General features: G+C 72.8%; 102 protein-coding genes and 5 pseudogenes (2 of these 107 cut by a window edge). 63 read left to right on the top strand and 44 right to left on the bottom strand.

All coding sequences use genetic code 11. The annotated features are described in order from the left end of the window. Positions 1 to 433: the final stretch of a BTAD domain-containing putative transcriptional regulator gene (locus EV371_RS18210; protein ID WP_165436726.1), read on the top strand. It extends 2,357 nt beyond the left edge of the window; the window shows 433 of its 2,790 coding nt (coding positions 2,358-2,790); the start codon falls outside the window, past its left edge; it ends in the stop codon at positions 431 to 433. A gap of 301 nt (positions 434 to 734) precedes the next feature. On the opposite strand, the gene EV371_RS18205 is transcribed toward EV371_RS18210, so the two are convergent. The 7 genes from EV371_RS18205 to EV371_RS33440 all read right to left on the bottom strand — a co-directional run bounded on the left by EV371_RS18205 (position 735) and on the right by EV371_RS33440 (position 7,366). Continuing rightward, positions 735 to 1,562, bottom strand: a complete 828-nt coding sequence (locus tag EV371_RS18205; protein ID WP_130463103.1) for an inositol monophosphatase family protein — start codon at positions 1,560 to 1,562, stop codon at positions 735 to 737. A gap of 85 nt (positions 1,563 to 1,647) precedes the next feature. After that, complete coding sequence (locus tag EV371_RS18200; RefSeq protein WP_130463102.1) at positions 1,648 to 3,117, bottom strand: ferredoxin; 1,470 nt, start codon at positions 3,115 to 3,117, stop codon at positions 1,648 to 1,650. Next, complete coding sequence (locus EV371_RS18195) at positions 3,114 to 4,904, bottom strand: hypothetical protein (RefSeq protein ID WP_130463101.1); 1,791 nt, start codon at positions 4,902 to 4,904, stop codon at positions 3,114 to 3,116. The genes EV371_RS18200 and EV371_RS18195 overlap by 4 nt, the downstream gene beginning before the upstream one ends. Positions 4,905 to 5,283: 379 nt before the next feature. Then, positions 5,284 to 6,120, bottom strand: coding sequence for an SDR family NAD(P)-dependent oxidoreductase (locus tag EV371_RS18190; protein WP_130463100.1), 837 nt, complete (start codon positions 6,118 to 6,120; stop codon positions 5,284 to 5,286). Next, positions 6,117 to 6,788: a TetR/AcrR family transcriptional regulator gene (locus EV371_RS18185; protein WP_130463099.1), complete on the bottom strand. Its 672-nt coding sequence runs from the start codon at positions 6,786 to 6,788 to the stop codon at positions 6,117 to 6,119. The genes EV371_RS18190 and EV371_RS18185 overlap by 4 nt, the downstream gene beginning before the upstream one ends. A 163-nt stretch (positions 6,789 to 6,951) precedes the next feature. After that, the gene (locus EV371_RS18180) at positions 6,952 to 7,146 is read right to left on the bottom strand and encodes a DUF397 domain-containing protein (protein ID WP_130463098.1); all 195 of its coding nucleotides are present in this window, start codon (positions 7,144 to 7,146) and stop codon (positions 6,952 to 6,954) included. Between the two features lie 28 nt (positions 7,147 to 7,174). Continuing rightward, complete coding sequence (locus EV371_RS33440; RefSeq protein ID WP_486484683.1) at positions 7,175 to 7,366, bottom strand: Scr1 family TA system antitoxin-like transcriptional regulator; 192 nt, start codon at positions 7,364 to 7,366, stop codon at positions 7,175 to 7,177. Positions 7,367 to 7,396: 30 nt separating this feature from the next. On the opposite strand from EV371_RS33440, the gene EV371_RS34380 reads away from it, so the two are divergent. The 4 genes from EV371_RS34380 (at position 7,397) to EV371_RS18165 (ending at position 14,907) form a co-directional block, all read left to right on the top strand. Beyond that, complete coding sequence (locus EV371_RS34380) at positions 7,397 to 7,522, top strand: hypothetical protein (protein ID WP_486484682.1); 126 nt, start codon at positions 7,397 to 7,399, stop codon at positions 7,520 to 7,522. A gap of 194 nt (positions 7,523 to 7,716) precedes the next feature. Next, complete coding sequence (locus EV371_RS18175; protein WP_130463097.1) at positions 7,717 to 10,140, top strand: phosphoketolase family protein; 2,424 nt, start codon at positions 7,717 to 7,719, stop codon at positions 10,138 to 10,140. Between the two features lie 161 nt (positions 10,141 to 10,301). Further along, entirely contained in the window at positions 10,302 to 13,007 is a 2,706-nt protein-coding gene (locus tag EV371_RS18170; protein ID WP_130463096.1) for a bifunctional GNAT family N-acetyltransferase/acetate--CoA ligase family protein, read from the top strand. Positions 13,008 to 13,236: 229 nt separating this feature from the next. Continuing rightward, on the top strand, positions 13,237 to 14,907 hold the full coding sequence (locus EV371_RS18165; RefSeq protein WP_486484951.1) for a GAF domain-containing sensor histidine kinase: 1,671 nt from the start codon (positions 13,237 to 13,239) through the stop codon (positions 14,905 to 14,907). Positions 14,908 to 14,964: 57 nt separating this feature from the next. On the opposite strand, the gene EV371_RS18160 is transcribed toward EV371_RS18165, so the two are convergent. Next, a complete protein-coding gene (locus EV371_RS18160; RefSeq protein WP_130463095.1) occupies positions 14,965 to 15,603 on the bottom strand; it encodes a response regulator in 639 nt (212 codons plus the stop codon). 168 nt (positions 15,604 to 15,771) lie between these two features. On the opposite strand from EV371_RS18160, the gene EV371_RS18155 reads away from it, so the two are divergent. The 6 genes from EV371_RS18155 to EV371_RS18130 all read left to right on the top strand — a co-directional run bounded on the left by EV371_RS18155 (position 15,772) and on the right by EV371_RS18130 (position 20,750). Next, the gene (locus EV371_RS18155; RefSeq protein WP_486484681.1) at positions 15,772 to 16,800 is read left to right on the top strand and encodes a nitroreductase family protein; all 1,029 of its coding nucleotides are present in this window, start codon (positions 15,772 to 15,774) and stop codon (positions 16,798 to 16,800) included. Positions 16,801 to 16,891: 91 nt separating this feature from the next. After that, entirely contained in the window at positions 16,892 to 17,974 is a 1,083-nt protein-coding gene (locus EV371_RS18150; protein WP_130463094.1) for a nitroreductase family protein, read from the top strand. A 39-nt stretch (positions 17,975 to 18,013) separates the two neighbouring features. Continuing rightward, positions 18,014 to 18,586 carry a hypothetical protein gene (locus EV371_RS18145; protein ID WP_349339341.1) on the top strand — a complete coding sequence of 191 codons (573 nt, stop codon included), beginning with the start codon at positions 18,014 to 18,016 and terminating at the stop codon, positions 18,584 to 18,586. Between the two features lie 255 nt (positions 18,587 to 18,841). Then, positions 18,842 to 19,438, top strand: a complete 597-nt coding sequence (locus tag EV371_RS18140; protein ID WP_207230526.1) for a dihydrofolate reductase family protein — start codon at positions 18,842 to 18,844, stop codon at positions 19,436 to 19,438. A gap of 209 nt (positions 19,439 to 19,647) precedes the next feature. Next, positions 19,648 to 20,118, top strand: a complete 471-nt coding sequence (locus tag EV371_RS18135) for a DoxX family membrane protein (RefSeq protein ID WP_130463092.1) — start codon at positions 19,648 to 19,650, stop codon at positions 20,116 to 20,118. Between the two features lie 179 nt (positions 20,119 to 20,297). Further along, positions 20,298 to 20,750 (top strand): YbhB/YbcL family Raf kinase inhibitor-like protein, encoded by a 453-nt coding sequence (locus EV371_RS18130; protein ID WP_130463091.1) that lies wholly within the window; start codon positions 20,298 to 20,300, stop codon positions 20,748 to 20,750. A gap of 66 nt (positions 20,751 to 20,816) precedes the next feature. On the opposite strand, the gene EV371_RS18125 is transcribed toward EV371_RS18130, so the two are convergent. Next, entirely contained in the window at positions 20,817 to 22,346 is a 1,530-nt protein-coding gene (locus EV371_RS18125) for a glycoside hydrolase family 43 protein (protein WP_130463090.1), read from the bottom strand. Between the two features lie 257 nt (positions 22,347 to 22,603). On the opposite strand from EV371_RS18125, the gene EV371_RS18120 reads away from it, so the two are divergent. From EV371_RS18120 to EV371_RS18110, 3 genes are all read left to right on the top strand, one after another. Continuing rightward, positions 22,604 to 23,626: a substrate-binding domain-containing protein gene (locus tag EV371_RS18120; RefSeq protein WP_130463089.1), complete on the top strand. Its 1,023-nt coding sequence runs from the start codon at positions 22,604 to 22,606 to the stop codon at positions 23,624 to 23,626. Between the two features lie 319 nt (positions 23,627 to 23,945). Next, positions 23,946 to 24,251: a hypothetical protein gene (locus tag EV371_RS18115; RefSeq protein WP_130463088.1), complete on the top strand. Its 306-nt coding sequence runs from the start codon at positions 23,946 to 23,948 to the stop codon at positions 24,249 to 24,251. A 166-nt stretch (positions 24,252 to 24,417) separates the two neighbouring features. After that, positions 24,418 to 25,755, top strand: a complete 1,338-nt coding sequence (locus EV371_RS18110; protein ID WP_130466018.1) for a JmjC domain-containing protein — start codon at positions 24,418 to 24,420, stop codon at positions 25,753 to 25,755. 52 nt (positions 25,756 to 25,807) lie between these two features. Here the strand turns inward: EV371_RS18110 and EV371_RS18105 are convergent, their stop codons facing one another. From EV371_RS18105 to EV371_RS18080, 5 genes and pseudogenes are all read right to left on the bottom strand, one after another. Beyond that, positions 25,808 to 26,482 (bottom strand): hypothetical protein, encoded by a 675-nt coding sequence (locus EV371_RS18105; protein WP_130463087.1) that lies wholly within the window; start codon positions 26,480 to 26,482, stop codon positions 25,808 to 25,810. Between the two features lie 470 nt (positions 26,483 to 26,952). Continuing rightward, a pseudogene (locus EV371_RS18095) lies at positions 26,953 to 29,340 on the bottom strand (FtsK/SpoIIIE domain-containing protein); the annotation flags it as partial. Beyond that, positions 29,333 to 30,199: a hypothetical protein gene (locus EV371_RS18090; RefSeq protein ID WP_130463086.1), complete on the bottom strand. Its 867-nt coding sequence runs from the start codon at positions 30,197 to 30,199 to the stop codon at positions 29,333 to 29,335. The pseudogene EV371_RS18095 and the gene EV371_RS18090, both read right to left, overlap by 8 nt. Before the next feature lie 8 nt (positions 30,200 to 30,207). Next, entirely contained in the window at positions 30,208 to 30,468 is a 261-nt protein-coding gene (locus EV371_RS18085) for a hypothetical protein (RefSeq protein WP_107259179.1), read from the bottom strand. Between the two features lie 159 nt (positions 30,469 to 30,627). Next, a complete protein-coding gene (locus EV371_RS18080) occupies positions 30,628 to 31,053 on the bottom strand; it encodes a PIN domain-containing protein (RefSeq protein ID WP_130463085.1) in 426 nt (141 codons plus the stop codon). 120 nt (positions 31,054 to 31,173) lie between these two features. Here EV371_RS18080 and EV371_RS18075 point away from each other — a divergent pair, with 120 nt between their 5' ends. The 3 genes from EV371_RS18075 to EV371_RS18070 are packed head-to-tail and all read left to right on the top strand — an operon-like array spanning position 31,174 to position 34,297. Continuing rightward, entirely contained in the window at positions 31,174 to 33,741 is a 2,568-nt protein-coding gene (locus EV371_RS18075; RefSeq protein WP_130463084.1) for an ATP-dependent Clp protease ATP-binding subunit, read from the top strand. A gap of 41 nt (positions 33,742 to 33,782) precedes the next feature. After that, complete coding sequence (locus tag EV371_RS33435; RefSeq protein WP_165436724.1) at positions 33,783 to 33,947, top strand: hypothetical protein; 165 nt, start codon at positions 33,783 to 33,785, stop codon at positions 33,945 to 33,947. Further along, positions 33,947 to 34,297 (top strand): DUF3140 domain-containing protein, encoded by a 351-nt coding sequence (locus tag EV371_RS18070; RefSeq protein ID WP_130463083.1) that lies wholly within the window; start codon positions 33,947 to 33,949, stop codon positions 34,295 to 34,297. The genes EV371_RS33435 and EV371_RS18070 overlap by 1 nt, the downstream gene beginning before the upstream one ends. A 77-nt stretch (positions 34,298 to 34,374) precedes the next feature. On the opposite strand, the gene EV371_RS18065 is transcribed toward EV371_RS18070, so the two are convergent. Further along, positions 34,375 to 34,611 (bottom strand): hypothetical protein, encoded by a 237-nt coding sequence (locus tag EV371_RS18065; RefSeq protein WP_130463082.1) that lies wholly within the window; start codon positions 34,609 to 34,611, stop codon positions 34,375 to 34,377. 440 nt (positions 34,612 to 35,051) lie between these two features. Here EV371_RS18065 and EV371_RS18060 point away from each other — a divergent pair, with 440 nt between their 5' ends. Then, complete coding sequence (locus EV371_RS18060; RefSeq protein WP_486484680.1) at positions 35,052 to 36,287, top strand: MFS transporter; 1,236 nt, start codon at positions 35,052 to 35,054, stop codon at positions 36,285 to 36,287. A 22-nt stretch (positions 36,288 to 36,309) separates the two neighbouring features. Here EV371_RS18060 and EV371_RS18055 read toward each other — a convergent pair whose 3' ends face one another. The 3 genes from EV371_RS18055 to EV371_RS18045 all read right to left on the bottom strand — a co-directional run bounded on the left by EV371_RS18055 (position 36,310) and on the right by EV371_RS18045 (position 38,801). Continuing rightward, a complete protein-coding gene (locus EV371_RS18055; protein ID WP_130463081.1) occupies positions 36,310 to 37,281 on the bottom strand; it encodes a LysR substrate-binding domain-containing protein in 972 nt (323 codons plus the stop codon). 93 nt (positions 37,282 to 37,374) lie between these two features. Continuing rightward, positions 37,375 to 38,049, bottom strand: a complete 675-nt coding sequence (locus EV371_RS18050) for a ThuA domain-containing protein (protein WP_130463080.1) — start codon at positions 38,047 to 38,049, stop codon at positions 37,375 to 37,377. 98 nt (positions 38,050 to 38,147) lie between these two features. Next, positions 38,148 to 38,801, bottom strand: a complete 654-nt coding sequence (locus EV371_RS18045) for a hemerythrin domain-containing protein (protein ID WP_130463079.1) — start codon at positions 38,799 to 38,801, stop codon at positions 38,148 to 38,150. Positions 38,802 to 38,990: 189 nt separating this feature from the next. Between EV371_RS18045 and EV371_RS18040 the strand changes: the two genes are divergently transcribed. Both EV371_RS18040 and EV371_RS18035 read left to right on the top strand, forming a co-directional pair. Beyond that, positions 38,991 to 40,319, top strand: coding sequence for a M20/M25/M40 family metallo-hydrolase (locus EV371_RS18040; RefSeq protein ID WP_130463078.1), 1,329 nt, complete (start codon positions 38,991 to 38,993; stop codon positions 40,317 to 40,319). A 177-nt stretch (positions 40,320 to 40,496) separates the two neighbouring features. Continuing rightward, complete coding sequence (locus EV371_RS18035) at positions 40,497 to 41,165, top strand: hypothetical protein (protein WP_130463077.1); 669 nt, start codon at positions 40,497 to 40,499, stop codon at positions 41,163 to 41,165. Between the two features lie 6 nt (positions 41,166 to 41,171). Here EV371_RS18035 and EV371_RS18030 read toward each other — a convergent pair whose 3' ends face one another. Together EV371_RS18030 and EV371_RS18025 are read right to left on the bottom strand one after the other, a co-directional pair. After that, positions 41,172 to 41,363: a DUF5703 family protein gene (locus EV371_RS18030; protein ID WP_101366076.1), complete on the bottom strand. Its 192-nt coding sequence runs from the start codon at positions 41,361 to 41,363 to the stop codon at positions 41,172 to 41,174. A 77-nt stretch (positions 41,364 to 41,440) separates the two neighbouring features. Next, positions 41,441 to 42,412, bottom strand: a complete 972-nt coding sequence (locus EV371_RS18025; protein WP_130463076.1) for an aldo/keto reductase — start codon at positions 42,410 to 42,412, stop codon at positions 41,441 to 41,443. A gap of 181 nt (positions 42,413 to 42,593) precedes the next feature. Between EV371_RS18025 and EV371_RS18020 the strand changes: the two genes are divergently transcribed. From EV371_RS18020 to mshC, 6 genes and pseudogenes are all read left to right on the top strand, one after another. Continuing rightward, positions 42,594 to 43,646, top strand: a complete 1,053-nt coding sequence (locus EV371_RS18020) for an LLM class F420-dependent oxidoreductase (RefSeq protein ID WP_130463075.1) — start codon at positions 42,594 to 42,596, stop codon at positions 43,644 to 43,646. Positions 43,647 to 43,710: 64 nt separating this feature from the next. Continuing rightward, positions 43,711 to 44,544, top strand: coding sequence for an undecaprenyl-diphosphate phosphatase (locus EV371_RS18015; protein ID WP_130463074.1), 834 nt, complete (start codon positions 43,711 to 43,713; stop codon positions 44,542 to 44,544). Between the two features lie 126 nt (positions 44,545 to 44,670). Beyond that, a pseudogene (locus EV371_RS18010) lies at positions 44,671 to 45,363 on the top strand (histidine phosphatase family protein); the annotation flags it as partial. Between the two features lie 244 nt (positions 45,364 to 45,607). Continuing rightward, entirely contained in the window at positions 45,608 to 46,192 is a 585-nt protein-coding gene (locus EV371_RS18005) for a DUF3090 family protein (RefSeq protein WP_130463072.1), read from the top strand. 31 nt (positions 46,193 to 46,223) lie between these two features. Next, positions 46,224 to 47,042 (top strand): SCO1664 family protein, encoded by an 819-nt coding sequence (locus EV371_RS18000; RefSeq protein ID WP_130463071.1) that lies wholly within the window; start codon positions 46,224 to 46,226, stop codon positions 47,040 to 47,042. 162 nt (positions 47,043 to 47,204) lie between these two features. Next, a complete protein-coding gene (gene mshC / locus EV371_RS17995; RefSeq protein WP_130463070.1) occupies positions 47,205 to 48,443 on the top strand; it encodes a cysteine--1-D-myo-inosityl 2-amino-2-deoxy-alpha-D-glucopyranoside ligase in 1,239 nt (412 codons plus the stop codon). Positions 48,444 to 48,539: 96 nt separating this feature from the next. Here the strand turns inward: mshC and EV371_RS17990 are convergent, their stop codons facing one another. Both EV371_RS17990 and EV371_RS17985 read right to left on the bottom strand, forming a co-directional pair. Further along, a complete protein-coding gene (locus EV371_RS17990) occupies positions 48,540 to 49,331 on the bottom strand; it encodes a UTRA domain-containing protein (protein WP_130466016.1) in 792 nt (263 codons plus the stop codon). 176 nt (positions 49,332 to 49,507) lie between these two features. After that, the gene (locus EV371_RS17985) at positions 49,508 to 50,377 is read right to left on the bottom strand and encodes a PAC2 family protein (protein ID WP_130463069.1); all 870 of its coding nucleotides are present in this window, start codon (positions 50,375 to 50,377) and stop codon (positions 49,508 to 49,510) included. A gap of 304 nt (positions 50,378 to 50,681) precedes the next feature. On the opposite strand from EV371_RS17985, the gene metH reads away from it, so the two are divergent. The 3 genes from metH to EV371_RS17970 all read left to right on the top strand — a co-directional run bounded on the left by metH (position 50,682) and on the right by EV371_RS17970 (position 55,867). Next, positions 50,682 to 54,194, top strand: a complete 3,513-nt coding sequence (gene metH, locus EV371_RS17980; RefSeq protein WP_130463068.1) for a methionine synthase — start codon at positions 50,682 to 50,684, stop codon at positions 54,192 to 54,194. A gap of 108 nt (positions 54,195 to 54,302) precedes the next feature. Beyond that, the gene (locus EV371_RS17975) at positions 54,303 to 55,037 is read left to right on the top strand and encodes a neutral zinc metallopeptidase (RefSeq protein ID WP_130463067.1); all 735 of its coding nucleotides are present in this window, start codon (positions 54,303 to 54,305) and stop codon (positions 55,035 to 55,037) included. Between the two features lie 176 nt (positions 55,038 to 55,213). After that, on the top strand, positions 55,214 to 55,867 hold the full coding sequence (locus tag EV371_RS17970; protein WP_486484679.1) for an HAD family hydrolase: 654 nt from the start codon (positions 55,214 to 55,216) through the stop codon (positions 55,865 to 55,867). A gap of 142 nt (positions 55,868 to 56,009) precedes the next feature. On the opposite strand, the gene EV371_RS17965 is transcribed toward EV371_RS17970, so the two are convergent. From EV371_RS17965 to EV371_RS17945, 6 genes and pseudogenes are all read right to left on the bottom strand, one after another. Then, entirely contained in the window at positions 56,010 to 58,556 is a 2,547-nt protein-coding gene (locus EV371_RS17965; RefSeq protein WP_130463066.1) for an FtsX-like permease family protein, read from the bottom strand. Beyond that, the gene (locus EV371_RS17960) at positions 58,556 to 59,323 is read right to left on the bottom strand and encodes an ATP-binding cassette domain-containing protein (RefSeq protein ID WP_130463065.1); all 768 of its coding nucleotides are present in this window, start codon (positions 59,321 to 59,323) and stop codon (positions 58,556 to 58,558) included. Before EV371_RS17960 ends, EV371_RS17965 begins: the two co-directional genes overlap by 1 nt. A 454-nt stretch (positions 59,324 to 59,777) precedes the next feature. Continuing rightward, the gene (locus EV371_RS17955; protein WP_130463064.1) at positions 59,778 to 60,464 is read right to left on the bottom strand and encodes a response regulator; all 687 of its coding nucleotides are present in this window, start codon (positions 60,462 to 60,464) and stop codon (positions 59,778 to 59,780) included. After that, entirely contained in the window at positions 60,461 to 60,586 is a 126-nt protein-coding gene (locus EV371_RS34375) for a hypothetical protein (RefSeq protein WP_486484678.1), read from the bottom strand. Before EV371_RS34375 ends, EV371_RS17955 begins: the two co-directional genes overlap by 4 nt. Further along, entirely contained in the window at positions 60,583 to 61,845 is a 1,263-nt protein-coding gene (locus EV371_RS17950) for a histidine kinase (protein WP_130463063.1), read from the bottom strand. The genes EV371_RS34375 and EV371_RS17950 overlap by 4 nt, the downstream gene beginning before the upstream one ends. Positions 61,846 to 62,099: 254 nt before the next feature. Continuing rightward, a pseudogene (locus EV371_RS17945) lies at positions 62,100 to 63,023 on the bottom strand (RecB family exonuclease); the annotation flags it as partial. 136 nt (positions 63,024 to 63,159) lie between these two features. Between EV371_RS17945 and EV371_RS17940 the strand changes: the two are divergent. The 8 genes from EV371_RS17940 to prcA all read left to right on the top strand — a co-directional run bounded on the left by EV371_RS17940 (position 63,160) and on the right by prcA (position 72,098). Continuing rightward, positions 63,160 to 64,314, top strand: coding sequence for a zinc metalloprotease (locus EV371_RS17940; RefSeq protein ID WP_486484677.1), 1,155 nt, complete (start codon positions 63,160 to 63,162; stop codon positions 64,312 to 64,314). Next, positions 64,311 to 65,255, top strand: coding sequence for a tRNA (adenine-N1)-methyltransferase (locus EV371_RS17935; protein WP_130463061.1), 945 nt, complete (start codon positions 64,311 to 64,313; stop codon positions 65,253 to 65,255). The genes EV371_RS17940 and EV371_RS17935 overlap by 4 nt, the downstream gene beginning before the upstream one ends. Positions 65,256 to 65,313: 58 nt before the next feature. Further along, positions 65,314 to 65,886, top strand: coding sequence for a hypothetical protein (locus EV371_RS17930; protein WP_130463060.1), 573 nt, complete (start codon positions 65,314 to 65,316; stop codon positions 65,884 to 65,886). A 391-nt stretch (positions 65,887 to 66,277) separates the two neighbouring features. Next, positions 66,278 to 68,059 (top strand): proteasome ATPase, encoded by a 1,782-nt coding sequence (arc, locus tag EV371_RS17925; RefSeq protein WP_130463059.1) that lies wholly within the window; start codon positions 66,278 to 66,280, stop codon positions 68,057 to 68,059. 213 nt (positions 68,060 to 68,272) lie between these two features. Further along, the gene (dop, locus tag EV371_RS17920) at positions 68,273 to 69,790 is read left to right on the top strand and encodes a depupylase/deamidase Dop (protein WP_130463058.1); all 1,518 of its coding nucleotides are present in this window, start codon (positions 68,273 to 68,275) and stop codon (positions 69,788 to 69,790) included. Between the two features lie 92 nt (positions 69,791 to 69,882). Next, entirely contained in the window at positions 69,883 to 70,098 is a 216-nt protein-coding gene (locus EV371_RS17915) for a ubiquitin-like protein Pup (RefSeq protein ID WP_130463057.1), read from the top strand. A 236-nt stretch (positions 70,099 to 70,334) separates the two neighbouring features. Beyond that, complete coding sequence (prcB, locus tag EV371_RS17910) at positions 70,335 to 71,174, top strand: proteasome subunit beta (protein ID WP_130463056.1); 840 nt, start codon at positions 70,335 to 70,337, stop codon at positions 71,172 to 71,174. Positions 71,175 to 71,234: 60 nt separating this feature from the next. Further along, positions 71,235 to 72,098, top strand: coding sequence for a proteasome subunit alpha (prcA, locus tag EV371_RS17905; RefSeq protein ID WP_130463055.1), 864 nt, complete (start codon positions 71,235 to 71,237; stop codon positions 72,096 to 72,098). 36 nt (positions 72,099 to 72,134) lie between these two features. Here the strand turns inward: prcA and rfbD are convergent, their stop codons facing one another. Together rfbD and rfbB are read right to left on the bottom strand one after the other, a co-directional pair. Beyond that, entirely contained in the window at positions 72,135 to 73,055 is a 921-nt protein-coding gene (rfbD, locus tag EV371_RS17900; RefSeq protein WP_486484676.1) for a dTDP-4-dehydrorhamnose reductase, read from the bottom strand. A 116-nt stretch (positions 73,056 to 73,171) separates the two neighbouring features. Then, entirely contained in the window at positions 73,172 to 74,188 is a 1,017-nt protein-coding gene (rfbB, locus tag EV371_RS17895; RefSeq protein WP_130463053.1) for a dTDP-glucose 4,6-dehydratase, read from the bottom strand. A gap of 102 nt (positions 74,189 to 74,290) precedes the next feature. On the opposite strand from rfbB, the gene rfbA reads away from it, so the two are divergent. From rfbA to EV371_RS17880, 3 genes are all read left to right on the top strand, one after another. After that, positions 74,291 to 75,163, top strand: coding sequence for a glucose-1-phosphate thymidylyltransferase RfbA (gene rfbA / locus EV371_RS17890; RefSeq protein WP_130463052.1), 873 nt, complete (start codon positions 74,291 to 74,293; stop codon positions 75,161 to 75,163). A 183-nt stretch (positions 75,164 to 75,346) separates the two neighbouring features. Then, positions 75,347 to 76,705 (top strand): Pup--protein ligase, encoded by a 1,359-nt coding sequence (pafA, locus tag EV371_RS17885; protein WP_130463051.1) that lies wholly within the window; start codon positions 75,347 to 75,349, stop codon positions 76,703 to 76,705. Between the two features lie 62 nt (positions 76,706 to 76,767). After that, positions 76,768 to 76,971: a hypothetical protein gene (locus tag EV371_RS17880; protein ID WP_130463050.1), complete on the top strand. Its 204-nt coding sequence runs from the start codon at positions 76,768 to 76,770 to the stop codon at positions 76,969 to 76,971. Between the two features lie 105 nt (positions 76,972 to 77,076). Here EV371_RS17880 and EV371_RS17875 read toward each other — a convergent pair whose 3' ends face one another. Further along, on the bottom strand, positions 77,077 to 78,159 hold the full coding sequence (locus EV371_RS17875; protein ID WP_130463049.1) for a DUF3866 family protein: 1,083 nt from the start codon (positions 78,157 to 78,159) through the stop codon (positions 77,077 to 77,079). 78 nt (positions 78,160 to 78,237) lie between these two features. Between EV371_RS17875 and EV371_RS17870 the strand changes: the two genes are divergently transcribed. The 6 genes from EV371_RS17870 to EV371_RS17845 all read left to right on the top strand — a co-directional run bounded on the left by EV371_RS17870 (position 78,238) and on the right by EV371_RS17845 (position 83,188). After that, positions 78,238 to 79,239 carry a WYL domain-containing protein gene (locus tag EV371_RS17870; RefSeq protein ID WP_130463048.1) on the top strand — a complete coding sequence of 334 codons (1,002 nt, stop codon included), beginning with the start codon at positions 78,238 to 78,240 and terminating at the stop codon, positions 79,237 to 79,239. A gap of 55 nt (positions 79,240 to 79,294) precedes the next feature. Beyond that, positions 79,295 to 80,455: a helix-turn-helix transcriptional regulator gene (locus tag EV371_RS17865; RefSeq protein ID WP_130463047.1), complete on the top strand. Its 1,161-nt coding sequence runs from the start codon at positions 79,295 to 79,297 to the stop codon at positions 80,453 to 80,455. A 9-nt stretch (positions 80,456 to 80,464) separates the two neighbouring features. Beyond that, positions 80,465 to 80,719, top strand: coding sequence for a hypothetical protein (locus tag EV371_RS17860; protein WP_130463046.1), 255 nt, complete (start codon positions 80,465 to 80,467; stop codon positions 80,717 to 80,719). A 186-nt stretch (positions 80,720 to 80,905) separates the two neighbouring features. Further along, complete coding sequence (gene tatA, locus EV371_RS17855; protein ID WP_130463045.1) at positions 80,906 to 81,202, top strand: Sec-independent protein translocase subunit TatA; 297 nt, start codon at positions 80,906 to 80,908, stop codon at positions 81,200 to 81,202. A gap of 14 nt (positions 81,203 to 81,216) precedes the next feature. After that, positions 81,217 to 82,167: a twin-arginine translocase subunit TatC gene (gene tatC, locus EV371_RS17850; protein WP_130463044.1), complete on the top strand. Its 951-nt coding sequence runs from the start codon at positions 81,217 to 81,219 to the stop codon at positions 82,165 to 82,167. A gap of 76 nt (positions 82,168 to 82,243) precedes the next feature. Then, positions 82,244 to 83,188 (top strand): diacylglycerol kinase family protein, encoded by a 945-nt coding sequence (locus tag EV371_RS17845; RefSeq protein WP_486484675.1) that lies wholly within the window; start codon positions 82,244 to 82,246, stop codon positions 83,186 to 83,188. Positions 83,189 to 83,278: 90 nt separating this feature from the next. Here EV371_RS17845 and EV371_RS17840 read toward each other — a convergent pair whose 3' ends face one another. Continuing rightward, on the bottom strand, positions 83,279 to 84,055 hold the full coding sequence (locus EV371_RS17840; RefSeq protein WP_486484674.1) for an HAD family hydrolase: 777 nt from the start codon (positions 84,053 to 84,055) through the stop codon (positions 83,279 to 83,281). An 86-nt stretch (positions 84,056 to 84,141) separates the two neighbouring features. On the opposite strand from EV371_RS17840, the gene EV371_RS17835 reads away from it, so the two are divergent. Continuing rightward, a complete protein-coding gene (locus tag EV371_RS17835; protein WP_130463042.1) occupies positions 84,142 to 86,928 on the top strand; it encodes a DEAD/DEAH box helicase in 2,787 nt (928 codons plus the stop codon). 123 nt (positions 86,929 to 87,051) lie between these two features. Here EV371_RS17835 and EV371_RS17830 read toward each other — a convergent pair whose 3' ends face one another. After that, the gene (locus EV371_RS17830) at positions 87,052 to 87,981 is read right to left on the bottom strand and encodes a 5'-3' exonuclease H3TH domain-containing protein (protein WP_130463041.1); all 930 of its coding nucleotides are present in this window, start codon (positions 87,979 to 87,981) and stop codon (positions 87,052 to 87,054) included. Between the two features lie 156 nt (positions 87,982 to 88,137). Continuing rightward, positions 88,138 to 88,584, bottom strand: coding sequence for a DUF6069 family protein (locus tag EV371_RS17825; RefSeq protein ID WP_130463040.1), 447 nt, complete (start codon positions 88,582 to 88,584; stop codon positions 88,138 to 88,140). Positions 88,585 to 89,012: 428 nt separating this feature from the next. On the opposite strand from EV371_RS17825, the gene EV371_RS17820 reads away from it, so the two are divergent. The 4 genes from EV371_RS17820 to EV371_RS17805 all read left to right on the top strand — a co-directional run bounded on the left by EV371_RS17820 (position 89,013) and on the right by EV371_RS17805 (position 93,003). Then, on the top strand, positions 89,013 to 89,858 hold the full coding sequence (locus tag EV371_RS17820) for an alpha/beta hydrolase (protein ID WP_486484673.1): 846 nt from the start codon (positions 89,013 to 89,015) through the stop codon (positions 89,856 to 89,858). Positions 89,859 to 90,012: 154 nt separating this feature from the next. Then, on the top strand, positions 90,013 to 91,125 hold the full coding sequence (locus EV371_RS17815) for a M24 family metallopeptidase (RefSeq protein WP_130463039.1): 1,113 nt from the start codon (positions 90,013 to 90,015) through the stop codon (positions 91,123 to 91,125). 49 nt (positions 91,126 to 91,174) lie between these two features. Continuing rightward, positions 91,175 to 92,314, top strand: coding sequence for an acyl-CoA dehydrogenase family protein (locus EV371_RS17810; RefSeq protein WP_130463038.1), 1,140 nt, complete (start codon positions 91,175 to 91,177; stop codon positions 92,312 to 92,314). 164 nt (positions 92,315 to 92,478) lie between these two features. Continuing rightward, on the top strand, positions 92,479 to 93,003 hold the full coding sequence (locus EV371_RS17805) for a winged helix-turn-helix transcriptional regulator (RefSeq protein ID WP_130463037.1): 525 nt from the start codon (positions 92,479 to 92,481) through the stop codon (positions 93,001 to 93,003). Here the strand turns inward: EV371_RS17805 and EV371_RS17800 are convergent. After that, positions 92,933 to 93,544, bottom strand: coding sequence for a histidine phosphatase family protein (locus EV371_RS17800; protein ID WP_130463036.1), 612 nt, complete (start codon positions 93,542 to 93,544; stop codon positions 92,933 to 92,935). The two genes, EV371_RS17805 and EV371_RS17800, sit on opposite strands and share 71 nt — an antisense overlap. A gap of 243 nt (positions 93,545 to 93,787) precedes the next feature. Between EV371_RS17800 and EV371_RS17795 the strand changes: the two genes are divergently transcribed. After that, positions 93,788 to 93,982: a CsbD family protein gene (locus EV371_RS17795; RefSeq protein WP_130463035.1), complete on the top strand. Its 195-nt coding sequence runs from the start codon at positions 93,788 to 93,790 to the stop codon at positions 93,980 to 93,982. Between the two features lie 14 nt (positions 93,983 to 93,996). On the opposite strand, the gene EV371_RS17790 is transcribed toward EV371_RS17795, so the two are convergent. Then, entirely contained in the window at positions 93,997 to 95,403 is a 1,407-nt protein-coding gene (locus EV371_RS17790; protein WP_130466012.1) for a lysine 2,3-aminomutase, read from the bottom strand. A gap of 179 nt (positions 95,404 to 95,582) precedes the next feature. Between EV371_RS17790 and kdd the strand changes: the two genes are divergently transcribed. From kdd to EV371_RS17745, 9 genes and pseudogenes are all read left to right on the top strand, one after another. Continuing rightward, complete coding sequence (gene kdd, locus EV371_RS17785; protein WP_486484672.1) at positions 95,583 to 96,671, top strand: L-erythro-3,5-diaminohexanoate dehydrogenase; 1,089 nt, start codon at positions 95,583 to 95,585, stop codon at positions 96,669 to 96,671. Positions 96,672 to 96,675: 4 nt separating this feature from the next. Next, positions 96,676 to 98,274 carry an amidohydrolase family protein gene (locus EV371_RS17780; RefSeq protein ID WP_130463034.1) on the top strand — a complete coding sequence of 533 codons (1,599 nt, stop codon included), beginning with the start codon at positions 96,676 to 96,678 and terminating at the stop codon, positions 98,272 to 98,274. Between the two features lie 21 nt (positions 98,275 to 98,295). Then, a complete protein-coding gene (gene kamD / locus EV371_RS17775) occupies positions 98,296 to 99,900 on the top strand; it encodes a lysine 5,6-aminomutase subunit alpha (RefSeq protein WP_130463033.1) in 1,605 nt (534 codons plus the stop codon). After that, positions 99,897 to 100,625 (top strand): annotated as a pseudogene (gene kamE, locus EV371_RS17770) (lysine 5,6-aminomutase subunit beta); the annotation flags it as partial. The gene kamD and the pseudogene kamE, both read left to right, overlap by 4 nt. A gap of 86 nt (positions 100,626 to 100,711) precedes the next feature. Further along, positions 100,712 to 101,152: a 3-aminobutyryl-CoA ammonia lyase gene (gene kal, locus EV371_RS17765; RefSeq protein ID WP_130463031.1), complete on the top strand. Its 441-nt coding sequence runs from the start codon at positions 100,712 to 100,714 to the stop codon at positions 101,150 to 101,152. Between the two features lie 2 nt (positions 101,153 to 101,154). Next, positions 101,155 to 102,551: pseudogene (locus tag EV371_RS17760) on the top strand (glutamate mutase L). Between the two features lie 478 nt (positions 102,552 to 103,029). Continuing rightward, entirely contained in the window at positions 103,030 to 104,670 is a 1,641-nt protein-coding gene (lnt, locus tag EV371_RS17755; RefSeq protein WP_486484950.1) for an apolipoprotein N-acyltransferase, read from the top strand. Beyond that, positions 104,667 to 105,470 (top strand): polyprenol monophosphomannose synthase, encoded by an 804-nt coding sequence (locus EV371_RS17750; protein ID WP_349339308.1) that lies wholly within the window; start codon positions 104,667 to 104,669, stop codon positions 105,468 to 105,470. Before lnt ends, EV371_RS17750 begins: the two co-directional genes overlap by 4 nt. A gap of 60 nt (positions 105,471 to 105,530) precedes the next feature. Further along, entirely contained in the window at positions 105,531 to 106,064 is a 534-nt protein-coding gene (locus EV371_RS17745) for an FxsA family protein (RefSeq protein ID WP_130463030.1), read from the top strand. A gap of 85 nt (positions 106,065 to 106,149) precedes the next feature. On the opposite strand, the gene EV371_RS17740 is transcribed toward EV371_RS17745, so the two are convergent. The 3 genes from EV371_RS17740 to EV371_RS17730 form a co-directional block, all read right to left on the bottom strand. Next, positions 106,150 to 106,491 carry an RNA polymerase-binding protein RbpA gene (locus tag EV371_RS17740; protein ID WP_130463029.1) on the bottom strand — a complete coding sequence of 114 codons (342 nt, stop codon included), beginning with the start codon at positions 106,489 to 106,491 and terminating at the stop codon, positions 106,150 to 106,152. 276 nt (positions 106,492 to 106,767) lie between these two features. Then, complete coding sequence (locus EV371_RS17735; RefSeq protein ID WP_486484671.1) at positions 106,768 to 107,925, bottom strand: hypothetical protein; 1,158 nt, start codon at positions 107,923 to 107,925, stop codon at positions 106,768 to 106,770. A gap of 355 nt (positions 107,926 to 108,280) precedes the next feature. Further along, entirely contained in the window at positions 108,281 to 108,784 is a 504-nt protein-coding gene (locus EV371_RS17730; RefSeq protein WP_130463028.1) for a MarR family transcriptional regulator, read from the bottom strand. A gap of 109 nt (positions 108,785 to 108,893) precedes the next feature. On the opposite strand from EV371_RS17730, the gene EV371_RS17725 reads away from it, so the two are divergent. Beyond that, entirely contained in the window at positions 108,894 to 109,334 is a 441-nt protein-coding gene (locus EV371_RS17725; RefSeq protein WP_130463027.1) for a helix-turn-helix domain-containing protein, read from the top strand. Positions 109,335 to 109,391: 57 nt separating this feature from the next. Here EV371_RS17725 and EV371_RS17720 read toward each other — a convergent pair whose 3' ends face one another. Next, positions 109,392 to 110,189 carry a class I SAM-dependent methyltransferase gene (locus EV371_RS17720; RefSeq protein ID WP_486484949.1) on the bottom strand — a complete coding sequence of 266 codons (798 nt, stop codon included), beginning with the start codon at positions 110,187 to 110,189 and terminating at the stop codon, positions 109,392 to 109,394. Between the two features lie 119 nt (positions 110,190 to 110,308). On the opposite strand from EV371_RS17720, the gene EV371_RS17715 reads away from it, so the two are divergent. Continuing rightward, positions 110,309 to 110,896, top strand: a complete 588-nt coding sequence (locus EV371_RS17715; protein WP_130463025.1) for a TetR/AcrR family transcriptional regulator — start codon at positions 110,309 to 110,311, stop codon at positions 110,894 to 110,896. Positions 110,897 to 111,080: 184 nt separating this feature from the next. On the opposite strand, the gene EV371_RS17710 is transcribed toward EV371_RS17715, so the two are convergent. From EV371_RS17710 to EV371_RS17695, 4 genes are all read right to left on the bottom strand, one after another. Beyond that, positions 111,081 to 111,641, bottom strand: a complete 561-nt coding sequence (locus EV371_RS17710) for a DUF1062 domain-containing protein (RefSeq protein ID WP_130463024.1) — start codon at positions 111,639 to 111,641, stop codon at positions 111,081 to 111,083. A gap of 262 nt (positions 111,642 to 111,903) precedes the next feature. Further along, a complete protein-coding gene (locus tag EV371_RS17705; protein WP_130463023.1) occupies positions 111,904 to 112,647 on the bottom strand; it encodes a class I SAM-dependent methyltransferase in 744 nt (247 codons plus the stop codon). A 191-nt stretch (positions 112,648 to 112,838) separates the two neighbouring features. After that, complete coding sequence (locus tag EV371_RS17700) at positions 112,839 to 113,630, bottom strand: ATP-binding cassette domain-containing protein (protein WP_130463022.1); 792 nt, start codon at positions 113,628 to 113,630, stop codon at positions 112,839 to 112,841. After that, a protein-coding gene (locus EV371_RS17695; protein ID WP_130463021.1) for an alanine racemase crosses the window boundary here: on the bottom strand, positions 113,627 to 114,299 show its 3' portion. The gene runs 593 nt beyond the window's last position; only the last 673 of its 1,266 coding nucleotides appear in the window; its start codon lies off the right edge, out of view; its stop codon occupies positions 113,627 to 113,629. Before EV371_RS17695 ends, EV371_RS17700 begins: the two co-directional genes overlap by 4 nt.

The following is a 114,299-nucleotide window of genomic DNA, read 5'->3' as shown; positions in this document are numbered from 1 at the left end:
ACTGTTCCGGATGGCCGGCCGGCCGAGTGGCGAAGCCAGAGCGCTCAGCGGGATCGCTTGGACCCACGTCCAACTCGGCGAGTATCGGCAGGCGCTGAAGGATTGCCACCTTGCGCTCGGCTTGTATGCGTTGCAGCCAGACCCGCACGGCGAGGCAGCCACCTGGGACACCCTTGGTTCCATCCACCGACGGATCGGTGCGTACGACCAAGCCGTGACGTGTTACCGACGTGCCGTGCAGCTCTACCGGGTTGCTGGGGAGCGCTACCGCGAGGCAACCCGGCTCACCGAATTGGGAGATACCTGTCAGGTGACCGGCGACTTGAACGCGGCGGCCACGGCATGGCAGCAGTCTCTCGACATCCTGGTCAAGCTCGGCCATCCTGAGGCGGATCAGGTCCGAACGAGGTTGCTTGCGACCGTCATACCCTGAACCTTTTTCAACCTCCCCTTGGGGTCGACGGACCGCAAGGTCGGACGCGGTGCATGAGCGCCGCGCGGTCCAGGTTGAAAAAGGTTCCCTGATTACCAATCCGCCATTGGGCCCGGCGACGGCGACGCTGATTCCGTCGCCCTGGCTGTTGCCGGTCACCGCCCCCCAGCCCGGATCGACGACACCGGTCCGGTCGAGTCGTACCCGGACGACGGTGCGGACACTGCCGACGGGGTAGGAAGACATAGACTCCCGAACCACCCTATGCGCCGTCCGGGCTGAGCTGATCAAGCCGAGCCGATCAGGTCAGGCCGGTCGCCGACTCCGGGTGGCCGGCGACGCCGAGCTGGCGCAGCGCGGCGTCGTGCAGCGCCGGGGTGCGGGCGAACAGCGACGGTCCGGCGGCGGGCCCGGGCCGTCCGTCGAGTCCGCTGTACCGGCCGCCGGCCTCGGTCACGATCAGCGAGGTGGCGGCGAAGTCCCAGAGCTGCCCCCGGGTCTGCACCGCGAGGTCCATCTCGCCCCGGGCCACCAGCAGTGCGGCATGGGTACGCCACGAGGTCGGCGTGGTGACCGCCAGCAGCGCGGCGATCGTCCGGAGTTCGGCCGGGCGCACCTGGTCGTCCGGCGGAACCACCCCGAGCCGGCTGCCGGGCAGCGGGGCGTCCGTACCGGATCCGGTGGTGCGGAGCGCCCGTTCCCCGCTCACCCCGGCCCCGGTGATCTCCGCCTGGTAGGCGCCGCCGCCCCGCCGGGCCCACCAGATCGTCCGCTGTGCCGGCAGGGCGGCGACCCCGACGACGATCTGACCGGCCTCCTCCAGTGCGACGAGTACCTGCCAGCGGTCGTCACCGGCGACGAACTGGGCCGTACCGTCGATCGGGTCGATGATCCAGCGCCGAGCGGCCCGGCCGGTCTGCCCGACCTCCTCACCCAGGATCGCGTCGTCAGGCCGCGCACCGGCCAGTACCTCCCGGATGGTGGCCTCGACGGTCCGGTCGGCCTCGGTCACCACGCTCCCGTCCGGCTTCTGCTCCCGGGCGAGCCGGCCGAGGTCGGCGAAGTACCGGGAGGCGACGGCGGCGCCGGTCAGCGCGGCCCGGCGGGCAAGGAGAAGATCGTCTTCCACGGGCCCATCCTCGTCGAGGCCGCCGTCCGGGACGCGACCGGGTGTCGAGGTCGTCCGGAAGGGACGGCTCCGGGCCGGTGAAGGGTCAGCCGTTGACCGGGGTCATCCGCAGGGCCAGCGCCGGGCACATCCGCACCGCCTTGCGGGCGCCCTCTTCCAGCCAGGTCGGCACCGGGGTGGACGGGAACGACGGGAAGCCGTTGGAGTCCAGCCGGATGAACTCCGGCACCACGGCGGCGCAGAGCCCGTGCCCGTCGCAGCGGGACCAGTCGACCACCAGCTTGGAGGTCGGAGCGTCGGCGGCGTTGGGCAGTCCGAGGATCCCCTTGACCTTCTTGCCGCAGGTACCCCGGGCGGCGTGTGCCTCCAGGTCCTCGGTGAAGATCTCCAGAGCCGAGGTGGCGAACCGCGCCGTGCCGTCGGGGTGGCTGCACGCGCCGCGACCCTTCACCGCACCGGCCGCCGCCCGGACCACCTCGGCGGCGGCGCTGCCGCCGACGATCAGGTCCAGCGACCGGGCCAGGTCCGGCAGGCCGAGCCGGCACGGGCCGCACTGCCCGGCAGACTCACCGGCCAGGTAGGTGACGACCTGGGCGGCCTCGCCGAGCGGGCACACCTCGGCGCTCAACGGCATGATGATGCCGGCGCCGAGCGCGCCGCCGACCTTGGCGAAGCCCGCCCGGGACACCTCGGCGCTGGCCGCACCCTCCGCGCTGATCCACTTGCCGTGGTAGCCGCCGGTGAGCACGCCGGGACCCTCCGGCGTCTCGCAGAGTTCCAACACGTCCCGTAGCGGAATGCCGGTCGGGCACTCCACCACCGCCGGCCGCCCCGCCGCCCCGGTCACGGTCAGCAGCACCGTGCCGGGCTCGTCGGCGGTGCCGACCGTGCCGTACTCGTACGGGCCGAGCCGGGCGGCCAGGGCGAGCTGGGCGTACGTCTCGGCGTTGGAGACCAGGGTCGGTAGGCCGCCGACCCCGGTGTCGCTGGCCCGGATCTTGATTCCCGGCGGGATGTGCGCCTCGCCGTTGATCCCGCGCACCAGGGCGCCGCCCTCGCCGGAGATGAACCGGTGCGGCACGGTGACGATGCCGGTGCGTACCGGCATCCGGCGCTCGGCCAGCGCGGCGCTCAGCGACGCCTCGCCGATCCCGTCGTCGGCGACACCGATGACGATCTCCTCCGCGTCCAGTGCGTAGGCGGCGATCGCGGCCCCGTCCAGGATCAGGTGCGGGGCGCGGGTGAGCAGCGCCTTGTCCTTCCAGGCCCCGGGTTCACCCTCGGTCGCGTTCACCACCACGACGGTCGGCAGGTCCTGGCGGTCCGCCGACTCCAGCACGGCGCGGAACTTGCGGGCGAACGGGAAGCCGGCGCCACCCTTGCCCTTCAGCTCGATTCCCTCGACCAGTCGGAGCAGGCCCTTGGGGGAGAGCGGGTTGACGGCACCGTGTACCATCTCGTGCGCGGTCAGGTCGAGGCGGCCGAACTCGTCGAACCCGGCGGTGAGCCGGGGCTCGCCGAAGCAGGCGACCGGGGGTACGGCGGTCAGACTCACCGCGCTTCACCTTTCAGACTGGTCCAGTACGCGCCCTCCTCGGCCGCCTCGTCCGGCTCGTCGTCCCGGCGCCGGGAGGACCGGCCGGACGGCTCGTCGGACCTGCGGGACCGGCGGGCGGCAAGGTCGATCAGGGCGGGCTTGTCGTCGTCATCATCCTCGTCGTCCGCGCGGGCGACGAGGTTGGGCTCGTACCGGGCGGCCCGGCCCCACTCGGCGGTGCTCTCCTCGGCGTCGTCACCGCCCCGAACCCGGCTGTGTCGTCCGGAGCGGTCGATCGGCTCCTCGTCGGCGGCCCGCCGTCGCCGGCCGGCCCGGGTGGCGCCGGTCGATGTCGGCTCGTCGTCGGGTTCCCGCCACGACCGCCGTCCCGACCCGTCGGTCTCCGACCGCGACCACCGGCCCCCGTCGCCGTCGACGCCGGCCGACCTGTCGTCCCCGGCCCGCGACCGGCGGTACGTCGCGTCGTCCTCGCCGCCCCGCCGTCGCTCCCACGGCTCTCCCGGCTCGTCGGCAGCCCAGCGCCGGGGACTGTCCCACGGCAGCTCGGCGTCGTCGAGATCACGCTCCCTGTCGGCCGACATGCTGCCGGGCGGCGGCACCTCGGGTACGGCGAAGCGGTCGGAACGGCCCCGGGGTGCGTGGGTGCTGTCCAGCTCGCCGGCCCGGGCCCAGGCGTCGATCGCCGCTTCCGAGCCGCCGCGCAGGTCGGAGAGGCTGTCCCGGCGCCGCCGGCCGCCGCCCTGGGTGTCGTCCAGCCGGCCGCGGTAGCTGTCCGGATCGTCGCGCCCGGATCGGCTCCCGGAGGCACCGCGCCGCCCGCTCGCGGTCTCCGGGTCCTCCCACCGGCCGCTGCGGCCGCCGCCGCTGCGGCCGCCGAACGTGTCGTCCTCCCACCGGCTGCGCCGGCTCCGGCCGGTGTCGTGGCCCGGCGAGTTGGCCCGGCTGGCCCGGATCTCGTCGGCGGTCCGACGCTTGGCCGGTGCCATCGAGCTGGTTCGGCCGACCGGACCCGGCTTGGCCGGCTTCCCCGGCCGGCCCGGCTTGCCCGGCCGGCCCACCGGGGACAGCGCGCCGGTGGTCTGGCCCTGCTCGGCACGTTTACGACCGAGCGTGACCGAGAGCCGGACGCCGAGCAGTGCCAGCACGATAGCCACGCAGAGTAGGTAACTGAGGGTGACCCAGGTGGCCGCGGGTCGACCGGCCTGCAGCCCGTGCACCAGCGCGATCGGCCAGGCGGCGTACGAGATGCTGTGCAGGGTCCGCCACAGCCACGGCTTGCCGACCCCGGCGAACCGGGCCCGGACCAGCCCGGTCCAGAGCACCGCCACCATCATCGCCCCGGCGATGGTGCCCAGCCCGACGTAGAAGTTGGCGCCGTTGACGAACGGCAGCAGCGCCTTGTCGGGGCTGACGTGCCCGGCGGTGATCTTCGTCAGGACGTGCAACACCAGGGCGAAGACCGAGATGATGCCGAGTGACCGGTGCGCCGACTGGAGCAGTACCCGGTGCCGGATCAACAGCACGATCCGGTCGGTCGCCACCAACCCGACCATCACGGTCAGACTCAGCGCCACCAGGGTCGCCGGGCCGGCGAAGAACGTCATGTAGACGAACATGTAGGCGTTGATCAGCCCACCCATCGGGCTCAGCATCGCCGCCGCCCAGAGCGCCGCCAGTGTCGAGACGACGAGGATGACGACGGCGCCCTGCGGCTTGGGTGTGCTTCCCCGGCTGGTGAAGCTCATGGGGACGCTGGCACGCTGAATCTGTCTGGTCCGGGCCATCTGCTCCTCGATCTTCCGCCTCGGCGCCCACCACCACGCCCCGCCTGCCCGCCCGCCGCGCGCGAGCACGGCCGCCTATTGTGCCCCGTCCCGATCACGCCACTTTGGGCGGAGCCGTACCGCCGCGCGTCGCTGGACGGCGGTCCGACCCACATCAGGTACGGGGAAACGGGCCGGGGGGATGAGTCCCGTGCCGATTATGTTTCACGATCGGTGAGTTGGCTCCCCCCTGGGGGTGGGCAATCTGGGGTCAACCGGTGAAGAGCTTCGCCACCATGATGACGGTCTGTACGACGCCGTACCCGGGGAGTGCGGCGGCCAGCGATCCATGAGATCCAGGCCGGCCGGACCGGCGTTTCCGTTGCGCGGTGTCGAATCGTCAGCGGGCTCGCGGAGCCGCCTGTTCGCGCAGCCCGTAACCGCGACGGAGCAGGTGGTCGAATAGACGCTGCGGTAGCAGCACCCTGAGTAACGGCAGCCAGCGCGCCGCTGGTCCGACCGGGTAGCGCAGCCGAGGGCTACGGGCAGCGGCCACCTCCATGATCCGCTCTGCGACCTTGTGCGGGTCGCCCCCGCGGCGCAGGCTCTCCTGGAGGGTCCGCACCGCCGCTCGGCGTACCGGGTCGTAGTCGGTGATCCGTCCCGCGCTGGTCGACGCCGAGGCCACGATGTCGGTCGCGAAGGCGCCGGGCTCGACCAGCGACACCGTGATCCCCAGCGGCCATACCTCGTGCCGCAGCGCCTCGGTGTAGCCGGCGAGGGATTGTTTGGACGCCGCGTAGAACGCCTCACCGGGCTCACCCACCCACGCGGCCGCCGAGCCCACGTTGACGATGCGGCCGTGCCGGCGGACTCGCATCTGCGGCAGCACCGCGTTGGTCATCCGCACCACTCCGAACAGATTGGTCTCGAACAACGCGCGAGCCTCGTCCAGGCTGGTTTCCTCCGCCATCCCGGTGTGCATGATCCCCGCGTTGTTGACCAGCACGTCGATACGTCCCGCCCGGGCCATCACCTGGGCGGCGCAGTCGTCGACGGACTCGTCGGATCGCACGTCCAGCGGCAGCATCTCGATACCGTCCCGGCTCGGGCGGGCGCGGCGGCTGGTGCCGAACACCCGCCAGCCCGCGCGGGCGAACACGTCCGCCGTCGCCGCGCCGATGCCGGAAGACGCCCCGGTGACCAGCACGATCCGGGCCTCGGCCCGACCGCTCATCGCTCCTCCGACCCAGTCGTGACGCGGCCATCCCCCTGTTGGCTGCGCTCGCCTGCCAGGAGTACGTCGAGTGCCTCGACGGCACCGGCAAGCTCGACGTGGGGGTCCAGCATGGCGTGTAGCAGTAGCCCATCACCGGCGGCGGCCAGCAGCGTCGCCAACCCGAGCGGATCGACCTGCCGGACGACGCCGGTCCGCTGCTCGGCACGAACCAGGTCGGCAACGGCCTGCCGGTAGTCGCCCAGCAAACCGATCAGGCGATTCCGCACGGCGGCGTCGCGTCCGGCCTCACGCATCGCCTCCATCAGGACCGCACTGCCTACCCGGTCGGCCAGATCCTCACCGGCCGGCCGATCGGCCTTCGACCGGGCGTCGGAGGTGGCCGGTGCGGCGTCGCTCGCCCAGGACCGCATCAGCGACACCAACCCGGTGAGATCTCCGGCGGCCCGTACCGACTCCAGCGGGAACGCCCGGTCGACCAGGTCCAGCACCGCCTCCGTGAGCAGTACCTGCTTGCCGGCGAAGTGGTAGCTCACCGCCCCGTGCGGCAGACCGGCCCGCTCGGCGACCGCCCGGGTGGTCACCCGCCCCCACCCGCGCTCGGCAACCAGTTCGGCCGCCGCGTCCAGCAGCCGTCGCCGTGCTGGTTGTCCATTCGGCCTGTCCATCTGGACAAGATACCATCGCGGTCTCCCCGGTGATTGGCGAGCGCTTGGCTCGACCAGACGGAGCCGAGCGGTCCTGGGTCAACGGGAAGGCGACATGGCGGCGGTGATCCGGGTCGTCCATGCCCGGCGATGCTAGGCGGTGGGCCGGCTGGCGGCGACGCGGTTACCGGCCGGGCCGACCCGTGGCGGAGACGAACGCCCGCCACGCCGCCGCCGCGAGGACCAGGGTCCGGCCATCCTGGTCCTTGCTGTCCCGGACCGCCACAACCCCGGCAAGGTTGTCGGCAACCTCCACACAGTTGCCGTCGGGAGTACTGCGGCTGCTCTTGCGCCAGTGCGCGCCGGAAAGATCAGTCATGACTCGTACTCCTTCGCAACGGAGTCGATCAGGTCCCGTGATTGTCCTCGTCCAGCGCCAGCTCTTCCACGCTGGCCCAGATCGCCTCGTAAGCAGCTACTTCGTTGGTCTTGTCCAGGTAGACGGCACCGGTAGCGGCCTCGGTGTACACAGTGGATGGCTTCGGGTGAACCCCATGCTCCGCGAAGTCGAACATGAGGAACGCCCCGGCTCCGCCCAACCCCCGGTCACCGGTGACCTTCGGTTGCGGGTGACCCGCGTACCGCCGAAGATCGACGACGGCCGGGACTGGCTGCTGCTGCGCGGCTACGTCGTCGACGCGGACGGCGTGGAGGCCGTCCGGGAGAGCTGGCACTACGTCCGACCCCAGGCCTGACGATTCCTGCCGGGACCCGACGCTGCGGTCGGGTCGAAGGTCCCGTGCCGGGTGGACCTCGGACCGCTGCGCGGTGGGCGGGACGGCCATACCGTGAGGAAGGCGGCCGGGACACCACAGCGGGTCTCCATCCGCAGCCGGGCCGGGCCGCCGGCGACGTACGTCTGGGGGAAGGGTTGAGCGTGGTAACCGAGATGAAGGACCGGATCGGGACGGCGGACGACGCCGCGATCCTGCACGCCCTCGCGGCGCCGGACGAGACCGAACTCGCCCGGCTGGACGCGTGGTGGCGGGCGAACAACTACCTGACGGTCGGACAGATCTACCTGCGCGGCAACCCGCTGCTGCGTGAGCCGCTGACCCCGGAACACATCAAGCCGCGACTGCTCGGGCACTGGGGGACCAGTCCCGGCCTGTCCCTGATCTATGCCCACGTCTCCCGGCTGATCCGGCTCACCGGGCAGCAGGCGATCTACCTCGCCGGGCCGGGGCACGGCGGGCCGGCGCTGGTGGCCGCCGGTTACCTGGAGGGCACCTACAGCGAGGTCTATCCCGGAGTCGGCCAGGACGAGGCCGGTCTGCTCCGGCTCTTCCGGCAGTTCTCCAGCCCCGGCGGGATCCCGAGCCACGTCTCGGTGACGACACCCGGCTCGATCCACGAGGGTGGCGAACTCGGGTACGTCCTCGTGCACGCCTTCGGCGCGGTCATGGACAACCCCGACCTGCTCGCCGTCGCCGTGGTCGGGGACGGCGAGGCGGAGACCGGACCGCTGGAGGGCTCCTGGAAGGGCGTGTCGTTCGTCAACCCGGCCCGGGACGGTGCCGTCCTGCCGGTCCTGCACCTGAACGGGGCGAAGATCGCCGGCCCGACCGTGCTGGCCCGAAAGGACCCGGCCGAGGTCCGGGTGCTGTTCGAGGGGCACGGCTACCAGGTGATCGAGGTCGACGCCGAGGACCTGCCCGGTTCGCACCACCGCTTCGCCGCCGCCCTCGCCGACGCCTGGGGCCGGATCCGGGAGATCCAACGGGCGGCCCGCGACGGCGGCGGCTGGGACGGCAGCCGGCCGCGCTGGCCGTTGATCATCCTGCGCTCGCCGAAGGGCTGGACCGGTCCCGAGGAGGTCGACGGGGTCAGGGTCACCGGCAGTTGGCGGTCCCACCAGGTGCCGCTTTCCGGGGTACGGGACAACCCCGAACACCTGGCGATCCTGGAGCGCTGGCTGCGGTCGTACCGGCCGGAGGAGCTCTTCGACGACGCCGGCGCCACCGTCGCCGCCGTGCGGGACCTTCCGCCCCGGGGTGACCTGCGGATGAGCGCCTCACCGCACGCCAACGGCGGGCTGCTCACCCGCGACCTGGACCTGCCGGACTTCCGCGACTACGCGGTCGACGTCCCGGCACCGGCGAAGCTGCGCGTCGAGTCGACCCGCCGGCTCGGTGAGCTGCTCCGGGACGTCTACCGCCGCAACACCGACACGTTCCGGCTGTTCTGTCCGGACGAGACGAACAGCAACCGGCTCGGCGCCGTCTTCGAGGCGTCCGACCGGGCCTTCATGGAGCGGGTCACCGACGACGACGTGGCGATCGGCCGCGACGGCCGGGTGATGGAGGTGCTCTCCGAGCACAACTGCCACGGCTGGCTGGAGGGGTACACGCTGACCGGTCGGCACGGGATGTTCGCCACCTACGAGGCGTTCGCGATGGTCAGCGCGTCGCAGACCGTCCAGCACGGAAAGTGGCTCCAGGAGGCTGGGCACCTGCCGTGGCGGGCGAAGGTACCGAGCCTGAACATCCTGCTCACCTCGACCGCATGGCGCAACGACCACAACGGCTTCTCGCACCAGGGGCCGGGCCTGATCCAGGTGGTCCTCACCCAACGCGGGGACATCGCCCGGGTCTACCTGCCGCCGGACGCGAACTGCCTGCTCTCGGTCGCCGACCACTGCCTGCGGTCCCGCTCGTACATCAACCTGATCGTCATCGACAAGCAGCCGCAGTTGCAGTGGCTGTCCATGCCGGACGCGGTCGCGCACTGCGCCCAGGGGGCGGGGATCTGGGAGTGGGCCGGCACCGACGACGGCAGCGACGACCCGGACATCGTGCTCGCGTGTGCCGGCGACGTGGTCACCATGGAGACCGTCGCCGCCGCCCAGATCCTGCGGGAACGCCTGCCCGGGCTGCGGGTCCGGGTGGTCAACGTCGTCGACCTGATGACGCTGGTCCGGCCCCGGGACCACCCGCACGGGATGAGCCCGACCCTCTTCACCGAGCTGTTCACCGACACCGTGGACGTGGTCTTCGCCTTCCACGGCTATCCGGGTGCCATCCACCAGCTGGTGCACGGGCGGCCGGACGTCGACCGGTTCCGGGTGCGTGGCTTCGTGGAGCAGGGCACGACCACCACGCCGTTCGACATGACGGTACGGAACCGGACCTCCCGCTACCACCTCGTGCTGGACGCGATCAACAACGCCCGGCGGCTGCCTCGGGGCGCGGCGGAGCTGAGCGACTGGTGCGAGCGGCAGCTGCTCCGGCACGAGGCGTACGTGGTCGAGCACCTGGAGGACATGCCGGAGGTACGGGACTGGTCCCTCGGCGACTGGGCGGCCCGGGGCTGACCTGCCGGACAAGGCTGACCTGCCGGACAAGGCTGACCTGCCGGACAAGGCCGAGCGGCCCGCCGGGACGGGCGCTCCGGCCCTGTCCCGTCGGGGTCGCGCCGGGGTGTGCTGGTAGGCGGACGACCAGCGGCTCGCTGGGCGAGAACGGACCACTCGAAATGGGGTACCAAACCGTGTTCGTGCAGGCCATACCCGGCGTCGACGCGCTCGCCATCGACGGTGGGATCGTGCGGATCCGTGCCGTCATGCCGCAGGACCGGGACCGGCTGACCGAGCTGTACCGGCGCAGCTCGCCGGAGAGCCTGCGGATGAGGTTCTTCGCCCTGCCGGGTGAGCGGGCCATCGCCGCAGAGGTCGACCGGCTCTGCCGGCCCCCGGCACCCGCCGAGCACGGCGCCGTACTCGCCGAGACCGCCGGCCAGCTCGCCGGGGTCGCCTCCTACGAGGCCGGTGGCGGCGGATCCGGCGCCGAGTTCGCGGTCTTCGTCGCGGACGGGCAGCGTGACCGGGGAATCGGCACGCTGCTGCTGGAGCACCTGCGGACGGTGGCCGGCGCGGCGGGCGTGACCGAACTGCGCGGCGACGTCCTGCCGACGAACGCCGCGATGCTCCAGGTCGCGGCGGACCTGACCGGACGCGCCGGTTCCCGGACCGACGACGCGGTGCTGGCCGTCGACCTGCCGACCGAGGTCAGCGAGGAGGAACTCGGCGCGGCCGACGCCCGTGACCGGGTGGCGGCGCGCGCCTCGCTGCGACCGCTGCTCGAACCCCGCTCGGTGGCGGTGGTCGGCGCCGGCCGTACCCCGGGCGGAATCGGACACGAGACGCTGCGCAGCCTGATCCGGTACGGCTTCACCGGCCCGGTCCACCCGGTCCACCCACAGGCCACGGAGATCTGCGGGCTGCCGGCGTACCCGAGCCTGTCGGCGCTGCCCGAACCGGTGGACCTGGCGGTCGTCGCGGTACCCGCATCGGCGGTGGTCGACACGATCCGGGACGCGGCCGCCGCCGGGGTGCGGGCCGCGGTGGTCCTGACCTCCGGGCTCGGCGAGAGCGGTGCCGCCGGCCGGCAGGTCCAGCGGGAACTGGTGGAGGTCGCCCGGAGCCACGGGATCCGGCTGGTCGGCCCGAACTGCATCGGGCTGCTGAACAGCAACCCGCAGGTCCGGCTCGCCGCCACCTTCGCACCCGTACTGCCGCCGGCCGGAGGGCTGGCGGTCGCCTCGCAGTCCGGTGCGGTCGGCATAGCGCTGCTGGAGCACGCCGAGCGGGCCGGCTGCGGCCTCTCCAGCTTCGTCTCGCTCGGCAACAAGGCCGACGTGAGCGGCAACGACCTGATCGCGTACTGGCACGACGACCCGGCGACCAGGGCGGTCGCCCTCTACCTGGAGTCGTTCGGCAACCCCCGCCGGTTCGCCCGACTGGTCCGTGGGCTCGCCCGGCGCAAGCCGGTGCTGGCGGTCAAGAGCGGCCGGTCCCGTGCCGGAGTACGGGCCGGTGCCTCACACACGGCCGCCGCGGCGGCCCCGGACAGCACCGTCGACGCGCTCTTCGCCCAGGCCGGGGTGATCCGACTGGAGACCCTCGGCGACCTGATGGACACCGCCCGGCTGCTCACCGACCAGCCGCTGCCGGCGGGTGACCGGCTCGCCGTCATCGGCAATGCCGGTGGGGTCAACGTGCTGGCCGCCGATGCCGCCGACGGGGCGAAGCTCCGGGTCGGATCGCTCAGCCCGGCGCTGCGGGAGCGGCTGCGGACGGTACTAACCCCGCTGGCCGGCGACGACAACCCGCTCGACCTCGGGGCCGGCGCGAGTCCGGCCGCGCTGGCCGACGCGGTCCGGGTGGTCGCGGCCAGCGGCGAGGTCGACTCGGTGCTGCTGGTGATCGCGGCGACCCGGGCCAACGACGTGCCGGCGATGCTGGACGCGGTCGCGCCGGTCCTCGACGACGCGCCCGGACTCACCGCCGCCGTCGTCGTACTCGGCCTGGCCGATCCGCCGGCCACCGTGGGTAGCCGCCGGACCCCCGTCTTCGACCTGCCGGAACGCGCCGTCCGGGCGATCGGCGGCGCCGCCTGGTACGCCGACTGGCTCCGGCAACCGGCCGGCGCCGTCCCGCCGAGGGTCGCCGGCGCCGGTCGGGGCCGGGAGTTGGTGCGCGCGGCACTCGCCACCGGTCCCGGCTGGCAGCCGTACGACCGGATCGCCGAGGTCCTCGGCAGCTACGGCATCCCGGTGGTACCGGCGCGCCTGGTGGCGACCGTCGCGGAGGCGGTCACCGCCGCCGAGGGTTTCGGCTACCCGGTCGCGTTGAAGGCCGCCGATCCGGACCTGGTGCACAAGAGCGACGTCGGCGGGGTGGCGCTGCGGCTGGGCGGCCCGGACCAGGTGCGGGCGGCGTACCCGGCGGTGGCCGCGGCCACCGGAACGGCCGGGCCGGTACTGGTGCAGCCGATGGCACACGGCCAACTGGAGCTGGTCGCCGGGGTGGTGCACGACCCGCAGTTCGGCTCGTTGGTGATGGTCGGGCTCGGCGGGGTGCACACCGACCTGCTGGGCGACCGGTCGCTGCGGCCGACGCCGGTGACCGACCTGGACGCGGGCCGGATGTGGCGGTCCCTGCGCGCCGCACCCCTGCTCACCGGTTACCGGGGCGCCCCACCGGTCGACACCGCCGCGCTGGAGGAGCTGCTCTGCCGGCTCGGGCAGCTCGCCGAGGACCTGCCGGAGGTGGCCGAACTCGATCTCAACCCGGTGCTGGTCGGCCCGACCGGGGTGACGGTGGTCGACGCCAAACTGCGGCTCGCCCCGGTCGGTGCGGAGCCCAACCGCGTCCTGCGGTACCTCCGGTCCGCCGGCTGACCCGGCGGACCCGGCGGACCGCGGCGGTGCGGTCGCGGGTCGACAGCGCGCGACGACCGGGGTGCGGTGCGGGGCCGGTCGACGCCATGATCAGCGGGCGCGATCCGGCGGCCGGGTCGACCCCCATGATCAGCTGGTGCCCCGCCCGGCCCGGACCGTTGGATACCATCGCCGGGTGACCGAGACGACGCCGCCTGCCGGGCCGGCCTTTCCAGCCCCGTCGCTGGGCATCACGCCGCTGTCCCGGGTCCGGCTCGACGAGTTGCTCCAGGAGATGCTGGACCGGGTCGGCGAGGTCGTCACCAGCCGGGAACGGCTGCGCGCACTGCTGACCGCCGTGGTCGGGATCAGCACCGACCTCGACCTGCACAGCACCCTGGACCGGATCGTCGCGGCCGCGTGCCGGCTGGCCGACGCCCGGTACGCCGCCCTCGGCGTCATCGGCCCCGACCGGTTGTTGACCAATTTCATCGTGCACGGCATCGACGCCGAGACCCAGGCCCGGATCGGCGACCTGCCGCACGGCCGGGGGGTCCTCGGTCTGCTCATCGCCGACCCCCGCCCGCTGCGGATGCCGGACATCACCCAGCACCCGCAGTCGTACGGCTTCCCGCCGAACCACCCGCCGATGCACAGCTTCCTCGGCGTGCCGGTCCGCATCCGGGACCAGGTCTTCGGCAACCTCTACCTGGCGGAGAAGCAGGGTGCCGCGGAGTTCACCGACGACGACGAGGAGATCGTCGTCGCGCTTGCCGCCGCCGCCGGGGTGATCATCGAGAACGCCCGGCTCTTCGCCATGGCGCACCGACGGGAGCGCTGGCTGGCCGCCGCCGCCGAGATCACCGGTGTGCTGCTGGGCGAGGTACGCCGTACCGACGCGCTGCGGCTGATCGCCCGCCGAGCCCGCGAGGTCGCCGAGGCGGACACCGCCATGGTGCTGCTCTACGACGAGGGCGCCGGGGAGTTCACGGTCGAGGTCGCCGACGGCGCCCAGCCGGCCGAGGACCTGGTCGGCGCCGTACTGGCCGCCGACGACACGGCCTTCGTCGAGCCGGTGACCCGGCGGCGGCAGGCGGTGGCGGAGAGCCTGGCGAAGGCGGCGCCGTGGCCGGTGGCGGTCACCAGCGGCCCGGGACTGATCTCCCCGCTGATCGTCGGCGACGCGCTGCACGGGGTGCTGGTCGTCGGCTACCCCGGCGGGGAGCAGGTGGGCACCGACGCCGAGGGCACCCTGCTGGCGACGTTCGCCGGTCAGGCGGCGCTGGCGCTGGAGCGGGCCCGGGCCCAGGAGGAGCGGGAGCTGCTGGTGGTCCTGGAGGACCGGGAGCGGATCGCCCGGGACCTGCACGACGTGGTGATCCAGCGGCTGTTCGCGACGGGGCTCCAGTTGCAGACGGTGGCGCCGCTGGCTGCCCGGCCGGACGTGCGGGAGCGGCTCAACGCCACCGTCGACGATCTCGACTCCACCATCCGGGACATCCGGCGGGCGATCTTCGAACTGCGCACCCCGATGAGCGCGGCGCTGCGGACCGAGATCCGGGACCTGGTCGCCAACTCCGCCGAGGCGCTCGGATTCCGTCCCGGTCTGGAGATGACCGGGCCGGTGGACAGCGCCGTACCCGACCGGGTCCGTCCCGATCTGCTCGCCGTGCTGGGCGAGGCCCTCTCGAATGCCGTCCGGCACGCCCGGGCGAGTCGGGTGACGGTCACCGTCGACGTGAGCGACGGTGAGCTGTGCGTACAGGTCGCCGACGACGGGGTGGGCACCGATCCGGCGCTGGCCCGTGGCGGCCTGGTCAACCTTCGCGAGCGCGCGGAGCGGTGCGGCGGCAGCTTCCGGATCGACCGGACCGAGCCGACCGGCACGACGATCATGTGGCGGGTACCGCTGCGCGACTGAGCCCCGGCCCGAGCGGCCCGGTGCCGGTCGGGATCGGGGCCGGGCGGTGTCCGCGGGTCAGTGCCGCTCGCCGAGCAGGCGGGTGGCCAGCACCGCGGCCTGGGTACGCCGTTCCAGACCGAGCTTGGCCAGCAGGCTGGAGACGTAGTTCTTCACGGTCTTCTCGGCCAGGAACATCTTGCCGGCGATCTCCCGGTTGGTGAGCCCCTCCGCGACGTACTCCAGGATCCGCCGCTCCTGCTCGGTCAGCGACTGGAACTCCCGGGGCTGCTCGACACCGGTGCGAATCCGGTCCAGCACCCGGGCGGTGACCGCCGGGTCCAGCAGGGACTGGCCGGCCGCCACCCGGCGGACCGCGTCCACCAGATCGGTCCCGCGGATCTGCTTGAGGACGTACCCGGCGGCGCCGGCCATGATCGCGGCGAACAGCGCCTCGTCGTCCTCGTACGAGGTCAGGATCAGCCCCTTGATGCCGGAGTCGACCGCCCGGACGTCCCGGCACACGTCGATGCCGTTGCCGTCCGGCAGCCGCGCGTCCAGGATCGCCACGTCCGGGCGGAGTGCGGGTATTCGCCGCGCTGCCTCCTGCGCGGAACCGGACTCTCCGACCACCTCGATGTCGCCGTCACTCTGGAGCAGCCCGGCCAGGCCGCGTCGGACCACCTCATGGTCGTCGAGCAGGAAGACCCTAATCACCCCTCCTTCCTATCCGGGGAACGCTCCGGCCGCCAGGGTCGAAGGTCCCGAACGCCGTCATCCGGGAGCGGGGAATGCGGCCCGGCAACAGGGGACCTGCGGCCCTGCCGGCGCGGCCCGGCGGCGGCGCACGGTGGTGGGGCAGGCAGCGAACGAGGAGGAAGTGCGATGATCCCCAATCGGAGCACCGCGCCGACGGCCACCGACGGATCGGCGGTCTCCACCGCCGAGGTCCGCGCCGCGTTCGGCGTTGCCGCCACGTACGCGCTGTTGGCGCCCTCGGTGTTCAACACCCAGCCGTGGCGCTGGCGGATCGGCCCCGGCGCCGTACTGACGTTGCGGGCGGACCGCTCCCGGCAGGTGCACAGCATCGACCCGACCCGGCGACTGCTGTTGGTCAGCTGCGGCGCGGCCCTGCACCACGCGCGGTTGGCACTCGCCGTCGCCGGATACCGCACCGACGTCGCGCGGTTTCCGCACCACGCCGACCCGGACGTACTGGCCCGGATCACGGTGACCGGACGGCTGGAGCCCGATCCGGAGCAGCTCCGGCAGCACGAGGCGGGTCGGCGGCGGCGTACCGACCGGCGGGCCTTCGGTGAGCAGCCCGTCGCCGAGTCGACCCTGCGCCGGTTCCGCGGGGTGGTCGAGGCCGAGGGCGCCTTCCTGCACCTGGTCCGCGACGACCAGATGCCGATGCTGGCCGTCGCGACGGCCAACACGGCCGCGGCCGAGCTGGAGGACCCCGCGTACCGGACCGAGCTGCGACGCTGGACGAACCGCCCACCGGAGAGCCGGGACGGCGTACCGGCCGCCTCGGCGGTCCGCCCGGGTCCGCGGCGGGTGCCGATCCGGGAACACGCGCTCGGCGGCACGCCCGGCCTGGAGGTGGGCGAGGGCACGGACCGGGGTGCCACCTACGCGATCGTGTTCGGCCCGGGTGACACCCCCGGTGACCTGCTCACCGGTGGTGAGGCACTCTCCGCCCTGTTGCTGGCCGCCGTGGCGGAGGGTCTCGCCACCGCACCGCTGAGCGACCCGGTCGAGCTGGAGTGGCCCCGGTGGCTGATGCGGAACCTGCTCGCCGAGATCGGTGAGCCATACGTGGTGGTCCGGCTCGGCTTCGCCGCCGACCCAGATCCGTTGCCGCCGGTGCTCCGGCTGGAGCCGGCCGACGTGATCGAGTACGCCGACTGAGGCGGGACGAGCGGACCGCCGCCGTTGCCGCGATCGGGTGCCGGAGACGGGCGGGGACGTCGAGCCGGCCGGGATGGCGAGGAGGAAGCGGATGAGTCCGACGGGCTATTCACGGACCGACCTGGGCCGGGCGGTCGCCGCCGCGGCCCAGGCACCCGCCGCGGAACGGAGCCGGCCGTGGCTACGGCTGCGCGACGGTGCGATCGACGTGCTGGTCACCCCGGACGGCGATCCGGCGGGTGAGCACGCCGGGTGGGCCGCCCGGATCGGCGGCGGCGCCGGGCTGTTCAACGTACGGCTGGCGCTGGCGGTCAGCGGCCGCCCCGCGCTCGTCCGGCTGCGTCCGTACCGCGACGAGCCGGAGCTGCTGGCGCGGCTGCATCCCGGTCCGGCGCAGGCACCCGGCCCCGCCGAGCGGGAGCTGTTCGCGGCGCTGTCGCACGGCTACCACGATGCCGGACCGGTCGTCCCGGCGCCGGTGCCGTCGGAGGTCCGTCGCCGGCTGATCGACGCCGCCCAGCTGGAGCACGGATGGCTGGAGTTGATCGTCGGGTATCCCGCCGTGGCCGCCTTCACCGAGATCGAGGCGGGTGCCCGGCGGGTACTGGAGCGTGGCCGGGCGGACGCGGCGGACGCGGCGGACGCGGTCCGCTGGCGTGCCGGAGCGCCGCCGTCCGGGGAGCCGGGGAACCGGGCCGGACCGGGCGCTGACCGGGGGAGCCCGGCGACCGGCAGGCCCGTCCCGTCCGCGCCGGCCCACGCGTCCGGGGCCGAGCCGGGTGAGCCGATGGTCGCCGTGCTGGGCAGCCCGCTGGACACTCCCGGCGACCAGTTGCGGGCCGGGCAGGCGTTGCAGCGCGTCCTGGTGACCGCCGCGTCGGCCGGTCTGACCACCCGCCTGCAGGCGCAGGCGATCGTCGTCCCGGCGGCACGGGAGCAACTCCGCCTGGCACTCGGCCGGTACGGGCGGCCGCAGATGGTGCTGTGGATCGGTCGGCGGGCGGCCCACCGGGTGGAGCCGGCGACGGCACCGGCCCGGAAGGACCGGCCCGGGCGGGAAGACCAGCCTGGCCCGCAGGACGGAAACCGGACGGCCCCTGGAAACGGGTACAAGGTCCCGGGAACGACCGGTCCGGCGGCCCTGTCCGGCAGGGTGGCCGCCGCTGTCGAATAGAGGTAGCCGCGAGGGACAGCGCGGACGAAACGAGAGGACGTGACGACGATGACGGCGACCAGCAACCAGCCCGTCGCCCGCCAGACCGCCGCGGCGGCCGACCCGGTGGGTGCGGAGACCGGCGCCCAGCGGGCCGCGCGGTACGTTTTCGCCGGTATCCGGCTCGCCCTGGGCTGGACCTTCCTGTGGGCCTTCCTCGACAAGACCTTCGGCTTCGGCTACGCGACCGAGAGCAAGGACGCCTGGATCAACGGCGGCAGCCCGACCAAGGGCTTCCTGGCGTTCGGTGCGGAGGGCCCCTTCCAGGGCCTGTACCACGACATCGCCGGCGCCGCCTGGGCCGACGTCCTGTTCATGGTCGGCCTGCTCGGCATCGGTGTCGCCCTGCTGGCCGGGATCGGCCTGCGGGTCGCCGCCGTCGCCGGGGGGCTGCTGTACGTGCTGATGTGGACCGTCGTCCTGCCTCCCCCGAACAACCCGTTCCTGGACGAGCACCTGGTCAACGCCGCGCTGCTGGCAGGTCTGGCCCTGGTCGGCGCCGGCGACACCTGGGGCCTCGGCCGGATCTGGGCGAGGCTGCCGATCGTGCGGCGCCAGCCCTGGCTCAAGTGACGCCAGTCACCCCGCCTGGCGGGCACCACCGACGGTGGTGCCCGCCAGGCGCATTTCGGGTCGACACCGTACGCCTACCCCTCTCATCCCTCCGGCTGCGGCGAAGCGGACCGTAGACCGACAAGACAATCAGTCTTGACAATTTAAGTTGTCGGTGCGAAAGTTTCTGGCAGAAGCGAGCGCGACGACAACGACGGTCCCGCCGCACGGCGCGGAGGACCTGATCGAGAGGACACCGATATGCGGAACTTGGTCGTGAGTACGTTCCTCACCCTCGACGGGGTCATGCAGGCTCCGGGCGGCCCCGAGGAAGACAGCGACAACGGGTTCGCCCACGGAGGCTGGATGGTCAACTACTGGGACGACCAGGTGGCCGAGGCCATGGGCGACCTGATGGGCAAGCCGTTCGACCTGGTGCTCGGGCGCAGGACCTACGACATCTTCGCCTCGTACTGGCCGCACGCGTCGCAGGAGCAAGGCGCCGAGCCGCTCAACCGGGCCACCAAGTACGTCGCCTCCCGGGGGCGCCCCGCGCTGGGCTGGGAGAAGTCCGTGCTGATCGAGGGTGACGTTGCCGAGGGCGTGGCGGCGCTCAAGCAGCAGGACGGACCCGAGTTGCAGGTGCACGGCAGCGGCAACCTGATCCAGACACTGCTGCGGCACGGCCTGATCGACGAGTTCCGCCTGCTGGTCTTCCCGGTCGTGCTCGGCTCGGGCAAGAGGCTCTTCGCCGACGGCACCGTCCCGGCCGGCCTGAAGTTGGTGCAGAGCACGGTCTCGTCCAACGGGGCGATGATCAGCAGGTACGAGCCGGCCAGCGAGATCGTCATCGGCTCGTTCGGGCAACCCTGACCGGGCAGCAGGGCGGCGGTGGCGGAGCTGACCGGACGGCTCGGCGCGGCCCGGATCACCACAATTCGTACCCCGCTGGAACGGGAGCTCTCCGGCTGACCCGGGCCGCGCGAGCCGGCTGCGCCACCCGTCGCCGATGTCGCGGTGTGCGGCCGGGCCCATCCGGGTAGGCGGGCCGAGACAGCGGTACCGGCAGAGCGGAGCGACCGATGAACGTGTCCCATCTTCCGTTGCGCGCCGCGATCGGCGCGTTCGTCCTGAACTCGGGCCTGGCCAAGTGGAATCTCGAGGGGGAGGAGGCGGCGGGCATGCACGGGATGGCGGCCGGGGCGATCCCGCCGATCAAGCGGATCCCACCCGGGCAGTTCGCCCGGCTGCTGGCCGGCACCGAGGTGGCGCTCGGCGCCGCCCTGCTGATCCCGGTGATCCCGTCCGCGCTGGTCGGGCTGGGCCTGCTCGGCTTCGGCGGCGGCCTGATGCGGCTGTACTGGGCGACGCCTGGCATGCACGAGCCGGGCAGCCCCCGCCCGACCCAGCAGGGTGTGCCGATCGCCAAGGACAGCTGGCTGGTCGGCGCCGGCCTCACCCTGTTCCTCGACGACCTCCTCGGTCGGGCCGCTGGCAAGCGTCGCGGCCTGGGGCGGCAGCTCGCCCGCCGGTGTGGCAGGCGACGCGGCTGAGCACACCCGGCGGCCGGCGGTCGAACAGGGCCAGCCCGGCCGTCCGCTGCCGCTGGCCGACGGCCGGCTGTTTCGCCCCGTCCAACCCGGGTACGCCGAGAGAACGACGGGCGGCGTCACCGGCACCGTCGACCGGTGGCGCCCGGACAGGTTTCCGAACCCGGGAGGAGCGCGACGCCATGGCCGGGATTCTGCTGCGCAGCCGCGCCTTCAACGACCACGACCGGCTACCGGACCGGTTCTCCCGGGACGGCGGCAACGTCTCGCCACCACTGGAGTGGTCCGACGTGCCGGACGAGGCGACCGAACTGGTCCTGCTGGTCGAGGACCGGGACGCCGGGCGTACGCCGTTTCTGCACTGGCTGGTGACCGGGATCGAGGCGACCTCCGGCGGTGTCGACGAGGGCGGGATCCCGCCGGGCGGCCGGGCCTGGACGAACGGCTTCGGCACGACGGGGTGGGGCGGGCCCCATCCGCCGGTCGACGACGAGCCGCACCGGTACTTCTTCCGGCTCTACGCGGTGAACCGGCCGCTGGAGCTGCCCGACGCACCGCAGGCGCCGGACGTGCACGGCGCGGTCCGGAGGCTGGAACTGGCCAGCGGCAACATGGTCGGCACCTTCGCCCGCTGAACGCGCCGCCGGGGTCGGCCTGCCACCATCCCGGTACGGGCGCTCGCGCTGCCCGATCGGGGCGACTCATGCGTCGACCAGGTCGTCGATCACCTCGGCCCGGTCCAGCGAGGCCAGGACCCGGTAGTCGTACCAGTCGACTCCGATGGCGTCGGCGGTCGCGTAGCAGCCGATCACCCGCCCGGTGAAGCCACCGGCGACCTCGGTGGAGAGGTACCGTCCGTCGAGCTCGGCGAGGACCACGAACTCGCCGTCCGGTGCCTCGTAGCCGAGCCGCACCACGTCCGGCTCCTGCCGGGGATGGTCCATGCCCGGCCCGGAGGCCCAGGTCTCGACCCGCAGCACCACCGGGCCGGTGATCGGGCGGGCTGCGATCCGTTGGCACAGCGGCCCGATCCGGGCCCGTACCCAGATCTCGCCGCCGCCCAACTCGACCGCGTAGTGGTGGGCCTCGTCGAGGCGTACCGCCAGGCCGCCCCGGCCGACGCCGGGATCGACCAGGGCGCGTATCCGGACGTCGTGCTGCTCCTGCCGACGGCCGACGAAGGTCACCGTCGGCTCGTCGAGCGAGCCGCCCCGGGCCCGCAGGGTCAGCCAGCCGGGCCGCTCGATCAGCGAGACGTCCTCCGGCGGCCGGGCCCGTACCGAGATCCACTGCGGGTGCAGTTCCGTGGTGTCGAAGTCGTCCCGCGCCGGTACGGTGCCCAGGTGCGCCGTGGACGAGGCCTGGGTACGCGGCATCGCGTCGATCGGTCCGACCACCGGCCAGCCGTCGGACCAGGTGATCGGGGCGAGGAAGGTCTCCCGGCCGAGTACGTGCCAGCCGGGCGTGCCGCCCCGGGCCCGTACCCCGAGGAAGACCAGCCACCACGAGCCGTCCGAGGCCTGCACCAGGTCGCCGTGCCCGGTGTTCTGCACCGGATGGTCGGTGCTGCGGTGGCTGAGGATCGGGTTGGCCGGGCACGGCTCGAACGGACCGTCCGGGGCCGGGGCCCGGGCCACCGAGATGCCGTGGCCGCGCTCGGTGCCGCCCTCGGCGATCAGCAGGTACCAGGTGCCGTCGATCTGGTAGAGGTGCGGCGCCTCCGGGGCCTGCGCGCCCGGGGTGCCGGACCAGATCCGCTTCGGCCGGCCGCGTGCCGTGCCCCGGACCGGGTCGATCCGGAGTTGGTCGATGCCGGCGACGGTGCACCAGCAGGTGCCGTCGTCGTCCCATGCCAGGTCGGGGTCGATGCCGAGGACGTCGGGCAGGTGCACCGGATCCGACCAGCGGCCGGCCGGGTCCTCGGCGGTGACCAGCAGGGTGCCGCCGTGCGGGATGTTCGAGGTGATCAGCCAGAACCGGCCGTCGTGGTGCCGCAGGGTGGGCGCGTAGACCCCGCCGGAGGAGGGTGTGCCGGGCGGCAGTACGAGCTGGCTGGGCCGGTCGAGGACGTTGCCGAGCTGGGTCCAGCTCACCAGGTCCCGGCTGTGGAAGATCGGTACCCCAGGGAAGTACTCGAAGCTGGAGCAGGCAAGGTAGTAGTCGTCGCCGACCCGGCAGACGCTCGGGTCCGGATGGAAGCCGGGGATGACCGGGTCGCCGGGGACCGTCATCAGGAGTCGATCACGGCCGGTTCACCGGTTGCCCGGCCCCGGGGGATCGTGGTTGCGTGGAACGGGGGCATGGACGATCCTCTCCGGCGTAAACTTTCCGGAATTGTTCCGTAACTCGGTCGGAACGTTATGGCCCACCGGACGGTCAGTCAACCCCGGATTCTGGGGCAAAATACTGGGAGTGCGCGCGACCGACGCCGGTGCATCCTCGAAAGTGTTTCGGTCGTAGGCTGGAGCCTCAACGAAGGAGCTGCCTCGTGACGGTCGACGAAGGACGCAGGATCACGATCACCGCCATCGCCCAGGAGGCGGGCGTGTCGGTGCCGACGGTCTCCCGGGTACTCAACGGACGCAACGATGTGGCGCCGCAGACCCGGGAACGGGTGGAGGAACTCCTCCGCCGGCACGGCTACCGCCGACGGGCCACCAGACCGCGGGCCGGGGCGAGCCTGATCGACCTCATCTTCAACGACCTGGACAGCCCCTGGGCCGTCGAGATCATCCGAGGGGTGGAGGACGTGGCACACGCCTCCGGGGTCGGCACGGTGGTCTCGGCGATCCACCGCCGGTCGGCCTCGACCCGGCAGTGGTTGCAGAATTTGCGTACCCGGGCCACCGACGGAGTGATCCTGGTCGCCAGCGACCTCGCCCCGCCGGTGCACGCCGAGCTGCGCCGGCTGAACGTGCCGATGGTGCTGGTCGACCCGGCCGGAGTGCCCCACCTGGACATTCCGACGATCGGCGCGACCAACTGGGCCGGTGGGCTGCGCGCCACCGAGCACCTGCTCTCGCTCGGCCACCGCCGGATCGGCTTCATCGCCGGCCCGCCGCGACTGCTGTGCAGCCGGGCCCGGCTCGACGGCTACCGGGCCGCCCTGGACGCCGCCGGCATTCCGCTGTGCGACGAGCTGATCGTGCCCGGCGACTTCTACCACGAGTCGGGCTACTCCGGCGGCGCCGCGCTGCTCGACCTCGACGAGCCGCCGACGGCGATCTTCGCCTCAAGCGACCAGATGGCATTCGGGGCGTACGAGGCGGTCCGGCGACGCGGTCTGCGGGTGCCCGACGACGTGAGCGTGGTCGGCTTCGACGATCTGCCGGAGGCGCGCTGGGCCTCGCCTCCGCTCACCACCGTGCGGCAGCCGCTGGCCGAGATGGGGCTGCTGGCCGCCCGGACGGTGCTCCGGCTGGCCGGCGGCGAGCCGCTCGACACGCCCCGGGTCGAACTCTCCACCGACCTGGTGGTCCGGGACAGTTCGGCTCCGTACGCCCGGAAGTGACCCCGCCGGGCGCGTGCGAGGCCCGGCGCGAACTTCCGGGAGATTTCCGGTAGCCGCCGGAGTGGCCTGCCGGGGCGCCGTAGGGACGGTCTGCCGGGGCGCAGTCGGACGGGCGCCACATGGCCGGCCCGGCAAGCGGTTTGCCCCCGGCCGCGCCGCCTGCCGTACCGGCTGACCGACAGCGGTCGGCTGGGTGCCGAGTCACTCCCGCACGCGAGCGGACCGGTTTGCCGGGTTAGAGGTGATCGGGGGCGGGGTACCACCACCCGCGAAGTGACGCCCGGCCGCCCGGCAGGGCGCTGACCCGAGGGAGCACCTGATGAGACTCGACGACGACGACATCCGGACCGCGGGCGGCGGCGGTGGGGAGGGTCCGGCCGACGGCGGGGCCAACCCGCTCGGCCAGGACGGTGGTGCCGACGGTGCTGCCGAGGGTCCGGCCGACGCCGGAGCCACCCCGGGGCAGCACGACGGTGGTGCCGACGGTGCCGCCGAGGGCCCGGCCGACGGCGGCGCGACCCCGGGGCAGCACGATGGTGGTGCCGACGGTGCTGCCGAGGGTCCGGCCGACGCGGGCGCGACTCCGGGGCAGCAGGACGGCGGCGCCGACAGCGCCGCCCGCTAGCGCTGCGGTACCGGCGATGACCGAAGACGACGGCTCGACCGGCACGGTCGCGGCGGAGTACCGGCCGGATGCCTCGGCGGTGGCGCCGCCGGCGGTCGTCCGCCGTCCCGCCCTCGAAGCCGACGGTCACCGGCAGGCTCCACCGCCGACCGAGCGGTCGAACCCGATGCCCGAACCGGTGGCGTCGGTCGCCGCCGTGACGGATCCGGCGACCGGGACGGGCGGCGACGGTCACCCGGCCCGGTCGCCCAGGACCGGCCCGGTCGGCCGATCGGCCCTGACCCGCTGCGTGGCGGTCGAACCGGCGACCTTCGCCACCGCCTACTGGGGGCGGACCGCGCTGCTGTCCCGGGCCGCCGAACTCGACAGCCCGGACGGCTTCCGCGACCTGCTCAGTCCGGTCGACGCCGACGAACTGCTCAGCCGGCGCGGACTGCGTACCCCGTTTCTGCGGGTGGCCCGGGACGGTCAGGTGCTGCCGGCCGGGCAGTACACCGGCGGCGGTGGCGCGGGGGCCGAGATCGCCGACCAGGTGCTCGACGAGCGGGTCCTCGCGCTCTACGCCGACGGGGCGACCCTGGTGCTCCAGGGACTGCACCGGACCTGGCCGCCGTTGATCGACTTCACCCGCGAGCTGAGCCGGCAGCTCGGCCAGCCGCTCCAGGTGAACGCCTATCTGACGCCGCCGGGAAACCAGGGCTTCGCCACCCACTACGACACGCACGACGTCTTCGTGCTCCAGGTCGACGGGCACAAGCACTGGCAGGTGCACGAGCCGGTGCTGCCCGACCCGCTGGAGCGGCAGCCGTGGGGCGGCCGGGCCGACGAGGTGGCGGCGGTCGCGGACGGCCCACCGGTGCTGGATGTGGTGCTGGGTCCGGGCGACGCGCTCTACCTGCCCCGGGGCTGGCTGCACAGCGCCCGGGCGCAGGACGAGAGCAGCCTGCACCTGACCGTCGGCGTCCGGGCGTTCACCCGGTACGCCCTGGTGGAGGCGCTGCTGGAGTTGGCGGCCGAGGATCCGCGACTGCGCGCCACGCTGCCGTTCGGGATGGACGTGGCCGAGGCCGACGAGATCGGACCGGAGCTGACCGAGACCGTCGAGGCGCTGCGGGACTGGCTGCCGCGGGCGGACCCGGCCGCGGTCGCCGCCCGGCTGCGGGCCCGGGCCTGGCCGGCGGCCAGGCCGGCGCCGATCCGGCCCCTCGCCCAGGCGGCGGCGATCACCGCGCTGGACGCCGAAACCCGGCTGGTGCCCCGGGACGGGCTGCGCTGGCGGTTGACCGCCGCCCAGCAGGCCGAGGACGGCGACGGCCCGGATCGGGTGGCGCTGTCGCTCTTCGACCGCACGGTGACCTTTCCGGCCCAGTGCGAGCCGGCGCTCCGGGCGTTCCTCGCCGGCCGGGTGCACCGGGTCGGCGACCTTCCCGGGCTCGACGGCGACGCCGACCGGATCGTGCTGGCCCGGCGGCTGCTCCGGGAGGCGGTCGCGGTACCCGGGTAGGAAGGGGCCCCGCATACCGCTTTCTGTATGTGCGGGGGGCCTTCCTGACCCTTCAGCGGAGAAGGGCGAAGAGGGCGCCGGTGGTGAGCAGGCCGGCGACCACGACCACGAGTGCGGAGCGTACGTCCAGGCCGGCGTGCCGCCGGTCGGCGAGTGCCCGGGCCGGCGCGAGCCCGACGACCGGGCCGAGCAGCGTCACCAGCAGCCCGAGCACCGGCATGGCCACCGCCAGGTCCCCGCCGTACCGGTCGCCGACGGCCCGGGCGACCAGCCCGAGGGCGTACGCGGCGGCGGCGCCGAGCACCCCGAAGAACGCCAGCAGTGGCCGGGCCCCCGGCGGCAGTTCACCCGGCTTCCGGGCCCGGTCCAGCAGCTCGCGGACCCCGTCGAGCAGCGCCTCGACGTCGACCGGTGCGCCGACCCCGTTGCGCGGCACCGGCGGCTCGCCTACCCGCCGGTCGGCCGTACCGAACTGCCCGCGCAGGATGCTCCACAGGTGGATCGACTCGGCCTCGGTACGGTCCACCTCCTGCTGGGCGGCCGTCACCTCGGCCTCGGCCCGGCGTACCGCCTGCGCCGCGTCGTGTACCGCTCGGTCGGCGGCGGCGCACTGGCGCTCGTACCAGGCGTTCGCCTCGGCGCGTTCCGCCTCGGCGCGGCCGGTCAGCTCGGCGAGCCGCCGGATCGCCTGCGCGTAGCTGGTCTCCGGTTCCAGGTCGCCGCTCATCGGGATGGTCCATAGGGGATGATCACTTGACCGGTCCGGTGCACCGAGCGGTCGAAGAAGAGCCCGCGCCACGGCCGGGGGTACCAGTCCGGGCCGCCGCCGGCCCCGGGATAGAGCGCCGAGGTCAGCTCCCCGCCCTGCACGTCGAGCGCGACCCAGGCGCCGATCTGGTCGGTACGCGACGCCGGGCCGCCGAGGTCCGCCCGCATCCGGGCCACCCCCCGCCACCAGGCGAGGGTGTGGGTGCGCCGCTCCGGCCCGTTGTGCAGCACGTGCCGCAGGTGCTCCAGCCCGGATCGCCTCCCGATCGTGTTGCCGAGCTGGCCGGCTGCCGCGTCGACGGCGTAGAGCAGCAGGTAGTGCGGCTCGCCCGGCGCGCCGCCGGATCCCAGCCCGTCCGCGGTCTCGGCCATAAGCTCGCCGATGTCGTCCTCGGAGTACCAGGCGGCGTCGGCGCCGAGCGCCTCGTAGAGCGACCGGGCGGCGGTGTCGGCGTCCGGGTCCAGGCAGGCGATGGAGAACCGGGCGGTGCCGGGCAGGTGCTGCCGACGCAGCGACCGGGCCGCTGCGTCCAGCACCGCGCAGGCCTCGTCCACGCCGGTGCCGAGTACGGCCAGGTTCCGGCCCGGTGCCCGGGGCAGCCGCATTCCGGCCGAACGCGCCTGAACGTCGATGATCTCGCCGAGCAGCGCCACCGGACCACGAGCCCCCGCACCGGTCCGGTCGGTGCCGCCGGTCCGGTCGGCGCCGACCTGGGCCGGGGTGCCGCCGTTCGGCACCGAGACCCGCTGCGGCGCTATCCCGGCCGGCCAGATCGCACCGCCGGCCGCCGACGGCCCGCCCGTGGTCGTCCGTCCGGCGCGGTCCGGCAGTCCGCCGACCGGGGCCGGCTCGCCCGGTGGGCGTAACGCGACGAAGTCGGGTGCCTCCTCCAGCCGGGGAATCGCGTCGCCGTCGAAGAGCCGGGCCGGCGCCGCGTCCGGTGGCCGCATCCGCCACAGCCGGTGCTGCAGGTCGCTCCAGGTACCCCAGTCGCTGGCCGCCGGGATCCGGGCCACCTGGTTGCCCTCGGACATCCCCGACTCGGCGTTGACGATCGCGTGGTGCCGGGGCAGGATCTGCGCGGCGTCGTTGCGCTCGGCCAGGATGCGCAGAGCCTTGGGCAGCGCGATCCGCAGGGTGAACTGGGCGACCAGCGCCGGCCGGCCCCACAGCGCCTCGATGCCCCGGACGTCCTGCGAGGCCAGCACCAGGTGGATGCCCTGGGAGCGGCCCCGCCGGGCCAGGTCCTCCAGCAGGTCGGCCGCCTCCCGGGCGACCGCGTCCCGGCCGGCGAGCAGCATCTGGAACTCGTCGACCACCGCCACGATCCTCGGCCAGCGGCCGGTCGGGTCCACCGCGCGCAGCTCGGCCAGCTTGGTCACCTCGTGCCGCTTGGCCGCGTCGGCCCGGCGACGCAGCTCCTCGGCGAGGAACCGCAGCAGGGCCAGCCCGAACTCCCGGTCGGTGTTGACGTTGATCCCGACCAGCCGCATGTGCGGCAGCCAGCTCGGGTCGCGGCGGCCCTGCGCGAACCGGGCGAACGACACCCCCTCCTTGAAGTCGAGCAGATAGAACTCCAGCTCGGTGGGGGAGTACCGGGCGGCGAGCGAGCCGATCCAGGCGAAGATCAGGTTGGTCTTGCCGGTGCCGGACGGGCCGCCGATCAGCGCGTGCGGAGGGTAGTCACCCAGGGTCAGCGTCACCGGCCGGCCGTGCGGACCGTCCCCGATCGGCGCGACCAGACCGGCGGCCGAGTCCTCCCGCCACATCTGGTCGGCCGGCGGGAGCAGGTCGGTGAAGGGCGTCGGCGGTGGGCCGGCGTTGACCCGGGTCGCCACCTCCCGGCAGGTCTCGGTGACCAGGGCGGCCGGCGGTGACGGGTCGAGGCGTACCGGCAGGTCGGGGCTGCCGTCCAGCCGGGCGCTACCACCGTCGGCCACCACCCGGTGCACGTCCGGCTCGTCGGGCAGCTCGATGCCGCGTACCACCAGGTGCACGCCGCAGGCGGCGCCGGTCCGGGCCACCCGGTCGAGCTGGCCCCGCTCGTGCCGGGACAGTTCGTCGCCGCCGAGCAGCACCGCGATCCGCCACGGCTCGGGACGGCGGCCGGTGGCCGCGGCGAGTTCGCGCAGCGAGGCGTACTCGCCGGCCAGCACCGTCTCGTTGATCCGACGGATCTGGTCGACGAGGTCGTCGAGGAGCCGGGCCAGGCCGCCCGGGCCGACGAAGGTCAGCAGGCCGGCGGTGGAGAGCGGGGCGAAGCCGGCCAGGCCGCCGCCGAGATGCTCCGGGTCGTAGCCGACCAGCCGGAGCGCGCCCGGATCGGCCCGGCCCAGGGCCCGCAGCAGCAGTGCGGCGACCACCGCGTCGCAGCCGCCCCGGTCGGCCCCGGACAGGTGTACGTGGCCGGCGTCGAGCAGCGGCACCAGCGCGGGTACGGCGACGCTGCCGGGCAGCCGGACGGTGCCGATCCGCAGCGGTCCCGGCACCTCGCCCCGGACCACCGGGGTGGGGCGCCAGACCGTCCACTCCGTACCCGCGGCACCGGGCGCCTCCCGGCCGGCGGCCCCGGCGGCCCGGGAGGCGAGGCGGCTGATCTCCGCCCCGTACCGGTCGGAGAGCTCGGTCACCCGGCGGTCCCGTTCCGCGCCGACCCGGGCGGGGACCCGGGCGGCCGCCTCCCGCACCCGGCGCAGCCGGTCCTGCGCGCTGCCGAGTTCGGTCCGCGCCGCCGTGAGCCGGGCCCGGGACGCACCCAGGGCGTGCGACAGCATGGTGCGGACCCGGTCGACGAGCTGGGTCCGTAGGTCAGGCATGGGTGTCCCGGGGTGCGCGAGCGGTGACGGGGCGCTGGTCGAGGCCGAGCCGGCGCATCAGCAGTCCGGTGAGGACCCCTGCGGCGACCGCCGGATCGGCCGGATGTGGCTGCTCGACCGGCTCCTTCGGCGGCGGCATCCGGCAGACCCGACTGAGCAGCGTGTCGATTACCCCCGGCGGCAGGTTGGGCACCAGATCCCGCACCTGCCCGGTTACCTCGCGGCGCAGTCGCGGCAGGTCCGCGGCCCGGGGCGGGTGGCCGAGCAGCTCGGTGGCGAGGTCCCGCAGCATCGGCGGGGCGACCGAGGCGAGTCCCAGCCCGACGTTCACCTCCACCGCGCGCAGTTCGGTGTGCAACCGGGTCCGGTCGCCGGAGCGGACCCCGCTGGTCACCCGGCGGAGCAGCTCCTCGGCGTCGGTGATCTCGCGGTCCGGCTCCGGTGCCGGGGTGTCCGGCCGGTCGAACAGCTCGGCCACCCGAACCGACCACCAGCCGCCGGTGGCGGCGGGAGCGGCCCGCCGGACCGGCCCGGACGAGTCGGTCGGGCCCCGGGCGCCGGGGCGGGCGGCCGGTCGCTGCGCGCCGGCGGCGGGTGGTCCGTCCCGGCCCAGCCCGATCGCGGCCAGGTACGTCGCGACCTGGTCCTGGGCGAGCCGCAGCGCGTGCCCGGCCGTCTCCAGGTGCTCGGTGGCCGCCGACAGTTCCGGTACGCCCATCGGGTCGGCCGACTCCTGGCGGACCCAACGCAGCCGCTCGGAGGCGAGTTTCAGGTGGTCGAGTGCCTTGATCACCAGCTCGACCGGCAGCTCGTCGGCGGCGGCCCGGACCTGCGCGCCGAGCTCCTCGATGATGGACATCCGCTGCTCTACAGCGTCGAGACGTAGAGTTGGGCATGTTCGACGGCGGCGAGCGTCGCCGCGAGGCACTCCTCCAACTCCTGGGCGGCCTGGGAGAGCGACGCCTGTGCGGCGTCGACAGTGGAGTGTCCACTGCCCTCCAGCGCTCCGGCCAGGGTCTGCTGCGCCTCGGCGAGCTTGTCGCTGGCGGCCTGCACCGCGGCCTGGCCGTCGCCGATCTGCTGCAGTGCGGCATCGATGGCCGCTTTCAGCTCGGCGACACTCGCCACGACGAAACCTCCTGGGGGCGGGGAGGGCTCTAATTAGAGCTTATCCCGACCGGCGCTCTGCGGCGCCCTGCGCATTTGCTGCCCGGCTGTCCGTTCCCCGCTGGTCCGGTCGGCGGCGGCCGTACGCCGGCCTTCCTCCCACTTTGCGTCACCGGACGACTACTCAGTCGGATCTCCGACAGTTGACTGGTGGTGCGGCGCGTCAGTGTCTGCGCTGAGCCAGCGTGGTCCGCGTACCTCGGCACCGAGCGCGGTGACGCGGTCCCGCAGCGCCCGGTCGGCGGTGACCACCACGCAGCTCCGGCCGATGCCCTCCGCCGCGACCAGGTCGACGATGGCGTCGTCGCCGGAGCCGGGCGCCGCGACGACCCGGACCCCCTCGACCGGCGCCACCCGGCGGGCAGCGCCCTCCACCACCAGCACCACCGCGACCGGCGGGGCGAGTCCGGGCAGGCCCCGCCGGTCGACCGGCGCGAGCCGGTCCCGTAGCCGTGCGGTGGCCCCGGCCCGGTCCCGCCACCAGCCGTCCGGCCGGGATCCGACCACGTTGGCGGCGTCCACGACGACGAGCGGTTCGGTTGCCATCCGTCCAGCCTGCCACCCGGGTCGCCTAGGGGTGCGGCAGGTGCTTACGCCGCGTTTGTCGGGCCTTCCGCCGGGTAGGCCAGACAACGCCAGTGCCCGCGCCCGTGAGGGGGACATGAGATGACGCAGGGACCCGGCGACTTCGGCCCGGATCCGTGGGACGAGTTCCTCGCCCGGTACTTCGGCCGGGGAGAAAGCCGCCGGCAGGGGCAGCGGGTGGACATCACCAGGCTGATGACCGCGGACGCCCGGGAGATGCTGGCGGACGCGGCGCGCCGGGCGGCACAGGCGAACAGCAGTGACCTGGACACCGACCACCTGCTCTGGGCGGCCCTGCAACGGGAACCCCTGCGTGACCTGATCGGCCGGGCCGGCGCCGACCCGGAGGCGCTGCTCGGCGCGCTCGGCGGCGAGCAGCGGATCGAACGCCCGGCCAAGCACGGCCAGGTACCGTCGAACATGTCGCTCACCCCGGCGGCGAAGCGGGCACTGCTCGACGCGCACCAACTCTCCCGGGCGATGGGCGCCTCGTACATCGGGCCCGAGCACATCCTGATGGCCCTGCCGCTGAACCCGGAGTCGCCGGCCGGCCGAATGCTGGCCGCCGGCCGGATCCAGCCGCAGTCGTTGCAGGCGGCCAGCGCCAGCGGTGGCGGCAACGGCGGCGGCAAGCCCGACCGCGGCACCCCCACCCTCGACCAGTACGGCCAGGACCTCACCGACCTGGCCCGGGCCGACGAGATCGACCCGGTGATCGGCCGGTCGGACGAGATCGAACAGACGGTGGAGATCCTGTCCCGGCGTACCAAGAACAACCCGGTGCTGATCGGCGAGGCCGGGGTGGGCAAGACCGCGATCGTCGAGGGGCTTGCCGAGCGGATCGCCGACGGGGACGTGCCGCAGACGCTGATCGGCAAGCGGGTCGTCCAGCTCGACCTGGCCCGACTGGTCGCCGGCACCCGCTACCGGGGTGACTTCGAGGAGCGGCTGAAGAAGCTGATCGACGAGATCCGGGCACACGGCGACGAACTGATCATCTTCCTCGACGAGCTGCACACCCTGGTCGGCGCGGGCGGTGCCGGCGCCGAGGGCGGGATGGACGCCAGCAACATGCTCAAGCCGGCGCTGGCCCGCGGCGACATGCGGGTGCTGGGCGCCACCACGCTGAACGAGTACCGCCGCAACATCGAGAAGGACGCCGCGCTGGCCCGGCGGTTCCAGCCGGTGCTGGTACCGGAGCCCACGGTGGACGACACCGTCGCCATCCTGCGCGGGCTGCGGGACCGCTACGAGGCGCACCACCAGGTCCGGTTCACCGACGAGGCGCTGGTCGCCGCCGCCGAACTCTCCGACCGGTACGTCACGGACCGGTTCCTGCCGGACAAGGCGATCGACCTGATCGACCAGGCCGGTGCCCGGGTACGGCTGCGCACCCGGACACCCGCCGGCGACGTACGGGAACTGGAGCGGGAACTGGAGGAGGTGCTCCGGGAGAAGGACCAGGCGGTCGCCGACGAGCAGTACGAGCGCGCCTCCGAGCTGCGCGACCGGTTGCACGAGGTACGCGAGCGGCTGGACGTGGCGAACGGCAACGGCGACCAGCCGGCGGTCCCCGAGGTGGGGACGCAGGAGATCGCCGAGGTGGTCTCCCGGGCCACCGGGATCCCGGTCAGCCAGCTCACCGAGGAGGAGCGGGACCGGCTGCTGCGCCTGGAGGGACACCTGCACGAGCGGGTGGTCGGCCAGGACGACGCGGTCAGCGCGGTCGCCGAGGCGGTGCGGCGGTCCCGTACCGGACTGGCCGACCCGGACCGGCCGATGGGCAGTTTCCTCTTCCTCGGCCCGACCGGGGTGGGCAAGACCGAGCTGGCCCGGGCGCTGGCCGAGGCACTCTTCGGCGAGCAGGACCGGATGATCCGGCTGGACATGAGCGAGTTCCAGGAGCGGCACACGGTGAGCCGGCTGGTCGGTGCCCCGCCCGGCTACGTGGGGTACGAGGAGGCGGGGCAGCTCACCGAGGCGGTCCGGCGCCGGCCCTACGCGGTGGTGCTGCTCGACGAGATCGAGAAGGCGCACCCGGACGTCTTCAACATCCTGTTGCAGGTGCTCGACGACGGGCGGCTCACCGACAGCCAGGGGCGGACGGTGAACTTCCGGAACAGCGTACTGATCATGACCAGCAATCTCGGCTCCGAGCTGATCACCGGTACCCAGCGCAGCTTCGGCTTCGGGGGCGGCGCCGGGGACTCCGCCGAGGAGGAGAACACCGAGCTGCGGGACCGGCTGATGCGCCGGTTGCAGGAGCAGTTCCGCCCCGAGTTCCTGAACCGGGTCGACGAGGTGATCATCTTCCGCCGGCTGGAGACCGAACAGCTCCGGCAGATCACCGAGCTGCTGCTGAACGAGACCCGCCGCCGGCTGCACGCCCAGGACATCGAGGTCGACTTCACCACCGAGGGGGTGGACTGGATCGCCGAGCGCGGCTACGAGCCGCAGTTCGGCGCCCGGCCGCTGCGCCGGACGATCCAGCGGGAGATTGACAACCGGCTCTCCCGGATGCTGCTGGACGGGACGGTGGAACCGAGGCAGCGGGTCACGGTGGGGGCCAGGGACGGCGAGCTGACCTTCGACGTGTCGGCGGAGAAGCGGCCCGGGCGCAGCCCGGCCACCGCCACGCATGGCCGATGAGCCGACGGCCCGGTGAGGGTCGGGAGGAGAGGAAGAACGGCGTGAGCCAGCCCGAGGAGAACCGCGAGAAGAGCGCGAAGACCGACGCCGTGCTGCGGCCACCGGCCGCCACAGGTCCGGCGCGTCCCCGGCCACCGCAGGGCCGCGACGGTACCGGGGAGGAGCCGGCCCGACCCGCGTCGCCGCCGACCGAGGAGGAGGGGTGATGGCCCGACAGCAACGGGTGGAGCCAGAGGTGGAGCAGCTGTGGCAGGACTTCCACAGCTGCGTCAACGTCACCTCCGAGCAGCTCCGGAGCTGGCTGCTGACCCAGGGCTCCGGCGAGGAGGCGTTCGGCGCCGACCCGGATCTCGGGCTGCCGGAGCCCGGCCGGCGGATCCTCGCCATCCTCGGCAAGCGGAAGGTCGACCTGACCGGCGACGACATCCAACTGATGCGGGAGACGGTCGCCGAGATCCAGGACCTGATCGACACCCGGCCGCCCGGCGGCGTGACCGACGAGCAGTGGCGCCGGGCCCTGCTCGACCTGGGGCACGATCCGCTGATCGAACGCTGAGCGGGGTGACCGACGAGCGCGTCACGGCTCCGGCCGTCGGCGCGTACCCGCCGTCTCCGGTCCGCGGGGTGGGTGGGTCAGGCGCCGCCGATGGTCGGGACGTTCAACCCGGCCGCGTCGGCCGCGTCGGTCCGTTCGGTGCGCAGCGCCTCCTCCCGGGCCAGCAACGCCGCGTACTCCGCGACGTCCTCCGGATTCGGCAGCGCCGGTACCCGGCGCAGGAAGGCCTCGACGTCGCGGGAGGCGGCGGTGTGCGCGGCGGCGACCCGGCGTACCGTCTCCCGGTCGTCCTCGGGCGGCATCATGTCGGTCATACCGGTACCGGTACCCGCTTCCGGCCGGTTCGCACCGGTCGGATCGAGGTAGCTGACCCGCGCCTGCCGCCGGGCTCCCGCTGACACGCATCCCGCGACGGATGCGGGTCGCTCTCGGCCGAGCCGCGACGAACGCGGGTCGGCCCGTGCGCCGTCCGGCCCGGAACCGGACGGCGCACGGTGGCCGATGCCCCGCCGGACCGGGGGTCAGCCCCGCCGGCCGTGGCGATGTCGACGGTCGCCGCGACCTGCGGTTCTGGGTCGGGCAGGGCATGGTTAAGGTAACCGGAGGCAATCGACAGAGGTATATCCCGCCTTACTCATACCGCCGGCCACGGGCGAGCGGGCGAGCAGATCTTCCGCGCGGCGACCCCGTCTCGTAATCTTGGCGCCCGGTCGCCCCGTCGATCGCCACCGCCACCCGTCGCCGAGGAGTCCCGTTGCCCGTCATCCGCGCCGCCCGGCGGCCGGTGGTCCTGCTGGCCTATGCCGCGTTCGTCCTGGTCGGCCTGAGCGCCGGGGTCGGCGGCGTGCTGCTGCCGGCCCAGATCGCCGACTACGGGGTGGACAAGGCCACCATCGGGATCACCTTCTTCACCTTCTCCGCCGGTTTCCTGCTGGCCGGGATCACCACCGGCGGCCTGATCGACCGCCTCGGCACCCGGGTCGCGCTGGCGGTCGGCGCCGGTGCCTTCGCGCTCGCCGCCCTCTACACGGGACTCCGGCCGCCGTTCGTGGCGTTTCTCGCCGTGCAGGTGGTGGCCGGCTACGGCATCGGGGTACTGGAGTCGGTGCTCAACGCCCACCTCAGCGAGCTGGCCGGGGCGACGACGCTGTTGAACCGCCTGCACGCGTTCTTCGGCGTGGGGGCGCTGCTGGCTCCCGTGCTCGCCGCCTGGATGCTCCGCGCGCTGCCGTGGCCGGCGGTGTGGCTGGTACTCGGTCTGGCCGCCCTGCCGCTGCTCGTCGGCTTCCTGCTGGCGTACCCGCGCGGGCGCGGCGCGGACGATGTCCCGCCGGCCGCCGACGGCACGCCACCGGCCGACGGCCCGCCGCGCGACGCCGGTGTGGCCGGCCGGCCCGGCAACGGAGGACTGCTGGTCGCGGCGCTGCGGCAGCCGGCGGTGGTGTTGGCGGCGGTGTTCCTCGCCGTCTACGTCGGACTGGAGATCAGCGTCGGCAACTGGGGTTTCAGCCTGCTGGTCGGCGGCTACGGCCAGTCGGAGGTACTCGCCGGCTACGCGGTCAGCGGCTACTGGCTGGGCCTGACCGCCGGGCGCTTCCTGATCAGCCCGTTGGCCGGCCGGGCCGGCCTGACCCCGGTCGTCACCAGCGCCGGCTGCCTGGTCGGGGTGGTGGTCAGCGCGGTGCTCGCCTGGGCGGTGCCGGTCGCGGCGGTGGCCAGCGTCGCCCTGGTGCTGCTCGGGTTCTTCCTCGGGCCGCTCTTCCCGACCGCGATGGCGATGGTGCCCCGGCTGACGGCCAGCCGTCTGGTGCCGACCGCGATGGGCGTGCTGAACGGGGTGTCCGTGATCGGTGGGGCCGTCTTCCCCTGGCTGGCCGGTGCCATCGCCCAGGGGGTCGGGGTATGGACGCTGCTGCCGTTCGCGGTGGTCCTGGCGGTCGGCCAGCTCGCGATCTGGTGGCGGCTCGCCCGGCGGGTCGCCGTCGGCTGACCGCCCCGGGCCGGTGGGGCGGTCAGGCGGCGGCCAGGTTCTGCGGTCCGAAGCTCGGGTTGCGGGCCAGCCAGGCGAGGTAGTTCGGGTTCCGGGACAGCGAGGCGGTGTAGGCGGCGATGGCGTGCCCGAGTACCCGGTCGGCGACGCCGGCCGCCGGGGCGTCCGGGTGCCAGCCGAGCAGCAGCCGCCAACGCAGTGGCGTGTGCGCCAGCGGGCGGGTGACCAGCCCGGAGACCGGCCGGAAGGTGGCCTGGGCGAGCGCGACCGCCTCGCCCGCCTCGACCAGGTCGATGCAGCTGCGGATGTCGGTCTCGTAGATCTTCGCCGGGGTGAAGCCGGCCCGGGCGCAGGCCGCCACGAAGCAGTCGGCGAAGCAGCCGTCGCCGGGTGCCGCCGCCCAGCGTTCCCCGGCGAGCGCCGCCAGGTGCACCTCGTCGGTCGCGGCCAGCGGATGCGCCTCCGGCAGCAGTACGAAGACCGCGTCCACCGCCACGGCCCGCCAGGTCAGCCCGAACGCCGCCGACGGGACGGCGTCACCGCAGACCCCGGAGAGTACGAAGTCGAGCCTGCCGCTGAGCACCATCTGGGCCAGCTCGTCCACCGACCACGAGGCGTGGGTGCTGATCTGCGCGTGTGGCTGGTCGGCGGCGAGCCGGTGCACCAGTCCACCGAGGATGGGGCTGTTCACCCCGCCGAGCCGGAACCGGGTCATCGTGGTGCCGGTACCGGCCAGCCGGGCCGCCTCGTCCTGCAGACCCTTCATCGCGGGCAGCAGCACCCGGGCCCGGGCCAGCACCAGTTCGCCCAGCGCGGTCGGTCGGGCGCCGCGTCGGTCCCGCTCGAACAGTGGGCCGCCGAGAGTCCGCTCGATGCGCTGGAGCTGTGCGGTGAGCGCGGGTTGTGCCAGGCCCAGGGTCGAGGCCGCCTTGGTCACGCTGCCCGTCTCCGCGATCGCGCAGACCACCTTGAGGTGCCGCAGCTCCAGGTTCATAGCGTGACGGTAGGACCCGAAAGGGATTCACGGCTAGACCTTTGACTAGTTAAAGATCCCCCAAAGGAACCCCAACTGCGACCGAACGGACATCTAAATCTGACGGGCGGCCCAGAGCAACCCTCGTTCGGTGATCGTCCGGATCGCGGGAAGGGTCAGGTCGTCGAGCTTGTGCCCGACCGTCGAGACGAAGACCCGGCCGGCACCCCAGGACCTGGTCCAGACCGCCGGCAGGGTGACCGACCGGTCCCACGGGGTACGTTCCGTCGCCTCGGCCGCCGGTGCCGGGTCGAAGGTCACCGTCGCGAGTACCTCGTTGAGCGGGTCGGTCAGCACCCAGTACTTCTCGGTGTGCAGCCGTACCGTCCCGATGCCCCGGACGATCGGATGGTCGGCCCGCTCCGGCGGCACCGTCAGCTCGTGCTCCAGGAAGCCCGGCGGATGGTGCACGAAGACGCCGCCGGTGAGCTGGTGGTACGCGTTGTGGTGGAAGGCGCCGACGATCCCGCCGTGCCACCCGGCGAACCCGGTCCCGGCCCGGACCGCCGCGGTCAGCCCGGCCGCCTGCTCGTCGCTGATCGTCCCGATCGACCAGCACTGCACCACCAGGTCGACGGCGGCCATCCGGTCCGGGTCGGCGTAGACGGCCAGGTCGTCGTGGACCTCGACGGCGAAGCCCGCCTCCCGGAGGAACGGGAGGAACAGCTCCGTCGCGGCCACCGGGACGTGGCCCTCCCAGCCGCCCCGGACCACCAGCGCGTCTCGCATCACACGACCTCCGTCCACCTCACGTCACATCACGCACCTCGGCCCGGCGCGGGGGTCCGCACCGGGCCGAACAGGATCATGCCACCTGCGCCGGAGGATCAGGTCGCCGTCGGTGGCGTCGCCGTCGGTGGGGTCAGGTCCTCGACGTAGGTCGGCCGGCCGCTCACCGCGTCGCGGACCTTGTCGACCACGCCGAGCGCGGGTTCGACCACCCGGTTCCACGGCGGCGTCGCCGGGGTGTCCGGGTGCGGTCGGGTCGGCGCGGCCTCCTCGGCGATCTCCACCCGGTTACCCAACCGGATCAGGTCGGCGTCGCTGGCCGCCGCCCGCAGCGCGGGGAAGATCTCCGTCGAGGCGGTCGACGCGTGCCGGCGCAACTGCCCGGTGACCTCGTCGGCCAACTCGGCGAACCGGGGTTCGGTCGGGGTGGCATCGGCCAGTTCCCGCAGCGTACGCAGGACGTCGCCGTCCGCCGCCAGTTCCCGGTCGGCCAGCCGCCCGCCGTCGGGCAGCGCACTGCGCACGGTCGGGTACAGGTACTGCTCCTCGCCGGAGAGGTGCCGGGCGACGGTCGCGGTCAGCACCTCGGCGACCTGGCTGCGCCGCTCGGGTGCGGCCTCGTGGGTCAGCTCGGCGCAGAGCGCCACGATCTGCTCGTGCTCCTCGGCGAGCAGTTCCACCATGCTGCGCCCGCCGGGCCGATAGTCCTCGTCGTCACCGGTCGGCGGCAGCGGCGGCAGTGGCACGCTCACGGTTGGCCTCCTCACTCCAGGTCCGCCGGTCCGGCCCGTCCATCGACCGGCGCTGTTGTGGCGGACATCCGCAGGTACCCTCCGGCCCGAAGGGCGAAACCCGGGCAGTGCGGCCCAGGGGCAGCCGGCGAACCCGACACCGGGTGGGGGCGGGACGCCCGGGGCCATCCGGCTGGTATGAAGAACCGCATGAGTAGCCAGCCCGTGTCCACCCAGCCGAGCGCCGACGACGAGGTCGTCGAACTGTGCCGGGACCTGATCCGGATCGACAGCACCAACACCGGGGACCCCGAGACCACCGTCGGCGAGCGGGCCGCCGCGGAGTACGTGGCGGCCAAGCTCGCCGAGGTCGGTGTCGAGGCGCATCTGCGCGAGTCCGCGCCCGGCCGGACGAGTCTGGTCGCCCGGATCCCCGGCACCGACCCGGGTCGGGGCGCCCTGCTGGTGCACGGGCACCTCGACGTCGTACCGGCCGACGCGAGCGAGTGGTCGGTGCACCCGTTCTCCGGCGAGATCGCCGACGGTTACCTCTGGGGCCGGGGCGCCATCGACATGAAGGACTTCGACGCGATGGTGCTCGCGGTGGTCCGCGACTGGCAACGCACCGGGGTACGCCCGCCCCGTGACCTGGTGCTGGCCTTCACCGCCGACGAGGAGGCCGGTGGCGAGTACGGTGCGCACTTCCTGGTCGACCGGCACCCCGAGCTGCTGGAGGGCGCCACCGAGGCGATCGGCGAGGTCGGCGGCTTCTCCTACACGGTCGGCCCGGACCGGCGGCTCTATCTGATCGAGACGGCCGAGAAGGGCCTGGAGTGGCTGCGGCTGCACGCCCGGGGTCGCCCCGGGCACGGCTCCATGGTGCACGACGACAACGCGGTCACCGCGCTGGCCGAGGCGGTGGCCCGGGTCGGCCGGCACCGCTTCCCGGTCGTGGTCACCCCGACCGTCCGGGCCTTCCTGGAGCAGGTCTCCGAGGCGCTCGGCATCGAACTCGACCCGGACGACCCGGAGCTGGCGATCGCCAAGCTGGGGCCGATCGCCAACCTGATCGGCGCGACGATCCGGAACACCGCGAACCCCACCCGGCTGGCCGCCGGCTACAAGGACAACGTGATCCCCAGCCGGGCCAGCGCCACCATCGACTGCCGGAGCCTGCCGGGCCAGTCCGAGTTGCTGATGGAGCAGCTGCGCGAGGTGATCGGGCCGGACATCGAGATCGAGCACATCCAGCGGCAGCCGGCGCTGGAGACCACTTTCGACGGTGACCTGGTCGACGCGATGGCGGCGGCGCTGCGGGCCGAGGACCCGGGTGCCCGGCCGGTGCCGTACATGCTCTCCGGCGGCACCGACGCCAAGGCGTTCGCCAAGCTCGGCATCCGCTGCTTCGGCTTCGCGCCGCTGCGGCTCCCCGCCGACCTGAACTTTTCCGCGCTCTTCCACGGCATCGACGAGCGGGTGCCGGTCGACGGACTACAGTTCGGCGTGCGGGTACTCGACCGGTTCCTCCGGCAGAGCTGACCACCCGCCCGCCTGGCACATCCGGCGGCACTCGTCTACGGTTCCCCGGTTGATCCATCCACTTCCGGTTCCACCCAGTCCCGGCCCGTCGAGCCCGGCCCCTGTCGCGGGTCGACTTCCCGCCCGTGTCGCGGTCGGCGGGTCCGGTGACATCGCAGCGAAGGGACAGGCCACACCATGACCGACCAGCACGCCGAGCTGGACGCCGCCCTGGAACGGGTCATCGAGACCGCCCGGGCGCACCTCGCCGCCGTCCGGGCCGCCGAGGGCCGGATCGACGACGATGCCGTCTGGCAGGCGTACGTCGAGCTCAACAACGCGTCGTACGAGTACGACGAGCAACTGCTCGACGCCTTCGGCGAGGTCACGCCGTGGGACGTGGAGTCGATCGACCCGGAGGAGGCGGACGACCGCTTCGGGGTGGGTCTCGGCGGTGTCGACGGCTCCGAGCCGAACGACCCGCACCCGCTGGTCCTCTCGGTACGCCACCGGCGCGACTACCGGGTGCCGAGCGTTGTCGCACTGCTCCGGGTGGCCCAGGCCGCCCGGCGGGCCGCGGTACCGGACGGGGAGGAGGCGCCGGCGGTGGAGGGTGTCGGCGAGGCGGTGCTGGAACTGCTGCAGACCGGGGACGGGTCGCTCGGTGCCCTGGACATCCCGGAGCTGGAGCCGCTCGACGGTGTGGTGATGGTCAGCGAGGTGTCGGTCCCGCTCGACCTGGAGTCCTTCGACGACGAGGACAGCAGCGGGCCGTTCACGCCGGGCGCCGACGACCGGCTCGTCGGCCGGTTGGACGAGCATCCGTTCCTGTCGGACGCCGACGAGGAGACCGAGCAGGCCCGGTAGCGCGGGTCAGTAGGACAGGCCCGGTTGCGACTGGTTGGCCACGCGACGCCGCAGCACCACCTGCCGCGTACCGTCCCGGAACAGTCGCACCCGGGCCAGCTCCCAGCCGGAGAACTCGGCCTGGATCGCCAGTTGCGCCATCGCGGTCTTCCGGTCGACGTTCGGCGGTAACCGTAATGGCGCGTATTCGTAGTCCATGTCCTCTATCCTGCCCAGCCCCGTGGAGGGACACCAGTCCTTCCACGGCGGTGAGCCGCGAGGCGTCTGCTCCGTGCCTAGCTGTCCCGTTCCGGGTAGCCGACCGGCACGGCCGAGACGTCGTCCAGGGCCCGGGTGATCTCCAGCGGCAGCGTCATCCGTTCCACCTGGAGCGCGCCGAGCAGTTGTCCGACGGTCCGGGCGCCGAGGATCGGGGCGACCACCCCGGGCCGGTCCCGCACCCAGGCCAGTGCCACCTCCAGTGGCGACACCCCGAGACCGCCGGCCGCGGTGGCCACCGCCTCGACGATGCTGGAGCAGCGCGGCTCCAGGTAGCGGGCGACGAAGGGTTCGAAGTGCGCCGTGGCGGCCCGGGAGTCGGCCGGGCGGCCGTGCCGGTACTTCCCGGTCAGCACCCCGCGGCCCAGCGGCGACCAGGGCAGCACGCCGAGCCCGAGCCCCTCGCAGGCGGGCAGCAGCTCCCGCTCGATGCCGCGCTCCAGCAGCGAGTACTCCACCTGGGCGGCGACCACCGGGGCCCGGCCGGGAAACGCGGCCTGCCAGGTGGCGGCCTGGGCGGTCTGCCAGCCGGCGAAGTTCGAGACGCCGATGTACCGGACCCGGCCGCTGTTGACCGCGTGGTCCAGTGCGCCGAGGGTCTCCTCCAGCGGGGTGGCCGGGTCGTAGCCGTGCACCTGCCACAGGTCGACGTGGTCGGTGCCGAGCCGGCGCAGGGAGGCGTCCAGGGTGCGCAGCAGATGGCCCCGCGAGGTGTCCCGGCGGCGGCCGGGGCCCGGTCGCAGCCCCGCCTTGGTGGCGATCAGCAGGTCGTCTCGGGGCACCAGGGTGCCGAGCAGCGAGCCGATCACCGCTTCGGCGTCACCGTCGCCGTAGACGTCGGCCGTGTCGACGAGGGTGCCCCCGGCGTCCAGGTAGCTCTTCAATTGGGCGGCAGCGTCGTCCGCATCGGTGTCCCGACCCCAGGTCATGGTGCCGAGCGCGAGCCGGGAAACCGCCAGCCCGCTTCGGCCGAGCGGTCGCTGTTGCATGGTTGAACCTTATTCAGAACATCGCGCCGCCGATATCCTCGCTCCTGCCATCCCGGGCCGGGTTGACCGGTACAAAGCCGACGTCCGGGCACGGGTCCGGCATCGGCGGGTCAGCGGAGGAGAGTCGGGGGTCATTGCGTACCCTGATGCGACCTGCGCCACGGATGGGGGAGAAGAACCAGTGCGACTCGGGCTCAGCCTCGGATACCAGACGGCGTGGAGCACTCCGGCGGACCATCTGGCTCTCGCCCGGGAGGCGGACCGGCTCGGCTACTCGGTGGTCTGGGCGGCGGAGGCGTACGGCTCGGACTCGCCGAGCATGCTGGCCTGGCTGGCCGGTCAGACCGAGCGGATCGACGTCGGGTCGGCGGTGATGCAGATCCCGGCGCGCAGCCCGGCCGCCACCGCGATGACCGCCGCCACCATCGACGCGGTCTCCGGCGGCCGGTTCCGGCTCGGTCTCGGCGTCTCCGGTCCGCAGGTCTCCGAGGGCTGGCACGGGGTGCGGTTCGCCAAGCCGCTGGCCCGGACCCGGGAGTACGTCGACATCGTCAAGCTGGCCATCGCCCGCAAACCGGTGGAGTACGACGGCGCGCACTACCGCCTGCCGCTGCCGGACGGCCCCGGTAAGGCGCTCCGGCTCGGCTTCCACCCGCCCCGCGAACAGATCCCGATCTACCTGGCCGCGGTCGGACCGAAGAACCTCGAACTCGCCGGTGAGATCGCCGACGGCTGGCTGGCGATCTTCTTCGCCCCGGAGTTCGCCGCCGAGCAGTTGGCCGCGGTGGCCGCCGGCCGGGCGAAGGTCGGCCGGGAACTCGCCGGTTTCGACGTGGTTCCCAGCGTGCCGGTGGTGGTCGGGGAGGACGTCGCGACCTGCGCCGAGCTGGTCCGCTGGTACGCCGCGCTCTACGTCGGCGGGATGGGCAGCCGGAAGCAGAACTTCTACAACCAGCTCGCCACCCGGATGGGCTACGGCGACGCCGCCCGTGAGGTGCAGGACCTCTACCTGGCGAAGCGGCAGCGCGACGCGGCGGCGGCTGTACCGCTGGAGTTCATCGACCGCACCTCCCTGCTCGGCCCGAAGGAGCGGATCGCCGACCGGATGCGCGATTTCGCGGCGGCCGGGGTCAGCACCCTCTCGGTGACCCTCTTCGCCGCCGACGCGGAGAGCGGCATCCAGACCCTGCGCACCTGCGCCGAGGCGCTGGACCTCGCCGGGGTCGGCGAGTGAACGGGAGGGTGCCAGGGGGCCCGGCGAACCACGGGCGGGCTGCGGTGACGGGTGGGGTGCGCGGGTGAGCTGGATCGAGGCAATCGTCCTGGGAGTCGTCCAGGGCCTCACCGAGTTCCTGCCGATCAGTTCGTCCGGGCACCTGCGGATCACCTCGGCGATCTTCTTCGACCAGGACGCGGGTGCGTCGTTCACCGCGGTCACCCAGCTCGGCACCGAAGCCGCCGTGCTGCTCTACTTCGCCAAGGACATCTGGCGGATCAGCCGGGTCTGGGTGGTCGGGATCTGGGACCCCTCGGTCCGGTCGAGTCTCGACTACCGGATGGGCTGGTACGTGATCATCGGCTCGATCCCGATCGGGTTCTTCGGCTTCCTGTTCAAGGACCAGATCCGCACCGCCGCCCGGAACCTGTGGCTGGTCGCCACCACGTTGATCGTCTTCGCCTTCGTGCTCGCCTTCGCCGAGTACTGGGGCCGGCAGACCCGGCGGCTGGAGAACTTCACCCTCCGCGACGGCATCGTGATGGGCTTCGCCCAGGCGATGGCGCTGATCCCCGGGGTGTCCCGGTCCGGCGGCACGCTGACCGCCGGGCTCTTCCTCAACCTGACCCGGGAGGCCGCGGCCCGGTACTCGTTCCTGCTCGCCATCCCGGCGGTGGTGATGTCCGGGATCTTCAGCCTGCCGGACGTCTTCGACACCTCCGGCGGCGGCTCGATCCCGACCCCGGCGCAGATGATCGTGGCCACGGTGATCGCCTTCGGCGTCGGGTACGCCGCCATCGCCTGGCTGCTGCGCTATGTCACGCACCACACGCTCTACGTTTTCGTGCTCTACCGGGTGGCGCTGGGCAGCCTCGTACTTGCCCTGCTGCTCACCGGCACGATCAGCGCCACCTGACCCGGCCGAGCGGGACGCGAGCCGAAGTTCCGCTTCGCGCGGGTACGGCTGCCCGGCCGGGGCGGTTGCGGGGCGGACCCGTCGGCTCCGGCCGGCGCCCCGACGGCCGGAACGTAGGGTGTGGTCGTGGCGACCCTTCTGCTCCTCCGGCATGGCCGGACCACGGCGAACGCGGACGGCGGCCTGGCCGGACGGCAACCCGTCGAACTCGACGAGACCGGCCGGGCCCAGGCGGTGGCGGTGGGTGGGCGGCTGCGCGCGATCCCGCTGGCGGCGGTGGTGACCAGCCCGCTGGTCCGGTGCCGGCAGACCCTGGAGCTGGCGCTGCCCGATGTCGTACCGGTGGTCGAGAACGGACTGGTCGAGTGCGACTACGGCACCTGGCAGGGCCAGCCGCTGAAGAAGCTGGCCAAGGATCCACTGTGGCAGGTGGTGCAGCAGCACCCGAGCGCCGCCGTCTTTCCCGATGGGGAGTCCATGGCCCAGATGGCGGCCCGGGCGGTCGAGGCGGTACGCCGCTGGGATGCCCGGATCACCGCCGAGCACGGGCCGGAGGCGGTCTGGCTGGCGTGCAGCCACGGTGACGTGATCAAGGCCATCGTGGCGGACGCGATGGGCGTACACCTGGACCAGTTCCAGCGGATCGTGGCCGATCCCGGCTCGGTGACCGGGATCCGCTACACCCCGGTCCGCCCCTTCCTGCTGCGGCTCAACGACACCGGTGGCGACCTGACCGGCCTGGTTCCGCCACGTCCCAGCCGGGGCCGCCGCTCCCGCGCGGTCTCCTCGGACGCGGCGGTCGGCGGTGGCGTGGGAGCGGCCGGTGCCGGATCGGCGGCCCCGGACGACGCCGCCACCCGCTCCCGCGCGGTCGCCCCGGAGGCTACCGCCGGCCCGGCCGCGTCCGGTGCCGGCCCGGCCGTTGCCGAAGGGCGGAAACGGTGACCGGGCGGCCGGACCGGATCGGCCCGGATGGTGGGGCGACATCGGCCGAACCGGGGCGTACGGTGATTCGGGTCGGTGGGCTGCGCGGTGTGCTATCCGGCCGGATAGGGTCGTGGGTATGACCCACCAGGTGCACGCATTCGAGCCGCCCGAGCGGTTCGTCGCCGGAACTGTGGGTCCGCCGGGTGAGCGGACGTTCTTCCTCCAGGCGCGCGGCGGGGGCCGGTTGGTCAGCGTCGCGTTGGAGAAGGTCCAGGTCTCGCTGCTGGCCGAGAAGCTGGAGGAGCTGCTGACCGAGGCGCATCGCCGCTTCGGCGTCGAGCTGCCCGAGCCGCCTCCGGTCACCTCAGACAACGAGCCACTGGACACGCCGGTCGACGAGGAGTTCCGGGTCGGCACCCTCGGCCTGGCCTTCGACGTGGACACCGCCACTGTGGTGATCGAGGCGATCGCGGCCGGGGAGGCCGAGGCGGAGGTCGAGCTCGGCGGTGCCGAAGAGGCAGACGAGGCGGACGAGGACGACGAGGAGCCGGACGACGACCTCGACCGGCTGCGGGTCCGGTTGACTCCCCAGGCGACGCGGGAGTTCATCGAGCGGGCCCGCCGGGTGGTGGCGGCCGGCCGGCCGCCGTGCCCGCTCTGCGGTCAGCCGCTCGACCCGGCCGGGCACCTCTGTCCCCGACACAACGGCTACCACCGGTGACCGTCGCCGTGGCGCGGCCGGGACCGGACCGGTGACCTCCTCCGAGCTGCGGCCAGTGCTGGACGAGAGCGTCGCCCTGCGCCTCCTGGAGGCGGGCGAATTCGAGCTGGAGGGTCGGTTGCTCGACGCCTCCAACACGACCCTGCGCGGGTTCCTGACCCTGGACGGGCTCACCGCCCGCTGCGTCTACAAGCCGATCCGGGGCGAGCGGCCGCTCTGGGACTTCCCGGACGGCACGTTGGCCGGTCGGGAGGTCTCCGCCTACCTGCTCTCCCGGGCGACCGGGTGGGACCTGGTCCCGCCGACGGTGCTCCGGGACGGTCCGCTCGGGTCCGGCGCCTGCCAGCTCTGGATCGACGAGCCGGAGCAGGCCGAGCCGCTGGTCGGGTTCGTGCCGGCCGGGAGCCTGCCGGACCGGTGGTTCCGGGTCGCGGGCGCCCGCGACGAGGATGGCGCCCCGTACGCCCTCGCGCACGCCGACGACCCCCGGCTGGCCCGGCTCGCCGTGCTGGACGCGGTGATCAACAACGCGGATCGCAAGGGCGGGCACGTGCTCGTCGGGGCGGACGACCGGATCTACGGCGTCGACCACGGCGTCTGCTTCCACGCCGAGGACAAGCTCCGGACGGTGCTGTGGGGCTGGTCGCGGCGGGATCTGCCGCCGGACGCCCTGGAGATGTTGACCGGGCTGGCCGGAGGGCTGGCTGGCCCGCTGGGGGAGAGCCTGGCCGAGCACCTGACGATCGGCGAGGTCGCCGCGCTGGCGCGCCGGGTCGACCGGTTGCTGGCGGCGGCCCGATTCCCGGAGCCCTCCGAGGAGTGGCCTGCCATCCCCTGGCCGCCGATCTGACCCTCGTCGGCGGCAGCCTCGTCGGCGGCAGCCTCGTCGGCCGTCGGCCGTCGGCCGCTGCCGTTCCGGGCCGCGGAACGCCGTCCGGGTGCTCCTGTCGTTCTGATCACCCCTCCGGTCGAGCCCGGGTCCGGGTCGGCCCGGCTGACTAGGCTGGTGACCATGGAAACCTGGATGGGTCACGAGATTCCGCGGCTGCCGGGCAGGGGACCCCAACTCGCTCTTTACGACTCGGCGCGCCGCGGCGTGCACCCGACCCGCCCGTCCGGGCCGGCGACGCTGTACGTCTGCGGGATCACCCCGTACGACGCGACCCATCTGGGGCACGCCGCCACGATGATCGCCTTCGACCTCGTACAGCGGGCGTGGCGGGACGGCGGCCATCCGGTCAGCTACGTGCAGAACGTCACCGACATCGACGACCCGCTGCTCGAGCGCGCCGCACGGGACGGCGAGGACTGGGTGGTCCTGGCGATGCGGGAGACCGCGCTGTTCCGGGAGGACATGGAGGCGCTGCGGATGATCCCGCCCGCCCACTACGTCGGCGCCGTGGAGTCGATTCCGGCGATCGCGGAGCAGGTCCGGGTGCTGCTGGACGACGGGGCGGGGTACCGGCTCGACGACGGCACCGGGGACGTCTACTTCGACATCTCCGCCGCGCCCCGGTTCGGCTACGAGTCCAACCTCTCCCGGGCCGAGATGCTCGACTACTTCGCCGAGCGGGGCGGGGATCCGGACCGGGCCGGCAAGCGGGACCGGCTCGACCCGCTGCTCTGGCGGGGGGCCCGGGACGGCGAGCCGGCGTGGGAGGGCGGCCCGCTCGGTCCCGGCCGGCCGGGCTGGCACATCGAGTGCGCGGTGATCGCGATGTCGCTGCTCGGTGACACCATCGACGTCCAGGGCGGTGGCAACGACCTGATCTTCCCGCACCACGAGTGTTCGGCGGCGCACGCCGAGCGGCTGACCGGGGTGGAGCCGTTCGCCAGGCACTACGTGCATGCCGGGATGATCGGCCTGGACGGCGAGAAGATGTCGAAGTCGAAGGGAAACCTGGTCTTCGTCTCCCGGCTCCGGGCCGACCACGTGGACCCGATGGCGGTGCGGCTGGCGCTGCTTGCCGGCCACTACCGCACCGATCGGGAGTGGACCGACGACCTGCTCAAGGAGGGCACGACGCGGCTGGCCCGATGGCGGGAGGCCGCCGCGGCGCCGTCCGGGCCCGCCGGTCCGGACCTGCTGGCACGGGTACGCGAGCGGCTCGCCGACGACCTGGACACGCCGGGCGTGCTGGCCGTGGTGGACCGCTGGGCGGATGCCGCGCTCGCCGGGTCCGGCACCGACCCGGCCGCGCCGGACCTGATGGCCGCCACCGTCGACGCCCTGCTCGGGATCAAGCTGTAGTCGCCCGCGTGGTCCCGCCCGCCGTCAGCGCCGCTGCCGGGGCCGCCCGCGTGGTCCCGCCCGCCGTCAGCGCAGCGACCGGCGGGCGGGTGCCGCTCAGCCCAGCACCAGTCCCGGGTCCGGGTCGGGCTCCGACGCCGGGCCAGGGACCTGGTACTGCTCGGTCAGCGTGGTCATCGGGCCGGGCCAGGTCGCCTGGGCCACCTCGATCGGCCGGTGGCTGGCGTCGTAGGCGACGTGCAGCAGGTGTAGCACCGGGGTGTCCGGGCGGATCTGCAGGATCTCCGCCTCCTCCCGGCTCGGCTGCCGGGCGCTGATCTGGTCGGTCGCCGAGACGTAGCGCCGGCCGATCGCCTCTTCGGCCTCCTGGTAGAGCGGTCGGCCGTACGCCTCCATCCGTTCCAGGCTGGTGCCGGCGGCATCGGCGGTACGGAACCAGGAGGCGCCGACCTCCACCGGCACCTCCTCGGTGCGGACCAGGTGCCGCCGGACGATCAGTTCGGTGCCGTCCGGCACCCCGAACGCGTCGGCCACCTCGGGCGGGGCCGGTGCCCGGCCGACCTGCACCAACTGCTGCCGGTACCGGGCGGCGAGGTCGGCGTGGTAGCCACGGTGGCCGCCGTACCGACCCCGGGAGAGCCGGTTGAGCCGGCGCCGGGTGCCCCGGACGTACGTGCCGGAGCCCGGTTTGGTGATGAGGACACCCTCCACCCGGAGCTGGTCGATGGCGCGTTGCACGGTCTGCTTCGCCACCCCGAACATCTCGGCGATGGCCGGGATGGACGGCAGTCGCTCACCCGCCGCCCAGTCACCGGCCCGGATCCGTGCCCGCAACTGCGCGGCGATCTGCCGGTGGGGAAACTCGGCCGCTCCCGGATTGATCTGCACCACTACCCCCATCATGATCCAGCCACAGCACTAGGTTCCTAGGATGCCGTACGGAGTGTGTGCCGGGCAACCGGAACAGACACCGCCACAGTCAAAAATCCGTTGGGTCACGCCGGCCCGGGTTGCCCCGCAGCCGCCGGCTCAGCGAACGGCGGGGCGTCGGGAGCCGGCGGAGGTCACCAGGAGCCCGCGGTCGGGCCGGCCGAGCCGCCGCGACGGCGCAGGTACTTCTCGAACTCCTGGGCGATCTCGTCGCCGGTCAGCGGCTGGATGCCGGCGTCGCCGACCCGTTCCTCCAGCTCGCGGACGTACTCGCCGAGTTCGGCGTCCTGCTCGGCTGCGGTGCGGACCCGCTGCTCCCACTCGGCGGCCTCCTCGGCCAGGTCCGACATCGGAACGGGCAGGTCGAGCACCTCCTCGACGCGGTGCAGCAGGGCCAGGGTCGCCTTCGGACAGGGCGGGTTGTTGGCGTAGTGCGGGACGTGCACCCAGAACGACACGGCGTCGACCTCGGCCCGGGTGGCGGCGTCGTGCAGTACCCCGACGATCCCGGTCGGGCCGTCGTAGCGGGTCGGGGTGAGCTGGTAGCGCTCGGCGGCGTCCTTGTCCGAGGCGCTGCCGCTGATCGGCAGGGGGCGGGTGTATGGCACGTCGGCCAGGAGCGCGCCGAGCAGCACGACGCGGTTGATCTCCAGGCTGTGGCAGAGCTCCAGCACCTGCTCGCAGAAGGTGCGCCAGCGCATGCTCGGCTCGATGCCCCGGATCAGCACCACGTCCCGGTCCGTACCGTCCGGGCTGGCCCGCATGAACCGGGTGGTCGGCCACTCGACCCGGCGGGTCTCGCCGTCGGCCATCGTGATCGTCGGTCGGCTCACCTGGAAGTCGTAGAACTCCTCCGGATCCAGTTCGGTGATCTGGCGTGCCTGCCACACCTGTTCCAGGTGTTCGACCGCAGCGGTGGAGGCGTCGGCCGCGTCGTTCCAGCCCTCGAAGGCGGCGATCGCGACCGGCGAGCGCAGCATGGGCAGCCCGTCGAACTCGGTCACGCCCTACCCCCAGCGTGCGTGCCACGGCCGAGCCGGGCGGTCCGGAGCCGTCCGGTGGTGCGCGCTGTGTGCCTGGTGCTGCCGTCCCTGTTGTCCCTCACGTCCGTCAGCCTACGTCCCTGATTCGGATGTGGCCCGCCGGCCGCGCCGGCTCGGCCCGCCGGGGGCGGGTCCCGGCGGCCGCCCACGACGGGGCGGCCCGGGACATCCAGGACGGAACGGGCGATTGCCCGGCGGAGCGTACGTTGCGGAACGGTACGCCTACCTGCGACAACCGGATCGCCGCCCGGACTAGCCTGGAGCTGTGCCGACTCCGCTACGTGACGCGCTCGGCGGCCGGGTGCTGGTCGCCGACGGCGCGATGGGGACGATGTTGCAGGCGGCCGAGCTGAGCCTGGACGACTTCGAGGGCCACGAGGGGTGCAACGAGATCCTCAACGTGAGCCGCCCCGACGTCGTCCGGTCGGTGCACGAGGCTTACCTGGCGGCCGGGGCGGACTGTGTCGAGACGAACACCTTCGGCACCAACCTCTCCGCCCTGCGGGAGTACGGCATCGAGCACCGGATAGCCGAGCTGGCCGAGGCGGGCGCCCGGCTGGCCCGGCAGGCCGCCGACGCGGCGGCCACCCCGGACCGGCCCCGGTACGTGCTCGGTGCGATGGGACCGGGCACCAAGCTGCCGACCCTGGGACACCTCGGCTATCCGGAGCTGCGCGACGCGTACCAGCGCAACGCGGCCGGGCTGATCGCCGGCGGCGCGGACGGGCTGATCGTGGAGACCTGCCAGGACCTGCTCCAGGTCCGGGCGGCGGTGGTCGGGGCCCGCCGGGCGCTGGCCGAGACGGGCCGGGAGCTGCCGGTGATCTGCCACGTCACGGTCGAGACCACCGGCACGATGCTGCTGGGCAGCGAGATCGGCGCGGCGCTGACCGCGCTGGAGCCGCTCGGCATCGACCTGATCGGGCTCAACTGTGCCACCGGTCCGGCCGAGATGACCGAACACCTGCGCTACCTCTCCCGGCACTCCCGGATCCCGCTGTCGGTGATGCCGAACGCCGGGCTGCCGGAGCTGACCGCCGACGGGGCCCGCTATCCGCTGACCCCGGACGAACTGGCCGACGCGCTGGCCGGCTTCGTGCACGACTACGGGCTGACCCTGGTCGGCGGCTGCTGCGGCACCACCCCGGAGCACATCCGGGCGGTGCTGGACCGGCTGGGTGAGACGGTGGCACCGCCCCGGGAGCCGGCGCCGGAGCCGGGGGTGGCCAGCCTCTACCACCAGGTGCCGTTCGCCCAGGACGCCAGCGTGCTGATGGTCGGCGAACGCACCAACGCCAACGGCTCGAAGGCGTTCCGGGAGGCGATGCTGGCCGAGGACTGGCAGGCGTGCGTGGAGATCGCCCGGAGCCAGGCCCGGGACGGGTCGCATCTGCTCGACCTCTGCGTCGACTACGTCGGCCGGGACGGCGTACGCGACATGCGGGAGATCGCGGGCCGGTTCGCCACCGCGTCGACGCTGCCGATCATGCTGGACTCGACGGAGCCGGCGGTGATCGAAGCCGGACTGGAGATGCTCGGCGGCCGGTGCGTGGTCAACTCGGTGAACTTCGAGGATGGCGACGGCCCCGACTCCCGGTACGCCCGGGTGCTGCCGCTGGTCCGCGAGCACGGCGCCGCGGTGGTGGCGTTGACCATCGACGAGGAGGGTCAGGCCCGGACGGCCGAGTGGAAGGTCAGGGTGGCGTCCCGGCTCATCGACGACCTCACCGGCCGGTGGGGCATCGACCGCCGGGACATCCTGGTCGACTGCCTCACCTTCCCGATCGCCACCGGCCAGGAGGAGACCCGCCGGGACGGTGTCGAGACGATCGAGGCGATCCGGGAGATCACCCGCCGCTATCCCGGGGTCAACTTCACGCTCGGCGTCTCGAACGTCTCCTTCGGGCTGAACCCGGCGGCCCGGCAGGTGCTCAACTCGGTCTTCCTGCACGAGTGCGTGCAGGCCGGCCTGACCAGCGCCATCGTGCACGCCAGCAAGATCCTGCCGATGGCCAGGATCCCGGACGAGCAGCGCGAGGCGGCGCTTGACCTGATCTACGACCGGCGCCGGCCCGGGCACGACCCGGTGGCGCGGTTCATCGAGCTCTTCGAGGGGGTCGACGCCGCCGCGGCCCGGGCCAGCAGGGCGGAGGAACTCGCCGCGCTCCCGGTCGACGAGCGGCTGAAACGGCGGGTGGTCGACGGCGAGCGCAACGGCCTGGAAGCCGACCTGGACGAGGCGCTGACCACCAGGTCGGCATTGACCATCATCAACGAGCTGCTGCTCGACGGGATGAAGGTGGTCGGCGAGCTGTTCGGCGCCGGCCAGATGCAGTTGCCGTTCGTGCTCCAGTCGGCCGAGGTGATGAAGGCCGCGGTGGGCCATCTCGAACCGCACATGGAGAAGACCGACGACGGCGGCAAGGGTCGGATCGTGCTGGCGACCGTCAAGGGCGACGTGCACGACATCGGCAAGAACCTGGTGGACATCATCCTCTCCAACAACGGCTACGACGTGGTCAACATCGGGATCAAGCAGCCGATCGCGGCCATCCTGGAGGCCGCCGAGGAGCACGCCGCGGACGCCGTCGGGATGTCCGGCCTGCTGGTGAAGAGCACCGTGGTGATGCGGGAGAACCTGGCCGAGATGGCGGCCCGGGGTGTCGCGGGGCGTTGGCCGGTGCTGCTCGGCGGTGCGGCGCTGACCCGGTCGTACGTCGAGGACGACCTCCGGTCGGCGTACCCGGGTGAGGTGCACTACGCCCGGGACGCCTTCGAGGGACTGTCCCTGATGGACCGGCTGATGGCGGCGAAGCGGGGCGGTGCCCCGGTGGTCGACGCCGGGCGGGAGGCGGCGCTGGCCGCCCGGCGGGCCCGCCGGGAGCGGCAGCGGACCCGGACCGCCGCGGCGCTGCCGGAGCTGACCGACGACTCGGTCCGCTCGGACGTGGCCACCGACGTCGCGGTGCCGATGCCGCCGTTCCACGGCACCCGGGTCGTCAAGGGCATCCCGCTGGCCGACTACGCGGCCCTGCTCGACGAGCGGGCGACCTTCCTCGGCCAGTGGGGCCTGCGCGGGTCGCGCGGCGGCTCCGGGCCGAGCTACGAGGAGCTGGTGGAGACCGAGGGGCGGCCCCGGCTGCGCGCCTGGCTGGACCGGCTCGCCGCCGACCGGGTACTGGAGGCGGCGGTGGTCTACGGCTACTTCCCGGCCTACTCCGACGGCAACGACCTGGTGCTGCTCGACGAGCGGGCTGAGGCCGAACGGGCCCGGTTCAGTTTCCCCCGGCAGCGGCAGGAGCGCCGGCTCTGCCTGGCCGACTTCTTCCGGCCCCGGGGTGACCGGCTCGACGTCGTGGCGCTGCAACTGGTCACCGTCGGGCAGCCGATAAGCGAGTATGCCGCGAAGCTCTTCGCCGGGGACGAGTACCGCGACTACCTGGAGGTGCACGGCCTGTCGGTGCAGCTCACCGAGGCGCTCGCCGAGTACTGGCACCGCCGGATCCGGGCCGAGCTGGCCCTGCCCGACGGCCGTACGGTGGCCGACGACGACCCGGCCGACCTCGCCGGGCTGCTGCGTACCGACTACCGGGGCTGCCGGTACGCGTTCGGTTATCCGGCCTGCCCCGACCTGACCGACCGGGCGAAGCTGGTCGACCTGCTCGGCGCGGAACGGATCGGGGTCCGGCTCTCCGAGGGATACCAGCTCGTGCCGGAGCAGGCGACCGACGCCATCGTGGTGCACCACCCGGAGGCCAGCTACTTCAACGCCAGGTAGCCGCCAGCCCGCGCGGGTGCCGGGTCTCCGGTCGCCGGCCGGGTAGGGGTTTGCCGGGCCGACCATCCTGGGAAGTGTTCTGGTCCGTCGACCCTGTGGGAGGCCGGGATGCGTCCGAGGTGCCGTACCGACCGGTTCTGGCCGCTGCTCGCGCTGATCGTGACGCTGGTCGTCACGGGAGCCTGCTTTGCCGGCGGGCCGGGTGAGGACGATCCGCCGGTGCCGGATGATCGAGCCACCTCCGCGGGCGACAGCGCCGGCGCCGACGGCACCATGACCGTCGACGAGTTTCAGCGCGACATCGAGGGTGCGGTACGGGTCGCCGAGGAGTACTGGACGGGGCGGTTCGAGGCGTCGGGGGAGCGGTTCCGGCCGATCCGCCGGGTTATCGCCTACCAGCGGGACGGCGAGGTCGACTGTGCCGGGCAGGGACTGCCGCGCAACAACGCCGTCTACTGCGCGGCGGGCGACTTCATCGCGTACGACGTCAACTGGGCCGTCGCCGCCTTCCGTCAGATCGGCGACGCGTTCCTGTTCTACCTGCTCGGCCACGAGTACGCGCACGGTGTGCAGGTGCGGCTCGGCATCCGCTACAGCTTCACCATCCAGCAGGAGCTGCAGGCCGACTGCATGGCCGGGGCGTACCTCGGGGACTCGGTGCGGTCCCGTGCGTTGACGATCGAGGACGGCGACCTCGACGAGCTCGGTGCCGGTCTGCGAGCGGTCGCCGACGATCCGGGCCAGCCGTGGTTCGCCGAGGGGGCGCACGGCACCGCGCGGCAGCGCACCGACGCGTTCTTCGCCGGGTACCGGCGCTCGCTGGACGCCTGCGACCTTTCCTGAGCCGTCCAGTGACTGGCCGGTCCGTCGACGGAGCCGTCCGGCACGGCGCCCGCTGAGGCATCCGCCACACTTCAAGGGCGGTTCCTGGGAGATCGTCCGCCCGCGTTGGCAGGATCGGAGCCGGCAGCTCGCGTTCGATCCGGGAGGCAACCCTGAACAGCCAGCATCTCGCCGCGGTGCTCTTCGACATGGACGGCACGCTGGTGGACAGCGAGCGGTTGTGGGACATCGGGCTCCAGGAACTCGCCGCGCACTACGGCGGCACGCTCTCCGAGGCCGCCCGGCTCGCCATGGTCGGCACGGACATGGCCGTGTCGATGGAGATCCTGCACCGTGACCTGGACCAGCCGTGGCGTGACCCGGTGGTCAGCGCCGCCTGGGTCGACCGGCGGGTCGGCGAGCTGTTCCTGACCGACCTGAGGTGGCGGCCGGGGGCGCTGGCCCTGGTGACGGCGGTACGTGCCGCCGCGGTGCCGGCCGCGCTGGTCACCTCGACCCGACGCGCGGTGGTGGAGATCGCGCTGGAGACGCTCGGTCGGGACACCTTCGACGTGGTGGTCTGCGGTGACGAGGTGGCCGCCACGAAGCCGGATCCGGAGCCGTACCTGACGGCGGCCCGGCTGCTGGACGTGCCGGTCTCCCGCTGCGTGGCGATCGAGGACTCGCCGACCGGGGTGGCCAGTGCGCTCGCGGCCGGAGCCGCCGTCCTCGCGGTGCCGCACGCGGTGCCGATCGACCCGGCCGACGGCGTACGCCTGCTGGAGACGCTGACCGGGGTGGACCTGGACCTGCTCTCCGGCCTGGTCGCCCCGCTCGACCTGTCCCGCTGACCACCCCGCGTCGCTCCCGAGACGGAGCCGGCGACCCCGGTGCACGGCACCGAGCCGGGAGCGCGGCCGGGGGCGGCGCCCGTCCCGGCGCCGCCCCCGGCCCTGCCACCCATGGCCGCCCCCACGGCCGTGGGCCGGCCCGCTACTCGTGCGCGATCGCGCCGAGCACGTTCAGCCGGGCCGCGCGGATCGCCGGGAGCACCGCCGCGACCACCCCGACCACCGCGGCCAGGCCGAGGAAGACCGCCATCTCGGTCCACGGCAACACCAGGTCGGTGATGCCGTCCTCGCGCAGCGCCCGGACCACGGCGGCGCCGAGACCGGTGCCGACCGCGATCCCGAGCAGGGCGCCGAAGACGGAGATCACCACCGCCTCGACGGTGATCATCCGCATGGTCTGACCCCGCCGCAGGCCGATGGCCCGCAGCAGGCCCAGCTCCCGGGTCCGCTCCAGCACCGACAGCGCCAGCGTGTTCACGATGCCGAGTACGGCGATCACGATCGCCAGCGCCAACAGGATCTGGATCATCGCCAGCAGCCCGTCGAGCTGGCTGGTCTGCTGCTCGATGAAGTCGGCGCGGTCGGCGACCGACACCTCGGGGCTGTCCGCCAGCAGCGTCTCCACCTGCGGCAGCACCTGGTCGACCGAGGCGCCCGGCGCCAGCTTCAGGTACGCCTGCGTCGGCTGCGGCACCGCGAAGTCGGCCGCCGCCGTGGCGGGGAGGACGAACCCACCGAACAGGTCGGACTCGGCGTAGATGCCGACGACCGTGTAGGTCCGGGTCTCTCCCCGGGACAACTGCACCGGCAGCGTCTCCCCGACCGACAGGCCACGGTCCTCCGCGGTCTTCGAGTCGACGACGAGCTGACCGGGGGCGAGTGAGTCGATGCTGCCGGCGGTCGGGGTGGCCCGGTAGATCTCCCGCAGCGCGGAAACGTTGCTGGTCGCGCTGACCCAGCCCGGCTTGCCGTCGATCTCCGCGCGGTCGCTGTACAGGCCGGCGACCATGGCCACGCCGGGCAGTTCGGCGGCCCTGTCCAGGACCGCCGGGTCGAAGCTCGGCGGCCGGGGACCGGTCTGCGCCCCGGAGATCACCAGTTCGGCCTGGATGGTGTCCTCGGCCAGCGCCGTGATGCTGCTCTTGGCCGAGTCGAGGATCACCGTCACGCCGGTGACCAGGGCGATGCCGACCATCAGCGCGGCGGCGGTGATCGCGGTGCGGCGCGGGTTACGGCCCGAGTTCAGCCGGCCCAGCTTGCCCGGCACCGACCAGGAGAAGAGCCGGCCGAGCAGCCCGACCACCGGGCGGCTGATCAGCGGGGTCAGCAGGGCGACCCCGATGAACGAGAGCAGCACGCCGCCGAGGATCGTCAGCAGGACGTTGCCCCCGGTGCCGCTCAGGCCCAGTGCCATCAGGGTGCCGCCGAGCGCGGCCACCACCGCACCGGCGGCGGAGATCTTCGTCAGCGGCCGGTCCGGCGTCGCCACGTCCTGCATGGCGGCCACCGGGGGAATCCGGGCGGCCCGCATCGCCGGGAGTACCGCCGCGACGACGGTGACGAGCAGGCCGACCGCGAAGGAGCTGATCACCGCGGCCGGGGGTACGCCCAGCCCGGCCAGTTGCAGCCCACCGGCGGTCTGCCCGAAGACGTACGCCAGCAGGGCGCCGACGCCGATCCCGGCGCCGAGCCCGAGCACCGAGGCGACCAGACCGATCGCGACGGCCTCGACCAGCACCGAGCCGATCACCTGACCGCGTGCCGCGCCGAGCGCCCGAAGCAGCGCGAGTTCCCTGGTGCGCTGGGCGACGATGATCGAGAAGGTGTTCAGGATCAGGAAGATGCCGACGAAGAGTGCGACGCCGGCGAAGCCGAGCAGGATGTTGTTGAAGAAGGAGAGCCCCTCCTTCAGCCCGGCGGAGGCCTCGTCGGAGAGCTGTTCGCCGGTCTTGACCACGTAGCCGTCGCCGAGCGTGCCGGCGATGTCGTCGCGCAGCTTCGCCGGGTCGACCCCGTCGGCCGCCTGCACGCTCAGCTCGGAGAAGACGCCGGGCTGGCCCAGCATCAGTTCCTGGGCGACCCGTTCGGTGAACGCCACCTCCTGGGCGCCGCCGAGGCTGTCCCGGTCGCCGCTGTAGCCGTAGATGCCGACCACGGTGAACTCACGCTTCGGTTGCAGGGTGAGTACCCCGACCCGGTCGCCGACGGCGATCTTGGCCGCCTTGGCCACCGCCCCGTTGACCGCCACCTCGTGGTCGGCGGTGGGGCCCCGGCCCTCGCGGAGTTCGACCTGACCGCTCTCGCCGGTCCAGTTCGCACCGAGCTGGGGCGGGCCGAAGGAGGTCAGCACCTTACCGTTGCCGCCGATCACCCGGGCGCCTTCGGCGATGGCCAGCCCGGTGGCGTCGGCCACCCCCGGCACCTCGCGGACCCGGTCCAGGGTGCTGGCCGGGAAGGGGGCGGCGAGCTGCATGCCCTCCATCTCGCCAACTTCGATCTTGGGCTTCGCGGTGACCCCGACGTCGGTGCCGGCGTACGCGTCGCTGAAGACGGCGTCGAAGGACCGGCCCAGCGTGTCGGTGAGGACGAAGGCACCGGAGACGAACATCACGCCGAGCACGACCGCCAGGGCGGAGAGGACCAGCCGGACCTTGCGGGCGAGCAGGCTCTTCAGGGTGGCGCGCAGCATCAGAGCCCCGCCTCGGTGAGCCCGTCGAGCTTCTTCATCGTGTCCAGCACGGTCTCCGGGGTCGGTTCGACGAGTTCGGAGACGATCTGGCCGTCGGCGAGGAAGATGACCCGGCCGGCGTAGGAGGCGGCCACCGGGTCGTGCGTGACCATCACGATGGTCTGCTGGTACTCGGCGACGGAGCGGCGCAGGAAGCCGAGCACCTCGGCGCCGGCCCGGGAGTCGAGGTTTCCGGTCGGCTCGTCGGCGAAGACCACCTCGGGCCGGGAGGCGAGTGCCCGCGCGCAGGCGACCCGCTGCTGCTGCCCGCCGGAGAGCTGGGCCGGCCGGTGACCGAGCCGGTCCCGCAGCCCGACGGTGTCGATAACGGTGTCGAGCCATTCCTTGTCGGGTTTACGACCGGCGATCGAGAGCGGCAGCAGGATGTTTTCCAGCGCGCTCAGGGTAGGCAGCAGGTTGAACTGCTGGAAGATGAAACCGACTTTGTCCCGGCGCAGTTTGGTGAGACCCGCGTCACCGAGTCCGGTAACGGCGGTGTCGCCGATATGGACTGCTCCCCGGGTCACCGAATCGAGCCCGGCGAGGCAGTGCATCAGGGTGGACTTGCCGGATCCGGACGGTCCCATGATGGCGGTGAACCGGGCCCTCTCGAACTCCGCATTCACGCCACGCAGTGCGACAACCTGCGCCTCCCCGCTGCCGTACACCTTCCACACGTCGCTTGCCCGTGCGGCCATCTGGGCATCTCGGGCTACCGTCGCGGTCACTTCTTCATCTCCCCCTGGACGTCTTGGTCCGGCCGAACCCGTGCGGTCCGGCCGGCAGCATTAATCGTCGGTGATCCGGGCGGGGCCGGCGTCCCTCCCACGGCGGAGTCCGACGCGGAAAATCTGCTGCGGGTGGGCCCTGATACCGAATCAGGGTTGCCCCTGACTGATATGTGTCGGCGCCGTCGCCCGGGATAAACGGTAGCCGGGGGAGACCGGCGCGCCGTCGTACGTCGGAATGGTCTTCGGGTACGCCGCGTGCCCCGGGGCCGGTCCTCCGGCCGGACGACTCGGCACCCCGCGGGTCGTAGGCTCTGCGGTCCCTCCGGACTACTCCTCCGGGGCTGGTACGCGGGCCGCCGACCACGCCTGCCGGATGGTCGGCCGACCCTGTTCCGCAGGCCGCCGTCCGCACCTGGCGGTGTCGGCGGAGGTGCCGGAGGTGGCGGTGCGGTCAGGCGCCGGGGCGCACCAGCCCGGTCTCGTAGGCCAGCACCACCGCCTGGACCCGGTCGCGGAGGCCGAGCTTGGTCAGCACGTGCCCGACGTGGGTCTTGATGGTCGTCTCGCTGACCGACAGCACCCGGGCGATCTCCGCGTTGGAGAGCCCGCGGGCCACCTGGACCAGCACCTCCCGCTCCCGCTCGGTGAGCACGCCGATCGCCTTGGGCGGGCTGGCGTCCGGGTCGGGCAGGGTCTCGGCGAACCGGTCCAGCAGCCGCTTGAGGATCCGGGGCGCCACGACGGCTTCGCCGGCGGCGACGGTGCGGATGGCGGAAACCAGGTCCTCGGCGGGTACGTCCTTGGCCAGGAAGCCACTCGCTCCGGCCCGCAGCGCGCCGACGACGTACTCGTCGAGGTCGAAGGTGGTCAGGATGAGCACCCGGACCGGCAGGCGGGCGTCGATGATGGCCCTGGTGGCGGCGACCCCGTCCATCCGGGGCATCCGGATGTCCATCAGCACCACGTCGGGCAGCAGCCGCCGGGACAGGTCGACCGCGTCGACGCCGTCGCCGGCCTCGCCGACGATGTCGAGGTCGTCCTCCGCCCCCAGCACCATGCGGAATCCGGTACGCAGCAGCGGCTGGTCGTCGGCGAGCAGGACGCGTACCGGCCGGGTCGAGTCCCTGCCGTCGCTCATGCCGGCACCCCGTGTCGCTCCGCGCCGGCACCGGGCACACCGGCACCGGGCTGGCCGTTCCGCTCGCGACGTCCCGCCACGTCGGCCGTGAGCTGGCCGTTCCGCTCGTGACCCTCGCTCATCCCGCCCCCTTGTCGATCGGTGCGCCCAGTTGCTCCATCGGCATCTTGGCGTACACCCGGTAGCCGCCGCCGGGACGGGGCCCGGTGCGCAGGGTCCCACCGTAGAGGGCCATCCGTTCCCGCATTCCCACCAGGCCATGGCCCAGCCGTCCGCCCTCCGGTGCCGGGCCCCGGCCGGTGTCCGCGATTTCGACGATCAGCCAGTACACCCCGAAGCTCAACCGGACCTGTGCGGTCGCCGTGCCGGCGTGCTTCAGGGTGTTGGTGAGCGCCTCCTGCACGATCCGGAACACGGTGAGCGCCACCCCGGGGTCCAGCGGGCCGGGCGTGCCGTCCACCCGCAGGGTCACCGGCAGGCCGGCCTCCCTCACCTGCTCCACCAGCGCTTCGATGCCGGCCAGCCCCGGCTGCGGGGACAGCTCGGCGGCCGGCTCGGCGTCGGTACGCAGCACGTCCAGCAGCCGGCGCAGCTCGCGCAGGGTCGTCCGGCTGGTCTCCTCGATCGTGCCGAGTGCGCCGTCCGTGGCGGCCGGGTCCCGGGACAGCACCCGGCGCGCCCCGGTGGCCAGTACGCCCATCACGCTGACGTGGTGCGCGACCACGTCGTGGAGCTCGCGGGCGATCCGCCGGCGCTCGTCGGCGACCGCCTGGTCGGCCAGCGACCGCTGGTTCTCCTCGGCGACCCGGGCCCGTTCCTCCAGGGCCAGGATGGTGGCCCGCCGGGCGTGCACCGTCCGGCCGACGAAGAAGCAGACCAACGCGAGGAGCACCTGGGTGGAGACCAGGTAGGCGCGGGAGGGTTCGGTGAAGTCGGGCGGCGGTGGCTCGACGAGGGCGACGGCCAGGCCGGGACTCCAGAGCGCCGCGGCGGCCAGCGCCGCCTGGCGGAGCGGCAGCAGCGCGGCGGTGGTGTAGGTCAGCAGTACGAACGTGGCCCCGACGGTGACCGCTTGCGCGTCGGCAAGGACCGAGGCGACGTAGATCGGGACGGCCAGCATCACGGCGGGCCAGGGAGCGACCCTGCGCAGCACGATCGGGGTGGCGCAGAGCACGCTCCAGATCGCCGTTCCGGGCCACCCCCAGGGAGCGACTCCCGGCGGCGCGGTGCCGACGAGTACCGCTTCCACCGCGACGGCGGCGACCGCGAGCAACCCGTCCTGGCCCAGCCACCTACGCTGTCCTGGATCGTGCCAGAAGCGCCGCCAGCTCGCCAGGATCCGGCCGAGGGCCGGCGTCCCGGGGGCATCGGTACGGGTCATGCTGGCGACGCTAGCCGCTGCGTGGCGCGGCAGGTCGTCACCGGCGGCGACCCTGGGGTCCTCCTTCAGGAGGAGCCCTGCTCCTCCTCGGCGGACCCGACGCCGAGGATAGGCGCGGTACCCGCCCGGCCCGATCCGGTCGACTGGCTCGGCAGCGCCGGCCCGCCCGATACGCTCCCCGGAGCCGGAGCCGGAGCCGGAGCCGGAGCCGGAGCCGGAGCCGGAGCCGGAGCCGGAGCCGGAGCCGGCCGGACGCCGGGCCGGGACGGTGGCGGGACCGGCGGCGCCGTCGGGTCGGCCTGCGCGGTCGGCTCGGGGAACGGCGGGGGAGTGCCGCCGAACGCCGGGCAGTGCGCCTGGTGGTTGCACCAGTCGCAGAGCCGGCTCGGCTTGGGCCGGAAGTCGCGGGCCAGGGTGGCCTGCTCGATGGCCCGCCAGAGTGCCAGCACGGTCCGCTCGAACCGGACCAGTTCCTCCGCGTCGGGGGTGTAGTCACACACCTCCGCGTCCTTGAGATAGAGCAGCCGCAGCACCCTGGGCACCACTTCCCGGGTGCGCCACAGCACCAGGGCGTAGAACTTGAGCTGGAACAACGCCCGGGCCTCGAACGCCTCCCGGGGGGCGCCACCGGTCTTGTAGTCGACCACCCGCAGGGCGCCGTCGGGCGAGACGTCCAGTCGGTCGATGTACCCCCGGATGAGCAACTGGTCGGCCACCACCGTGGAGACGAGGCTCTCCCGCTCGGCCGGTTCCAGCCGGTTCGGATCCTCCACCGTGAAGTAGCCGTCGAGCAACTCGCGGGCCGAGGCCAGAAACTCGGCCGGACCGGCGAGGGCACCCCCGGTGAAGATCTCGGCCAGCTCCGCCTGCTCGGCCACCAGCCTGTCCCACTGCGGCGCCACCAGGTCACCGGCGGCCGCCGGCGTCCGGTGCCCGGCCGGCAGGTCGAAGAGGCGTTCCAGCACAGCGTGCACCAGTGTGCCGCGCGCCTGCTCCAGAGACGGCCGCTCCGGCAGTCGGTCGATGCTGCGGAACCGGTAGAGCAGCGGGCAGGTCTTGAAGTCCGCTGCCCGGGACGGGGACAGCGAGGCGGTGACCTGCCCCTGCGTCGGGGTCTCGCTCGGGGGATCGGCCGGCCCGTCCGTGCCTGTCTGCGATGTGACCGTCTCCGCCGTCATGTCCGGAAGGCTATGTCACGGGTACGACCGAACCCGGCCCACCCGCCCCGCCATGCGTACCGGCACCGATCGTCGGCGGTCACCCCGGCCGAACCGCCGGGTCCACCCGACGGGATGTTCCGTAGCATCTGAGGAGATGGAGGGAAACTCGCGACCGCGGCGCGGCGCTGACCGGCGGCCCGGCTTCACGGTCGGCCGGGTGTTCGGCGTCCCGGTCTACCTCAACCCGTCCATGGTGTTGCTGGTCGCCCTGATCACGGTCATGTACGGCGAGTTCGTCCGGCAACAACTCGGATTGTCGCAGCTGGTCGGCTATCTTGTCGGGCTGGTCTTCGTGGTCCTGCTGCTCGGCTCGGTGCTGCTGCACGAGTTGGGGCACGCGTTGACCGCCCGCCGGTACGGGATCGGAGTACGCGGTATCACCCTCGAACTGCTCGGTGGCTACACCGAGATGGAGCGGGACGCTCCGACGCCCCGGGTGGACCTGCTCGTCTCGCTCGCCGGGCCGGCGGTCTCCCTGGTGCTCGGCCTGGTCGGGGTCGCCGCCACGCTCGCCCTGCCGGACGGCACCCTGGCCGACCAGTTCGCCTTCCAACTCGCCGCCAGCAACGTGCTGGTCGGGCTCTTCAACATCCTGCCCGGGTTGCCGCTGGACGGCGGTCGGGCGTTGCGGGCCGGGGTCTGGGTGCTCACCCGGGACCGGCACCTGGCCACCGAGGTGGCCGGCTGGTTCGGCCGAGCCGTCGCGATCGGCACCGCCGTACTCTTCACGCTGCTGACCTTCCTGGTCGAGCTGCCGTGGTTGGGTCTGGCGCTCGTGCTGCTGGTTGCGTTCACCCTCTGGCAGGGCGCCGGTCAGGCGATCCGGGCGGCCCGGATCAGCCGCCGGTTCCCCCTCATCGACCTGGCCCGGCTGGCCCGGCCGGTCTACTCGGTGCCGAGCGGCACCCCGCTGGCGGAGGCGCAGCGGCGCGGGACGGCCGCCGGGCACGGCGGTTCGACACTGGGGGTGGCGGACTCGTCCGGCCGGCTGGTGGCGCTGGTCGACCGGACCGCCGCCGACGCCGTACCGGTGGAGCGCCGGCCCTGGGTGGCGGTGGACGCGGTGGCCCGGGGCGTGGACGGGGTGCCAAGTCTCGCGGTGGGGCTCGGCGGGGAGCAGGTGGTGCACGCGGTACAGGCCCACCCGGGCGCGCAGTACCTGGTGACCTCAGGCGAAGATGTGGTCGGCGTTCTGCATATCGCCGACCTGGCGCAGCTCCTGGAGCCGAAACGGAAGATGACTCAGTGACCGCACAACCCACCGCAGTTCCCGCCGCCCCGACCGGACCGGTGCCGGCGCACCGGGGGCCGTTCCGCCCCGGCGACCGGGTCCAGCTGACCGATCCGAAGGGTCGGATGCACACCATCACGCTGGAGCCCGGGCGGTCGTTCCACACCCACCGCGGCGCGCTGGAACACGACGCGTTGATCGGGTTGCCGGACGGGAGCGTGGTCACCTCGACCGGCGGCACCGCCTACCTCGCGTTGCGGCCGCTGCTCGCGGACTACGTGCTTTCCATGCCGCGCGGCGCCCAGGTGATCTATCCCAAGGACGCCGCCCAGATCGTGACGATGGGCGACATCTTCCCCGGTGCCAAGGTCCTGGAGGCCGGTGTCGGGTCCGGCGCGCTCACCTGTTCGCTGCTCCGGGCCGTCGGACCGGAGGGCGAACTGCATTCCTACGAACTGCGCGAGGACTTTTCCGAAATCGCCCGCAGGAATGTGGAATCCTTCTTCGGTGGACCGCATCCAGCCTGGAATCTCCGGGTGGGCGACGTGGCAGACTGCCAGGAGTCCGGTTTCGACCGGATCATCCTTGACCTCCTCACCCCCTGGGAGGCGCTCGACATGGTCGAACGCGCACTGGTCCCGGGTGGGGTGTTCATCGGTTACGTGGCGACGACGCCCCAGCTCTCCGAGTTGGTCGAGGCGCTGCGCGAGCGGGGCGGCTTCACCGAGCCCCGGGCCTGGGAGTCGCTGGTCCGGGACTGGCACGCGGACGGGCTCGCCGTACGCCCGGACCACCGCATGATCGCGCACACCGCCTTCCTCGTCTCCAGCCGTCGGCTCGCGCCCGGGGTCACCGCGCCGCCGCGCCGCCGCAAGCCCAGCAAGGGCGCCGAGGCGTACGCCCTGCGCCGCCAGGCGCGGCAGGAGGCCGAGGCGACCTCGGGGAGGGCCGCGGAATGATCCCGCCCCGCCGGAGTCGACGCATCAGCGGGCGTGCCGGGCTCGGGGAGGGCAGCGCATGAGTCGGCCGGCGTTCGGTGGGGGAGACCTGCCGGCCGTCTTTCCGGACTGGTCGCCGTACCGGGACCTGGAGTCGGCCGCCCGGGCGTACCTGCGCGACCCGGACGTCGCGATGGAGGCGCTGACCGGGGTGCTCAACGGTGCCTCGGTGCTCGGGTTCACCCTGGAGCGCTTCGTCAACGAGGTGAACGGGGTCTGGCAGGAGGTCGCGATCTGCGACGGTAGCCGGCTGATCCTCTGGCACGGCGAGGACGTGCCGCCCGACGACGGCCCGGCCGGCTCGATGACGTCGTCGTTGCGGGTGGTACCGGTCTCGACGGTGAGCGAGGTGGGCTGCCGGCGCCGGTTGAGCCGTACGTCGACCGGCCAGATCCGGGTCGACAGCATCGACGTCTACCTGCTGTTGAGCTCGCTGGACGAGGGTGTGCCGGGCGACGACGCGCAGGTGCCGCCGCGGCACGACGCGCTGCGGTTCGGCAAGACGCTCGACGACGGCGGCGCCGGTCAGATCGCCCGGCTGGAGGAGTTTGCCCGGCTGGTCGCCTCGGTGGTCGGCCGCCCGACGTTGTGAGCGCCGGCCTGTCGGGCGGTGTCCTGCGGGTCGGCGGGCCCGGAGACCCCTGGTTCGGCGTGACGCTTTGCCGGTTCCCGGCAATTCGGTGGCGAAGCCGCGACGGTCGGTAGCGTCCCGGCGCCGGCTCGTGACCGGGCCGGCGGTGCCGGGTCCGGTCGCCGTTCATGGCTCGGAATCGCTGCTCAGCGACGGATCGCGGCGACCGGCGGGCGGTGTTGTCGCGGACCCGCCCGGCACCCCGCGGCGGTGCTCCGATCCGCCGGTGCCGGCCCCGGCGGACGTCGACAAGGTGATCAAGGTTCGGCGACGAGGGTGTTGCGTGGAACCGAATCAGCGTCATAGCGGTTAGTGTTAGGGCAGAACGTTCAAGCCCCCGGGGAGGTGGGACGTGGCACGCAGCGACGACGCGGACTCGCGCGCCGCACGGTGGGAGAAGGAGGCCCACGATCTCTCCACCCAGGTCGCGTTTCTTCAAGAGGAACTCGCTCTGGTGCGGCGCAAGTTGACCGAAAGCCCTCGACACGTCCGGCAGCTTGAGGAACGGCTGGCGGCGACACAGGCGCAGTTGGCTCGACTCACGGAGAACAACGAGCGGCTCGTGAACACCCTCAAGGAGGCACGCGCCCAGATCGTCACGCTCAAGGAGGAGATTGACCGGCTGGCGCAACCGCCGAGCGGTTATGGTGTCTTCCTGGCCCGGCACGTCGACGGTACCGTCGACGTCTTCACCGGCGGACGCAAACTCCGGGTGGCGGTGTCACCCTCGCTCGACGTGGCGGAGCTGCGCCGTGGGCAGGAGGTCCTGCTCAACGACGCGCTCAACATCGTTGACGCGTTCGGCTACGAGCGGGTCGGCGAGGTCGTCATGCTCAAGGAGGTGCTGGACAGCCCCTCAGGCGGCGTCGGCGACCGGGCGCTGGTGATCTCCCACGCCGACGAGGAACGGATCGTCCACCTCGCGGAGACTCTCATCGGCGCGCCCCTGCGGGCCGGTGACTCACTCATGATCGAGCCTCGCTCGGCATACGCCTACGAGCGGATTCCGAAGAGCGAGGTCGAGGAACTGGTCCTGGAGGAGGTCCCGGACGTCGACTACGGCGACATCGGCGGCCTGCAGGCCCAGATCGAGCAGATCCGTGACGCCGTCGAGTTGCCGTTCCTGCACGCCGACCTCTTCCGTGAGCACCAACTCCGGCCGCCGAAGGGCATCCTGCTCTACGGTCCGCCCGGCTGCGGCAAGACGCTGATCGCCAAGGCGGTGGCGAACTCGCTGGCCAAGAAGATCGCCGAGCGGCGGGGCGAGGAGAAGCACACCAGCTACTTCCTCAACATCAAGGGCCCCGAGCTGCTCAACAAGTACGTCGGTGAGACCGAGCGGCACATCCGGCTGATTTTCCAGCGAGCTCGGGAGAAGGCTGGCGAGGGTACCCCGGTCATCGTGTTCTTCGACGAGATGGACTCGGTGTTCCGGACCCGGGGCTCGGGTGTCTCCTCCGACGTGGAGAACACCATCGTCCCGCAGCTGCTCAGCGAGATCGACGGTGTCGAGGGCCTGGAGAACGTGATCGTGATCGGTGCCTCCAACCGGGAGGACATGATCGACCCGGCGATCCTCCGCCCCGGCCGGCTCGACGTGAAGATCAAGATCGAGCGGCCGGACGCCGAGGCGGCCAAGGACATCTTCTCCAAGTACATCCTCACCGGGCTGCCGCTGCACCAGGACGACCTGACCGAGCACGGGAACGACCCGCAGGCCACGGTCGCGGCGATGATCGAGGCGGTCGTGCTGCGGATGTACTCGGAGACCGAGGAGAACCGCTTCCTCGAGGTCACCTACGCCAACGGCGACAAGGAAGTCCTCTACTTCAAGGACTTCAACTCCGGCGCGATGATCCAGAACATCGTCGATCGGGGCAAGAAGATGGCGATCAAGGAGTTCCTCTCCTCCGGGCGCAAGGGGCTGCGGTTGCAGCACCTCCTCGACGCCTGCGTCGACGAGTTCCGGGAGAACGAGGACCTGCCGAACACCACCAATCCGGACGACTGGGCTCGGATCTCCGGCAAGAAGGGGGAGCGGATCGTCTACATCCGTACCCTCGTCTCCGGCGGCAAGGGTGCGGAGGCCGGCCGGTCCATCGAGACGGCGAGCAACACCGGTCAGTACCTGTAACGGACGGACAGCAACTGTGGGCGCCGCGGTCGCGGCGCCCACAGTGTTTGTTCCGGAGCGTCCCCCGCGCCGACCCGCCGTCCGGAGCACCCACACCGAACCGGGCGAAGCAGCGGTGAAGGCGTACCGTGGCCGTGTCGACACACCGGGCGAAGAATCCGGCGACGGCGCGGACTAGGCTCGGGACATGGGCAAGTGGAGCGAGGCGGCGGCATGAGTGTACGGCGGATCATGGGTACCGAGGTCGAGTACGGCATCTCCGTGCCCGGCCAGGCCGGGGCCAACCCGATGGTGACCTCGTCACAGGTGGTGAACGCCTACGGCGCCCGGCCGGAGCTGGCCCGGGGCGGCCGGGCGCGGTGGGACTACGAGGAGGAGTCTCCGCTGCGGGACGCTCGCGGCTTCACCTACTCCGGAGCCGCCTACGACCCGGCGGAGGCGCTGGCCGACGAGGACCTCGGGCTGGCCAACGTGATTCTGACCAACGGCGCTCGACTCTACGTCGACCACGCCCATCCCGAATACTCCACCCCCGAGGTGACCAACCCGATGGACCTGGTCCGCTGGGACAAGGCGGGTGAGCGGGTGATGGCCGAGGCGTCGCGGCGGGCCTCCACCATTCCCGGCAGCCACCCGATCCACCTCTACAAGAACAACACGGACAACAAGGGTGCCAGCTACGGCGCGCACGAGAACTACCTGATGCGCCGGCAGACCCCGTTCGCCGACATCGTCACGTACCTGACGCCGTTCTTCGTGACCCGGCAGATCGTCTGCGGCGCCGGCCGGGTCGGTCTCGGTCAGGACGGCACGCAACCCGGCTTCCAGATCTCCCAGCGGGCCGACTTCTTCGAGGTCGAGGTCGGTCTTGAGACGACGCTCAAGCGGCCGATCATCAACACCCGGGACGAGCCGCACGCGGACGCCGACAAGTACCGCAGGCTGCACGTGATCATCGGCGACGCCAACCTGTCGGAGATCTCCACCTACCTCAAGGTCGGCACCACGGCACTGGTGCTCACCATGATCGAGGAGAAGGCGCTCAGCCCCGACCTGGCCATCGCCGACCCGGTGGGCGAGTTGAAGGCGGTCAGCCACGACCCGTCGCTGTCGCACCGGCTGCGGTTGCGTGACGGCCGCCGGTTGACCGCGCTCGACCTGCAGTGGGCGTACTTCGAACGGGCGCGCTCCTTTGTGGACGAGCGGTACGGTGACGACCTCGACCGGGACACCGCCGACGTGCTCGACCGCTGGGAGAGCGTACTCGACCGGCTCGGCCGGGATCCGATGCTCTGCGCCGGCGAGCTGGATTGGGTGGCGAAGCTGCGGCTGCTGGAGGGCTATCGGGAGCGGGAGCAGCTCGGCTGGGCCTCGCACAAGCTGCAACTGGTCGACCTGCAGTACTCCGACGTGCGCCCGGAGAAGGGTCTCTACCACCGGCTGGTCAGCCGGGGTTCGATGGCCACGCTGCTGCCGGAGGAGCTGACCCGGACGGCGATGACCGAGCCGCCGGAGGACACCCGGGCCTACTTCCGGGGCCGCTGTCTCGCCCAGTACGCCTCGGAGGTGGTGGCGGCGAGCTGGGACTCGGTCATCTTCGACGTCGGCCGGGAGTCCCTGGTGCGGGTTCCGATGATGGAGCCCGAGCGGGGCACCCGCAAGCACGTCGGGGCGTTGTTCGACCGGTGCGCCAGCGCCAAGGACCTGCTGGAGACGATCACCGGTGGCTGAGGCCGGACCGCGCCGCCGGCAGCGGAGGTGCCGGAGGATTCGTCGTCCATCCGAGGTAAGTTTCACCCAGGCGATCGTGGAGGAGGCAGCAGATGGCTACCCGTGACACCGGCGGTCAGTCGCAGTCCGGCAAGGCGCGTCGGGAAGAAGAGGTCGACGAGGTCGCGACCGAGGCGAACCCGGAGGTCGCCGAGCGGCACGCGGAGATCAGCGAGGACGTCGACGACCTGCTGGACGAGATCGACTCGGTGCTCGAGGAGAACGCCGAGGAGTTCGTCCGCGGCTACGTCCAGAAGGGCGGGCAGTAGGCGTACCCGGGCCGGGCCGGGCGGGTTCGCCCACGTCGAGCCCGGCGCGGTGCGCTGGGACGGCGGTGCCGACCGCACCGGCGCCGCCGTCGGGAGGCCGCAACACGGCGGCGACGATCATCGCACCGGGGAGATCCGGGGGATACTCTGCTTCAACCGCAATGGTGATCTCGCCCGGTTTCCGCGCTGACGCGGGGGGATCCGGGCGACGTGATGAGACAGCTGAGAGGGAGCACGTGGCAGCGGCTTTTGATCCAACCGGGCGTCTACCAGACGTGTTCCTCAACGTGGGGACGTCCTCGTTCACCCAGTTCCTGAGCACGGCAGCTCCCGACCTGCTGCCCGGTCGCCGGCCGCTGCCGCCCGGGTCCGCCAGCTCGCTCGTTCCGCACGCCACCACCATCGTCGCGTTGACCACTGCGGACGGGGTGGTGATGGCGGGTGACCGGCGCGGCACGATGGGTAACATGATCTCCAGCCGGGATATCCGCAAGGTACACCCGGCCGACGAGTACTCCCTGGTCGGTTTCGCCGGCACGGCCGGCATCGCCCTGGAGATGGTGCGACTGTTCCAGGTGGAGCTGGAGCACTACGAGAAGATCGAGGGCGCGATGCTCTCGCTCGACGGCAAGGCGAACCGGTTGGCCGCGATGATCCGCGGCAACCTGGGCGCGGCGATGCAGGGGCTCGCCGTGATCCCGCTCTTCGCCGGCTTCGACCTGGCGGCCACCGACCCGGCCAAGGCCGGTCGGATCTTCAGCTTCGACGTGGCCGGCGGGCCGTACGAGGAGACCGGTTACGACGGCATCGGCTCCGGCTCGCTCTTCGCCAAGGCGGCGCTGAAGAAGCGCTTCCGCCCCGGGCTGAGCACCCCGGACGCCATCCGTCTCGCCGTCGAGGCGCTCTACGACGCCGCCGACGACGACAGTGCCACCGGTGGTCCCGACCTGAGCCGCCGCATCTATCCAGTGGTGATGACGGCCACCGCGGAGGGCACCAACCGGCTCTCCGACGCCGAGGCGGCCGAGGTCGCCGAAGCGGTGGTCGCCGCCCGGATGGAGAACCCGGGCGGCTGATCGCCCCGCACCACCCGAAACCCGCCGTCGTCAGCAGAACCGGTTAGGAGAACCGCCGCCGTGGCCATGCAGTTCTACGCCTCACCCGAGCAGATCATGCGCGACCGCTCGGAGCTGGCCCGCAAGGGCATCGCGCGCGGGCGGAGCGCCGTGACGCTCAGCTACTCCGGCGGGGTGCTCTTCGTGGCGGAGAACCTCTCCAGCGCCCTGCACAAGGTCAGTGAGATCTACGACCGGGTCGCCTTCGCAGCCGTCGGCCGCTACAACGAGTTCGAGAACCTGCGTCGCGCGGGAGTGCGGATGGCGGACGCCATCGGGCTCAGCTTCGACCGGCGGGACGTCACGGGCCGGGCGTTGGCCAACGCGTACGCCCAGACGCTGGGGGCGATCTTCACCGAGCAGTCCAAGCCGTTCGAGGTGGAGATCTGCGTCGCCGAGGTCGGCAGCACGCCGGAGTCGGACGAGCTCTACCGGATCACCTACGACGGTTCGGTCAGCGACGAGCCCGGCCGGATGGCGATGGGCGGGCAGGCGGAGGCGGTCACCGGGGCGCTGCGCGAGGAGCACCAGCCGGAGATGTCGCTGGACGCCGCGGTCCGGCTGGCGGTCCGGGCGCTCGGCAGCGTCGGTGGCGAGGGTGGCGCCCCCCGGACCGTCGCCGCCAGCCAACTCGAGGTGGCGATCCTGGACCGGCAGCGGGTCGGCCGTACCTTCCGCCGGATCACCGGTGCCGCGCTGGTCTCGCTGCTCGACGGGGTGCAGGCCAAGGCCGACGAGGGCGACGCGCTGCCGGCCGAGCCGAAGGCCCCGGCCCCGGGCCCGGACAAGCCCGCCGAGTCCGCCGGCTCGGCGGACCTGGAGGGCAAGCCGAAACCGGCCGCCGGTGCCGACGGGTCGAGCAACGGCGAGAAGAAGTCGAAGTAGGACCGCGCTGGTCGAGCGGCTCGGCCGGTCGCGCCGCTAGCGGGTCCCGGACCCGATCCGGTCGCCGGTGGCGTGACCGGGTGCGGCCGACCGGCGAGCGCTGGTCAGCGTGCCGTCCGGCCGCAACGCGTCGGCGAGCATCACCCGCCAGTGCACCATCGGGACCAGACCGGCCCGGGACCAGCCGGCATGGCCGAGCACGCTGTAGCCGGGCCGGCGGGCTGGTCGGGGGAACCGGTCGCTGCCGGTGGGCCGGATCCGCTCCGGGTCGAGGCCGGTCCGGGCGAAGACCTCGCGGGCCAGGCCGTACCACGTGGTGTGGCCGCTCGCCGTGCCGTGGTAGACCCCGGCCGGGGCGGTTCCGCGCTCGGCAGCGGCGCCGAGGTCGGCCAGCCGCTCCGCGAGCGCGTACGACCAGGTGGGTTGCCCGAGCTGGTCGTTCACCACGTCGAGGTGTGGGCGGACGCCGGCCAGCCGGAGCATAGTGGTGACGAAGTTGGAGCCGTGCGCGCCGTACAGCCACGCGGTGCGTACCAGGTATCCGGTCCGGGGCAGCAGCCGGGCGACGGCGAGTTCACCGGCCAGCTTGCTGCGCCCGTACGCGTTGACCGGGGCGGTCGGGGCGTCCTCCGGATAGGGGCTCTCGGCGTCACCGGCGAAGACGTAGTCGGTCGAGACGTGCAGCAGCCGGGCGCCGGCGTCGGCACAGGCCGCCGCCAGGTTCGCCACCCCGGTGCCGTTGACGGCGGTGGCGGCCGCCTCCTGGCGCTCCGCGCCGTCGACGTCGGTCCAGGCGGCGGCGTTGACCACGATCCGGTGCCCGGCGACCGCCGCCCGGACCGCCGCCGGATCGGTCAGGTCGACCTCGGCCCGGGTGGCGGCGGTGACCCGTCCCTGGTGCCGGGCGGAGAGCACCGCCACCAGGTCCCGGCCGAGCATCCCGCCGGCCCCGGTCACCAGCCAACCTGCCGCCTCCGTGTCGAGTCGGACGCCGGGGCGATCCGCGTCCCGTTGGGCGCCTGTTGACACCACGCCCGGCTCAGCGCCTGTTGGCATCGCGCCCCGCTGGGCGGTCACGGTGCCGCCGGTCCGGGGCGCCCGATCTCGTCGCCGGTCAGCCGTGCCTTGAGCGGCTCCCACCAGGCTCGGTTCTCCCGGTACCAGCTGACCGTGTCGGCGAGTCCACGGTCGAGGTCGATCCTGGGGGCGTACCCGAGTTCCTCGCTGATCTTGGTGATGTCCAGCGAGTAGCGGCGATCGTGCCCCATCCGGTCGGTGACCGGCCTGACCCGGTCCCAACCGGCGCCGCAGGCGGCGAGTAGCCGGTCGGTCAGTTCGCGGTTGGTCAGCTCGGTGCCGCCGCCGATGTGGTAGACCTCGCCCGGCCGCCCCTTGTCCTGGACCAGGGCGACCCCGACACAGTGGTCGTGCACGTGCAGCCAGTCCCGGACGTTGCCGCCGTCGCCGTAGAGCGGCACGGTGCCGCCGTCGAGCAGATTGGTGACGAAGAGTGGGACGACCTTCTCCGGGAACTGGTACGGCCCGTAGTTGTTGGAACAGCGGGTCAGCACCACGTCCATCCCGTAGGTGCGGTGGTAGGCCAGGACCAGAAGGTCTGAGCCGGCCTTGGCGGCCGAGTACGGCGAGTTCGGGGCGAGCGGAGTCGACTCGGTCCAGGACCCCTGCTCGATCGAACCGTAGACCTCGTCGGTGGAGACGTGCACGAACCGACCGGTACGGTGCCGCAGCGCCGCCTCCAGCAGGGTCTGCGTGCCGAGCACGTTGGTGGTGACGAACGGGGCGGCCCGGTGGATGGAGCGGTCGACGTGGGACTCGGCGGCGAAGTGGACGATCACGTCGTGTCCGGGGGTCACCTCGTCGACCACCGTCGGGTCGCAGATGTCGCCGACCACCACCCGGAGCCGGGGGTCGGCGCGCACCGGGTCCAGATTGGCCAGGTTGCCGGAGTAGGTGAGCTTGTCCAGTACGGTGACGGCGCTCGGCGCGAGTCGGGGACCGGTGCCGGTCAGCAGCATACGGACGTACTCGGAACCGATGAATCCGGCTCCACCGGTCACGAGAATCCTCATGAATTGGAAAGTGTACGCGTCAACCCGGGGATCCTCGTCAGGCGAGCTGAAGCTGTCGCAGACCTGACTCTACAGTTCGCCGCCCCCCGGTAGCCTGCGCGAATGCGCGGAATTCTGCTGGCTGGCGGCACCGGCTCCCGGCTGTGGCCGATCACCCAGGCCGTCTCGAAACAACTCATGCCGATTTTCGACAAGCCGATGATCTATTACCCGCTCTCCACGTTGGTCATGGCGGGAATACGGGAAATCCTCATCATCACCACTCCGGACGACCAGGCGCAGTTCCGGCGACTACTGGGCGACGGCTCCCAGTGGGGTCTCCGGTTGGCGTACGCCGCGCAGCCGAGGCCGGACGGAATCGCGCAGGCGTTCCTTCTCGGCGAGGAGTTCCTGGCCGGGGACTCGGTCGCGCTGATCCTCGGCGACAACATCTTCTACGGTGCCGGACTCGGCCGGAGCCTGGCTCGCGACGGTGACCCTGAGGGCGGTCGGATCTTCGCCTATCCGGTGGCCGACTGCGAGGGTTATGGAATTGTCGAGTTCGATGCCGACGGCCGGGCGCTGTCGATCGAGGAGAAGCCGGAGAAACCCAAGTCCCGGTACGCGGTACCGGGGCTCTACTTCTATGCCAGCGACGTGGTGGAGATCGCCAAGGGGCTGAGTCCGAGTGACCGGGGGGAACTGGAGATCACGACGGTGAACCAGATCTACCTGGAGGCGGGCCGGCTCCGGGTAACCGCGCTGGACCGGGGCACCGCCTGGCTGGACACCGGCACGTTCACCTCGCTGGTCCAGGCCAGCGAGTTCGTCCGGGTGATCGAGGAGCGACAGGGGCTGAAGGTGGGCTGCATCGAGGAGGTGGTCTGGCGCAGCGGGCTGATCTCCGACGAGCAGCTCCGCGAACTGGCCCAGCCGCTGAGCCGGAGCGGATACGGTGAGTATCTCTTCGGCATTCTCGAGGATCCCGGTCGGTGACCGGTGCACCACTGAACCTTCTTCAACCTGAACCGCGCGGCGCTCACACACCGCGTTCGACCTCGCGCTCCGACGGACCGCAAGGGGAGGTTGAAGAAGGTTCACCGTCGGGCGCCGGGGACCCGGCAGAACGCCACGGCCCGAGACTGACCAACCCGGGCTCCGGGCGACTAATCTCCAAGCATGGAGCGGCGAATCTTCGGCCTTGAGACCGAGTACGGTGTCACCTGCACCTACCGTGGCCAACGGCGGCTTTCCCCGGACGAGGTCGCCCGTTACCTCTTCCGCCGGGTGGTCTCCTGGGGGCGATCGAGCAACGTGTTCCTCCGCAACGGTGCCCGGCTCTACCTCGACGTCGGGTCCCACCCGGAGTACGCGACCCCCGAGTGTGACTCGGTCTCCGACCTGGTCGCCCACGACCGGGCGGGCGAGCGGATCCTGGAGGGTCTGCTGGTCGACGCCGAGAAGCGGCTGCACGACGAGGGCATCGCGGGCGAGATCTACCTGTTCAAGAACAACACTGACTCGGCCGGCAACTCGTACGGCTGCCACGAGAACTACCTGGTCTCCCGGCACGGTGAGTTCGGCCGGCTGGCCGACGTGCTGATCCCGTTCCTGGTCACCCGGCAGCTGATCTGCGGCGCCGGCAAGGTCCTGCAGACCCCGCGCGGCGCCGTCTACTGCCTCTCCCAGCGGGCCGAGCACATCTGGGAGGGCGTCTCCTCGGCGACCACCCGCAGCCGGCCGATCATCAACACCCGGGACGAGCCGCACGCCGATGCCGAGCGCTACCGGCGGCTGCACGTGATCGTCGGCGACTCGAACATGAACGAGGTCACCACCCTGCTCAAGGTCGGCAGCGCGGACATCGTGCTGCGGATGATCGAGGCCGGGGTGGTGATGCGCGACCTGTCGCTGGAGAACCCGATCCGGGCGATCCGCGAGGTGTCGCACGACATCACCGGCCGACGGAAGGTCCGGCTCGCCTCGAACAAGGAGATCAGCGCGCTGGAGATCCAGCAGGAGTACCTGGCCAAGGCGACCGAGTTCGTCGAGCGGCGCGGCGGGGACCAGACCGCCAAGCGGGTGGTCGAGCTCTGGGGCCGGGTGCTGCGCGCGGTGGAGACCGGCGACCTGGAGCCGGTCTCCCGGGAGATCGACTGGGTGACCAAGCTCCAGCTCATCGAGCGGTACCAGCGCAAGAACGACCTGGCGCTGTCGCATCCCCGGATCGCCCAGATGGACCTGGCCTACCACGACCTGCGCCGGGGACGCGGCCTCTACGGGTTGCTGGAGCGACGCAAGCAGGTGGACCGGATCGCGACCGACCCGGAGATCTTCGAGGCGAAGGAGACCCCGCCGCAGACCACCCGGGCCCGGCTGCGCGGCGAGTTCATCCGGCACGCCCAGGAGAAGCGCCGGGACTTCACCGTCGACTGGGTGCACCTCAAGCTGAACGACCAGGCCCAGCGCACGGTGCTCTGCAAGGACCCGTTCCGGGCCTACGACGAGCGGGTGGAGCGGCTGATCGCGAGCATGTGAGGCCGGCCATCGCGGTGGCGGCGCCGGTGACCGGGCCCGGATTGGTTAGGCTGACCCCCGCTATGACGCATCCAGAACGCCGTGACGACGACGAGCACCGTCGCCCCGAGACGATCCGGCAGAACCGGATCGAGCGGCGGCGAGCGAAGATTCGGGAGGAGATCGAGCGCAACCGCCGTGGTGAGTACACCGTGCCCACCTGGGTGCTCACCCTCGCGCTCGTCCTGGTCGTGGCCGGCTGGCTGGCGCTGGTCTTCCTGAGCTGACCCGCGCCGCGCCCCCGCGATCCTCGACGGGCGTTCACCGCTGCTGGTCGCGGCGCACCCGCGGGCCGGGGGCGCAGCCGCACCAACGGGCCGGCGGCGGCGACCTCAGCGCAGGCTGGCGGCGTACCGGCCGGCGGCGGCAGCGGTCAGGAAGTACGGGTACTCCTCGGCCAGGCCCCGACCCATCGTCGCCAGCGGGACCGGGCTGGCCCGCAGCGCCTCGTCGAGCCCGCGCACCGGCACCCGGACGATCCGGTGCCGACCGGCCAGCGCCGCCACGGCCGGCTCGACCAGCGCGGCCAGCTCCGCCGGCAGCTCGGCCGGAAGCACCAGGTCGGCGGTGGCGAGCGCGACCCGGCCGTACGCGGTGAGGCTGTGGTGCGACACTCCCCGGTGCCGGTCCCGCTGGTCGGCGCCGGAGATCCGCAGCGAGCCCACCGGACGGCCGCCCAGCGCGGCGACCGCGTTGACCGCCTCGCCGACGGCGACCCCCGAGAAGCCCCACCGGGTACCGGTGCCGAGGTTTCCCGGTCCCTGCGCCACGATCGCCACGTCGGCCCGCAGCACGTGCCGGGCGGCGAGCAGCCCGCTGTGCAGGTTGGTCGCCTCCAGGTCACCACCGAACGCCTGACCCACGGTGACCGTGCCGGCGAGTTCGGCGCGCAGCCCGTGCAGGGTTCGGGAGAACCAGGCCGGCAGCGCACCGCCGTCGGTCCACAGGTAGCCGATCCGGGCGTCGGGCGCGTCGGCCCGGATCCCCGCGACGATCGCCGGCAGCGCGGAGTGCAGATCGGCGGTGACCACCGGCAGCCCGCCGAGATCGTCGGCGTCGACCAGCGCCGCCCGGTGCGGGGACGCCTCCTCGTCGACGCCGAGCAGGATCGGTTGCAGCGGCGTGTAACGGGCCTTGACCAGGTGCCCGGCGTCACGGCTGTCGACCGGGTCCGGCGGGTCCGTCGGCAGCCGGTCCGGCAGCGCCACCACCAGGGCGTACCCGCCGGTGCCGAGTCCCATCAGCAGCGCGCCCACGTTCAGCAGTACCCGGTCGCCCGGCGCGGGGGTACCGACCAGCGCCGGGTACGCCAGCGCCCGCACCCGCGTACCGTCGGCCTGCTGCACGTCCAGCTCCACGGCGCCCCGCCAGCTCCGCCGCACCGCCGTGACCGTGCCGGACCGCCATCGCACCATGGCCGGCAGGGTAACCGGCCACCGTCCGGGCCCGCGCGGGTACCCGCTTCGTGATCCGACACTGCTAGCGTCTGTGTCGTGTCGCGGACCCGTACCGAACGCCTGGTCAACCTGGTGATCTGCCTGCTGTCCACCCGACGGTTCCTGACCGCCGCGCAGATCGCCGCGACCGTGCCGGGCTACGAGCATGATCCGGACGACCCACGTGACCACGAGGCCTTCCAGCGCAAGTTCGAGCGGGACAAGGCCGAGCTGCGTGAGCTGGGCGTACCACTGGAGACCGGCACGGCCAGCGCCTTCGACGCGGAGCCGGGCTACCGGATCGCGCACCGGGAGTACGCGCTGCCGGACATCCCGCTGGAGCCCGACGAGGCGGCGGCGGTGGGGATCGCCGCCCGGCTCTGGCGGCACGCCGGGCTGGCGGCGGCCGCCTCCTCGGGGCTGGCGAAGCTCCGCGCCGCCGGTGTCGACGTCGACCCGCAGGCCACCCTCGGGATGGAGCCGGTGGTCACCGTCGACCCGGCGTTCGGGCCGCTGACCACCGCGGCCCGGGAACGCCGCACGGTCGGCTTCGACTACCGGGTACCCGACGGCGACGCCCCGACCAGCCGCCGGCTGCAACCGTGGGGCGTGGTCTGCTGGCGGGCCCGCTGGTACGTGGTCGGCCACGACCTCGACCGGGACGCGGCCCGTTGTTTCCGGCTCTCCCGAATCGTCGGCGGGGCGGTCCGGATGATCGGCAGGCCGGGCGCCTTCGAGCCGCCGGTTGGCGTCGACCTGATCAGCCACGTCGCGAAGTGGTCCGGTCCGGTGGAGCATTCCGGCCGGGCCACCGTGCTGGTCGCACCGGGCCGGGCGGCCGGTCTGCGCAGGTGGGCCCGGGAGGTGACCAGCGGACCCGACGGCGACCGCCTGGTGCTGCCGTACGCCGACGCCGAGTCGCTCGCCGGTAGGCTCGTCGGCTACGGTCCCGATGTCCGCGTGGTCGAACCGCCGGAGATCCGGGACGCCGTGATCCAACGGCTGAAGGAAATCACCGCCCGGCACGACGAGATGGCCACCGCCCGGGCGTCGGGGTAACACGGGGGCGGACCGGGGTAGGGGCCCCGGGAACTGACCAGAGGGGGGAGCCGGCGTGACTCGTCCGGCGCAACGGTCCGGCGGCGTCCGGACCTCGGCCGACCGGCTGGCCCGACTGCTGAACCTGGTGCCGTACCTGCTGGCCCGGCCGGGGATCGAGATTTCCGAGGCGGCGGCCGACCTCGGGGTGACCGAGCGGCAGCTGCGGGAGGATCTGGAACTGCTCTGGGTCTGCGGCCTGCCCGGGTACGGGCCGGGTGACCTTATCGACATGGCCTTCGACGGTGACCGGGTCACCATCACCTACGACGCCGGGATCGACCGACCGCTGCGGCTCACGCCGGACGAGGCGATGGCGCTGGTGGTGGCGCTTCGGATGCTCGCCGAGACGCCGGGTATGGCGAACCGGGACGCGGTCGAACGCGCCCTGGCGAAGATCGAGAACGCGGCCGGCGAACTCGCCGACGCACCCGTCGCGGTCCGGATGCCGGGCGACGGTGACCGGGTCGCGGCGCTGCATGGCGCGGTGCAGCGGGGCCGGGCACTGCGAATCACCTACTATGCCGCGACCCGGGACGAGACGACGGAACGCACGGTCGACCCGATCCGGGTGCTGATGGTCGGCGGCCTGGCCTACCTGGAGGCCTGGTGCCGGCGGGCGGAGTCGATGCGGCTGTTCCGGGCCGACCGGATCGACGCGCTCGTCGAGCTGGACGAGCCGGCCGCACCACCGCCGCAGGCCCGGCTGCACGACGTGAGCGCCGGGATCTTCCGCCCCGACCCGGACCTGCCGCTGGTGACCCTGCGGGTCGGCCGGTCCAGCCGGTGGATCACCGAGTACTACCCGTGCGAGCGGGTCGAGCCGGATCCGGGAGCCGGTGCCGCCGACCGGGCAGGCAGTTCCGGTGACGCCGACCGGGCCGGCCGGGAGTGGCTGGTCTCGCTGCGGGTCACCGATCTCGACTGGGCCCGGCGGTTCGTGCTGGGGCTCGGGCCGGACGTCACCGTGGTGGCCCCGGCGGAACTCGCCGACCAGGTACGCGACCGGGCCGCGGCCGCGCTCGACGCGTACGCCACGCCACCGCCGGCGACCCGCCCGCCGGACAGCGCCACGATCGGCTCGGCGTCCCCCGGTGCACCCGAGACGGCTGGCCGGGGCCCGGATGCCCGCCTGGTCCCGGGCGCCACCCCGGCGACAACGGCCGGAAGCCAGTAGGCTGACCGCGTGCTGAAGTGGATCGTGCTCGCGGCCGTCGGAGTCGGGCTCCTGGTGCTGGGGCTGGCGGTCCGCCGGGTGCTGACCCGGCTGCCGCGACTGCACCGGGCCGCACTGGGCCTGCAACGCCGTCAGGCGCAGGCCGAAGACCTCCAGCGGGTCGCACTCGCCGTGCAGGACCGGGCGGAGGCCATGCAGCATCAGGTCGAGACGCTCCAGCAGCGGCTCGTGCTGATCCGTGCCAAGCGCGGTGCCGAGGAATAGCCCTGCTCAGTGCCGCCCACCTGGCCCTCAGTGCCGCCCACCACGTGGTTGACGGATGCTCCGGGTTGGTCGAGACTGCACCGACCGGCCGGAAAGTCACCGCCTGGCGGGTGGCACTCCCTCCCGACGCACGTACGATGGGCCAGGACACACCCTTGCTGGACAAATCATCGAACTGGAGCTTCCATGGGCGCCCTCAAGCCGTGGCACATCTTCGTACTCGTGGCTGTGCTGGTCCTGCTCTTCGGCGCGAAGCGGCTTCCGGACGCGGCCCGGTCACTCGGTCGTTCGCTGCGGATCATCAAGGCCGAGACGAAGAGTCTCGCCGACGACGACAAGGACCTGGCCGAGAAGGCTGACGCGCAGGCGGGCCGGCAGCCGCTGCCGGGCGACACCGTCCACCCGACCAGCGTGCACCAGCCCGGTTACCAGCCGCCTGCCGCGCCGGTCAATGACCCGGTGCAGCGCGTCCGCGACAACTGACCGGGGCCCGTCCCGTGGCCTTCGCCCTGCTGCGCCGGCGCGGTCCGAGCAACTTCGAGCGAGCCGCCGACGGCTCGATGACCCTCATCGAGCACATCCGGGAGCTGCGTAACCGGCTCTTCAAGGCCTCCCTGGGCATCGTGGTCGGCTTCGCCGTCGGCATCTTCGTACGCCAGGACGTCCGCGGCCTGCTCCAGAAGCCGTACTGCGAGCTCGAGGGTTCGACCGTGGACGGCAAGTGCCAGTTCACCCAGCTCGGGCCGGCGGACGTGTTCCTGCTCGATCTCAAGATCGCGCTATGGGTCGGTCTGATCGTCGCCGCACCGGTCTGGCTCTACCAGCTCTGGGCGTTCATCGCGCCGGGACTGCACCGGCACGAACGCAGGTACGCATACGTCTTCACCGCGCTGGCGGCCCCGCTCTTCGCGGCCGGCGCCGTACTGGCGTTCTTCGTGGTCGCCAAGGGGCTCGAGTTCCTGGTCGGCCTGGCCGGCGAGGACGTGACCAACACCCTGGAGATCACCCGGTACATCTCCTTCGTCACGAACCTGATCCTGATGTTCGGGGTGGCGTTCGAGTTCCCGCTGATCGTCCTGATGCTCAACTTCGTCGGGCTGGTGAGCGGCCGGAAGATGCTCGGCTGGTGGCGGGTCGCCGTCTTCGTCTTCTTCCTCTTCGCGGCGATCGTCACCCCCACCCCGGACCCGTTCGGCATGACGGCGCTGGCCATCTGCCTCTGCGTGCTCTACTTCGCGGCGGTCGGGGTGGCGATGCTCAACGACCGGCGGCGGGGACGGGGCAAGGAGATCTACGCCGGGCTGGACGACGACGAGGTCTCGCCGCTCGACCTGGAGCCCGAGCCGGTGGCCGCCGGTGAGCGGGTCGAGCCGGTGATGCCGGTCTCCGCTCCGGACCCGGTCGTCGCGCCGCAGCCGGTCGACCGGCGCTACGACGATACGACCTGAGACTGATCTGAGCGGGGTGCAGGACGAGCCGACCTGAGCTGTCGGCGGCGGCACGGCGGGCGGTACGGTGCTCGCCGTGACCGCCGACGATCAACTTTCCGGCTCCGTCGCCGCCGGTCGACTGGCCGACGGGCACCTCGCGGTGCTGGCCAACCCGACCGCCGGACGGGGCCGGTTCCGGGGACTCCTGCCGGCCGTGCTCGACCGGCTCGGCGCCGTGGGCCGGCCGGTACGGCTGCTCGAGGCCGGCAGTGCCGCGCAGGCGGAGACGGCCTGCCGGGCCGCGGTCGAGGACGGCGCCGCCGCCCTGCTGACGGTCGGCGGCGACGGCACCATCCACCTGGCGCTCCAGGCGGTCGCCGGTACCGGCGTCGGCTTCGGCCCGGTCCCGGCCGGCACCGGCAACGACTTCGCCGCCGGGATGGGCTACCCGACGGACCCGCTCGGCGCGGTCGAGGTGATCGCCGCCGCGGTCGTCGCCGGCCGGACCCGCCCGGCGGACCTGGCCCGGATGACCGGTCCGGACGGCACCCGGCGGTGGTACGGCGCGGTGCTGGCGGCCGGCTTCGACGCGCTGGTCAACGAACGGGCGAACCGGATGGCCTGGCCCCGCGGGCCGCGCCGGTACGATCTCGCCGTCGCGGTCGAGCTGGCCCGGCTCCGCCCCCGCCGCTACCTGCTCCGGCTCGACGGGGTGACCCGGGAGCTGCACGGGGTGCTGGTGGCGGTCGGCAATTGCCCCAGCTACGGCGGGGGAATGCGAATCTGTCCGACGGCCGACCCGACGGACGGTTTGCTCGACGTCGTCTGGGCCGGCCCGGTCGGCCGGGCGACGCTGGCCCGGATCAAGCCCCGGGTCTACCGGGGCACCCACCTGGCGCACCCGATGGTGCACACCCGGCAGGTCCGCACGGTCGAACTGGTCGCCCAGGACATCGTCGGGTACGCCGACGGTGAACGTGCGCTGCCCCTTCCGGTGACCGTGACCGCGGTCCCCGGCGCCGTACGCCTGCTGCGCTGATCGCCGTACGCCTGCGACCGACCGGATCGCCTCCAGACAGGTGAAATCCGCCTCGCCGGGGTGCTGATCGCCGTACGCCTGCTGCGTTGATCAGCGGCCGTTGGCGACCGCCAGGTCCAGCGCGGCGGCCAGCCCGTTGACCTGTCCCGGCTCGGCCGCCGGCAGCACCAGTGCGGCGCATCCGGCGCGCACCGCCCCGGCGTCGGCGGGGGTGTCGCCGACCATCAGGGCCCGCTCCGGGTCGACGCCGAGCAGGCCGCAGGCCCGGTAGAAAATCGCCGGGTCCGGCTTGCAGCGCCCGACCTCGTAGGAGAGGACGAACGCGTCGACCAGCTCGGTCAGCTCCCAGGCGTCGAAGAGCGGCCGCACGTCGAAGCCGATGTTGCTGACCACCGCCACCGGCACCTTCGCCGCGCGCAGCGCCCGCAGGGTCGGCGCGGTGTCCGGGTAGGGGAGCCAGCCCTCCGGGATCAGGAGACGGTCGTAGAGGGCCTCGGCGAGGCCGCTGACGCCGCTGTCGACCGTTTCGGCCAGCCCCACGTAGGCGGCCCGGTGGGCGGGAGCGTAGAGGTCCCGGTCGGCCCACACCTCGGCCAGGTGCGGCGGCACCCGGGCCGGCAGGGGTCCACCGGCCCGGCCGGCGGTGACCAGGCGGTCGGCCAACGCCGTCGCCCGGGCGCGGTCCAGCGTCGTCCCGCAGGTAGTCGCGGCGGCCTGTACCCAGGCGACCGGCTCCTCCACCTGGGCGAGGGTGCCGTGGAAGTCGAAGAGCACCGCGTCCACCGGGCGGCGCGGCGGCGCCCCGGGGGCGGAGTCGGCGGCTTCGCGCGACATACGGGTCGTGGGCGGTTCGGCATGATCCGGCACGTCGTGCACCCTACCGACCGGCTCTTCGGGGTCCGCTCCACGGCCTGCCGCCATGCGACCACCCGGTACGCACTAATCTTGGCTTCATGTCGAGCCCCGCCGAGCGGTACGCCGCGGCGCGCCGCCGGGCCACGCAGGCCAGCATGTTCCCCGCGCTTGACGAGTTCGCCCAGCAACTGGGTTTCGATCTCGACGACTTCCAGCGGGAGGCGTGCCAGGCGCTGGAGCGGGGCAGCGGGGTGCTGGTCTGCGCTCCGACCGGTGCCGGCAAGACCGTCGTCGGCGAGTTCGCCGTGCACCTGGCGCTGCGCGCCGACGTCGGGGCCGAGCCGGGCGGACCGGTCCGGAAGTGCTTCTACACCACCCCGATCAAGGCGCTGTCGAACCAGAAGTACCACGACCTGGTGGCCCGGTACGGCTCCGAGCAGGTGGGGCTGCTCACCGGGGACAACGCGATCAACGGCGACGCGCCGGTGGTGGTGATGACCACCGAGGTGCTCCGCAACATGCTCTACGCGGGCTCGTCGAGCCTGGCCGGGCTGGCGTACGTGGTGATGGACGAGGTGCACTACCTCGCCGACCGGTTCCGGGGCGGGGTCTGGGAAGAGGTGATCATCCACCTGCCGGAGTCGGTGACCCTGGTCTCGCTCTCCGCGACGGTCTCCAACGCGGAGGAGTTCGCCGACTGGTTGGTGACCGTGCGCGGTGAGACCGAGGTGGTGGTCAGCGAGCACCGGCCGGTGCCGCTCTGGCAGCACATGCTGGTCAACCGGCGGATGTTCGACCTGTTCCACGACGCGGACGCGGCCCGCAAGCACGACGTGCACCCGGAGCTGCTCCGCTACACCCGGGAGATGCTGCGCCGGCTCGAACTCGGCGACGGCCGTACGCACGGGCCGGGGTGGGGGCGAGGTGGTCCCCGGGGGCCACGCTGGCGCGGGCCGCTGCGGGCCGACATCGTCGAACGACTCGACCGCGAGGGGTTGCTGCCGGCGATCCTGTTCATCTTCAGCCGGGCCGGCTGCGACGCCGCCGTCGCGCAGTGCCTGGCCGCCGGGTTGCGGCTGACCGGCCCGGACGAGCGGGCCGAGATCCGCCGGGTGGTGGAGAGCCGGATCACCAGCGTTCCCGGCGAGGACCTCGCCGTGCTCGGCTACTGGGAGTGGCTCGACGGCCTCGAGCGCGGGCTGGCCGCCCACCACGCCGGGATGTTGCCGGCGTTCAAGGAGGTGGTCGAGGAGCTGTTCGTCCGCGGGCTGGTCAAGGCGGTCTTCGCCACCGAGACGCTGGCGCTCGGGATCAACATGCCGGCCCGCTGCGTCGTGCTGGAGCGGCTGGTGAAGTTCAACGGCGAGGCGCACGTCGACCTGACGCCGGGGGAGTACACCCAGCTGACCGGCCGGGCCGGGCGGCGGGGGATCGACGTCGAGGGGCACGCCGTCGTGGTCTGGTCGCCGGAGGTCGATCCCCGGCACGTGGCCGGGCTGGCCTCGACGCGTACCTATCCGCTGCGGTCCAGCTTCCGGCCGTCGTACAACATGGCGGTGAACCTGGTCGGGTCGGTGGGTGCGGCGCCGGCCCGGGAGCTGCTGGAGTCGTCGTTCGCGCAGTTCCAGGCGGACCGGTCGGTGGTCGGGCTGGCCCGGCAGGTGCAGCGCAACGTCGAGACCATCGAGGCGTACGGCGCGGAGGTGCGCTGCCACCACGGCGACTTCGACGAGTACTTCGGGCTGCGGCTGGCGATCGCCGACCGGGAGCAGGCGCTGGCCCGGCAGGGGCAGTCGCAGCGTCGGGCGGCGACCCTGGCCGCGCTGGAGCGGCTGCGGGTCGGTGACGTGATCCGGGTGCCCTCGGGCCGCCGGGCCGGGCTGGCCGTGGTGCTGGAACCCGGCGTCGGCGGGTTCGGCGAGCCCCGCCCGCTGGTGCTGACCCAGGACCGCTGGGCCGGCCGGATCACCCCCGGTGACTTCACCACTCCGGCCGAGGTGCTGGCCCGGATCCGGGTGCCGAAGCACTTCAACCACCGCTCCCCGGCGGCCCGCCGGGACCTGGCGGCGGCGGTCAGCGGCACCGGCCTGGATCGGCATTCCCGGCGTGCCGGCCGGTCCCGGGGCGGCGGGGGCGAGGACGAGCGACTCAGCCAGCTCCGGGCCGAGTTGCGCCGGCACCCTTGCCATGGCTGCCCGGAGCGGGAGGAGCACGCCCGCTGGGCGGAGCGCCGCCGCCGGCTGGAGCGGGACACCGCCGAGCTGCGGCAGCGGGTCTCCGGGCGTACCGGGTCGTTGACCCGGACCTTCGACCGGGTCTGCGGCATCCTCACCGCCCGTGGCTACCTCTCCGAGGCGGGTGAGGTGACCGATGCGGGCCGGATGCTGGGCCGGATCTGGACCGAGGCGGACCTACTGGTCGCGGAGTGCCTGCGGCGCGGGGTCTGGGACGGGCTCTCCCCGGCCGAGCTGGCCGCCGCGGTATCGGTGGTGGTCTACGAGGCGCGGCGGGACACCGACGAGCGGGCCTCGGTCCCCCGGGGCCCGGTGTCGGACGCGGTGGGCGAGACGCTGAAGATCTGGGCCGAGCTGGAGTCCGACGAGGCCGACCGCGGGCTGGAGGCGACCCGGGAGCCGGATCTCGGCTTCGTCTGGCCGGTCTACCGGTGGGCCCGGGGCGAGGCGCTGGCGAAGGTACTGGCCAGCGGCCACAACCTGGACGGTGACATGCCGGCCGGTGACTTCGTGCGGTGGGCCCGGCAGGTGGTGGACCTGCTCGGCCAGGTCGCGGACTCGGCGGGTGCCTCGGTGGAGCTGCGCGGCGCGGCGCGGCAGGCGATGGCGACGATCAACCGGGGCGTACTGGCGTACCACGGCGCCACCTGACGGGCGGTCGAGCCGCCGAACGCCTCGCGGTCGAACGGCGTGCCGAGGAGCAGGCAGCGGGCCGGGCCACTCCGTCGTCCGGCCCGGGCCGGTGCTTCGGGACCCAGCCCTTCTGACACCGGGTCAGGCCGAGGCCGTGTCGCCGGCGAGGGCGTCGACCAGCCGGCGGCACGGCCCGGCGAGGTTCCACCGCTCGGCGAGCGCGACCAGCCGGTCGGGGTCGGCCGGCGCCGCCGGCAGGGTGGCGTCCAGCGGCGGCAGCGGCACGTCCAGCGCCACCCGGACCACCGTCGGCGCGACGGCCAGATAGTCCCGGGCCGCGTTCAGCTTGGTCCGCAGTCCGGGGGCGAAGCCGGAGGACGGGTCGTCGAGCGCGGCGAGGATCCCGTCCAGGCTGCCGTACCGCTCGACGAGCCGGGCAGCGGTCTTCTCGCCCACGCCGGCCACTCCGGGCAGTCCGTCGCTGGGGTCGCCGCGCAGCGCGGCGAAGTCGGCGTACCCGGCGGCCGGCACGCCGTACTTGGCCCGGACGGCGGCGTCGTCACAGTCCTCCAGCTTCGCCACGCCCCGGCCGCAGTAGAGCAGCCGCACCGGCCGGCTGTCGTCGATGAGCTGGAACAGGTCCCGGTCGCCGGAGGCCACCTCCACCGGTGCCGGTGCGGTCGCGGCGAGCGTGCCGAGTACGTCGTCGGCCTCGTAGCCGTCCACTCCGATCGCCGGGATGCCGACCGCGGCCAGCAGTTCGAGGATCAGTGGCACCTGTGGGGAGAGGGTGTCCGGCACCACCTCGCCGCCCTCCGGCGCCACCCGGTGCGCCTTGTACGACGGCAGTAGCGCCACCCGCCAGGCCGGGCGCCAGTCGTAGTCCAGCGCGCAGACCAGCCGGTCCGGCCGGCGGGTGCGGATCAGTGTCGCCAGCATGTCCAGGAAACCCCGGACGGCGTTGACCGGGCTGCCGTCCGGCGCCTTGGCGGCCGACTCCGGGATGCCGAAGTAGGCCCGGAAGTAGAGGCTGGGTGCGTCGATGAGGAGCAGGGGGCGGCTGTCGTTCACCCGGACAGCCTGGCACAGCGCCGCCGGCCCCGGGCGCAGGCCCCGCGACGGCAGCGCCCCGGATCCACCGCTGGCGTACCAGCCGTCGGATCCGGGGCGCTGCCACGTGTCGCGCTGTTCGGGTGATCGGTGCCGGCCCCCGCCGGGCCGGCGGGTTCAGCCCCGGACCCGGGTCTGGCGCAGCATCGGAAAGAGCGCGGCGGCGACCACCAGGTGCATCACGCCCAGCAGGACCCTGGTGTCGGCGGAGGCCAGATCCATACCGAGCGGCACGAAGGACAGCGCCAGGACCACGGTGGCGAGGGCGGCCCAGACCTGCCGGGCCCGGCGGGTGACGCGCTCGAGCAGGGCAAGACTGCCCCAGCCGAGCAGCCCGAAGACCGCGCTGATGGTGGCGATCTCGGTCAGGACCAGCGGGTGCGGCACCGGGTTGCCCGCGGCGCTGAGGACGAAGTCGGTGCCGAGGGTCCGTCCCGCGAGGTAGATGGCGCTGTTGACCAGCACGGCGGCGCCGACGGCGCCGATCCGGAACCTCAGGACCCGGCCCTTGCCGGCGGCGGCGACGGTCGGGGTGATCGGCTGGGCGGTGGTCAGGGTGGTCATCTCGAAACTCCTCGGCTGTCGAAGATCTGGTTTCCGGCTCGGTGGCGCCGGCCGGTACGAGAACTCTCGCACCGACAATTTTTCTTGTCAAGACTCTTCTTCTTGTCGGCTGGTCCGAGAGTCGTCAGGTCCGGCGATCCCCCAGGAGTGACTTGAGCGCTGCCGGCATTGATCGCTAGGCTGGTGGCGCGCCCCGGATGGGCCGACACGATGGAGGCAGCAGCAACCTCAGCCGCCGCTGAGCCATGACGCGTTACCCGCGTCGCTTGCCGGTCGGGCCTGTCCGGACTTCCTTCTCACTTCTGTCCGCCGTGGGTGAACCCTGCGGCGGGCCGGGTGGGGTGGGGCGCCGGCTCGTGCTCGAACGGGTCTTCTCCGGTGGCCTGTCACTGCTTCCGTCCTCACTACCGACGACGAGAAGGACCCCCATGACCACCGACACAACCCGGACAACCGCCACCGCGCGGCAGGACGCCACCGGGATGGACACCACGGCCGCACGACGCGAGCACGCCGCGGGCGAACCCGACATCACCTCCTACCCAGCAGATCAGCGTTTTCCCGGCCGGCGGCCGGCGGTACTCGTGCTACCGGGCGGGGGATACCGATTCCACACCGAGCATGAGGGCGAAGGCTATGCCCGCTGGTTGAGCGGTGTCGGACTGCACGCGTTCGTCCTGCGGTACCCGCTGATGACCGACCACCGCTTCCCCGCACCGCTGGAGTCCGGCCGTGCCGCCCTGCGGTGGATCCGTAGCGGCGAGCACGGATTGGAGGTGGGTGAGCACGTCGGCGTCATCGGCTCGAGCGCCGGCGGGCATCTGGCCGGCCTGCTGGCCACCGGCACGGTGCTGTCGACGGAACGGCTGGTCTCGCCGCCGCCGCGGCCGGACTTCGCGATCCTGGCCTACTCCCCAGCGGATCTGCACCTCCTGCCCGACGCACCGGTGGAGTGGATCCTCGACGGGCGGATGGAACTGCGCGAGGAACTGTCGCCGGCCCGCAACATCGACGCTGAGACCTGTCCCACCTTCCTGTGGGCTACCGCCGAGGACCCGCCGGGGTTCCCGAACGCCCTCGCGTACGCCAGGGCGTTGTTCGACGCCGACATCCCCGTGGAGCTGCACATCTATCCACGGGGATGGCATGGCCTCGGCCTGGCGAACGGAGTCGCCTACGGCGCGCACGGCGCCACCCACATTCCGCACACAGCCCGCTGGGCCCAGGCATGCGAGGCGTGGCTCGACGCGGAAGGCTTCGTACAGACCGGCTGACCACAGGCGTCGAGGGCCCAGGCCCGGGATCCGCCTCGGGGTGTCGGTTCCGCTTCCGCATGACCACCACGGGGGAGGTCGTCCGGAAAGCGGAGGTCGCTCTCCGGGTCGGTCCGGGGGTCGGTTCCACCCGAACGACCGTTAAGCTGGTGACGTGGGTTACGAAAACCTCTATCCGGCGCACCGGCTGGCGGCGACCCAGCAGGCCACCGCCGAAGCGGGACTGGATGCCCTGCTGATCCCGCCCGGCTCCGACCTGCGCTACCTGACCGGCTACCACGCGCACGCCCTCGAACGGCTCACCTGCCTGGTGCTGCCGGCGGGTGGTGAACCCACCCTCGTCGTACCGACGCTGGAGAGGCCGGCCGCCGAGGCGTCACCCGCGCCGGGCACGGGCGTACGCATCGTGGACCACCCGGACGGCACCGACCCGTACCCGCTGGTGGTGCAGGCCCTCGGTGGTCCCGTCGGCGCGGTCGGACTCGGCGACCGGATGTGGGCCGAGCAGGTGCTCGCGCTGCGCGCCGCGCTGCCCGGCACCACCCAGCGGCTCGCCGGAGAGGTCCTGCGGGAGCTGCGGCTGCGCAAGTCACCGGCGGAGGTGGCGGCGCTGCGGGAGGCCGGTGCCGCGATCGACGCGGTGCACGCCCGGATGGCCGAGTGGCTGCGCCCCGGCCGGACCGAGGCACAGGTCGCCGCCGACATCTCGGTCGCCATCCGGGAGGCGGGCCACGCCACCGCCGACTTCGCGATCGTCGCCGCCGGCCCGAACGGCGCCAGCCCGCACCACGGCACCTCCGACCGGGTGATCGGAGTCGGTGAACCGGTGGTCGTGGACATCGGCGGGACGATGCCGTCCGGCTACTGCTCGGACGCCACCCGCTGCTACGTCATCGGCACCCCGCCGCCGGACTTCGCCGACTACTACCAGGTGCTGCACGCCGCCCAGCGGGCCGCGGTCGGGGCGGTCCGGCCCGGGGTCAGCGCGGCGGCGATCGACTCGGTGGCCCGCGAGGTGATCGCCGAGGCGGGCTACGGCGCCGCCTTCCTGCACCGCACCGGGCACGGGATCGGGCTGGACGGGCACGAGGACCCGTACCTGGTCGCCGGTAACGAGCTGCCGCTGGAGCCCGGCATGGCGTTCTCCGTCGAACCGGGGATATACCTGGCCGGCCGGCACGGCGCCCGCATCGAGGACATCGTGGTCTGCACCCCGGACGGGGCGGAGCGGCTCAACACCATTCCCCGGGAGTTGGTGCGGCTGTGATCGGGCCAGCGGTGCGCAGCGGACGCGACGAGCGAAGTGGGGGTACGCCGTGACCGTCGACCGGATCCTGCCCACCGACGAGGCGTACGAGTTGCTCGACCTCGTCACCGAACTCGCCGACCGGGAACTCGCGCCCCGGGCGGCCGACTTCGAGCAGCGCGGCGTGTTCCCCCGGGAACTGCTGCGCACCCTCGGCCGGGCCGGGCTGCTCGGCCTGCCCTATCCGGAGGAGTACGGCGGCGCGGCCCAGCCGTACGAGGTCTACCTCCAGGTGCTGGAAGTCCTGGCCAGCCGCTGGCTGGCGGTGGCCGAGGCGGTCAGCGTGCACACCCTGTCCTGCTACCCGGTGGCCGGCTACGGCGGCGAGCAGGTACGCAAGCTGCTGCCGGACATGATCGGCGGCGAACTGCTGGGTGCGTACTGTCTCTCCGAGCCGCAGGGAGGCTCGGACGCGGCGGCCCTGACCACCCGGGCGAGGCGGGACGGCGACGACTACCTCGTCTCGGGGACCAAAGCCTGGATCACCCACGCCGGCAACGCCGACTTCTACAACATCTTCTGCCGCACCGGCGGTCCCGGCGCGCGGGGCATCTCCTGCCTGCTCGCCGACGCCGGCACCCCGGGAATCGTCCCGCAGGCCCCGGAACGCACCATGGGGCTGCGCTCCTCGCCGGTCGCGCAGATCGCCTTCGACGGCGCCCGGGTTCCGGCCGGCCGACTGGTCGGCGCCGAGGGGGAGGGGTTTCGGATCGCGCTGTCGGCCCTGGACAGTGGCCGGCTGGGCATCGCGGCCTGCGCGGTCGGGCTGGCCCAGGCGGCGCTCGACTACGCGGTCGACTACGCCCGGCAGCGGGAACAGTTCGGCCTGCCGATCATCGACTTCCAGGGGGTGGGCTTCCTCCTGGCCGACCTGGCGACCCAGGTGTCGGCGGCCCGGGCGCTGACCCTGGCCGCGGCCCGACTGCGGGACGCGGGGCGGCCGTACTCGACCGAGGCGGCCAAGGCGAAGCTCTTCGCCACCGACGCCGCGATGCGGGTCACCATCGACGCCGTGCAGGTGCTCGGCGGTGCCGGCTACGTGGCGGACCATCCGGTCGAGCGGTACCTGCGGGAGGCGAAGGTGTTGCAGATCGTCGAGGGGACCAACCAGATCCAACGCCTGGTGATATCCCGCTCGCTGGCCCGCTGACCCGCGCCGCCCCCGGGATCGCCTGCCGGGGCTGCCGAGTCCCGTCCACCGGGCCTGTCGGCTGACGCGGCGGGCCGTCGCCAGCTATCGACCTGATAACGCGCGGCGTCGACGTGGCCGGTTCGGCGTCGTCCGGGCCGCGCTTTACCGGTAGGTTGCACGCCGTGGAGGAGACCGATCGGGCCATCGTGGCGGCCCTGGCCGCCGACGGCCGGCTGTCGTACACGGACCTGGCCGAGCGGGTGGGACTGTCGGTGTCCGCGGTGCACCAGCGGGTTCGCCGGCTGGAGCAACGTGGCGTGATCAAGGGGTACGCGGCGCGGATCTCGTTCGAGGCGATCGACCTGCCGTTGAGCGCGTTCGTGGCGATCCGGCCGTTCGACCCGTCGCAGCCGGACGACGCACCGGAGCGGTTGGCCCACCTGCCGGAGATCGACTCGTGTTACTCGGTGGCGGGGGAGGACTTCTACCTGCTGCTGGTCCGGGTGGCCAGTCCGGTGGACCTGGAGCGGGTGCTCCAGGAGATCCGTACCGCGGCGAACGTCACCACCCGGACCACGGTGGTGCTCTCGATCCCGTACGAGAACCGCCCACCGAAGCTGCCGGCGGAGCCGGGGCTCAGCGCGGATCCGGGGGCGGCCCGGCTGCGGGCGCTCCCGCCGGACGCGGCGAGTTCCACCGCAGGATGACCGGGCGGCCGTGTTCGTAGCCGAGCACGGAGACCGTGGCGGTGTCCAGGCGCAGCAGCCCGCCGCCGCTGGCGGGTAGCCCGATCCAGCGCGCCCCGGCCACCCGCAGGCTGTGCCCGTGCGCCACCAGGGCCACGTCACCGGTGTCGAGCAGGGCGGTCGCCCTGGCCAGTACCCGGTCCAGCCGGGCACCGACCTGCTCCGGGGACTCGCCGCCGGGGCAGCCGTCGGTCCAGAGCACCCAGTCCGGGTGATCGCGGCGGATCTCGGTGGTGGTCAGCCCCTCGTACTGTCCGTAGTTCCACTCGCCGAGATCCTCGTCGACCTCCGTCACCCGCAGCCCGGTGAGTTCGGCGGTGCGCAGGGCCCGTCGGCGGGGACTGGAGAGGACGGCGGAGAAGGCTCGCCCGTCGAGTTCCACGGCCACCTCGCGGGCCTGCCGCTCGCCGTCCGGGGTCAGTTCCAGGTCGGTGTGGGAGGTGTGCCGGTGGCTGGCACTCCAGCTGGTCTCGCCGTGACGGATGAGAACGATCTCGGCCATCCGTCCAGTCAACCATCCCGACCGGGCGTCACGCTCAGGCTAGCGTCCTAGGATGCCTTACGGGTTGTGACCTGGTCAGGGAGAGCCGCAACGCGCAGCCACGACGACAGACCCTCCGGCTATGCGGCTTTTATGCCTGCTCACGAGGCCTGGGCCGATTAGGCAGGTTTCATTACCTGTCGGTCGGGCAACTCAGTTGCGGCCAGCCGCCACGAGCGGAGCCATCGAGGTGAGGAGTGCGACATGAGCGCCATGGACAAGATGCGCCACAAGGCGGAGGAGCTGAAGGGCGCCGCCAAGGAACGGATGGGTGACCGGACCGACAACGAGCAGATGCGCGGCGAGGGTGCTTCCGAGCAGATGCGGGCCAAGTCGAAGCAGGCCGGCTCCAACATCAAGGAAGCCGGCCGCAACGCCAAGGAGTCGTTCGACCGTTGACGGTCGTCCGCCCCTCAGCCGGCGTGCTGAGTGCCGTGCCGGGCCCACCAGGCCCGGCCGGCCTCGGGCAGGGTGTCGATCGGGTCGTAGTAGGCGTACCGCCGGTCCAGTGCGGCGTGGTCCGCCGACTCGATCGAGGTGCGGTAGTTCTTGGTCCAGTACGAGATGCCGCGTTCGCGGTCGTACTCGGTGACCATGTGCACCCAGCGCTTGCCGACGAAGGGTACGTCGCAGACGATCCGTGGGGTGGCGTAGCCGGGCAGGTAGCCCATCATGTCGTGCTGGAGGCGCTGGGCGTGCCAGACGGGCACCCGCCAGTGCTCGGCGTTCGGGATCATGTCGCACATGTAGAAGTAGTACGGCAGGATGCCGGCTTCCCCCTGGAGCGCGAAGCAGAGGTCGAGCAGGTCGGTGGCGGTCGCGTTGACCCCGCGCATCAGCACCCCCTGGTTGCGTACGTCGCGGACGCCGACCTCCAGGGCGGTCTGCGCGGCCCGGGCGACCAGCGGGGTGAGCGACTGGGCGTGGTTGACGTGGGTGTGGATGGCGAGGTTGACGCCCCGGCGTGCGGCGGTCCGGGCGACGCGTTCGAGTCCCTCCACCACCTCCGGCTGGAGCCAGTGCTGGGGGAGTCCGGCGAGTGCCTTGGTGGCGAGCCGGATGTCCCGGATCGTCTCGATCTCCAGCAGCCGCATCAGGTACGACTCGAGGTTCCGCCACGGGACGTTGGCGACGTCGCCGCCGGAGACGACGACGTCCCGGACGCCGGGGTGGGCGCGCAGGTAGTCGATGTGCGCGCCGTACCGGTCGACGGGCTTGAGGCGCAGTCGGAGCTTGTCGACGGTGGGGGTGGAGTTGCCGACGAGGTCCATCCGGGTGCAGTGCCCGCAGTACTGGGGGCAGGTGGAGAGTAGTTCGGCGAGGACCTTGGTGGGGTAGCGGTGGGTCAGGCCCTCGGCGACCCACATGTCGTGCTCGTGTAGCGAGTCGCGGGTGGCGTACGGGTGGGAGGGCCAGTCGGTGCGCCGGTCGGTGCGCAGCGGCAGCATGTAGCGGCGGATGGGGTCGGCCCGGAAGGCGTCGGTGTCGATCGGGCCGTGCGGAACCATGGTGTTGAGCATCTGTGGCGGGACCAGCATCGACATGGTGGCCTGGGTGGCCTGGTCGGCGGTGAGGTCGGCGTAGCAGTCGTCGTCGACGGTGTCGCCGAGGACGGCGCGGAGCTGCTTGACGTTCTTGACGCAGTTGGCGCGCTGCCACTGGGCGGATTCCCACTCTTCGCGGGTTGTCTGGCGCCAGCCGGGGAAGCGGGTCCAGTCGGGTTCGACCAGGGCGCGGCGGCGGTATTCGTAGGGCTGGCCGGTGGGCGCCTGGGCCGGGCCGGGCTGTGCCGGTTCGGTGGGGTTGCGGGGGGCGAGCACGGCGGTTGCCGGTTCGGCCTGGGTCACGGCGCCTCCTCCGGTTTCGGGTGTCGGTTTCGCGGGGTGTCGGTGGGTCTGGGGCGGGGCCAGTCTGGGCCTCGATCTCGAACGCTACTGGAAGATTTCCCGCCTAGGAAATATCCTGCCGTAAGTTTTCCTGTTCAGGGCGGGTTGGATTGATGTCCCGTCGGCGTCGGGAGGGGGCAGCGGTGGGGGCGACACCGGGAGGTACGGCGGCGACGTCGGCGGTCGGGCTGCGCCGGGTGGTGGAGCCGGCCGGGGTACTGCCGCAGGCGGCGTACCGGCTGGACGCCCGGAGCGAGATCGCCGCCGACGAGGTCCGGATCCGGGTGGAGCGGCTGAACCTGGACGCGGCGAGCTTCCGGCAGTTGTCGGAGAAGCATGGTGGGGATGGCGCGGCGGTCCGGGCCGAGGTGCTGGAGATCATCGGCGAGCGCGGCAAGATGCACAATCCAGTCACGGGATCCGGTGGGATGCTGGTCGGCACGGTCGACGAGGTCGGCCCGGAGTCGCCGCTGCCGGTCAGCCCGGGCGACCGGGTGGCGACGCTGGTCTCGCTCACCCTGACCCCGCTGGCGGTGACCGACGGCCTCGTCGACTGGGACGGCCGTTCCGAGCAGGTGCCCTGCACCGGGCACGCGATCCTGTTCGCCCGCTCGATCGTCGCCGTGCTCCCGGACGACCTCGACCCCCGGCTGAGTCTGGCGGTCTTCGACGTCTGCGGTGCGCCGGCGCTGACCGCCCGGACGGTGCGCGGCTACCGGGCGCCGCGGGTGGCGGTGCTCGGCGGGGCCGGCAAGAGCGGCTCGCTGGCCCTGGCCGCCGCCCGGCAGGCGGGGGCCGGCCGGACCGTCGGGGTGGTGCCGGTGCCGGCCGAGCGGGACCGGCTGGCCGACGCCGGGCTGGCCGACGCGGTGGTACTCGCCGACGCCCGGAACCCGGTGGCGTTGGCGGCGGCGGTGACGGCTGCGCTGGGTGGACCGGCGGACGTCACCGTGGTCTGTGTCGACGTGCCCGGCTGCGAGCACGGGGCGATCCTGGCCACCGCCGGGGGTGGGACGGTGGTCTTCTTCTCGATGGCCACGAGTTTCGCCTCGGCGGCGCTCGGCGCGGAGGGTCTGGCGGCCGACGTGACGATGCTGATCGGCAACGGCTACCTGCCGGGGCACGCCGAGTACGCGCTGTCGCTGCTGCGTACGGTGCCCGGAGTGCGCGCGCTGTTCACGGACCGACTCACGGCAGACTGAGGCGATGACGAACCCCTCGACTCTCTACCGTGGCGGCCGGTTGTACTGTCCGGCCGATCCGCAGGCGACCGCGCTGCTGGTCCGGGGCGGCCGGATCGACTGGCTGGGTGCCGATGCCGACGCTCCGGCGGCCGACCGGGTGGTGGAGCTGGACGGCGCGCTGGTGACGCCGGCGTTCGTGGACGCGCACGTGCACGCGACCGATACCGGGCTGGCGCTGTCCGGGCTGGAGCTGTCCGGTGCGCGGTCGGCCGCCGATGTCTGTGCGGCGGTCGCCGGGTTCGCGGCGGGGTTGCCGGCCGACGCGGTGGTGTTGGGGCACGGCTGGGACGAGTCGGGCTGGTCGGACCGGCGGGTACCGGAGGCGGCGGAGCTGGACCGGGCGGCCGGTGGCCGGCGGGTGTATCTGTCCCAGGCGTCGATCCATTCGGCGCTCTGCTCGTCGGCGCTACTGGCGGCGGCGCCGGAGGTGGCCGGTGTTCCCGGTTTCGACGGGTCGGGATGGGTGCGCAGGGACGCGCACCACGTGGTGCGGGAGCTGGCGTTGGGTTCGGTGACCGACGGCCAGCGCCGGGCGGCGCAGCGGGTGGCGCTGCGCCGGGCGGCGTCGTTGGGGATCGCGGCGGTGCACGAGTGTGGTGGGCCGGAGATCTCCGGCGAGGCGGATTTCACGGCCGTCCTCGGCCTGTCCGGTGTCGACGGTCCGGAGGTGTACGGGTACTGGGGTGAGCTGATGGGGGCGCAGCGGGCTCGCCAGTTGGGTGCCGTCGGTGCCGGTGGTGACCTGTTCGCGGACGGGGCGCTGGGGGCGCGTACGGCACACCTGTCGGTGCCGTACGACGACGGCGAGCCGGGGGCGTGCGGGTACGGGTATCTGACCTCGGAGCAGGTCCGGGACCATCTGCTGGACTGTGCGGCGCACGGGGTGCAGGGCGGGTTCCATGCGATCGGGGACGCGGCGATCGCCACGGTGTTGTCCGGGTTCGCCGGTGCGGCGCGGGTGCTCGGGGTGGAGCGGTTGCGGGCGGCCCGGCACCGGGTCGAGCATGCCGAGATCATGGACAAGCGGTTGATCGCCGGTTTCGTCGAGTACGGGATCGTGGCGAGCATGCAGCCGGCGTTCGACCGGTTGTGGGGTGGCGAGCGGCGGATGTACGCGTCGCGGCTCGGTGTGCGGCGGGCGCTGGAGTCGAATCCGATGGGTGCGATGCACGGGGTCGGGGTGATGTTGGCGTTCGGTTCGGATTCGCCGGTGACGCCGCTGGATCCGTGGGGTTCGGTGCGGGCGGCGGTGGCGCATTTCAATCCCGCGCAGCGGATGGGTCTGCGGGCGGCGTTCGCGGCGCACACCCGGGGTGGTTGGCGGGCGGTGCCGACGGGGGCGGGTGGCCGGGATCCTCGGCTGACCGAGGGGGTGTTGGTGCCGGGTGCGGCGGCGACGTTCGCGGTCTGGTCGACGCCGGCCGGGGTGGACGGTGGGTTGCCGGTGCTGGTGTCGGCGGATCCGGAGGAGCGGGGGCCGGACGATCCGACGCCGTTGCCGGGGTGTCGCCGGACGGTGCTGCGCGGTTCGGTGATCTTCGACGGGGAGGAGGCGTCGTGACGGGGCGGTTGGGGTCGGGCGATGGTGCGGGATAGCGGGTCGGGTGGCAAGTTGGCGTTGGATCCGGTGCTGGTGGGCCGGGCGCGGGAGTTGGCGCGGCTGGCCGGGCGGCCGGTGGTGGAGTTGGCCCGGAGCCATACGACGGTGTCGGTGGAGCGGGCGGTGTTGCGGCTGGCCGGGATCGGTGGTGCGGATCCGGACGGGATTCCGTGGGTGAACCGGTTGGTGGACGCGGTGGTCGCGGACGTGGGGCTGGCGCACGGGGTGGCGGTGCCGGTTTTCGACGCGCTGCGGCGGGAGTTGGGTGCGGTGCCGGCGGGAACGGATGTCGGTGCGGCGGTGACGCTGCTGGCGCAGAAGGCGGCGGCCGGGTCGGTCCGGTTCGAGGTGCCGGCGGGTCGGGCGGCGGGGTCGGCCCGGGCGGCGGCGCGGCGGGCGGTCGGTGCGGGGCTGCGCCGGATCGACCGCCGTCGGGCGGAGCGGGACCGGATGGTGCGCCGGCACGGTGATCCTCCGCGTCGGCCGTGGATCTATCTGATCGTGGCGACCGGGGACATCTACGAGGACATTCCGCAGGCGCAGGCGGCGGCTCGGGCGGGTGCGGACGTTATCGCGGTGATCCGGTCGACGGGGCAGTCGTTGCTTGACTATGTGCCGGAGGGGGCGACCCGGGAAGGGTTCGCCGGCACGTACGCGACGCAGGAGAACTTCCGGTTGATGCGGGCGGCGCTGGACTCCTCGTCGAAGGAGTTGGGCCGGTACGTGCGGTTGACCAACTACGCCTCGGGCCTGTGCATGCCGGAGATGGCGGTGTTGGCCGGCCTGGAGCGGCTGGACATGATGTTGAACGATTCGATGTACGGGATCCTGTTCCGGGACATCAATCCGGTGCGGACCTTTGTGGACCAGCGGTTTTCCCGGCAGGTGCACGCCCGGGCGGGGATCATCATCAACACCGGTGAGGACAACTACCTGACGACGGCGGACGCGGTCGACGAGGCGCACACGGTGACGGTGTCGCAGCTGCTCAACGAGTACTTCGCGCACGAGGCGGGGTTGCCGGACGCGCAGCTGGGGTTGGGGCACGCGTTCGAGATCGACCCGGATCTGCCGGAGTCGTTCCGGTTGGAGTTGGCGCACGCGTTGTTGGCCCGGGAGTTGTTCCCGGACGCGCCGTTGAAGTGGATGCCGCCGACCCGGCACATGACCGGGGACGTGTTCCGGGGCAATCTGCTGGACGGGTTCTTCAATCTGGTCGGGACGATGACCGGGCAGGGGATTCTGCTGGTCGGGATGATGACCGAGGCGGTGGTGACGCCGTGGCTGTCGGATCGGGACATCGCGCTGCGCAACGTCCGGTACGTCCTCGGTGCGGCTGGCGGGTTGCACGAGGATTTCGTGCCGGCGCCGGGCGGGTTCATCCAGCGGCGGGCGGCGACGGTGTTGGGTGAGGCGGTGGTGCTGCTGGAGCGGATCGCCGGCGGCGGGTTGTTGCCGGCGATCGCGGACGGCACGTTCGGGATCACGAAGCGGCCGGCGGACCGGGGTCGGGGACTGTCCGGGGTGGCGGCGCATGCCGAGGACTACTACAACCCGGCGACGGAGCTGTTGGAGGCGGGGTCGTGAGCGGTGGTCCGGTGGTGCGCCCGTACGGGGACGCCACGGGGGACGGGATGGTGCAGGTGTCGTTCACCCTGCCGGTGCCGCATGACAAGCGGGCCGAGGGGGCGGCGTTGCAGTTGGCGGCGAAGATGGGGCTGGATCCGGCGATGCTGGTGCACGCCCGGTCCCTGGGTGACGGCTTCACGTTCTTCGTCGTCTACGGCCGGGTGAACCATCTGGTGGATCTGTCGGCGGTGCGGGTGGTGGAGCGGGACTATCCGCTGCTGTCGGCGAAGGAGGTCAACGGCCTGATTCGGCGGCGGCTGCGGCGCAAGCTGTCGGTGCTCGGTGCGTGTATCGGCACCGACGCGCACACGGTGGGGATCGACGCGATCCTGAACGTGAAGGGGATCGCCGGGGAGAAGGGCCTGGAGTACTACCGGGAGTTGCGGGTGACGAACCTGGGTGCCCAGGTGAGTGTGCCGGACCTGGTGGCGGCGGCCCGGGCGGAGCGGGCGGACGCGGTGCTGGTGTCGCAGGTGGTGACGCAGCGGGACGCGCATCTGCACAACGTCCGGGAGATGTCGGCGGCGTTTCGGGAGGCGATGCCGGCCGGCCGGCGTCCGCTGCTGGTGGTCGGCGGGCCCCGGTTCGACGAGTTGATGGCCGAGGAGCTGGGCGTGGATCGGATTTTCGGCCGGGGGACGACCCCGGGTGAGGTGGCGAGCTATCTGGTGCACCGGTTGGTGGCCGGCGGCGGGGGTGGCCGGGACGGGGTGGCGGCGAGTGGTGGCCGGGGTCGGTCATCGGGTCGCGGAGCGGAAGGGATGGGCGGATGACCGGGCGGGACGTGGCGGCGGATCCACGGCTGGGGCTGACGGTGCTGCACCGCCGGTACGTGCCGTACTCGCATGCGCACTATGCGGGGAACCTGGTGGACGGGGCGTACGTGCTGGGGTTGTTCGGTGACGTGGCGACCGAGGTGTGTATCCGGACCGATGGCGACGAGGGGTTGTTCGCCGGCTACGCGCAGGTGCGGTTCGAGGCGCCGGTCCGGGCCGGGGACGTGCTGGAGGTGGCGGCGACGGTGGTTCGGGTCGGCAGTCGCAGCCGCACCTGTGAGTTCGAGTGCCGGGTGGTGTGCCGGGGGCGGCCGGAGTTGGGCGGGTCGGCGGCGGAGGTGCTCGATCCGCCGGTGGTGGCGGTGACCGCCGTCGGGACGGTGGTGGTTCCGGCGGCCGAGTCGGCGGGGCCGGCCGATGGCGGGCCCTGGTAGCGGTGGGCTCGTACGCGGTCTGCGCCGACGTCGGTTCCACCTGGACCAAGGTGGCGGTGGTGGATCTCGCCGACGGCGAGTTGCTGGCCTCGGCGTCGCGCCGGACCACGGTCGGCACGGACGTGTTGCACGGGCTGGACGCGGCGGTGGCGGAGGCGACGGCGGGGTTGTCCGGGGCGGCGTCGGCGCCGTGGTATGTCTGCTCGTCGGCCGGGGGTGGGCTGCGGCTGGCGGTTCTCGGCTACGAGGAGCTGGTCACGGCTCGGGCCGGGCACCAGGTCGGGTTGTCGGCCGGGGCCCGGGTGGTGCACGTCGGGGCGGGGCGGCTCGACGGTGCGGGGCTGGCGGTGTTGCGGGCGGCCCGGCCGGACGTGGTGTTGCTGGTCGGTGGGACCGACGGCGGTGACGCGGAGGTGTTGACCGCGAATGCGGGGCGGCTGGCCCGGGCGCGCTTTCGGGTGCCGGTGGTGGTGGCCGGGAACGCGGCGGCGGCCCCGGCGGTCCGGGAGGTGTTGGCCGGGCGGGGGTGCCGGTGACGGTCACCGGGAATGTGCTGCCGTCGATCGGCGTACTGGCGGCGGGGCCGGCCCGGGCGGCGATCCGGGAGGTGTTCCTGCGGCATGTGATCGGCGGCAAGCGGTTGTCCCGGGGTGGCCGGTTCGCCCGGCTGGTCCGGGCGGCGACCCCGGATGCGGTGTTGACCGGGGTGGAGTCGCTCGCCGACCAGCTTGGCGGGGACCTGCTGGTGGTCGACGTCGGCGGGGCGACCACCGACGTGTACTCGGTGCTGGTGCCGGACGAGCGGGCGGGTGGTCCGGGCCGGCCGGCGGCCGGGACGCTGTGGCGGGCCCGGACCGTCGAGGGTGATCTGGGGATGCGGTGGAGTGCGCCCGGGGTGGTGCGGGCGGCGGTGGCGGAGCGACTGCTGTCGTCGGGCGAGGAGGGTCCGTTGGCGGCGGTGGCGGCGACGCTGGCGGCCGAACCGGGCCGGCTGGTGGTAGACGACCCGGAGCGGGTGGCGGAGCGGCGGATCGCGGCGCTGGCCGCCGTGGTGGCGGTTCGCCGGCACGCCCGGGGTGGTGCGGCGGGGCAGCCGGGGCGGGACCTGCGGGACGTGCGGCTGCTGGTCGGCTCCGGTGGGGTGTTCCGGCACGCCGGGTCGGTGGCGGCCGGGGCCGGGCTGCTCGACGGGGTGTTGACCGATCACGGCGGTGGCTGGGCGCTGCCCCGGTCGGCCCGTACGGTGGTCGACCTCACGTACGTGTTGGCGGCGGCCGGGTTGTTGGCGGGGCCGCATCCGGTGGCGGCGGCCGGGCTGCTGCGTCGGCACCTGTTGGCCGGTGGTCACGGCTGCCGGGCGGTGTCCGGCGGGCAGCCGGGAGATGAACCGGATGGGTAGCGGCGCGCCGGCTCCGACACGCCGCCGGATCCGGACGACTGGCCGGGGGCGGTTGACAGTGCCCGGGGGGTACCACGTACCGTCTTTGAGTCCTACCAACGGGAAGCGGCTGTTGTTCGCTTCGTCCCTTCGTCCGCTGGCCGAGCGGCATGTGTTCGTGTCGTCGCAACGGCCAGGTCCAGCGGGCGGGGGTCGGCGGGGCGGCGCGAACCGGCTGCGGTTACCGGTGCTCGGGCAGGGTTTTGCAGGCGGCCAGTAGACAACGGCTCGACGGGAACAGCCAGTTCACGTCCGGTCGGTCCGAAGGTCGTGTTGTGCGCCCTACCACACCGGCCGGGGAGGGCCTGGGAGCATCGGGGCGCGGCCTGTCGGTCGCGCCCCGATTTTCGTTCCGGCCCGGCCGGTAGCCTTCTCCAGGTGGTCTCACCGGCACTCCGGCCGGTGGCGTTCGAGAAGACGTGAGGCGCGCGTGACAGTGGTGACGGCCGAGCCGACGGAGACTGCCGAGGGTGGGGATCGGCCGGCCGGGTCGACCGCGCGGCCGCTGCCGCTGTGGCTGGCGCTGCCGGCGGCGGTCGGTGCGGGGCTGGTGCTGCTGGTGGCGTTTCCGCCGTACGGGGTGTGGTGGCTGGCGCCGGTCGGGGTGGCGCTGCTGTCGGTGGCCGTGCACCGGCGGCGGCTACGGGCCGGGTTCGGGCTCGGCACCGTCGCCGGGCTGGCGCTGTTCCTGCCGATGCTGAGCTGGACGAATCTCTACACCGGTAACGTGCCGTGGCTGTTGTTGTCGGGGTTGCAGGCCGGCTATCTGGGGCTGCTGGGGCTGGCGTTGGCGTTCACCGGTCCGCTGGTGGATCGGTTCCGCTGGTCGTGGCCGCTGGTCACCGGGGTGTTGTGGGTGGCGCAGGAGGCGCTGCGGGACCGGACCCCGTTCGGCGGGTTCCCGTGGGGGCGGCTCGGGTTCAGCCAGGGTGACTCGCCGGTGCTGCGGCTGGCCGCGTACGGGGGTGCGCCGCTGGTCACCTTCGTGGTGGCGGTGGCCGGCGGGCTGCTGGTGGTGGCGGTGTGGCGGCCGTGGCGGTTCCGGCCGGTGGCCGGCTGGCTGGGTGGGGCCGGGTTGGTCGCCGGGGCTGCGGCGCTGGTCGCGGGAGGGCTGCTGGTGCCGTTGGCCGGCGCCGGGGCCGGCACCGTCCGGGTGGCGATCGTGCAGGGCAACGTGCCCCGGATCGGGCTCGACTTCAACACCCAGCGGAGGGCGGTGCTGAACAACCACGTCGAGGCCACCATCGAGCTGGCCCGCCAGGTCGCCGACGGCGAGGCGGAGCAGCCGGACCTGGTGGTCTGGCCGGAGAACTCCAGCGACGTCGACCCGACCCGCGACGAGTCGGCGGGGCTGCGGATCTCGCAGGCGGCGGACGCGGTCGGGGCGCCGATCCTGGTCGGCGCGGTGCTGCTCGGTCCGGGCGAGGGGCAGGTGCGCAACGCGGGGCTGGTGTGGCTGCCGGGTACCGGGCTGGACCGCTCGCAGATGTACGTCAAGCGGCATCCGGTGCCGTTCGCCGAGTACGTGCCGCTGCGCGACATCGCCCGGATGGTCAGCAAGGAGGTCGACCGGGTCAGCAGCGACTTCGTCGCCGGCACCGAGCCGGGGGTGTTGCGGGTCGGCGGGGTGACCCTCGGCGACGTGATCTGTTTCGAGGTCGCCTACGACGAGGTGGTCCGGGACACCGTGACTGGTGGCGCGCAGGTGCTGGTCGTGCAGACCAACAACGCCACGTTCAACGTGGCGGAGGCGGAGCAGCAGTTGGCGATGGTGCGGCTGCGGGCGGTGGAGCACGGCCGGGAGGCGTTGATGGCCTCGACGGTCGGTGTTTCCGGGTTCGTCGGGGCCGACGGGCGGGTAACCGGGGCGACCGGGTTCAACACCAGGGCGGTGGTGACCTGGCAGATGCACCTCGGGGAGGGCCGTACGGTCGCCACCCGGGTCGGCCTGTGGCCGGAGATGGTACTGCTGGCCATGGCGGTCGCGGCGCTGGCCGCCGCGACGCTGACCCGCCGGCGTCCGCTTCCCGGGGTCGGTACGGCGACGGCCGGCGACCCGGCGGATGCGGAGGAGCGGTGAATGAGTCGACGGATGACCGAAACGGCTATCCGGGGGTGGGCCGGGTCCTGGTGGTGGTGCCGACCTACAACGAGGCCGACAACATCGGGTTGATCGTCGACCGGGTGCATCGGGCGGCGCCGTCGGTGGAGGTCCTGGTCGTCGACGACAACAGTCCGGATGGCACGGGTGCGATCGCGGACCGGATGGCGGAGGCGGACGGTCGGGTGCATGTCCTGCACCGGCCCGGCAAGCAGGGCCTGGGTGCCGCCTACGTGGCCGGGTTCGCGTTCGCGGCCGGGCGCGGCTACGACGCCGTGGTGGAGATGGACGCCGACGGCTCGCATGCCCCGGAGGAGCTGCCCCGGCTGCTGGACGCGGCCCGGGACGCGGACGTGGTGATCGGTTCCCGCTGGATGCCCGGCGGCCAGGTGGTGAACTGGCCGTGGCGCCGGCGGTTGCTGTCCCGGGGCGGCAACCTCTATACCCGGGTGGCGTTGGGGATGCCGTTGTCCGACGCGACCGGCGGGTTCCGGGTGTACCGGGTGCCGGCGCTGGCCCGGCTGGACCTCGACTCGGTCGCCTCGCAGGGGTACTCGTTCCAGGTGGAGCTCTCCTGGCGGGCGCACCGGGCCGGGCTGCGTACGGTCGAGGTGCCGATCACGTTCGCCGAGCGGCAGCGGGGGGCGAGCAAGATGAGTCCGGTGATCGTCGGTGAGGCGTTGTGGCGGGTCACGCTCTGGTCGGTGGCGGACCGGCGGGTGGCGCCGGGCCGGTCCCGTCGGGGCACCGCCGGCGACCAGCGGCTGCGGTGGCCGTGACCGGGGGCGTGTCATGCTGGAGGTACGGGGTTTGCGGGCCCGACATCCAGATGGGGTGACATGCGCCGAGGTGTGAGGTTCGTGCCGCTGGCACTGCTGCTGACCGGGATCGTGGAGGTCGCGGTCTTCGTGCTGCTCGGGCGGTGGATCGGGTTCGGCTGGGCGATCCTGCTGGTGCTGGCCGTGTCGCTGTTGGGGATGGCCCTGCTGCGTCGGGAGGGGATGCGGGCCTGGCGGGGGCTGCGGGCCGCCGTGGAGGGTGGCCGGCCGCCGGGCAGTGAGGTCAGCGACGGGCTGGTGGGGCTGCTCGCCGGGCTGCTGCTGGCGATTCCCGGGCTGGTCACCGGGGTGGTCGGGCTGCTGTTGACGGTGCCGGTGTTGCGTCGGCTGGCACGGGGGCAGGTGCAGCGGATGGCGGAGCGGCGGGTGTCCGCTCAGGTCGCCGGGGATCTGTTCGGGCCGCGCCGGGTGCGGGTGCGGCGGGGTCAGCCGCGACCGGACACGGGTCCGGAGCCGACCGAGGCGACACCTCCGCCGCCGGCCGCGCCGGGTGCGGCGATCGAGGGCGAGATCATCGAGCCGCGCCGGCCCTGACCGCCGCCGGCGGCTGGCAGACAGACGGAACCGCCCTCACGGCGGGGCCGTGAGGGCGGTGGTGTGCTTTCCGGTGAGCGACCGGTCAGGCCCGGCCGCGCCGGGTCCGGACCTCTTCGAGCCGTTCGGCGAGAATGCTCTCCAGTTCGGCGATCGAGCGGCGCTCCAGCAGCATGTCCCAGTGGGTACGCGGCGGCTTGGCCTTCTTCTGCTCCGGCTCGCTGCCGTCGATCAGCCGGGCGACGCTGCCGTCGAACTTGCATTCCCAGGTCATCGGCACTTCGGCATCGACGGCGAAGGGTACCTCGAACTGGTGGCCCTTGGCGCAGAGGTACTCTCGGGTCTGTCGCGGGGCAAGCTCGGTGTTGCGGTCGGACTCGTAGCTGACTGCTCCCAGACGGCTCCCGCGCAGCATGCGCTCGCCCATGATCGGCTTTCCCCTCGGTCGTGGTGCTTGTTCTTATCGGTGTAACGACAGGTGCCGGCTGGGCGATTCCCGCCCGCTGACAGAAACGTACAAGTGGTCAAACGCTCCGAGCGTAGCCGGATCTCCTCACTGGTGATCGAGATCACCGGCGCCGGTGGTGAATTGCGAGATATGTCGTTCTGCGTCGGCTGTCCGGCTTCCGGTGGGCCGCACCGGGCGCCACCGCGTCCCGGGGCTCGCCGCCCCCGGTGGTAGGGCCCGGCCGCACGGTGCCGGTCACGGCTCGGCGACCGGTTCGGCCGGACGGGATCCGGCGGATGCGGGTCGGCCGGGCGGCGGGTCGGCGACGGCCCGGGCGCTGAGCCCGGCCAGCGCGGCGGCGAGGTCGCTGACCTGGGTGGAGAGCTGGCCGGCCCGCTCCCGGGCCGCGTCCCGGTCGGCTTCCGCCACCGACAGGCGTACCGTCAGCGCGTCGAGCCGGGCCTCGGCGGCGGCCGCGGTGTCCCGCGCGGCCCGCAGGTCGGCCCGGGTTCGCTCCAGGTCGGCTCCGGCGGCGGCGGCCGTCGACCGGGCCCGGGCGGCGTCGTCGGCCGCCCGTACGGCCTCGGCCCGGGACCGGGCCGATTCCTCGGCCGCGCTCTCGGCGGCGGTCCGGGCCTCGGCGGCCAGGGCCTGGAAGCGTTCCGCCTGGCTGAGCGCCTCGGCGGCCGACCGGGCCGCCCGCGCCGATGCGGCCCGGGCCGCATCGCGGTCCCGGGTCGCCTCGGCGAGTTCTCCGGTCAGGGCGGCCAGCCGCCGCCGGTCGGCGTCCGCCTCGGCACGCAGCGTCCGCAGCTCCCGGCGGGCGGCGTCGCGGTCCTGCTCGGCCTGGGTACGCAGCGCGGTGGCGGCGCTCGCCGCCTGCTGGGCCGTGTCCCGGGCGGCGAGCGCCGCGGCCGTCTCGGCTGTTGCCCGCTCCGCGGTCCGGGCGGCCCGCTCGGACTCCTCCCGGGCGGCGGTTCGGTCGGCGACCGCCGCGCTCGCCGCCTGCTGCGCCTGGCGCAGGGTGACCGCCGCCGTTTCGGCCTCCCGGCGGGCCTCGTCCCGTTCGGTCTGCGCCGCCGCGATCTGGCTGGCCGCCTCGGCCCGTACCTCGGCGAGTCGGCGTTCCACCCCGGCGGGGGAGAGCTCGGCGTGCAGCGCCTCGGCGAGTGCCTCGGTGACCTGGTCGAGCCGGTCGACGACCTCCCAGGTGCGGGCCACCTGGCCGGCCAGCCCCGGTGCGTTGCGGTGCCGCATCCGCTGGTTGCGGGAGGCCCGCTGGCATGCGCCGTCGTTGTCCCGGCAGTACCGGAACGGTCGGCCCGCCGCCGCCCGCTGGGGCACCGGCCGTCCACAGTGGGCACAGGGCCGGGTCTCGACCGGCGGCTCCGGAGTGGGGTTCTGCGCGTCCATCGCCGGGGAAGTCTAGTGCGCCTCCCGCTGCGTGCCGGTGGGGCTGCCGCCGAGGCAACCGCGGTGCCGTGTAGCGGAGTGAGGCGTGGTAGACACCGGGCGTGGATTGGCAGTCGGTGTTCGCTCCGAGTATCCCGGTCTGGGAGGGACCCGTTCGCGGCACGTTCTGGTGTTGCTTGTTCTCTTACGCCTGGTTGGGCAGCGTGAAACGGGCGGCCTGGGGATCTCACTGATCCGTCGGGATCAGGAGGCGACGGCCCCCGTCGAGCCCCCGGAAATCCGTTGACGGCGGCCGACCCCACATCGGCGGGCCCGGCCGGACCTGGGCGGTCGCCGCCCACCGCGTGCTGCGGGGTCAGGGGACCGGCGGCCAGGGTGTCTGCCGGGTGTGGTGATCCAGGAGGCGGGTGAGCAGTTGCACGAACTGGTCGCGTTCGGCGGGGAGCAGTGGGGCAAGCAGTTCCTCGTGGAGGTCGTCCAGAACCTGGTCGAGGCGGCGCAGCTGCCGACGCCCCTGGGCGGTGATCGTGATGACGTTGCGGCGGCGGTCGTCGGGATCCGGTGCCCGTTCGACGAGGCCGCGTTCCGCCAGTTCGTTGAGGACGCCGACCATGTCGCTGCGGTAGATGCCGGTGCGTCGGCTCAGTGCGGCCTGGCTGCCCGGGCCGTACTCCTGCAGGGAGGCGAGCACGGCGTAGTGCCACCTGCGGGAGTCGACTGCGGCCAGTCCCTGGGTCATCAGCCGGTCCGACTGCGCGGACAGATGTGCCAGCAGGCGACTGGCGCGTCGGCGCAGCCTTTCCGGTGTCGTGATGCCGCCTTCGTCGGGCATGTCCGCGCCCTCGGCTCTGCTGGTCATGACGCTGATCATAGCCGGTTGCGTTAGTCAGACTAACGATGTACGTTTCGTTCCAGCGGTAAACGTTAGGACGATAAACGTTAGGTCCGTAAACGAATCGGAGATCATCATGACGACCACAGCCCAGGTCTTCGGCACCGCACTCATCGGCCAGACGGAGAAGGCGCTCAACGCGATCCTGGACCGGCAGCTCGCCGGGACCGGCATCACCGAACCCCAGTGGGTGACCCTGACGATGACCGTGGCCAGCGACCGGCCCACCGACCGGGCCGAGCTCATCCGCCGGGTCGGCGGTGCCACCCAGTTCAGTCACGCGGCGGTGGCCGAACGCATCACCGAACTGACCGCCGCAGGGCTCCTGCGCGACAACGGCGACGGCCGCGTCCAGGTCACCGACGAGGGGCAGGCACGCTGGACGCAGGTCCGCACCGCGATCGGCCCGATCACCCAGAGACTCTGGGGCGATCTGCCGGCCGAGGACCTGGCCACCGCAGGCCGCGTCCTGGGCGTCGTCCTGGACAGGGCAAACGCGGCACTGGCCGGGCCCTGACCACGCGTCGCGCGACGGAACCCATACGGCCGGGCAGGAGTCTGGTTCCGTCGATCGTCACGGTCTCGGTCGTTGCTCTCCGGCCGGTTGGTTGTCGGTCCGGATCGCGGTGAGACCCCAGGTGGCGTACGGCAGCGTGACGGTGCCGCCCAGCCGGTCGACCGCGGCACTCGCGGCCGCCAGTACCTCTGCCACCCAGTCCGGCGGCAGACTGGTGAGGCCGCCCGAGGTGGGTATCAGGCCCAGCAGTTCGTCGCGGGTGTACGAGCGCTCCCAGTCGTACCGCCACAGCTCGGGCTCGTCGAACCCGCCTGCCTCGCGGATCCCGTCCGCGGCCCTGGCGTACAGCGCCCGGTAGCCGTCCAGGATCGAGCCTACGGACCGGTCGGCGAGGTTGATCGGCGAGTCGGGGGCCACCCGGCGGTATGCCGTGGCGAGGGCGTCCGCCACGGTGGGCGGCAGCTGGTACACGTGCCCGAACGGCGCCAGCACGCCACCCGGACGCAGCACCGCCGCGGCCTTCGACGCGCCGGCGACCGGGTCGACCCAGTGCCAGGCCGTGCCGGAGACGACCGCGTCGAAGGTGCGTCCAGCCGGCTCCCACGCCTCGAACGTCGCCACCTCCACCCGCAGGCCGGTTCCCCGCGCGAAGTCGGCCATCCGCGGATCGGTCTCGACACCAAGCACCGAGCAGCCGGCGGCCAGGAACTGGCGGGCTTCGATGCCGGTGCCGCAGCCGACGTCGAGGAAGTCGGAGCCGGGACTCGCGGCCACGATTCGCTCGATCATGGCGTCGGGGTACGGGGGCCGGTTCCGGTCGTACCGTTCCGGGTCTATCCCGAACGACTCCGCCATGCGACGGTGCCGGTGCGGTTCCGGCACGGGGGAGGGCGATATAGTGACCATGCGCCCACTCTAGTGGGCGTGTGCCCACTAGAGCAATCCTGCTCGTTCAGCCAGGGAAGGGACGCCCGTTGCCGACCGGCATAGCCCTGCGAGACCCACGTCAGCAACTCTTCGAGGCCGCCGTGCGGGTGCTGGTCCGGGACGGCGTCACCGGCCTGACCAGCAGGGCGGTCACCACGGAGGCGGGTGTCGCCAAGGGCGTCCTGCATCGCCACTTCGCCGACTTCGACGCCTTCCTCACCGAACTGGTGCTGGACCGCATCGCCCTGATCGAGGCTCAGGCCACCGCCCTGCGAGACGCGGCCGGAACAGGCACCGTCGCCGACAACCTGACCCGAGCCCTGATGACCTTCTTCGAGCCGGTCACCGTGGCGATCGTGGTCCTCGTCATCGCCCGCGACGAGCTACGCACACGGCTGCGTGCCGCCGGCACCACCCGGCTCCCACTCGTCGGCGAGGGCACGGCCATGATCGCCGGCTACCTGACCGCCGAACGCGACCACGGCCGGATCGCGTCCGACGCCGACATCGCCGCGCTCGCACCCACCCTGATCGGCACCGCACAGCTGCTATCCACCGAACAGGACGGCAGCCCACCACAGCCTTCTGCCGTCCGCAACGTGGTGGCCACCATCCTGGCCAGCGCCCTGCCCTAACCGCGCTCCTCCCAACAGGCTGGGTCTGTGGATCTACCGGAGGCGTCTCTACCTGGAAGGCCGCGATTCCGATCAGTGAGTCGGCGACCGACCTGTCGACCGACCGCCGGTCCCCGGGGTGAGCGCGCGGACTGTCGCGGTCCCGGCCGGGCGGGCAGCGTCGCCCCGCCCGGCACATCCCTGGCTAGTCCCCGGCCATCACGGTGAAGGTGAATCCGGTACTCGTCGAGCGGCGCAGCGTGATGTCGCACTTGACCCGGCGCAGTACCTGGTTCCTACTGAGGCCGAGCCCCTGCGCGATGAGCCGCTCCGGGCGTACCGGTACCGGATCCTCGAAGACGACCTTCACCTGGACCGGCCATGCCGCGTCGAGCCAGGCCGACGGGGTGTCCAGCCGCCAGGCCCCGGTCCAGTCCAGGGTGAAGCGGTTGCGCCTGGCCAGCAGCGGATCCAATAGCCAGGACGTCACCAGTTCGGGATCGTTGACGCGGTAGCCACGAAGCTCGGCTGGATCGAACGAGCTGACCGGCGTTCGCTCGTGCACGGTGAGCTTGCGTGTCCGATCGCAGGCCACGCAGCGGACCAGCAGCCACACGTCCAGCAGCTTGCTGTTGGCGTTGACGCGGAACCTGCCCTCGCCGGTGGTGGCCGATTCTGACCGACAGTTCACGCACCGCAGCGACAGCAGCGGCAGCCTGGTCCGCCGAACGACCCAGGGCAGCACGATATGAGGTGGTGAAGACATGAGCTCTAGACCTGATCTCTTTGGACCTGACACGAGGCCGAATGGGCGCGGCCTCAAGCGCCGTATGACCGGGCGCCCGTGGGCGGCCCGGCAGAACCGACGGGAGTCGTCGGCTACAGGTGGGCGGTGGAAGGTGTCAGGTCTGGAGAGCGGGCGGGGTCACGCGGTCTTTTCCTCTGTCCTCACGATGACGGGCGTTGGCAACCTATGGGACCGTGCCAGGTGGGCTCAACCGGTTTCCGACCCCGGGTTGAGCTGCGCCTCAGCCGGCGGCTGGGAGGCGGTAGACGGAGACGTGGGATCGGGACTCGGCGGTGAACTCCGAACCGATCCAGTCCGCGTGCCGGGACTCCAGCTCGAAGCCGGCCAGCTGTGCCATCAGATCCAGTTCGGCCGGCCAGATGTAGCGGTGCGGGCTGCGGAACAGCCGCGCGTCCCGACCGTCGCCGAACCGGAAGTGGTGGGAGACCACCTGCTGCCGCAGGACGTCGTAGGTGTCCAGACCGATGTAGCCGGTCCTGGCCCCGAAAACCACCGCCTCCTGGCCGAGCGGGAGTTTGCGCAGCTCAGGCACCCAGAGCTCGATGACGAAGCAACCGCCGGGCAACAGGTGACGGGCGGCGTTGCGGAAGCACGCGACCTGCTCGGCCTGGGTCAGCAGGTTGGAGATCCCGTTGTAGACGAGGTAGACCAGGGTGTACTGACCGCCGATGGTGGCGGTGGCCATGTCGCCGACGACGACCGGGATCGTCGTCTCGTCGGCCTTGGTACGTAGCTGGTCGACCATCGGGCGGGACAGTTCGATCCCGCTGACCGGTACGTCATGCGCGGTGAGCGGGACGGCCACCCGCCCGGTGCCGATGGCGAACTCCAGCACCGGTCCGGTTCCGGCAAGCTCGGCAAGGCGGTCCACGGTGGGTCCGAGAACCTCGGGCGCGAACATCCCGCTGCCCGGGGTGTCGTAGCGGCGGGCGGCGTCGGCGTCCCAGATGTCGTCGTGGCGCATGTGATCACCTCCTGGCGGTGTGACCAACGATCGCGGCCGGTGCGGCTGCTGTCCATCGAGTTAGCCGCAGCGCGGTGGATCGGGCGTTGGCCGAAATCTCCGCCGTCACCCGCCGCACCGGGAGGCCGGGCCGGCCGCGCCAGCGCCCCGAAAGGGGCGAGGCGGGGGCCGGAATTGCGCCCCGGATCGGCTCAGGGCCGCTCGTCCTCCGCAGACGCGCCGGTGATCATCGAGACGATCTCGTTGCGGCTGGTCTCCTCGATGTCCCGGACGCCGACCTGGCGCCCCCGACGCAGCACGACCACCCGGTCGGCGATCCGGAAGACCTGGTCGAGGTTGTGACTGACGACCAGCACGGCGGCGCCCCGGTCACGCAGCCTCATGATCAGCTCCTCCACCTTGGCGGTCTCGGCCACGCCCAGCGCGGCGGTCGGCTCGTCCATCAGCACCAGGCCACTCGCCCAGTGGGTGGCACGGCAGATCGCCACCGCCTGCCGCTGTCCGCCGGAGAGATCCCGGATCGTCGCCTTCGCACTGGGAATGCGGACGTCCAGGGCGTCCACCAACTCCTGGGTCTCCCGCGCCATCCGGCGCCGGTCGAGCAGTCGCAGCGGACCGCGAGTCAGTTCACGGCCGAGGAACATGTTCATGTACACCGGCTGCGAGTCGGCCAGGGCCAGGTCCTGGTAGACCACCTCGACACCCTGGCGCCGGGCGTCGGAGGCATCCCGGAACGCCACCGGCCGGCCGTGCATCCGCAGTTCGCCCTCGGTCGGCTGGTACACCCCGGAGATGATCTTTACGAGGGTGGACTTGCCGGCGCCGTTGTCGCCGACGAGGGCGGTGATCTGCCCGGCGACCAGGTCCAGGTCGAAGCGCTCGATCGCGACGACCCCACCGAACTGTTTGCGGATGTCGCGCAGCTGCAACGGCGGGGCGCTCGTCCCGGCCGGGGGAACGGCGTTCCGGGTTGCCGTGCTCATGATGCCCCTCCCGTACTGCCAGTCGCGCGGGCACGCGCATCGGTGCCGCCCCGCGGATCGGTGCTGTCGAGCCGGATCGGCGTGGAGCCGTCGGCGGCGTAGACCCCGGGCACGGCCGGGGTGCCGGACCGGACGCCGGTCAGGCCCGCGGTCAGTGCCCGGGTGACGAACGCCTGCGGCCGGAACCCGAACAGGACCGTGTCGCCGGGCGCGACGGTCGGTACCGCACCGACGTCGGCCATCGCGTAGTAGTCGATCGCCTCCGGTGCGGGCATTTCCACCTCGACCAGGTGGGCGTCGTCGAGACCGCCGCCCTGGGGCACGATCAGGGCGCGGGTGCCGCCGAGCCCGAGCACGGGGTCGACGTAGAGTCCGCCGCCGAAGACGTAGGCCTGACCGTCCCACAGGTGGGACACCTCGCTGACGTACAGCACGGCCGGCTCCTCGACCAGGTCGGCGACCGCGTGCCAGGGCGTCGTGCCGGTCAGTCCGTGCCCGGGCTCGACCTGCGTGGCGCCGGCCTCGGCGAGCATGGCCAGGACCGCGGTGGAGGTCGTACCCGGAGCGTTGATCTCCACGTGCGACCGGCCGGCGGCCCGCAGCGCCGCGGCGGCGGTCCGCAGGGTGTCGAGGTTGGGGGTCGCAACGACCCGGCCGACAGCCGGGTCG

The sequence above is a fragment of the Plantactinospora sp. CNZ321 genome (assembly GCF_004217235.1).
Note: the sequence above shows the minus strand (reverse complement) of the source record. Positions and strands in the feature narration are given on the sequence as shown.

Excerpts from the sequence above, each read along its gene's own strand:
- EV371_RS18005 (WP_130463072.1), top strand. The coding sequence starts at position 45,608 with ATGACCCACCAGGTGCACGCATTCGAGCCGCCCGAGCGGTTCGTCGCC.
- pafA (WP_130463051.1), top strand. The coding sequence starts at position 75,347 with ATGGAGCGGCGAATCTTCGGCCTTGAGACCGAGTACGGTGTCACCTGC.
- EV371_RS18110 (WP_130466018.1), top strand. The coding sequence starts at position 24,418 with ATGCCCGAACCGGTGGCGTCGGTCGCCGCCGTGACGGATCCGGCGACC.
- EV371_RS17825 (WP_130463040.1), bottom strand. The coding sequence starts at position 88,584 with ATGACCACCCTGACCACCGCCCAGCCGATCACCCCGACCGTCGCCGCC.
- rfbA (WP_130463052.1), top strand. The coding sequence starts at position 74,291 with ATGCGCGGAATTCTGCTGGCTGGCGGCACCGGCTCCCGGCTGTGGCCG.
- EV371_RS18070 (WP_130463083.1), top strand. The coding sequence starts at position 33,947 with ATGGCCCGACAGCAACGGGTGGAGCCAGAGGTGGAGCAGCTGTGGCAG.
- EV371_RS17700 (WP_130463022.1), bottom strand. The coding sequence starts at position 113,630 with ATGAGCACGGCAACCCGGAACGCCGTTCCCCCGGCCGGGACGAGCGCC.
- EV371_RS18040 (WP_130463078.1), top strand. The coding sequence starts at position 38,991 with ATGAGTAGCCAGCCCGTGTCCACCCAGCCGAGCGCCGACGACGAGGTC.
- EV371_RS18030 (WP_101366076.1), bottom strand. The coding sequence starts at position 41,363 with ATGGACTACGAATACGCGCCATTACGGTTACCGCCGAACGTCGACCGG.
- EV371_RS17705 (WP_130463023.1), bottom strand. The coding sequence starts at position 112,647 with ATGCGCCACGACGACATCTGGGACGCCGACGCCGCCCGCCGCTACGAC.
- EV371_RS17735 (WP_486484671.1), bottom strand. The coding sequence starts at position 107,925 with ATGGACGCGCAGAACCCCACTCCGGAGCCGCCGGTCGAGACCCGGCCC.
- EV371_RS18150 (WP_130463094.1), top strand. The coding sequence starts at position 16,892 with ATGAGTCCGACGGGCTATTCACGGACCGACCTGGGCCGGGCGGTCGCC.
- EV371_RS17720 (WP_486484949.1), bottom strand. The coding sequence starts at position 110,189 with ATGGCGGAGTCGTTCGGGATAGACCCGGAACGGTACGACCGGAACCGG.
- EV371_RS18180 (WP_130463098.1), bottom strand. The coding sequence starts at position 7,146 with ATGACTGATCTTTCCGGCGCGCACTGGCGCAAGAGCAGCCGCAGTACT.
- EV371_RS18115 (WP_130463088.1), top strand. The coding sequence starts at position 23,946 with ATGAGACTCGACGACGACGACATCCGGACCGCGGGCGGCGGCGGTGGG.
- EV371_RS17780 (WP_130463034.1), top strand. The coding sequence starts at position 96,676 with ATGACGAACCCCTCGACTCTCTACCGTGGCGGCCGGTTGTACTGTCCG.
- EV371_RS18130 (WP_130463091.1), top strand. The coding sequence starts at position 20,298 with ATGGCCGGGATTCTGCTGCGCAGCCGCGCCTTCAACGACCACGACCGG.
- EV371_RS17800 (WP_130463036.1), bottom strand. The coding sequence starts at position 93,544 with ATGGCCGAGATCGTTCTCATCCGTCACGGCGAGACCAGCTGGAGTGCC.
- EV371_RS17880 (WP_130463050.1), top strand. The coding sequence starts at position 76,768 with ATGACGCATCCAGAACGCCGTGACGACGACGAGCACCGTCGCCCCGAG.
- EV371_RS17725 (WP_130463027.1), top strand. The coding sequence starts at position 108,894 with ATGACGACCACAGCCCAGGTCTTCGGCACCGCACTCATCGGCCAGACG.
- EV371_RS34375 (WP_486484678.1), bottom strand. The coding sequence starts at position 60,586 with ATGAGCGAGGGTCACGAGCGGAACGGCCAGCTCACGGCCGACGTGGCG.
- EV371_RS17975 (WP_130463067.1), top strand. The coding sequence starts at position 54,303 with ATGCGTCCGAGGTGCCGTACCGACCGGTTCTGGCCGCTGCTCGCGCTG.
- EV371_RS17930 (WP_130463060.1), top strand. The coding sequence starts at position 65,314 with ATGAGTCGGCCGGCGTTCGGTGGGGGAGACCTGCCGGCCGTCTTTCCG.
- EV371_RS17820 (WP_486484673.1), top strand. The coding sequence starts at position 89,013 with ATGACCACCGACACAACCCGGACAACCGCCACCGCGCGGCAGGACGCC.
- EV371_RS17740 (WP_130463029.1), bottom strand. The coding sequence starts at position 106,491 with ATGGGCGAGCGCATGCTGCGCGGGAGCCGTCTGGGAGCAGTCAGCTAC.
- kdd (WP_486484672.1), top strand. The coding sequence starts at position 95,583 with ATGTCCCGTCGGCGTCGGGAGGGGGCAGCGGTGGGGGCGACACCGGGA.
- EV371_RS18090 (WP_130463086.1), bottom strand. The coding sequence starts at position 30,199 with ATGTCCATCATCGAGGAGCTCGGCGCGCAGGTCCGGGCCGCCGCCGAC.
- EV371_RS18025 (WP_130463076.1), bottom strand. The coding sequence starts at position 42,412 with ATGCAACAGCGACCGCTCGGCCGAAGCGGGCTGGCGGTTTCCCGGCTC.
- EV371_RS18135 (WP_130463092.1), top strand. The coding sequence starts at position 19,648 with ATGAACGTGTCCCATCTTCCGTTGCGCGCCGCGATCGGCGCGTTCGTC.
- EV371_RS18175 (WP_130463097.1), top strand. The coding sequence starts at position 7,717 with ATGAAGGACCGGATCGGGACGGCGGACGACGCCGCGATCCTGCACGCC.
- EV371_RS18055 (WP_130463081.1), bottom strand. The coding sequence starts at position 37,281 with ATGAACCTGGAGCTGCGGCACCTCAAGGTGGTCTGCGCGATCGCGGAG.
- EV371_RS18065 (WP_130463082.1), bottom strand. The coding sequence starts at position 34,611 with ATGACCGACATGATGCCGCCCGAGGACGACCGGGAGACGGTACGCCGG.
- EV371_RS18075 (WP_130463084.1), top strand. The coding sequence starts at position 31,174 with ATGACGCAGGGACCCGGCGACTTCGGCCCGGATCCGTGGGACGAGTTC.
- EV371_RS17730 (WP_130463028.1), bottom strand. The coding sequence starts at position 108,784 with ATGACCAGCAGAGCCGAGGGCGCGGACATGCCCGACGAAGGCGGCATC.
- EV371_RS17950 (WP_130463063.1), bottom strand. The coding sequence starts at position 61,845 with ATGACCCGTACCGATGCCCCCGGGACGCCGGCCCTCGGCCGGATCCTG.
- kal (WP_130463031.1), top strand. The coding sequence starts at position 100,712 with ATGACCGGGCGGGACGTGGCGGCGGATCCACGGCTGGGGCTGACGGTG.
- EV371_RS17915 (WP_130463057.1), top strand. The coding sequence starts at position 69,883 with ATGGCTACCCGTGACACCGGCGGTCAGTCGCAGTCCGGCAAGGCGCGT.
- tatA (WP_130463045.1), top strand. The coding sequence starts at position 80,906 with ATGGGCGCCCTCAAGCCGTGGCACATCTTCGTACTCGTGGCTGTGCTG.
- EV371_RS18035 (WP_130463077.1), top strand. The coding sequence starts at position 40,497 with ATGACCGACCAGCACGCCGAGCTGGACGCCGCCCTGGAACGGGTCATC.
- EV371_RS18125 (WP_130463090.1), bottom strand. The coding sequence starts at position 22,346 with ATGACGGTCCCCGGCGACCCGGTCATCCCCGGCTTCCATCCGGACCCG.
- EV371_RS17745 (WP_130463030.1), top strand. The coding sequence starts at position 105,531 with ATGCGCCGAGGTGTGAGGTTCGTGCCGCTGGCACTGCTGCTGACCGGG.
- EV371_RS18105 (WP_130463087.1), bottom strand. The coding sequence starts at position 26,482 with ATGAGCGGCGACCTGGAACCGGAGACCAGCTACGCGCAGGCGATCCGG.
- EV371_RS17795 (WP_130463035.1), top strand. The coding sequence starts at position 93,788 with ATGAGCGCCATGGACAAGATGCGCCACAAGGCGGAGGAGCTGAAGGGC.
- EV371_RS18185 (WP_130463099.1), bottom strand. The coding sequence starts at position 6,788 with ATGGACAGGCCGAATGGACAACCAGCACGGCGACGGCTGCTGGACGCG.
- EV371_RS18155 (WP_486484681.1), top strand. The coding sequence starts at position 15,772 with ATGATCCCCAATCGGAGCACCGCGCCGACGGCCACCGACGGATCGGCG.
- kamD (WP_130463033.1), top strand. The coding sequence starts at position 98,296 with ATGGTGCGGGATAGCGGGTCGGGTGGCAAGTTGGCGTTGGATCCGGTG.
- EV371_RS18190 (WP_130463100.1), bottom strand. The coding sequence starts at position 6,120 with ATGAGCGGTCGGGCCGAGGCCCGGATCGTGCTGGTCACCGGGGCGTCT.
- EV371_RS18080 (WP_130463085.1), bottom strand. The coding sequence starts at position 31,053 with ATGGCAACCGAACCGCTCGTCGTCGTGGACGCCGCCAACGTGGTCGGA.
- rfbB (WP_130463053.1), bottom strand. The coding sequence starts at position 74,188 with ATGAGGATTCTCGTGACCGGTGGAGCCGGATTCATCGGTTCCGAGTAC.
- EV371_RS18195 (WP_130463101.1), bottom strand. The coding sequence starts at position 4,904 with ATGGCCCGGACCAGACAGATTCAGCGTGCCAGCGTCCCCATGAGCTTC.
- EV371_RS17710 (WP_130463024.1), bottom strand. The coding sequence starts at position 111,641 with ATGTCTTCACCACCTCATATCGTGCTGCCCTGGGTCGTTCGGCGGACC.
- mshC (WP_130463070.1), top strand. The coding sequence starts at position 47,205 with ATGGAAACCTGGATGGGTCACGAGATTCCGCGGCTGCCGGGCAGGGGA.
- EV371_RS18050 (WP_130463080.1), bottom strand. The coding sequence starts at position 38,049 with ATGCGAGACGCGCTGGTGGTCCGGGGCGGCTGGGAGGGCCACGTCCCG.
- EV371_RS17835 (WP_130463042.1), top strand. The coding sequence starts at position 84,142 with ATGTCGAGCCCCGCCGAGCGGTACGCCGCGGCGCGCCGCCGGGCCACG.
- EV371_RS17965 (WP_130463066.1), bottom strand. The coding sequence starts at position 58,556 with ATGCTGCGCGCCACCCTGAAGAGCCTGCTCGCCCGCAAGGTCCGGCTG.
- EV371_RS17955 (WP_130463064.1), bottom strand. The coding sequence starts at position 60,464 with ATGAGCGACGGCAGGGACTCGACCCGGCCGGTACGCGTCCTGCTCGCC.
- dop (WP_130463058.1), top strand. The coding sequence starts at position 68,273 with ATGAGTGTACGGCGGATCATGGGTACCGAGGTCGAGTACGGCATCTCC.
- EV371_RS17940 (WP_486484677.1), top strand. The coding sequence starts at position 63,160 with ATGGAGGGAAACTCGCGACCGCGGCGCGGCGCTGACCGGCGGCCCGGC.
- EV371_RS17875 (WP_130463049.1), bottom strand. The coding sequence starts at position 78,159 with ATGGTGCGATGGCGGTCCGGCACGGTCACGGCGGTGCGGCGGAGCTGG.
- EV371_RS18170 (WP_130463096.1), top strand. The coding sequence starts at position 10,302 with ATGGGGTACCAAACCGTGTTCGTGCAGGCCATACCCGGCGTCGACGCG.